The sequence below is a fragment of the Massilia sp. GER05 genome, from assembly GCF_052056005.1.
In the GTDB taxonomy this organism is placed as follows: Bacteria; Pseudomonadota; Gammaproteobacteria; order Burkholderiales; family Burkholderiaceae_D; genus Telluria; species Telluria orientalis.
In genome coordinates, this window is the sequence record NZ_CP178858.1 from 3,549,479 (window position 1) to 3,662,511 (window position 113,033).

Below are 113,033 nucleotides of genomic sequence, written 5' to 3' on the forward strand. Positions count from 1 at the left end.
ACGGTTCGAACACGCGCTGCGCCAGCGCGGTATCCATGCCCACGCCATTGTCGGCGACGACGAGGCGGGCCGCGCCGCCCGCGCGCTCGAGGACGACCTGCGTGTCCGTGCTGCCGAAGCGGGCCGCGTTCGACAACAGGTTGCCAAGCACCTGCGCAAGACGGTGCTCGTCGCCGGCGACCCACAGCGCCGCCGGGGCCTGCAGGCGGAGCGGCTGGTCGGGCCGGGCGGCGACGGCGTGGCGCACGACGGCCGCCAGGTCCACGGGGGCGACGTCGATGCGCAGCTTGCCGGACGCGATGCGCGACACGTCGAGCAGGTCGTCGACGAGGTGTTTCAGGTGCGCGACCTGGCGCCGCATGATGCCGCGCTCGCGGCGCGAGGCGGCGTCGTCGCGCAGGTCCATCAGGTCGAGCGCGCTGGCGATGGGGGCCAGCGGATTGCGCAGTTCGTGGCCCAGCACGGCGAGGAATTCGTCCTTGGCGCGGCCGGCCTGGCGCGCCAGTTCCAGCGCGTCCTCGCGGTCCCGCTCGTGCGCCGCGCGGCGTGCGCCCGCGGCCCGCAGCGCCGCGCCCATCGCGTCGATTTCCTGGATGCGCGACGAGGGCACCACCGGGTCGGTGCCGGCGCCTAGGGCGGCGGCGCCCGCCGCGAGCGTCGCGATGCGGCGCACGATGCGGCGCGCCAGCAGCGTCGCGAGACCGATGCTGAGCGCGAGCGACAGCGCGATGCCGGCCCCGTACCACGCAAAGCCCGCCCCGCCGGCCCAGCCCGCGGGCGGCGCGCCGACGGCGACCGTCCAGCCGTAGCGCGACAGCCGCGTATAGGCCGTCGTGACGGCACTGCCTTCGAGCGTGACGGTGGCGCCGGCGCCTTCCGGGCCGTTCAGCCGGATCAGCCGCGCCAGGCTCGGGCTGGGTGGCCCGCCGGCGTGGTCGCCCTGGCCGCGCGAACGGGCGACGATCGCGCCGTCGCCGTCCAGCACCGAAATCACCGAGCCGGCCGGCACCTGCTGGCGCGCGAGCGCGCGCATGATGCGGTCGGGCTGGACGACGGCCGTCAGCACGTACGGATGGCCGGCGGCGTCGCTGACGGGAAAGCGCACGGGGACGGCGGCCCGCCCGCCCTTGCCGTGCGCGACGTGGCCGATGACCGGGCGGCGCAGCAGCAGCGCCTGGCGCAGGCTGGACGGATCGGCGACGGGTTGCGGCGGCGCGTCGAAGGGCGCGGTCGTGCGGAAGACCATGTTGCCGTTGCCGTCGGCCAGGATCACGCCCAGCCATTCCGGCTGCGCCCGGGCCTGGTCGCGCGCGATGGGGTAGAAGGCCCGCACGTTGCCGTCGCCGAGCGCAGGCGTGCGCGCGATGCTGGCGAGGGTGGCGACGGTGCCGTCCAGTTCCGCGTCGACGGTGCTCGACAGCGCGCGTGCGAGGTCCAGCAGCGCCCGTTCCTGTTCGCTCTGGTGGTACTCGGCGGCGAGATGCACGCTCCAGGCGCCCAGCGCGGCCAGCGGGAGCAGGCCGGTCGCCGTCAGCAGGATCAGCAGGTGGCGAAGCGACAGAGTGGGCCCGCGGTGAGCGCGCATGGTGATTCCGGCATTCAAAGTGGATCATTATACGGCCCCGTTCGCTTGCACATCCGGCATCGCCGCCTATGCTGCAAGAACGGCGCGGGCGGTTGGCGGCCGCCACCTGCCGGGTTCGCCGGGCGGAGGCAGCGATGACGCAAATGAAACCTGAAGTGCTGGACGGTCTGAAGGCCGCCCTGCGGGGACCCGTGCTGCAGCCGGGCGACCCGGACTACGATGGCGCGCGGCAGATCTGGAACGCGATGATCGACCGCCGGCCGGCGTTGATCGCGCGCTGCGCCGGCACGGCCGACGTGTGCACGGCCGTCGCGTTCGCGCGCGACCACGGCCTGCCGCTGGCCGTGCGCGGCGGCGGCCACAACATCGCCGGCAATGCGATCTGCGACGACGGGCTCGTGATCGACCTGGCGGGGATGCGCAGTGTCCACGTCGACCCGGACGCCTGCCTCGCGTACGTCGACGGCGGCGCGCTGCTGGCCGACGTCGACCACGAGACGCAGGCCTGCGGCCTCGCCGTCCCGCTCGGCATCAACTCGACGACGGGCGCGGCTGGCCTGACATTGGGCGGCGGCTTCGGCTGGCTGTCGCGCATGCTGGGGCTCACGGTGGACAGCCTCGTGGGCGCCGAGATCGTCACGGCGGACGCGCGCCGGCGCCACGTCGGTCCGCGCCAGGAGCCGGATCTGTTCTGGGCGATCCGCGGCGGGGGCGGCAACTTCGGCGTGGTCACGCGCTTCGAATTCGCGCTGCACGCCGTCGGGCCGCTCGTCACGGCCGGCCTGGTCGTGTTCCCGGCCGCGCAGGGACAAGCGGTGCTGCGCCGCTACCGCGACTACGTGGACACGCTGCCGAACGACGTCTCGATCTGGGCCGTATTACGCAAGGCGCCGCCGTTGCCGTTCCTGCCGCAGGCCGTGCATGGCCAGGACATCGTCGCGCTGGCGGTGTTCTCGCCACGCCCGCCGGAGGAAGCGGAGCCGGCGCTGGCTCCCGTGCGGTCGTTCGGCGACGTGCTGGGCGAACACGTGGGCGCCGTGCCGTACGCGGCGTGGCAGAAGACGTTCGACCCGCTGCTGGCGCCGGGCGCGCGCAATTACTGGAAGTCGCACAACTTCACCACGTTGTCCGACGAGGCCGTCGACCTCGTGCTGCGCTACGCCGCCGCGGTGCCGACGCCGCAGTGCGAGATCTTCCTGGGCCTCATCGGCGGCCGCGCGAACGAACCGGCCGTCGATGCCACCGCGTACCCGCACCGCAATGTGATGTACGCGATGAACGTGCACGGGCGCTGGCTCGATGCCGCCGACGACGCGCGCTGCGTGGCCTGGGCACGGGAGTTCTTCGGGGCCGTGGCGCCGTATGCGGCTGGCAGCGTGTACATCAATTTCCTGACGCAGGACGAGGGGGCGCGCATCCACGAGGCGTACGGCACGAACTGGGACCGGCTCGTGCAGGTGAAACGGCGCTACGATCCGGACAACCTGTTCCGCTTCAATCACAACATCGCACCGGCCGGGTAGGGTGGGCACGACGTGCCCACGCGGACGTGTGCATGACGCCGGCGTGCGCGTGGGCTCGGGGAGCCCACTCTACCGTTCAACAGCGCGTATCGGTAATGACAGCGCCAGCGCGACCGCCGCCTCGGCATGCAGCCCCGTCGTGTCGTACAGTGGCACGGGGCAGTCCTCGGGCCCGACGAGCAGCATGATTTCGGTGCAGCCGAGGATGATCGCTTCCGCGCCGGCCGCGACCAGGCGCCGGATCACGCCGCGGTAGGCTTCGCGCGATGCCGCTTCGACGCGTCCCTGCACAAGTTCTTCGTAGATGATGCGATGGACCGTGGCGCGATCGTCCGCATCGGGCACGAGCACGTCCAGGCCGTGCCTGTCGGCCAGCCGGCCTTTATAAAAATCCTGTTCCATCGTGAAGGCGGTGCCCAGCAGGCCGATGCGCTTGTAGCCTGCGGCCTTGATGCGCGCGGCGGTCGGGTCGGCGATGTGCAGCAGGGGCAGGTCGACGGCGGCCTCGATCTGCGGCGCCGCCTTGTGCATCGTGTTCGTGCAGATGACGAGGAAATCGGCGCCGCCGCGCTGCAGCCGCTGCGCCGCCTCGACCATCAGCCGCGCCGCATCGTCCCAGCGGTCTTCGCGCTGCAGGACGGCGATGTCGTCGAAGTCGAACGACCACATGAGGCAGCGCGCCGAATGCAGGCCGCCGAGACGGTCGCGCACGCCCTCGTTGATGAGGCGATAGTATTCGGCCGAGCTTTTCCAGCTCATCCCGCCCAGCATCCCGATGATCTTCTGCGTCATGCGTATCCCCTGTCGGTGTGTAGCCGTCGAGTATAAGCGGTTGTGCGCCCGCGCACGGACGGCGCGTCAGCGGATCACGTCCAGCGCCGCGAATTCCCGCACCGCGAAGTCGACGAACGCGCGCAGCCGCGGCGCCATGTGGCGGCTGCTGGGCATGACGAGGTGCACGGGCGCCGGTTCCGGCTCGTAGTCCACGAGCAGGCGGCGCAGCACGCCGGCCCGCAAATCCGGCTCGACCTGGTACGACAGCGCCCGTGCGATGCCGAAGCCGTCGCGCGCGGCCGCCAGCATGGCTTCCGTGTCGTTCATGCGCAGGCGCGGGCTGTAGCGCACCACGTGCTCGCGGCCGTCCGCGCGGAAGCGCCATTCGGCCACGCTGCGTACGGCCGTCGACATGATCAATTCGTGGCCAGCGAGGTCGGCCGGCACCGCCGGCGTGCCGCGCCGGTCGAGGTAGGCGGGGCTCGCGACCGTCACGCGCCGCACCTCGCCCAGCCGGCGCGCGACGAGGCTCAGGTTGGCCAGCGCGCCGATGCGCAGCGCGGCGTCGATGCCTTCCTCGATCAGGTCCACGTTGCGGTCGGACAGCGTCAGGTCGACCTGGATGTCCGGATGCAGCGCGAGGAAGCGCGTGACGACGGGCGCCACGTGGCGGCGGCCGAACACGGTGGGCGCCGTGAGCCGCAGCAGGCCGCGCGGCGTGCCGGCGCCGGGCGGCTGCAGCGCGGCGTCGTAGTCGGCCAGCAGGCGGCGCGCCTGTTCCGCGAGGCGCAGGCCCGTTTCCGTCGGCGTGAGGCGGCGCGTGCTGCGTTCGAACAGCCGGGCGCCGGCGCGGCTTTCCAGGATCCCCAGGATGCGCGTGACGGCCGCCGGCGAGCGGCCCACCTTGCGCGCGGCGGACGCCATGCTGCCCGCGTCGAGGATGGCGAGGAACACGTGCAGCTCGTCGAGTCGGTCCATGATTATTGCAAAAGTCGGAATGCTGAATTGTCATTATGCCGGATTCCGGCGTGAATGGTCCGGCGCTACGATGCAGGAACCGACAACGACCAGAGACATGACCATGACCCGCATCCTCCACGGCACCCCCCTGTCCGGCCACACGCACCGCGCCCGGCTGTTCCTGCACCTGCTCGACCTGACCTACGACTTCGCCGACAGCCCGGCCGACGTGCGCAAGTCGCCCGCGTTCCGCGCGCTGAATCCTCTGGGCCAGATCCCGGTGCTGCAGGATGGCGACGTGGTGCTGGCCGACAGCAACGCCATCCTCGTCTACCTCGCGAAGCGCTACGCGCCGGGCAGCGCCTGGCTGCCGGAAGACCCTGTCGGCGCCGCCCGCGTGCAGCGCTGGCTGTCGCAGGCGGCGGGCGAGATCATGTTCGGCCCGGCCGCCGCGCGCGTGTCGGCCCGGTTCTACGACACCGGCGTGCCGGCGCCGCTGTCGCAGGCGCTGGCCGCCCGCGTGCTGGGCCTGATGGAAGGCGAGCTGGCCGCGCGCGAGTGGCTCGCCGGCACCGCGCCCACGATCGCGGACGTCGCTTGCTACAGCTATATCGCGCACGCACCGGAAGGCGGCATCGCGCTCGATCCGTACCCGCGGGTGCGCGCGTGGATCGCCCGCGTGGAGGCGCTGCCGGGCTTCGTCGCGATGCCGGGGGAGTGAGGCGATCATGGATGGCGACCGTATCCCGATGCCGTTCCACAAAGGCGAGTTGATTGCGCAGGCGCTGGCCGGCGTCGACCCGTTCAACGCGCCGATCCGCAACCGCATGCCGGACCAGCACCGGACCTTTTTTCCGCTGCTGCCGTTCGTGGCCCTGGCCGTCGCGGACGACGAAGGCTGGCCGCTGGCGACCCTCGTGCAGGGGCCGCCGGGCTTCGCCAGCTCGCCCGATCCGGCGCGCCTCGACGTGGCCGCGCTGCCATCGCCCGACGATCCCGTGCGTGCGCGGCTGGTGGCCGGCTCGAAGGTCGGCATGCTCGGCATCGACCTGGCCACGCGCCGGCGCAACCGGCTGAACGGCGTCGTCGCGGTACGCGGAGAGGCCGGATTCGCGGTCGACGTCGCGCAATCGTTCGGCAACTGCCCGCGCTACATCCACGTGCGCGCGCTGCAGCCGGTCGAGCGCACGGCCGGCCCGGTGACGGCATTCGATGCCGGCCTGCCGGCACGGGCGCGCGCGATGCTGGCGGCGACGCCCACGCTGTTCGTGGCCAGCGCCAGCGGCGCCGATGCGCAGGACGGTGCCGCGGGCCTGGACGTTTCGCACCGGGGCGGCCCGGCCGGCTTCGCGCGGCTGGATGGCGACGTGCTCGTTGTGCCCGATTACGCGGGCAACCGCTACTTCAACACGCTCGGCAATTTTCTGGTGGAGCCGCGCGCGGCGATCGTGGTGGCCGACTTCGCGACCGGCGACGTGCTGCAGCTGCAGGGTGTCGTCGAGGTGGACTGGGAGGCGGCCGAGCCGCAGCGCGTGCCGCCCGTGGAGCGGACGTGGCGGTTCCGGATCGTGCGCGGGTGGTTGCGGGATGGCGCGATAGGGCTGGCCGATAGCCCTTGAACGTCGTTCCCGCGGAGGCGGGAACCCAAGCTCTGCGAGCGTCATCGCAACGCGTGCATCATTGGGCCCCCGCCTGCGCGGGGGCGACGTGGTTACGTGGCGGACCCGGTCAATTTCCACAACTGCGTCGGCAACGCCGCCGGCGCCTCCGGCTTGAAGAACGCCGAGTCCTGGATGTGCGACGTGGTCACGTAGATCGTCCCGTCCGGTCCCTGGCCGAACGTATCCGGCCAGCGCAGCCGCTCGTCCTGCACGACGATGCGCGCCGGCGCCGACGGGCCTTCGGACAGGTCGCGCACCTTGATCGCATCGTCCTGCACGGACGTCAGGTACATGAGCTCGGTGCCGCGCGCGATGAGGAGGCCGTCGTTGACGCCGTTCTTCCCGTATGGTTCGACCTGTGCGCCGACGTCCACGCCCCGGAACCCCGGACCGGTGAGGGCGGCCGTCGGGATGCGATACAGCTCGTCGCCCTTGATCGCCTGCCAGTACAGGTACTTGCCGTCGCCGGACAGCTCGATGCCGTCCGCCGAGAATTCCACGCCGCGGCCGTCCGGGCGGCGCAGGACCTTGCCGTCGGCCGTCACGTCCAGGCCCTTCTTCATCTGCGTGGACGGGTGGCCGTCCAGCACGCGCGCCGCCTTGCCGGACGCGATGTCGACGACGAGCAGCGCGCCCCGCACGCCGGAATCGGTGATGTACGCGACCTTGCCGTCGTTCGAGAAGCGCACGTCGTTCAGGTACGAGCCTTGCGGCGCGGCTTCCTCGTCGAAGGCGATCGTCTGCGTCACCTCGTCGGTCGCGAGGTCGATGCGCACGAGCTTCGCGCCGCCGGCCACCAGGTGCGCCTGCGCCGGCGCGGCCGGGTCGAGCACCCACAGGCTGCCGCGCTGGTCGGCGACGACGCTCTGCACGCACACCCAGTGGTCGTGCGGCGTCACCTCGTCCTTGTTCGCGTTGCGCCAGCCGTTCCAGCCTTCGTCCGGGTACGGGCGCAGCCGGCCATCCTTCAATTCGGCGACGGACACCGCGGTGTCCTCGGTCCAGCGCGGGAAATTGACGAAGATGCGGCCGTCCTCGGCGACGGTGACCCCCGTCACCTGGTGGCCGAAACCGGCGACGAGTTCGATGCTGCTCATGGGGTTCCTTTCGTTGGTTGGATTCAGGCGGCGCGCCGTTTCACGGCCAGGTCGTTGGCGGCGGTTTCCTGCGCGAGGCGCCGTTCCAGCATCGCGAGCACGGCCGCCTCTTCGGGCTGCAGGTCCTTCAGGTCCTCGACGAGGCTTTCCTCGGCGCGGGCACGCAGGCCCTCGAGCATCGTGCCGTCGAGGTAGGCGTCCAGCACGGCCGGGTGCACGTAGCACTTGCGGCAGACGGACGGCGTGTTGCCCAGACGTTCCGCGACGGATTCGATGGCGCGCACGACGTTCTTCTTGGCCTGCGTGTCAGAATCGACGGCTTCGAATTCCTGCAGCGCCATCGCGGCGAGGACGGTCCCGGACCACGTGCGGAAATCCTTCGCCGTGTAATCCTCGCCGGTGATCGTGCGCAGGTAGTCGTTCACGTCGCTGGATCCCACCGTGTGCGTTTCGCCGTCTTCGTCGAGATACTGGAACAGGTCCTGGCCGGGCAGGTCGCGCGTGCGCTGGATGATGCGGGCGAGGCGCCGGTCGTGCACCTTGACGTCGTGGTATACGCCGCTCTTGCCGCGGAAGCGGAACCCGACTTCGCTGCCGTCGATCCTGACGTGGCGGTTGCGCAGCGTGGTCAGGCCGTACGACTTGTTCTCGCGGGCGTATTCGTCGTTACCGATGCGCATCATCGTCGCTTCCAGCAGGTAGACGATCGTCGCGAGGACTTTTTCGCGCGGCAGGCCGGGGAGGGACAGCGCGCGGTCGACTTCCTTGCGGATCTGCGGCAGCGCCTTGCCGAACTTGATCATCCGTTCGTACTTGACCTCGTCGCGCACCTCGCGCCATTTCGGGTGGTAGCGGTACTGCTTGCGTCCGCGCGCGTCGCGGCCCGTCGCCTGCAGATGGCCGTTGGCCTGGGGGCAGATCCACACGTCCGTCCACGCGGGCGGGATCGCCAGCGACTTGATGCGCTTGAGGGTGGCCTCGTCCTCGACCGGTTCGCCCTTCGCGTCGAGGTAGCGAAAGCCGTCCTTGACCGGCTCGCGCAAGATGCCCGGGCGGTCGTCGTGGACGTAGCGCAGGCCCGCGGCCCTGGCGGCGGCAGGCGGATCGGTGTTCGGCACCGGGTCGTGCAAGGCGTGGTCTTCGCTCTTCATCGGGGACTCGTCGTTCGCAGTGAGGCTGCCGCCAGTCTACGCCGGCCTTCGTCGCGCACCGTTCGCGAACTAACGTAGTGCAGGCCCGTTAGAATGGCGCCATGTCCAGCAAATCACCCATCTTCCCCGGCCCGCGCACCGCGCGCGGCATGGTGCTCGCCATCCTGCTGTCCAACGCCGACCAGGCGGGCGCCGAGCCGCTGCGCGGCCGCGTGACGCTGGCCGCCATCGTCCGCGCGCTCAAGCGCAAGTACCACTGGCCGATCGAGACGACGAGCTTCCCGTCCAACGCGCCGGACGGCCGCGCGACGTGGGCCACCGTGTACAGCTTGCCGCCCGACGTCATCGCGAAGGCGCTGGACGGGCGGGGGCGCGACTGGTTGCGCAGCAGCCTGGGAACCGCCGACTAGTTCTGTTGCTCAGTTTTGTTGATACCGCGCCTCCAGCAGGTCGATCTGGCGCAGCAGCCTGCGTGCCGTCTCGTCCGAGATATCCATGCGCCGTGCGAGGCGCAGTACCGTGTCCCGCTCCGCGTTCAGCGCGAGCAGCCGGTAGCTGTGCTCCGTGCGCTTGAGTGCCTGTGCGTCGCCATTGCCGCCCGCGGTGTCGGTCGCGTTCAGGCGGTGCCGGTACAGCCGCAGCACGTGGGCCACGGCCCGGTTGTCGTCCTGGCCGTCCGCCTGCTGCGCCCGTTCCAGCGCGGCGATGGCCGCCAGCGTGGCCGCGTGGCGCGCATCGTCCTCGCTGCATTTCGCATCCGGCTCGGCCGGCATCTCCAGGCCGCGCAGCAGGGCGGGCAGCGCGGCGCTGGCGAGCAGCAGCGACACCACGATCACGCTGCTGGCCAGGAAGATCGCCAGGTGGCGCGCGGGGAACGGATCGCCGTTCGGCAGCGCGAGCGGCAGGGTCAGCACGCCGGCCATCGTCAGCGCGCCGCGCACGCCCGCCACCGACGTGGCCAGCATCACGCGCAGTTTCGGCTTGAAGACCTGGCGGCCCAGGCGCTTGCGGTTTAGGATCGTCAGCTGCAGCGAAATCCATACCCACGCGAAGCGCAGCAGCACGAGCCCCAGGCTGAACGCGAGCGCGCGGCTGACGAGCCACCACAGGTCGTACGGCGTGCCGCCGGCCGGGTGCAGCGCGCCGCGTACGATGTCGGGCAGTTGTTCGCCCAGCAGCACGAACATGGTGCCGTTCAACGTGAATTGCAGGGCGTCCCAGATGACGTTGCGGCGGATGCGCGTGCCCGGCGTCGCCCCGCCCGACAATTCCAGGTAGCTCATCGTGATGCCGGCCGCCACGGCCGCGAGGATGCCCGATGCCTCCAGGCGTTCGGCCACGAGGTAGGCGCCGAACGGCGTCAGGAGGTTGATCAGCACCGGGACGCCGTCCTCCTCGCCGAAGCGGCGCTGCAGGATGCCGTGCGCCCGCGTGATGGCGAACGTGATCGCGATGCCGGCCGCGACGCCCGCCAGCGCCACCCACAAGAACGTCAGGCTCGCCTGCGCCAGCGAGAAGTGTCCGGTCACGGCCGCGGCGACGGCGAAGCGGAAGCACACGAGGCCACTCGCATCGTTGAGCAGGCTCTCGCCCTCGACGATGTGCATGAGCCGCGGCGGCATCGGCACGCGCGCGGTGATCGACGAGACGGCGACGGGGTCCGTCGGCGCGACGATGGCCGCCAGCGCGAAAGCCACGGCCAGCGGCATCGCGGGGATCATCCAGTGCAGCAGGTAGCCGGCACCGACGACGGTGAACAGCACGAGGCCCAGCGCGAGTTCCAGGATCGTCGCCTTGTCGCGGAACAGGCCGATCTTGGGGATGCGCCAGCCGTCCACGAACAGCAGCGGGGGCAGGAAGAGCAGGAAGAAGATGTCCGGCTCCAGCGCGATGCCATGGCGGAAAACGCCCGAGATGACGGCGCCCGCGGCGACCTGGATCAGCGGCAGGGGCAGGGCGATGGGCAGCACCCGCGCCACGTAGCCGCTGGCGATCACGGCGAGCAGCATCGCCAGGATGACTTCGATGGTCTCCATATCATCTCCTTTCACGGTCGATGATAAGGGATGGTGCGGATGACCACGGTACGGTTGCGCGTGCCTACACGTTCAACCAACCCGCCGTGGCCTGATTATTCATCGGCAGGCGGGAAAGCGTCGGCCCGGCATCTCGGACAATACAGGTATAAGGTTTGACCGTTGCCCAGTTTAAGCGAGCCGGCACGATACTGCTGGATTGCCCAGATACCCCTGACGCCGTTCTTGAAGGTGACTTCTCCGCTCGCATAGCAGGGCGACCAGTCGAGCATATGAAAGTAATCGTGTTCTGAGACTTCGGCCGCTTTGCCGATGTACTCGCGGATTTCCTGATCGCTGAGCTTGAAACCAGAGCATTGCGCCGCAGGTTCACCTGCCTCTGGAGAGATCGCGCCGCTGTTCCGACGGGTGACTGCGCTGATCGGCGGAAGATGTGTCCTGCGCATTATTGGTTCGGTACCGGAACCATCGCCCATTGCTACGGACGCGCTTGCCGTCACGGCCAAGAGGAGTGCAGCGACTACCATGATGCGCTTTCGGCTTCCGTCGGGTTCTTGCGGGAGACGACCGGGTGCCGGAAGATTTCACTCATCGGCACGCCGAAAGTCGAGGTGAGCTCGGCGATCAGCCACTGAAGCGACGCGTTTTGCTGTTCATTCACCGTTTCGTAGACTCCCTGCTCGGCCGCGTTCCGACCTTTGCCGGCTACCACGGCACCAACGATCTCAATCCCGATGCTGTCCTCGTTCGAGGGATAACGCTGAGGAGAGGGCTTCGCCATTTCCATCCGGTGTTCGGTCTTTGGACTGAAGTGTTTCAGCGTATGAAGGTCGGTCGGGCTACAACGATGCTCAGCGAGACACCGCGCTCGAAGTCTACCCACATGCCAGGTCTGCCGGAATAACGATGCGGTCTGATGGATCGTTCCATCCTTGTCGATCAAAAAATGAGCGCCGTTCGCGTTTTGCATCGTGTAGCTATTCAAGGTCGAGGCGCCAGACCCGCCGCCGGTCTGGTGAACAATGATCCCAGTGACCCGCTGTAAAACGCCGCGCTCGATCAGTGGGCGCGGCGCCCGCTGTACACGTGCATTGACGACGTAGCCTTGCGTGTCCACATGGAGCATGAGGTCACTTCATCCTGTCAGGCGGCGGTCTTGTTCGCTGCCAGATCCCATCCGCCGGACGTGTTTCCGCCGGCACCGCCGCCTATTTTCTGCTGGGTGTATTTCTCGGCGATCTTGGCGTAGTGCAGTGTGAACTGGTCAAGCACCAAGCCAGATCCGCCCCAGGATTTTTTACTGCTGGACACCAGCACGCTTTCCAGCATGACCTCGTAATACTTGAGCGCGCCGGAGCCGTCCGCGCGGAAGAATTCGAGCTTGGCTTTCGGGATCGTCTTGCCCTGGGCCGCCAGTTCCATCAGTTTTGGAGAAGCGAGATCAATCGCCTTCGTAATCCGGATCGCATCGAAGACAGCGCGCCCGACTGTGTGGCCACCAGCGGTCGACACGGTGCCGGCAGTCGGCTGGGTGACACCCCAGTCAACGGCCACGATCTCGATCCATCCCTTGTGCCTGTCGTCGTTCGATTCCCCGTTGACGCCATCAATTTGCAAATAGACATCAGCTGCCATGTTTCTCTCCTCGGTTGCCCATCCGTGATTCTCGACCGGAAGGCACGAGTATATTTATGCGAGATCAGTATTCGCAGGTGTTGAGAGAAACTACGTGGCGATAGTTTTGCAGCATCGTAAGATGGACTCCCCAGTCCATCAACGCGATACGCAGACGCGTTAACGCCGGATGTTCGCCTCGGCGGCCGCCGCCAGGATGTCCGCCAGCTGCATCGTATTCACCGGCTTGACGAGGTAGTGGTCGAACCCGGCCGCCATCGACGTCTCGCGGTCCTGCTGGCGGCCGTAGCCCGTCATCGCGATCAGCGTGGCACCGGCCGCCTGCGGCAGCATGCGCAGGCGCCGCGCCAGTTCGTTGCCGTCGAAGTCGGGCAGGCCGATGTCGAGCAGGCAGACTTCCGGCACGAACGATTTCGCCAGTTCCAGCGCGTCCGTGGCGGAGTACGCGACTTCCACGCGGTGTCCGCCGGAGCGCAGGAACAGCTGCAAGGTGTGGACGGCGTCGACGTTGTCGTCCACGAGCAGGATGCGCAGCGGCACGCCGCCGTCGTGGTGTTCTTCGCCGACGACGGGCGCCGGCGCCAGCACGACGTCCTGCGTGTAGCGGGGCAGGCGTACCGTGAACGTCGAGCCCTTGCCGAGGCCCGCGCTGTAGGCCTTCACTTCGCCGCCGTGCAGCTCGACGAGGCTTTTCACGAGGGCGAGGCCGAGACCGAGGCCGCCCTGCGAGCGGTCCGGCGTGCGCTCGGCCTGCGTGAACAGGTCGAACACGCGTTCGACGAGGACCGGCTCCATGCCGATGCCGTCGTCGGCCACGGTCAGCACGTAGTCGTTGCCGTCCGCGTCCACGCGCAGGTGGATGGTGCCGCCTTCCGGCGTGTACTTGGTTGCGTTGTTGAGCAGGTTCGCACACACCTGCACGAGCCGCTTGTGGTCGCCCTTGACGTACGCGGGCGCGGGCGGCAGCTCGATCACGACGCGGTGGCGCCGCGCCGCGATCAGCGGGCGGATCTGCTCGGCCGCATCGTCGACGACGCGCTTGAAGTCCAGCACCTGCGTCGCCAGCGACACGAGGCCGCGCGTCACGCGCGATACGTCGAGCAGGTCGTCGACGAGGCTCGTCATGTGGTCGACCTGGCGCACGATGATGGAACAGGTCTGCGTGATCTGGGCGTTATCGGAGTGCAGCAGCTTGAGCAGGTGTGCGCCCGTGCTGATCGGCGCCAGCGGGTTGCGCAGCTCGTGCGCGAGCATCGCGAGGAATTCGTCCTTGCGCTGGTCGGCGGCGCGCAGTTCGCGCTCGGCCAGCGAGCGGGCCGTTTCTTTCTTCTGCAGCGCGGCCGCCATGCGGTCCAGCGCCTGGGCCAGGTTGCCGATCTCTTCGTGGCCGTAGGCGATGCCGGAGCGGGCTTCCAGGTCGCCGGCCGCGATGCGCTCGGCGGTGCCCATCAGCTTGCGCACGCGCTGGACGATCAGCACGTCGCCCACGAGCCACGCGGCCAGCATGGCCAGCAGCGTGGTCGCCGCGAGGCCCAGCAGGGACATGATCTGGTCGTGGCGCGCGGCGGACAGGATCGTCTCGGTGGGGATGCCGATCGTGACCGTGTAGTCGGTCAGCGCGGGCGCGCCCACGCGCGCGAACGTGTGCAGGCGCTCGACGCCGTCGTCGCCGCGGACCGTCACCGCGCGCTGGCCGGCCGTGTTCAGCGCTTCCTGCATCGCCGGCGACAGCCTGGTGCCGAAGAAGCGTTCCGGATCGGGGCGGCGCGAGATGATGGTGCCGCGCGCGTCCGCCGTCGCCAGCACGGAACCGGGCGGCAGGTTGATGTCGTTGATGAAGGTGTCGAGCCCTTCCAGGTCCATCGCCGCGAACACGACGGCGAGGACTTTCCCGCTGCGGTCGATGACGGGATAGGTGAGGTTGATCGTGTGCTTCTTGATGACGCGGCCGAACACGTAGTCGCCGGCAATGAACCTGCGTTCCGAGATGGCGCGGCGGAAGTGGCTGCGGTCGCCCAGGTTGACGGGGTGGAGCAGCGGGACGGCGCTGCAGGTGACGTCGCCGTTGAGCTGGATGAGGCCGAAGTTGACGAAGCCCTCGTTGCGGTCGAGGACGTCGGACAGCAGCGACGTGCATTTCGCCGTGTCGCCCATCAGGTCCGGGACGCTGGCCAGGTCGACGAGGATCTGGCGCGCACCCTCGATCGACTGGGCTTCGTTGGCGGCCGCCATGCCCGTCAGGCGGCGCAGGTTCTCTTCCGATGCCTTGATGGCATGTTCGCGTTCGCGGATCCCGGACAGGATCGTCATCACCGCCAGCGGCGTGATCGCCAGCGCGACCAGCAACATGAGCCGGCTGCGCAGGCTGTTCAGCCGGAAGCGGCTCAAGCCAGATGTCATTTGTCTATCTTCAATCTGCCGCCTTTTGGGCAACAAACGCATTCCCAAATTCGATGATCCTGCGGATGCCTTCGCGCAAGGTCGCCACGTCGTCCGAAATATAGCCGAGCCGGATGTAGCCGGGCACGCCCAGCGCCTCGCCCGGCATGACCGCCACCCTCTGTTCCTCGAGCAACGCTTCGGCAAAGCCGACCGTGTCCAGCGTCAGGCTGCGCACGTCTCCCCACAGGTACGGACCGGAGGCCGGTGCGTGCATGACGATCCAGGGGACCTCGGCAAACAGCCGTACCGCCAGGTCGCGCCGGTCACGGTAGTCCGCCATCATCGCGCGCGGCGCACCGGTCGCGAACGCGACGTGGGCGGCTACCTGCGACAAATGCGGCGCGGCGGCCGTGATCGGGCCTTGCAGCGTCTGCATCGCGTTGACCACTTCGGCGGGCGCCAGCGCGAAGCCGACCCGCCAGCCCATCATGGCGTAGCTCTGCGAGGCCGAAAACAGCGTTACCACGCCGATGTTCCGCCAGTCGCACAAGGCCGCCAGGCTGGTGTGTCCGCCATCGAAGATCAGGTGTTCGTAGCTTTCGTCGACGATCACCCGGGCCCCGATGCGCTCCACCCATGCTCGAAGGTGTTCCAGTTCCCGGCGAGTGTACACCTTGCCGGTGGGATTGTGCGGGTTATTGATGATGACGATGTCCGGCTTGCCGAGGCCGTCGAGCAGTGCCGGCGTGATTTCCTCAGGGAGATCGGCCAGGATCGTCCGCAGGCCCAATAGTTGTGACGTAGCAACATACGCAGGCCAGTGGGGCTTGAAGATCAGGACGGTGTCGTACGGATCGCTCAACGCATACAACGCTTCGTACAACCCCTGCTTGGCGCCGTTGGTGACGATGATCTCGTCCGTGCCCGCGTCGATGTCGTTTTCCTTTTTCAGCTTGGCCGCCAGCCGGGTCCGCACGTCCAGTGCGCCGACCACGCTCGTGTATGGCATGATCCGTTCGCGCTCGATCGCCGCCGCCACCGCGTCCAGCACCGGCCGCGGCGCCGGGAAGTGCGAGATGGCGATGGAGAAGTCGATGACGGCCTCGCCCTGGCTGCGCAAGGTTTCCACGCGGCCGTGCATGGCGGTGGTGGCGAGCGGGCGGGAGGAAGCAATCCGGGCAGAAATTTTCATTTTTTGTTCTCTTGGGATGGTGTTATTGAAAAGTTATGACGCACGGTGCAACGGCTGGGTGTTGCCTGATTGTACTAAATCGGCAGAACAATGCCGCACTGGTGGAAAATAGCGCGCAGGAAATGGGGGGCGGCGGGCGCCGCGCGGCGCGGGATTCTGGTACGGTGATTCAAAGTGAACCATTCGGGAGAACGCCATGCAGCAACCCATCGTACGCACCTTCAAGCACGTGACGGCCGCCGAACAGGCGCGCGTCGAACTGCTGGACGCGGGCATCGCGGCCGACGACGTCGCGATCGACGTCCGCATCGACGAGACCGGTCCCGTGCAGGGCAATTTCACCGTCGGCGATTCGCCCGCGGTGACGGGCAAGACGGCGTATTCGCACACGTACGCGCCGGTGGCACAGGACGACGTGCGCGACTGCCAGGTCACTGTGAACCCCGCCGACGCCGCGCTGGCCGAGCGGGCCGCCGCGATCCTCGACCGGCACGGCGGGCACGATCCCGATCCGGCCCATGCCGCCGCCATCGCCGCCCGCGAGACGCGCCATTGAGTTTGCGCGACAATAGGGCATCGCGGACCGCGACCGCTTCCAGGAGAGTTCAATGAGTGCCATCCACCTCGACAAGCAGGATGCCCTGCTGATCATCGACATGCAGGTCGACTTCCTGCCCGGCGGGGCGCTCGGCGTGGCGGGCGGCCATGAAGTGGTCGCGCCGATCAACCACCTGATCGAGCTGTACCAGGCGCAGGATCTACCCATCTTCGCGTCGCGCGACTGGCACCCGCAGGACCACTGCTCGTTCGCGGCACAGGGCGGGCCGTGGCCGCCGCATTGCGTGGCCGGCACGCCGGGCGCCGCATTCGCGGCCGAGCTGGCGCTGCCCGACGATGCCATCGTGATTTCGAAAGCCGACACGGCGGCCGTGGACGCCTATTCCGCGTTCGGCGGCACCGACCTCGCGGCGCAGCTGCGCGCGCGCGGTGTGGAGCGCGTGACGGTGGTGGGTCTCGCCACCGATTACTGCGTCTTGAACACCGTCACGGATGCGCTGGAAGAAGGCCTCGACACGCTCATCGTGCCGGAAGCGATGCGCGCCGTCGACGTGAATCCGGGCGACGGCCGCCGCGCGCTCGACCGCATGGTCGCGCGCGGGGCGGTACCGGTGCGGCTGGGCGAGATCGGGATGGTCGCACTCTCCGTCGCCTGATTCGGACGCCGATGCGCGTGGACGGCGTGGTGCGGCTGGGCGTGAGCGGCAGCGGCCAGGGCGTGCCAACTGCCTGATTACGCCGCGCGCAGCAGCACGAGGTGGCCGGCGATGTCGCGGCCGTGATCCTGGCGCAGCACGGCGCGTTCCGCCGCGACGATGTCGAAGCCGGCCGCCTGCGCGGTTGTTTGCACATAGCCGAGCGCATGCGCAAACCGGTTCGACGGCTGGAGCGCGTAACCACGATCGTCCTCGTCGAGTGCCTCGCACGACAGCGCGAACAGCCCGCCCGCATGCAATGCGCGCCGCACCCGCGCGAACAGCGGAGACAGGTCGCCGAGGTACACGAGCACGTCGGCCGCGACGGCGAGGTCGCACGAGGCGGGGCGCTCCGCCAGCCAGTCGACGATGTCGGCGCAGGTCAGGTCATCGTACAGGTCCAGTGCCGCCGCCTTGTCCAGCATGCGCTGCGACAGGTCGACGCCGGTGACGTGCCGCGCCAGCGGCCGCAGGAAAGTCGCGCACAGTCCCGTGCCGCAGCCGAGGTCCAGCGCCGCCTGCACGGGTGGCGCGGCCAGGTGCGGGCGGAGCAGGGCGTCCAGCAGCGCCGGCGTGCGGTAGCCGAGGACGTCGACGAGGTGGCGGTCGAACCGGCCAGCATATTGGTCGAACAGGTGTTTCACGTAGTCGGCCGGCGCCGCATCCGGCTGCTCCGCCTCGCCCAGCGCCGCCAGTGAAAACCCGATCTCGTCCGCATCCGCGCCCAGGTCGAGCGCGCGCCGGTACGACGCCACGGCCGCGTCGCGCCGCCCCAGTCCGCGCAGCGTGTTCGCCCGATAGTGTTCGGCCAGCGCGTAGTCGGGCCGCACGGCCAGCGCCTGTTCGTAGCTGTGCAGGGCGCCGGCGAGGTCGCCCGATTTCTTCAGTGCCGCGCCGCGCGCGCACCAGGTGTCGGCCCGCGGGGCCAGCGCGAGCGCGCTGTCGTACGCATCGACGCTGTCCGCGTGGTGGTCCAGCGCCTGCAGTGCATGGCCCAGCGCGACGAAGGCGTCCGCATACGCGGGCCGCATGGCGAGTGCTTGTTCGGCGCTCGCGGCGGCATCCGCATGGCGTCCCAGGTCGTGCAGCGCGATGGCGCGATGGCACCATGCGTCGGCCAGCGCCGGGGCGATGCCGAGGGCGCGCTCGTAGCTGTCCAGGGCGTCGGCCAGGCGGCCGAGCCGGCGCAGCGTGTTGCCGCGGTTGTCCCAGGCGAGCGCATAGCCCGGGTCGAGGCGCAGCGCCGCTTCGTAGCTGGCCAGCGCGGCATCGGTGCGGCCGAGGTCCTGCAGCGCGGCGCCCAGGTTGCAATGGGCGCGCGCCTGCTGCGGGTCGATCCGCAGCGCTTCCTCGATCAGCTCCACGGCGCGGCCGGGATGCCCGCGCTGGCGCTCGATCACGCCCAGCAGGTGCAGCGCGTCGAACTGGCGCGGGTCGAGGTCCAGCACGTGTCGGTACAAGGCCTGCGCCTGCTCGAGCCGGCCCTGCTGGTGCAGGCGGACGGCCTGGCCCAGCAGGTCGGACGCGTCTTCCACCGTCACCGGATCAGCTCCAGGACAGGTCCGCCTTCGACAGCGGCAGCTCGCGCACGCGCTTGCCGGTGGCGGCGAAGATGGCATTGCAGACGGCCGGCGCCAGCGGCGGGAACACGGGTTCGCCCAGGCCCGTGACGGGGTAGTCGGTCTTGAGGAAGTGCGTCTCGATCGTGGTCGGCGTGTCCGGCATGCGCAGCAGGGCGTAGTCGTGGAAGTTGCTCTGCACGATGCGGCCCTTGTCGATGTCGAGCGCCGGGTACATCAGCGTGGACAGGCCGTCGATCACGGAGCCCTGCACCTGGTTCTCGGCGCCGGACAGGTTGACGATCTGCGCGCCGATGTCGGCGACGACGACGACGCGGTCCACGCGCAGCCGGCCTTCCTTCGACACCGTCACCTCCGCCACTTCGGCCACGTAGCCGCGGTGGCTGAAGTGGAAGGCGATGCCGGCGCCCTGGCCGCGCGCGAACTTGCGCTGGCCCCAGCCGGATTTTTCGGCGACGGCCTTCAGCACGTTGCGCATGCGGCCCACGTTGTACGGCACGCCGCGCTCGCCCGTACCGGCCACGAGGTCATTGTCGCCGAGGAGGTCGAGGCGGAACGCGAGGGGATCGCGCCCGGCCGCATGGGCCAGTTCGTCGATGAAGCTGTGGAACACCCAGGCGAACACGTTGCTGCCCGGCGCGCGCCATGGTCCCATCGGGATGCGGCATTCGAGCGGCGTCTGCTCGATCAGGCAGTTGGCGAGCCAGCGGCCCGGGAATTCATCGCCCGACAGGTTGCCGCCGCTGCCCGGCTGCAGCACGCTCGCGCTGCCGCCGTCGCTTTCCTTCTTCTCGACGCGGTTCGCGAACGTGACGAAGTGGTCGTGCCACGCGACGACCTTGCCATGGTCGTCCACGCCGCCGCGCAGGAAGTGGAAGCCGCCGGCGCGGAAGTGGTCGTGCTGCAGGTCGTCCTCGCGCATCCACGTCAGCTTGACGGGCGCCTTCACTTTCTGCGCGATCGCGGCCGCCTCGACGATGAAGTCGGACGACAGCCGGCGCCCGAAGCCGCCGCCGCTGCGTGTGATGTGGAGCAGGATCTTGTCTTTCGGGATGTTGAATGTCGTGGAGACGAGCGCCTGGCCGGCGCCCGGATTCTGCGTGGGCGCCCACAGTTCGAGGGTGCCCTCCAGCGGCTTGAACCACGCCGTGCAGTTCTGCGGTTCCATGCTCGCGTGCGAGATGAACGGGTAGACGTAGTTCGCTTCGACCGTGCGCGCGGCGCCCGCGAGGGCCGCATCGACGTCGCCGTCCTTGCGCATCACGGCGGCGCCGGGTTGCCCGCTTGCGGCCTGCGCGGCGGCGAGGAAGCCGGACCAGCTATGGCGCGCGCCTTCGCCTTCGTCCCACGTCACCTTCAGGTTCTTGCGGGCGCGGAACGCGTTCCACGTCGAGTCGGCGACGATCGCGACGCCGGGCCGCAGGCCGTTCAGGTTTTCCGTGCCTTCGACGAGGAACGCGGCCTTCACGCCGGGCATGCGCTTGATGGCGTCCAGGTTCGCCTCGACGGGACGGCCGCCCGGCACCGGGCACTTCACGTACGTGGCGTACAGCATGCCGGGCAGGCGCGTGTCGATGCCGAACAGCGGCTGGCCGCTGACGACGAGCGCGTTGTCCACGCCGCCCACGCGCGTGCCGAGCAGGCGATAGGTCGCCGGATCCTTCGGCACGACCTCTTTCGCATCCGGCACGGGCAGCGCGGACGCCGCGCGCACGAGCGCGCCGTAGCCCAGCTTGCGGCCGCTGGCGCCGTGCACGACGGCGCCGTCCGCGGCGTGGCACTCCGCCACCGGCACGTTCCAGGTCTGCGCGGCGGCGCGTACGAGCATCGTGCGCGCGGTGGCGCCGAGGCGGTGGAAGTTGTCGTAGTTGGTCGGCGTCGACGTCGAGCCGCCGGCGCCCTGCGACCCGTAGATCGGGTTCAGGTCGCCCTGCACGACACGGACCGATTTCCAGTCGACCTCGAGTTCTTCGGCCAGCACCATCGGCAGCGACGTCTTGATGCCCTGGCCGATTTCCGGCTGCTTGGAAACGAGCGTCACGCGGCCGTCCGTGCCGATGCGGATGAACGCGTTCGGGACGAAGTCGCCCGCTGCGGGTTCTTGCGCCCCGTTGCCGGCCAGCGCGGCGATGGCGCCGCTCGCCTGCACGCCCAGCAGCAAGGCGACGCCCGCCGACTGGCCGAGGAAGCGGCGGCGCGCGGGGGAGGCGGGGCGGCTCATGCTTTCCCCTTGGCGCCGGTCGCGGCAATGTCCGCGGCCCGGTGGATGCCGGCGCGGATACGGACATACGTCGCGCAGCGGCACAGGTTGCCGGCCATCGCGTCGTCGATCTGGGCGTCGGTCGGCTTCGGATGCTGTTTCAGGAGGGCGCATGCCGTCATGATCTGCCCGGCCTGGCAATAGCCGCATTGCGGCACGTCCAGCTCGGTCCAGGCCTGCTGCAGCGGATGCATGGCGCGGGCATCGAGGCCCTCGATCGTGGTGATGCGGCGCTTGCCGATGCTGCTTACCGGCAATTGGCAGGCTCGGGCCGGCTGGCCGTCCACGTGCACGGTGCAGGCGCCGCAGGCACCGATGCCGCAACCATATTTCGTGCCGACGAGGCCCAGGGTATCGCGCAGCGCCCACAGCAGCGGGGTATCCGCTTCGACGTTAACGGCCTGGGCCTTGCCGTTGACGTTCAGTGTGTATTTACTCATGTCCTCGTGGGATGGGTTGGATTGCCGAAGCTGAACTGTGCAATGCTAAACCAAACTGCCCCGTCAAGACCAAGGGATTTGATCTTTTACGTGGCAATAGTAGAAACCCGGGGGCTATGACATACTGGAGCGGCCCGATGCGCAGCATCGCACGCCCCACTTACATGCGCCGACCGATCACTTTTCCGACCAACCTGCGCAGCCGCCTCGCCGGTGCCGTCGGCGTGCTCGTGCTGGGCGCCACGATGCTCGCCGGCCCGCTGGCCGTGGACGTGGCCGAGCACGACCTGCGCGCCGTGCTGGGCGCGCAGCAGTATGCGTCGCTGTCCGGGGCCGCGGCCTTTCTCGACGACCTGCTGGAAGCACGCCTGCGCCAGATGGCCGCGCTGGCCGTGGCGATGCCGCTCGACGCCCGCCACGACCCGCGCCGCCTGCAGGCCTGGCTGGCGAACCGCACGGCCGACGTGGGCGACGAGTTCGTCAACATCGCCGCGTTTGCCCGCACGGGCGAACTGGTGGCGTCGGGCGCGTCCATGCCGACCGCCCAGCCGCTGACGGCCACGGGCCGCCCGTACTTCGAAGAAACGCTGTTGCGCGGCCGCGGCATCGTGTCCGATCCGTTCCAGAGCCGCCTGTCCGGCGCGAACATGGTGCTCGTGACGGCGCCCGTGTTCGACGACCACGGCGAGATCGTCTACGTGCTCGCGGGCCGCATCGACCTGCAGCATGCGCGCTTCCTGCGCCAGGTCGACGCCCTGCGGCCGGGCAGCACCGGCTATCTGTTCCTGATGTCGGCCGACGGCACGCTGATCGATTCGCCGGCGAAGGAACGCCAGGCGGCGACGGCGCCGCCCGCCGACCAGCCGGGCATCGCGCGCGCCCTGCACGGTTTCGAGGGCTGGCTGATCGGCGGCGACCGCGAAGGTGCCGCCATCGTCACCTATAAACGCCTGGCGACGACCGGCTGGATCCTCGGCGCGCGCTATCCGGAGAAAGAGGCGTTCGCGCCGCTCGCCCGGGTGCGGCGCACGGTGCTGGTCGTGGCGGGCGCCCTCGCGCTGGTCGCGGGCCTGCTTGCGTGGTGGCTCGTGCGCCGCGGCCTGCGTCCGCTGGCCGAGTTGCGCCGCAACGTGGCCGCCGTGCGCCACGAGGGCGTCGACAGCGAGGTGCTGGCGCTCGCCCGCAACGACGAGATCGGCGAACTGGGCCGTGCCTTCCACGACCTCGTGCAGGCGCGCGGGCGCGCGGCCGCCCGCATGCGCGCGATCGCCGACAATGTCCCGGCCGTGATCGCCTACGTCGACCGCGACGAGCGCTTCGAATTCACCAACGCCGGCTTCGACCGCATGATCGGATCCGAGCCGGACGTGTTCATCGGGCGCACGGTGCGCGAAGCGCTGGGCGAAGCCGGCTACGCGCGCCTGGAACCGCTGATCCGTGCGGCGCTGCTGGGCGAGCGCGGCCACGTGGAAGACGTGCGCAGCGACGACGCCAGGCGCCACCAGATGATCGACACGATTCCCGACATCGATGCCGACGGCCGCGTCGTCGGCTTCTTCGTGATGGCGATGGACATCAGCGAGCGCAAGGAAGCGGAACTGGCGCAGGCCGCGAGCGAGCAGCGCCTGCGCCTGATCGCCGACAACCTGCCGGTGCTGATCTGCTACATCGACCGCAACCACCGCCTGGGCTTCGGCAACGCGACGTTCCAGGCGTGGCTGGGCCTGGAACCGGTCCGCCTGCCCGGCATGCATTTGCAGGAAGTGCTGGGCAAGCCGGCCTACGACGCGGCGCGGCCGCGCCTGAAGCAGGCGTTCGAAGGCGTCGGCGCCACGTTCGAGATGCCGCTGCAGGCGCAGGGCCGGCACCGCATCCTGGAATGGACGTTCGTGCCGGACGTGCAGGCGCAGGGCAGGGTGAACGTCGCCGTCGCGGGCGTGTACGCTCTCGCGCACGACATGACCAGGGTGAAGGAGGCGGAAAGCCGGCTCGTGCAGATGGCGCGCTTCGACAGCCTGACCGGCATCGCCAACCGCCGCCTGTTCGGCGAACTGCTGGGCCAGGCGCTGGAACGGGTGCGCCGCCAGCGCCAGGTGATGGGCCTGGCCTACCTGGACATCGACCACTTCAAGGCCATTAACGACACGTGGGGCCACGGGGTCGGCGACGAGGTGCTGAAGGAATTCGCGCAGCGCCTGGCCGCCTGCGTGCGCGTCACGGACACGCCCGCGCGCCTGGCCGGCGACGAGTTCGTCGTCCTGCTGGAAGACGTGAAGGGCGTCGACGAGGCGGAGCGGATCGGCGCCAAGATCGTGGAGGCCATCCGGAAGCCCATTGCGACCGGGGCCGGTCCGCTGGAGGTCACGGCCAGCGTGGGCATCGCGCTCGTGCACGGCGCGGACGTCCCGCTGCCCACGCAGGACCAGGTGCTGGGCTGGGCCGACACGGCGCTGTATGCCGCCAAGCACGGCGGCCGCAACCGCTGCGTCGTGCGCGTGGCGGAGGAGGCGGCCGGCGTGCCGGTGAAGTAATTACTGCGGCGCGGGCTGCGTGGCCACCAGCGTGCGCTGCACCCAGCCGCCGGAGACGTTCTCGCCGTCGATCTTGACGAAGCCGTCGCGCTCTTCGCCGGTGGCGATCGCTTCTTCCGACCGCTTCAACGTCCCTATCACCTTGCTGCCGGCGCGCGGCTCCGTGTACACCTTGACGGTCGCGAGGCGCGCGTACACGCTGGCGCCGGCCGTCACGGGCACGCCCTCGCGGGTGGATGCCTGCGCATTCACCTTGCTGGCCGCGCTGCTGGTACGCACGAGGCTCGGCTCGTTGCGGATGCGCGCCACGATGCGGTTGTAGTTGTCGAGCAGGCTGGCCGCGACCATCTTGCCTTCCGGCGTGTTCGTATAGCCGCCCAGGCGCGAGTAATCGCCGCCGCCCCAGCTCCAGCCGGAAATGCCGAAGTCCGTCTTCGTCGCGACGCCTTCTTCCGCCGCCACCTGGATGCCGGACCGGACGTCCGCGATCAGGAGGCTCGTCTGCGCTTCCTTGAACTTGAGGTTGCCCGCGATGCCGCCCGCGATCCGGCCCAGGCCGCCCAGCAGGCGGCCACCGTAATCCGAGATCGCGCCGCCGATGCCGCCCGTGTTGGCGGCGGCGAACTGCACGTTCGGCGTCATCACGAAGTCGGCCGCCTGCAGCTGGCCCTTGCCGACGTTGCTGCCGGACAGCGTCTCGCCATTCGCGGCGAGCGCGCGTTCCTGCTGCAGATTGGCCATCGCCGCCCCGCGCTCGACCACCTGGAAGCAGTTCGATTGCTGGATCATGATACGCAGCAGCGCGACTGGCGACCCGAGCCCGTAGCTCTGCAGCGCGTGGGCGCTCTCGCTCTGGGCTTCCGTGACGGCGATGGTGCCGAGCGGGCGGTCGCAGCGCTCGACTTTGGACGTGGTTTCCTGGGCGTGCAGGGAGGTGGCGCCCGCGAGCAGGGCGGCAATGATCGAAATCCGGATTGGCTTCATGACCTTGTAAGTGAACAGTGAGAAGGAAAGCACGCGGAGCGTGCCTTACACCTTTGTTCATTTTACAAGTCTGTACAGGGTTGCAATCTCACCAACTTTCACAGTTCCCCGTTTTTTGGACACAATGGTCAGATACCTGTGGGATAAGTCTCCGGTGGTTCCTCCGCATGCCATCCGCCGCCCCGATCGAGCGGATGCACGGCCGTCGTGTGGTCGATGTGGATCACGGCATCGAACTGGCGCGCCATGCGGGCGGCAAAATAATGGCTGTGGCGCTCCGTGCGCGGCAGGTAGATGACGCCGATGGCCCGTTCCAGCCGCCGTTCCTCCATCGTGGCGCGCACGTCCTGGTCGATGCCGTCCCGAAGCGGTAGCAGGAAGCGGGGGATGCCCGTCTCGTGCAGCAACTCCTCATAGCTGCCCGGCATGCCCGGCCGGACGCGCTTGTGCTCGGCCGGCGCGTCCCATTCCGAGGCGGCCGTGACGAAGCCGTCGTACGTGGAAAAACCGATCAGCCGGGTCTGCCCATCGTATTCCTTGCGCGCCAGTTCGCCGACGTTCCACTCGCCCATTTCTCCCATTTCTGTCGCGCGCGCGTCGCCGATGTGGGAATTGTGTTCCCAGACGACGATCTTGGACGGCTCGCCATCCTTCGACAGGTGGCGGGCGAGCGCATCCAGCGTCTCCGCCATGTGGCTGTCGCGTAAATTCCATGACGACACGCGGCCCCGGAACATCGTCCGGTAGTATTCCTCGGCATTCTTGACGAGGCGCGCGTTCTGCTCGGCGTAGAAGAACGCTTCCTCGTCGCCGTCCCGGTACATGTAGTCGGCGGCCCGCTGCTGTAGCTGGCGTAACTGCTCGAGGACGCCTTGTTCGCACGACGCGGACAGGTCGAGGCTCGCCGTATAGCCGTAGTGCTGGCTGTCCTCGTGGTAATGGTCGAAGCAGGCGTAACGCTCGCGCGCCTGGCGTGCCGCGTTCGGGTCGACCTGGTCGAGGTAGCGCAGCACTTCCTCCATCGACGTGAACAGGCTGTACAGGTCGAGGCCATAGAAGCCGACCCGCGGTCCGGCCGTCTTCTCGTTGTGGTGCCGCAGCCATTGGACGAACGCGGCGACATCCGTGTTCCGCCACATCCAGTTCGGAAAGCGCTGGAAGCCGGACAGGGCTTCGTCGGCATTGCGGTCATCGCCGCGGCCGCGCACGTAGCGGTTGACGCGGTAGGCGTCCGGCCAGTCCGCCTCGACCGCGACGGCGTGGAAACCCTTGTCCTCGATCAGGCGCTGCGTGATGCGCGCCCGCTCCTCGTAGAACTCGTGGCTGCCGTGCGTCGCCTCGCCCAGCAGCACGAAGCGGGCATCGCCCACGAGGTCGAGCAGGGCGTCGTAGTCGCGGTCGCCGCCCGTCAAAGGACGCGCGGCGTTGCGCAGCGCCGAGATGGTGTGCTGCGGGGTCTGCGGCGTCGCCATGACCACCTCAGTGCAGCCAGCGGCTGCTGGTGCGCGGCCGCGCGGCATCGCGCGGCACGGCGCCCCGTTCGATGAACGCCTTCATGCGCGCGAGGTCGTCGTCCATCTGCGTCTTCGGATCGGACCCGAGCAGGGTCGCGAGACCGTGGCCGACGACGCCCGCCGGCGGCGTGTACGACATGTGCACGGTGACGCGGGTGCCGCCGCGATGCGGTTCGAACTGGATGGAGCCGCTCTGCGGGATCTCGGCGCCCGCTTCGCTGCGCCACGCCAGGCGGTGCGGCCGGGTCTGCTCGGTGAGCACGGCATTCCATTCGAACTCGCTGCCGCCGGGGCCGCGCACGACCCAGTGCGAGCGGCCGCGGCCGAGGTCGCGCACCTCGACGACGTGGGACATGAAGTGCGGGAAGTTCTCGTAATGGGTCCACAGGTCGTAGACGTCGTCCGGCGCGGCGTCGATGTGGATAGCCTTGCTGAAGTCGATGGTCTGGTCCATGCCGATGCCGCGGCCGCGCAGCATGCCCAGCAGCGGCTGGTTGGTGGCGCCGCGGGCCAGCAGTGCGGCGCCGGCCAGGCCCAGCATCCATGCCAGCGGCGAGCGCCGGCTCAGCGCATACAGGGCCAGCAGGCCGCCGCCGGCCAGGGCGGAATTGCGCGCGGTGGGCGTCCATTCGCCGCCGGGGGCCCCCGCCCGCAGAGTGTCGCGCACCCGGGTGCGGACGTCGTGCGCCAGGGCGCGGGCCTTGTCCATGCCGTTGCCGACCTCATGTCCGCCCCCGTCGGCCGCACTGCCCAGCGCATGCCGTGCCTTGTCCATGCGGCCGCCGACGGCCTCGCCTGCCCTGGCCAGCGTGTCCTTCGCCTTGTCGATGCCGGCGTCGAGCGCTTCGCTTGCCGCGTGCCCCATGCGCTCCAGTGCCGAGCCCGACCTGGCCCCGGCACTGCCGCCACTGTCGGCCATATCGGCCATATCGGCCGCGCGGTCGCGCAGCTCGTCGCCGGCGGCGCCGATGCGTTCGCCCGCGCCGCGCCAGAACGTTGCCCAGTGCGCTGGACGTGCGCGCGCCCGCGTTGCGCACGGCCGCGGCCGATTGCGCGCGCCGCGCCCCGCCGCGGTCCGGGTCGAGCATGTACATCAGCAGGGCGCCGGCAGCGGCACCGCCGATCCATTTCGCGATTTCATAGCCTGTGTCCGTCGTGTTTTTCATGATTGGCTCCTCCGGTTGGTCTGGCCCTGGCCGCCGCCTCGTCATGCCAGGCGGTGGCCAGCAAATCCTGCACTTCCTCGTCGCTGGTCTGTTCGAATGCGTCGTACCACTGGCCGACGGCGCGGAAGTGGGGCGGGGTCGACAGGCAGACGAGTTCGTCGACGCGTGCCTCGAGCGCGGCCGCCGTGTCGGGCGGCGCGACGGGGACCGCCAGCACCAGCTCGCGCGGACCCAGCCGGCGCGCGACTTCGATGGCGGCCAGCATCGAGGAACCCGTGGCGACGCCGTCGTCGACGAGGATCGCGCTGCGGCCGGCGAGGTCGAGGGGCGGCCGGCCGCCGCGGTAGGCGCGCTCGCGCCGCTGCAGTTCGGCCAGCTCGCGCGCCGTCACCGCGTCCACGTCCTGCGCGGTGACGCCCATCAGGCCGGGCACGCCGGGCTGGAGCACGCGGACGCCGCCGCTGCCCACGGCGCCCATCGCGAATTCCTCGTGGCGGGGCATGCCGAGCTTGCGCACGAGCAGGACGTCGAGGGCGATGCCGAGCCGCTGTGCGATGGCGAACCCGACCGGGACGCCGCCGCGCGGCAGTGCCAGCACGATGGCGTCCGGATGCCGGGTATAGGCGGCGAGCCGCTGCGCCAGCAGCCGGCCCGCTTCGGTGCGATTCTTGAAATGACGGGTGTCGGCCATGATGCGCACGCTTTCAGAGTCCTTCCCTGATCTCGAACCGGGCGCGGCGTGAGCGCGGTCGCGGGCGGCCCGCAGGCCGTCCGCTCGCGTGCCGCGCCGTGCGGCTCATCGACCCTACTGGATCGTCAGCTGGCGCGCCGTGCCGCCCTGTTTCTTCGGCAGCGAGAGCATCAGGACGCCGTCCTCGAGCCGTGCCTGCGCGCTGGCATCGTCGACTTCGGAGGGCAGCGTGAAGCTGCGCTGGTACTTGCGCGTCGAGCGCTCAGAATACACCACCTGCTCACCCTGGCGCTGTTCGTTTGCCTGCTGACACTCGCCTTCGATGGTGACGCGCTGGCCGTCGATCGAAACATGCACGTCCTCCTTCTTGACGCCGGGCAGCTCGGCCTTCACCTCGAAGGTTTTGTCCGTCTCGCTGACGTCCAGGCGCGGCATGCCGACGTCCTCGCCGGCCCAGCGCCCCTGGGCGAGCGGCGCGAAGAAGTCCTGGAACATGTTCTCGACCATGCGTCCGAACTGGTCTTCCATGGCGCCGGGACGGAATGTGGAAAGCGGCGTCGTGCCTCTTCTGATCAGGTTCATGATAGACCTCCCTTTTAAGAATGATGTCCCGCGGCGCGCAGGGCGCCGCAACACCATTTATAGGGCGGTCGAAAAGGGTTTGCAAGAGTCGTGTCGAACCGTGCGCGGGCACCCGGACGGACCTTTGAGGCAGGACAGCAGGCGAACGAAAGCGGGGAATTTTTGCGAAACCGCCCCGGTCAATGACAGTGCGGACCGGGGCAGATGCGGGCGTCAGCCGAGGTTGCGCCGGTGGAAGCGCAGGTGGTCTTCGACGAAGGTGGAGATGAAGTAATAGCCGTGGTCATAGCCCGGATGGCGGCGCAGTTCGAGCGGCTGGCCGACGGCGCGGCAGGCTTCCTCGAACGCCTCCGGGTACAGTTGTTCGGCCAGGAACTTGTCGCCCAGGCCCTGGTCGATCAGGATCCCCTTGGGGAAGGGCGGGGCGCCGGCACCGGCCATCAGCTCGGTCGCATCGTAGACGCGCCACGCGTCGCGATCGGTGCCGAGATAGCCGCCGAACGCCTTCTCGCCCCACGGGCAGCGGGACGGCGCGGCAATGGGGGCGAAGGCCGACACGGAGCGGAACAGGTCGGGGTTGCGCAGCGCCAGCACCAGCGCGCCGTGGCCGCCCATGGAGTGGCCGCAGATGCCCACGCGCGCCGGATCGGCCGGCAAGGTGGCGAGCACCAGCTCGCGCAGTTCGAGGATGTGGCTGTACATGCGGTAGTGGGTCGACCACGGTTCGCGGGTGGCGTCCACGTAGAAACCGGCGCCGGCGCCGAAGTCCCAGTTGTCGGTCTCGCCCGGCACGCCGGCGCCGCGCGGGCTCGTGTCGGGCGCGACCAGGATCAGGCCTTCCTGCGCCGCCACGCGCTGGGCGCCGGCCTTGATCATGAACGTCTCTTCGGTGCACGTCAGGCCGGCGAGGTAGAACAGGACGGGCAGGCGCTTGCCGTGCGCGCCGGGAGGGAGGTAGACGGAAAAACGCATCGGCAGGCCGATGGCGGCGGAATCGTGTTTGTAGAAGCGCTGGACGCCGTCGAAACAAACGTGTTCGCTGAGGAGTTCGGGCATGGCTCGGTCCATCGGATGGTTGACTGATCGAAAGCGCAAGTATGCCCGGTCCGCAGGCAGGCCGCCACTGCGCTTCAGATCAGGCCGAGCGCCCCCAGCACGGCGCCGGCAGCGAGCAGCCACAGCAGGTGAATGCGCGTGCGCCAGATGATCAGGCCGCTGACGATCGCGGTGAGCCACAGGGGCCAGTTCGCCAGGACGGCGGACGCGATCGGGGCACCGGCACCGGCACTCGCACCGGTACCGGCGGAACTGGCCATGATCCAGGCGGTGGACAGCAGCAGCGCGATCACGATGGGCGCCATGCCCTGCTTGAAGGCCCGGACGGCGCGCAGGTCGCGGTTGCGGTGGCCCCAGCGGGCGGCCGTGTACGTGATGATGGTGGACGGCGTCATGATGCCGACCATCGTCACGAGCACGCCGAACAGCGCGGCGGCCGTGCTGCCGGCGTTCATGCCGACGTGCCACCCCATCAGGGCGACGAACAGGACGTTCGGCCCCGGTGCGGCCTGGGCCAGCGCGATGGACTGGTTGAACTGTTCCTGGGTCAGCCAGTGGTGTTGCTCGACGAGGAAGCGGTGCATCTCCGACGACGTCGAGATGGCCCCGCCGACCGACATCAGCGACATCAGGAGGAAATGGCCGAACAAATTGAGCCAGTCGGCCCAGTCCAGCGCGAGGTGCAGGGGCGCCGTCATGATGCGAGCCGGCGGTACGCGAGGACGCAGCCCAGGCCGCCGAGGCCGAACAGCACCCAGGGGAGCGGACATTTGAGGAACGCGACGAGGATGAAGCCGGCCGCCGCGATGGCCAGGCACCAGGACAGGGGCAGCGGGCTTTTCTTCAGCGCGCTCGCCAGGCGCAGGCCGGCCGCGCCGATCAGGCCGGCACAGACGGCGGCCATGCCGTGCAGCGCGCCGGCCACGACGGGGCTGTCGGCGAAGCGGTCGTGCAGCACGGCCAGCCCGATGACGAGGATCAGGGGCACGGTCAGCAGGCCGGCCAGTGCGGCGAGCGCGCCGGCGATGCCGAAATGGCGGCCGCCGACCATCAGTGACAGGTTGACGACGTTCGGTCCGGGCATGATCTGGGCGACGGCCCAGTCTTCGATGAATTGTTCCTGGGTCAGCCAGCGCTTGCGGTCGACGATCTCGCGCTGGACGATGGCCAGCACGCCGCCGAAGCCCTGCAGGGCCAGCAAGGTGAAGGAAATGAACAGGTCGGAGAGGGAGCGGGGGCGGTTGGCGCTTTCGGACGGCGCGGTCGTGCCGGAGGGCGGGGAGCTGGGCGATGCATTCATGCCCCGATTATCGCGCCGCTCCCGGCATCCTGTCCATGTGGCGGCCCGGCGCTCCGGCGGTCCGGCGGTCCGGCGCTCCGGCGCTCCGGCGATCAGCCGCCGCCGATGCCCCGCATCACGCGTCCCGTGCCTTCGCATTCGGGACAGGTCTTGCCGTCGGCCAGCTTGCCGCTGCCGCCGCAGGTTTCGCACAGGTCTTCGCCGGCGCCTGGCGTGCCGGGTTCGGCTTCGTCGCCGGGTTTCAGGTCGGGATCGGGCATTGCGCTCATGGCGTCCTCGTGGTGGTTGGATAGACGAGGCCATTCTAGGCGCAGCGAAAACGGCGCGGCGCGCGCATGCGGCGCGGGTTTGTCATGAGGAATTCACAAACGAATGCCACATTGGATAAAAATTAATCTTGACTTTGGCCAAAGGTGGGAAATACTCGTTAGGCAGCAATCCCTTCAATCCATCAAAGTCAGGAACTGCGATGAACCAAGACACCCTCGAGCTCGAAGACGGTCAGGTGACCGTCCCTTACCAGCGGCGCGATACGCACCAGAAGGATATCGTCGACCTGGGCATTGCGCTCCAGCAGCGCAGCAATACGATGTCGGCCGTGGAATACCTGCGTTCGCAGAACGTCGGCAACGACGTCATCGAACGCGTGCTGACGGAGCCGGGCCGCAGGCGCTCCTGGTGCAGGTAAGGGTGCAGGCAGGCGACAAGCTCGACGGTTATGCACAGTCTTGCTCGGGTGCATCTTGCGAATATTCTCGATTCGTGTGTCACTTGACTTGGTAACTCATTGATTTTGTGAAGGTTGAGTTTTGCCCACGCAACGGGCAAATTGTTGAAACCCGCATTCCTGCTTGGTTTTGGCATGTCAAGAGGGTGTTTTTCCACAAACTTATACACAGTTTTTGTGGATATCTGAACAAGCCTTGTTGAAGAGGCAAGCGAGGCGGGCAGAGGCCGTGAGCGGCCGCGCCCGCTGACGCTGGTTTGCTACATTGCCATCTGCGCTTGCATAAAGATACTGGACAAATGTACAGTTGAGCATCTATCCTCAACCGCCATGTCCGTCGCCACCGCCACCCCCGTTTCCCAGCCCGCCGCGCCCGCCGATCCGTTCGCCGGCCTGAATCCCGAGCAGCGCGCCGCCGTCGAGCACGACGTGGGTGCGGGGATGGTCCGGCCGCTGCTGGTGGTCGCGGGCGCCGGCTCGGGCAAGACGAATACGCTGGCGCACCGGGTGGCGAAGCTGATCCTGACGGGGAGCGATCCGCAGCGCATCCTGCTGCTGACGTTTTCGCGCCGGGCGGCCAATGAGATGGGCCAGCGCGCCGCCGGCGTGCTGCAGCGCGTGCTGGGCATGTCGACGGCCGTGGGCAGCCTGCCGTGGGCCGGCACATTCCACAGCATCGGGGCCCGCCTGCTGCGCGAATACGCGGGCCGGATCGGGCTGGAAGCCTCGTTCACGATCCACGACCGCGCCGACTCCGAAGACTTGATGGGCCTCGTGCGCCAGGACGTGGGCCTGGGCGCCGCCACCGGCCAGAAACGCTTTCCGCTGAAGGGCACATGCCTCGCGATCTATTCGCGCGTCGTCAATTCCCGCGAGCCGCTGGCCGACGTGCTGCAGTCGACCTTCCCGTGGTGCAGCGAATGGGAAGAGCAGCTCAAGCGCCTGTTCGGCGCCTACGTCGACGCCAAGCAGGAACAGAACGTCCTCGACTACGACGACCTGCTGCTGTTCTGGGCCGAGATGGCGTCCGATCCGGAGCTCGGGCCGGAACTGGGCGCGCTGTTCGACCACGTGCTCGTCGACGAATACCAGGACACGAACCGCCTGCAGGCCGCGATCCTGCAAGGCATGAAGCCGGACGGGCGGGGCGTGATGGTCGTCGGCGACGATGCGCAGTCGATCTATTCGTTCCGCGGCGCGACGGTGCGCAACATCCTCGACTTTCCGAAGCAGTTCGGCGAGCACACGACGATGATTACGCTGGACCGCAACTACCGCTCGACGCAGCCCATCCTCGACGCGTCGAACGCCGTCATCGCCGCCGCGCTGGAGCGCCATGCGAAGACCTTGTGGACCGATAAGGCCGCCACCGGCAAGCCGCAGCTCGTGCTGATCCCGGACGAGGCCGAGCAGGCCCGCTGGGTGTGCAACCGCGTGCTGGAACAGCGCGAGGCGGGCATCAAGCTGACGCAGCAGGCCGTGCTGTTCCGCGCCGCCAGCCACAGCGCCGCGCTGGAGCTCGAACTCGTGCGGCGCAATATCCCCTTCGTAAAATTCGGCGGCCTCAAATTCCTGGAAGCGGCGCATATCAAGGACGTGCTCGCCATGCTGCGCTTCGCCCAGAATCCGGCGGGCCGCGTGGCCGGCTTCCGCGTCGTGCAACTGATTCCGGGAATCGGCCCGGCGACGGCGGCCCGCCTGCTCGATGCGGTGGCGGAGGCGCCCGACCCCGTCGCGGCCGTCGACGCGTTTCCCGCGCCTCCGCGCGCCCAAGGGGAGTGGGAGCAATTTACCGCGCTGTTCCGCACCCTGCGCACGACGGGCCTGCGCTGGCCGCTGGAAATCGAACTCGTCTGCGACTGGTATCTGCCGCACCTCGAGCGCCTGCACGACGACGCAGCGGTCCGCGTGGCCGACCTCGACCAGCTGGTGGCGCTGGCGGGCGGCTATGGCTCGCGCGAGAACTTTCTCACCGAACTGACGCTCGACCCGCCGGAAGCAACGAGTGACCGCGCTGGCCCGCCGCTGCTGGACGAGGATTATCTGATCCTGTCGACGATCCACTCGTCCAAAGGGCAGGAGTGGAAGGCCGTGCACGTGCTGAACGTCGTCGACGGCTGCATCCCGTCCGACATGGCGACGGGCAGCGCGGAGGACATCGAGGAAGAGCGCCGCCTGCTGTACGTGGCGATGACGCGCGCGAAGGAACACCTGCACCTCATCGTCCCGAACCGTTTCTTCATCAAGCAGCAGGCGCAGATGGGCGACCGGCACGTCTATGCGCAGCGCACCCGCTTCGTCACGCCCGTCATGCTCAAGCACTTCGAGGAATGCGTCTGGACGAATGCCGAAACGTTGCAGGTGCGCAAACCGATGCCGGACAGCGTGCGAATGATGGTGCGCGAACGGGCCCGCAACGCCTGGAAATGAAAATAACGGCAAGATGACGGCAAAAGTGGGCAGAATCGGAACACTGTGACAAAGTTATCCACGCTGGGTCGATTTTGTAGGAATTTGCCTCATTTCCAGTGCCTGCTTAAAACACGAGCAACGGTAAGTCATTGATTTAATTGAGTTTGGTTTTTGCCCGTTCAATGGGCAGTTTGTTGAAACCCGCACCAATACTGGGCTTCCGGCTTGTCAAGAGGCGCTTGTCCACACAGTTATCCACATTTCTTGTGGATATTAAAATTAATCCCGTCGAATCAATGCCTTAGGTCGCGGACTTGATGCGGCATCGAGCATTTTCGGGTCGATTAGGATCAAGTCAACCGAGCGCCGCACGGAGTGCCGCCAGGGCGTCCAGCGCACCCAGCGCCACCCCGACGCCCCGGCCGGGACGCACGTCGGGCTCGCGCGGATTGATCCGCACGAGCGGCGCACCCTGCGCTTCGCACACGCGCCGCACGGAAGGCACGTCCGTGCCGGCCCCCAGTTCGATGACGACGAGGTTCGCCACCTGCGCGCGCCAGCGGTCGAGGCGGGCGTACTGCGCTTCGCTGCGGGCGTCCACCCAGCGGCCGTCGCCGAACATCAGGATGTTGGGCCGCGCCAGCGCGCCGCAGTGCGGACAACGGGGCAGCGGCGGCGTCATCAGGCAGGTCGCGGGATCGATGAGCGGATCGACGGCATCGGCCGGCCAGATCGCATCGCTGCACGGGCGCGTGCATTGCAGGTGGTGGATGGAACCGTGGCATTCCACGACACGGTCCTGGCCGAAGCCGGCGCGCTGGAACTGCCCGTCGACGTTGCTCGTGAAGACGAAGGCGCCGTGCTTCAGGCGCGCACCGAGGTCGCGCAGGATCGCGAAGCCCGCATGCGGGACCGTGGCGCGATACAGCGCGAGGCGGTGGCCGTAGAAGCCCCAGGCCAGTTCGGGATTGCTGTCGAAGTTGCGCGGATTCGCGATCTCGACGAAGCGGATGCCCAGCGCGGCCAGCGGCGGATAGGCGCGCCAGAAGCCGTGGTCGCCGCGGAAGTCGGGCAGGCCGGAATCGACGCCGATGCCGGCCCCGGCGCCGATCAGGAGACCGTCGGCATCGCGCAGCAGCGCGGCGGCCCGCGCAAGTTCGGCGGCGCTCACGCGGCGTCCCCTTCGTCGATGCGGCGCTGCAGATGTTCCAGCGCGGCCAGGAAGCGTGCGGCGGCGACGCCCGGCGGCCACGGTTCCCACGGTGCGCAGCCATACACGTCGACCAGCGGATCGTGCGCCAGCACGGCGGAGCGGATCTTCAGCGTCGTGCGCACTTCCTGCGCAGACCAGCCCGCCACGTGCACGGCTTCGCTGGCGGCGGCCAGGCGGTCGGCGCGCTTGTGGAGCCGGTGCTCGGCCGGCGTCCACGCTGGCAGGCGGTAGCGCAGGAACACGGCCTGTTCCAGGCGCCGCGTGAGGGCGCGAAAACCCTCGCCGAGGAACGGCTTGATCGGCGCGACGGCGTCGAAGCCGAGCAGGCCTTCTTCCGCGTCGTGCAACAGCTCGCGCAATTCGACGACGGGGGCGAGCGGCGTGGGCGATGCCGCGCGCCGCAGCAGCATCACGGCGATCGAATGCTGGGCCACGGACAGCGGCAGCGGCCACGCCGAGTGGCCGCCCCAGCGGTAGGTGCGCGCGAGGCCGAGGGCGAGGTCGCTGTCGTCCCAGTCGAACGGTGTCGGATTCAGCAGGTCGAGGCGCTTGCCGGACGGCATGCGGACCCAGGCGCGCATGTCGGGCGCCATGTCAGCGGTGGTATGAAACGGTGGACATGGCCCGATTCTACACGGCCGCGCCGGCCGACCCCGGCCGGATTGACGTGGCCGAACACGGGGCCCCGTTCGCGGTGTAGAGTAGGCTGCGGCCGGGCGGGGGCCCGGCAATCCGGAGTGCGGCTTCATGGGTGAACACGGCAAACGAATCGAGTGCGACGTTCTCGTCGTGGGCGGCGGCATCAACGGCGCCGGCATCGCGCGCGACGCGGCCGGGCGCGGCCTGCGCGTCGTGCTGTGCGAAAAGGACGACCTCGCGCAGCACACGTCGTCCGCGTCGAGCAAGCTGATCCACGGTGGCCTGCGCTATCTGGAGCAATACCATTTCGGGCTCGTGCGCAAGGCGCTGGCGGAGCGCGAAGTGCTGCTCAAGAGCGCGCCGCACATCATCCGGCCGCTGCGCTTCCTGATGCCCCATGCGCCGGGCCAGCGTCCGGCATGGATGATCCGCGCCGGCCTGTTCCTGTACGACCACCTGGCGCGGCGCGACTTCCTGCCGGCGTCAGGCACGGTCGCGTTGCGCGATCTCCCGGCCGGTGCCGCGCTGCAGCCCCGCTTCACGCAGGCGTTCGCGTATTCCGATGCGTGGGTCGACGATGCGCGCCTCGTCGTGCTGGCGGCGCTCGATGCGCGCGAACGGGGCGCGACGATCTTCACGCGCACGCGCTGCGCACGGGTGCGGCGCGACGCGAAGCGGTGGGAGGCCGACCTGGAGGGCCCGGACGGCACCGTCCACGTGCACGCGCGCTGCCTCGTCAACGCGGCCGGGCCGTGGGCGGGCAGCTTTCTGCAGGCGACGGGCGCCGGCCCGGCACGCCTCCTGCGGCTCGTGAAGGGCAGCCACATCGTCGTGCCGCGCCTGTTCGACGGCGACCAGGCGTTCCTGCTGCAGCAGCCGGACGGCCGCATCGTGTTCGCGCTGCCGTACGAGGGCGCGTTCACCCTGGTGGGCACGACGGACGTCGACCACGACGCGCAGGACGTCGACCGCGTCGCCATCAGCCCCGCCGAGACGGCGTACCTGTGCGACGCCGTGAACCGCTGCTTCGAGCGGCGCATCGGGCCGGACGATGTGGTGTGGAGTTATGCGGGCGTGCGGCCGCTGATCGCGGACGATGGCGGCGGCAGCGCATCGTCCGCCAGCCGCGACTACCGCTTCGAGCACGACACGGCCGGCGGCGCGCCGCTGCTGTCGGTGTTCGGCGGGAAGGTGACGACGTTCCGCAAGCTCGCCGAACAGGCCGTCGACTGGATCGGGCCCGTGCTGGGCCGCCAGGTGCCGGCGTGGACGGCGCATGCCTGCCTGCCGGGCGGCGACCTGTATGGCAAGGAACCGGTCGCGCGCGCGGTGCTCGAGTACGACGCGTGGGTGCGCACACGCCGCCAGCAATTCGCCTGGCTGCCCGACGGCCTGCTGGCACGCTATGCCCGCAGCTACGGCACGCGCCTGGCCACGCTGCTGGCGCACTGCCGCGCGCGTGCCGACCTGGGCGAGGAAATCGTGGCGGGCCTGTACGAGGTCGAGGCGGACTACCTCGTGCGCCAGGAATGGGCGATGGCGGCCGACGACATCCTGTGGCGCCGCACGAAGCTGGGCCTGCACGTGGCGCCGGGCGCGGCCCAGCGTCTCGATGCGTGGCTGACGGCGCGGCGCCGCGGCACGGTCGCCGCGCAATAGCGCGCCTTACCGCCAATGCCGTTCAGTGAAGAAGACCCCGTAGGGTGGGCACCCTGTGCCCACCACACGTTTGCGGATCGCATGCGCTTGGTGGGCTCGGGGAGCCCACCCTACGATCTGAGCGGCATGAGCGCTTACCGCCCGTTCTTCGCCAGCCAGGCGTCGATCTCGGGCAGGCGCGCCGCGTTCACCTGGATGCGGTCCTTGATGGCCGCGATGGCCGCCTCGACGTCGCCGCGCGAGCTCGGTGCCAGGTTCGCCTGTGCGTACGCGCCCAGTTTGTCGACCATCGCCGGATCCGACGATCCCGTCGCGAGGCGCGCCAGGTAGCGGCTGCGCGAGCTCGCGTCCACGCGGTCGTTGATCTGCGCGAGGTTCGCGATCGCGAAGTCGAACGCCATGTCCGGATAACGCAGCGCCACTTCCGAGATCATCTCGGCGCTGATCGTGAGGCCCGGTTCGTCCGTCAGCGCGAGTTGCAGCGCGCGCATGGCGAGCGCGCGGTCTTCGGTCGCGGCCAGCAGGGTGTAGCGCTGGTCGCGCACGAGCGGCGTCGTCTCGTTGCGGGCGGCCAGGTGCAGCTGGTCCCACGTGGCGGCGTCCGCGTGCTGGGCGACGACGCCCATCACCGTCTTGCGCAGCGGTCCCGGCACGGCGCTGGCGTCCGTCGCCAGCGCGGCATAGCGGCGGCGCGCTTCGGCGATGACGTTGGCGTCGCCGAGGTCGCTCAGCACATTGACCAGCTCTTCGCGCAGGTTGGCGACGGACGACGCTTCGCCCGGGCGCGCAGTCCAGCCGACCTGCGCCATCAGCGGTGCCAGGCGCGCGATCGCGAACGTGTCGAAACGCTTCTGGCGGGTCGCGTCGCCGCCGCGGGCCTGTTCGCGGTAGCGGTTGTGGACGCCGTCGAGCAGTGCGGCGATGCGCGTCCACACGGCCGGATCGGCGCCGGCGGGCGTCGCCTGCACGAGGTCCAGCACGTCGGACGCGGGCTGCAGGCCGGCCTGGCCCAGGGCGCTGCTGTCGGCCAGCAGGCCGATCTGGTCGATCGGCGCCAGGCTGGCGAAGCGCGTGGCCAGCTGGGCGAAATCGGCGGAGGAGTACAGCGTGCGGTAGTAGCCGCTCTGGCCCGCGTTGACGAGGACGGCGCCGCAGCCGGGGATCGTGATCGTGCCTTTGCCGCCCGTGACGAGCGTGCTCGCCTGCTTCGTGGACTGCCTTGTGCTGCCGGCGATCTGCGCGATCACGGGCACGCGCCAGGCCAGCGGCGCCTTGTCGGCGCGGTCGCGCGTGAATTCGGCCTGCGTCAGCGCCACCGTGGTCGCATTGTTCCGGCACGCCGGCTCGCCCACCTTGATCAGCGGGACGCCCGGCTGCAGCGTGAAATCGTGGGCGATCGCGGTGACGGGCTTGCCGGCCGCCTTCTCGATCTGCTTCCACAGGTCGTCCGACACCGTGTTGCCGTACGCGTGCGCCTTCATGTACGCGCGCACGCCGTTGCGCCACGCGTTCGCGCCCACATAGGCTTCCAGCATGCGGATGACGGATTCGCCTTTGGAGTACGTGATCTCGTCGAAGGCCTGGTTGGCCTGTTCGACCGTCTCCACGTGCTGCACGACGGGGTGCGTGCCGGCGACCGAGTCGCGCCGCATCGCGCTTTCGCGCACGCCGACGGCGCCCAGGTGCGTGTTCCATTCCGGATGCAGGCGCGCGGTCGTGCGGCTCTCCATCCACGATGCGAAGCCTTCGTTGAGCCACAGGTCGTCCCACCAGCGCATCGTCACGAGGTCGCCGAACCACTGGTGCGCCATCTCGTGCGCGGCGGTGGCGAAGATCTCTTCGCGGTCGTGCTGCGTGGCGATCGCGGGGTCGAGCAGCAGCGCGTATTCGAACGTGAAGATCGCGCCCCAGTTTTCCATCGCGCTGAAGAACTGGCTGCGGCCCGCGCCGGCCACGTTGTCCAGCTTCGGCAGCGGGTAGCGTACGCCGAAATAATCGTTGTATTCGCGCAGGATGGCCTGCGACGCATCGAGCGCGAACTTCGCCTGCGGCACCGCGCCGCGGCGGGTGACGACGCCGATCTCCGTGCCGTCCACCTTCGCGGCCGCGCGCTCGAAGTCGCCGAGCGCGAAGAACAGCAGGTAGGTCGACATCTTCGGCGTGGTCGCGAAACTCACGCGCTTGCGGCCGTCCGGCAGGGTCTCCGTTTTCGTCGCCGGCATGTTACTGACCGCCATCTGGGCGGCCGGCACGACGACGTCCAGCGCGAAGCTGGCCTTGTACGCGGGCTCGTCCCAGGATGGGATCACGCGGCGCGCGTCCGAGTTCTCGAACTGCGTGTACAGCGCGCGCCGCTGCTTGCCGTCCGCGCCGGGATAGTCCAGCGAGAACAGGCCGACGGCCTGCGTGCCGATCGCGCCCGTGTAGTCCATCGCCAGGCGGTACATGCCCGGTGCGATCGGCTGGGCGAACGTGAACGTGGCGGTCTGGGCATCGTTGTCGACGGCGACCGAGGCTTCGCGTTCGGCGCCGCCGGCCGCCGGTGCCAGCGTCACTTTCGAGAATTTCAGCTCGGCCGCGTTCAGCGTGATCGTGCTGGTGGCCTCGGCCACGTTGATCGTGACGACGGCGCGGGCGCCGAACGAGGCGTTGGCGGCGTCCGGCGTGAGCGCGACCTGGTAATGCGTCGGGACGACGCCGCGCGGCAGTTGCGTGGTGGTGTCGGCGTTCGCCGTCGCGCTTGCGCGGGTAGGCGCGGCGCCGACGTGAAAGGGGGCGGTCGCCAGAGCAAGGGTAAAAGCTGGGGCGACGGCGGCGGAAAGCAGCTTGCGGTGCATGGAAATCCTGTCGTGTATGTATGTCGGACCCGCGCGTGATGTCGGATGGACGCGCGCGGCCAAGCCGGGAATCTACGGTTAAACCGCGCACGCTGTCAAATGAGCAAAAGGACAGGATGCGTTATGATCGGCGGCGCCAATCGAATGAGGAGACGCTGGATGAAACTGTACACGAGCACCCGCGCGCCGAGCCCGCGCCGCGTCCTGATGTTCATGGCCGAGAAGGGCATCACGGACGTCGCGACGGTGCAGATCGACCTGGGCAAGGCCGAGCACCGCAGCGAGGCGTTCGCCCAGCTCAATCCGATGGCGCAGGTGCCCGTGCTGGAACTGCCCGACGGCCGCACGCTGGCGGAGACGCGTGCCATCTGTACTTACCTGGAGGGGAAGTATCCGAACCCGAACCTGATGGGCGAGGACTTCGAGGAGCGTGCGTTCATCGAGATGATGGACCGCCGCTGCGAACTGCAGCTGTTCCTGCGCATCGCCAACTGCGTGCGCCACACGCATCCGGGCCTCGCGCCGCTGGAACAGCCGCAGTTTCCCGACTTCGGCGCGGCGCAGGGCGCCAGGGTGCGCGAGACCGCGCGCTGGCTCGACGGCGTGCTGTCGGACCGCGATTTCCTGGCGGGCGAGCGCTTCACGATCGCCGACATCACGGGGTTCTGCGCGCTGGAGTTTGCGCGCGGGCTGATGAAGTTCAGGCCGTCGGACGAGGGGCTGACGAATTTGCAGGCGTGGCGGGACAGGATTGCGGAGCGGTCGAGCGCCCGGATCGTATGAGTCGTCGTTCCCGCGGAAGCGGGAACCCATACTGAGCTTCAGGGTTCGATATCTTTGCGACTTCGGAACCTCAGCATGGATCCCCGCTTTCGCGGGGATGACGCCAGTCTGCTATCCAACCCGCTTGTACCACGGCCGATCCCCCTCGATCGACTGGTACGTCCCCGCATACGCATCCGACACGGCCAGCGGCCGGTCCAGGCACAGCACGCCGAAGCGCGCGAGGCTGTCGTGGAACAGCCGCAGCACGCGCTGGCGCAGCACGGGCCCGAAGTCGGACAGCGCGCCGCAGCACAGGATCGCCTGGAATTCGTTGAACGACGCATCCGTCACGAGGCTGTACTGCGACCACGTGATGCGCCGGCGCAGTTGCGGCTGCAGGCGCGCCTGGCCGTCGCGCACTTCGAAGTACGTCGACAGCGCGGCATGGCCGCCGCTCGCGGCGTAGCGGGTCTGCGCGGCGTCCAGCTCGGCCACGGGCAGCCACGCGTCCTGCATCTCGGCCACGAGTTCCTCGTTGGCGAGGGTCGCGTGGATGTCCAGCTTGCCCAGCACGCCTTCTTCCGCCAGCACGATGGCGAGACCCCACGCTTCGCCGACGCCCGCGCATTCCGCCAGCCATACGCGCGGCACGGGCCACGCACGCAGCGACGGCGCCAGCACGGTGCGCAGGCGCTGCGTGTGGCCCGTGTTCTCGAACAGGTCGACGGGCTGCGGCGCCAGCATGCGCAGCAGCGCGGACGCGGCAAGCGGGGCGTGCAATACCTTTTCCTGCAGGCCGGACAAGGTGGCGGCGCCATGACCGCGCATCGCGTCGCCCAGCCGCCGGCGCAGGTACGCCCGGTCGTAGCCGCGGAACTCGTGGCCGTAGCGCTGGAATAGTGCCTCCAGCAGCAGCTCCGTTTCCAGCTCCTCGACCGCCAGCCCGGCCGCGAGGCCGGTCCAGGTATTCGCTACGGACGTCATCAGTGCAACCAGACGCGCATCATCGACAGCAGCTGGGCGACGTCGACCGGCTTGGTGATGTAGTCGGACGCGCCCGCGGCGATGCACTTGTCGCGGTCACCCTTCATCGCTTTCGCGGTCAGCGTGATGATCGGCAGCGACTTGAACTTCGGGATGCGGCGGATGGCGCGCATCGTGTCGTAGCCGTCCATCTCCGGCATCATGATGTCCATGAGGACGATCTCGATGGCCGGGTCCTTTTCCAGCACCTCGATGCCGTCGCGGCCGTTCTCGGCGAACAGCACCTGCATCTGCTGGCGCTCCAGCAGCGACGACAGCGCGAAGATGTTGCGCAGGTCATCGTCGACGATGAGGACCTTGCGGCCGGCGAGGCCGCCGTCCGCCGCGTGGATCTCTTCCAGCATGCGGCGCTGCGTCTCCGGCAGGCTGGCCTGCGAGCGGTGCAGGAACAGCGCGGTCTCGTCGAGCAGGCGTTCCGGCGAGCGCGCATCCTTGACGACGATGGTCTTGGCATAGCGCTTCAGCTTCGTGACCTCCTTGCGCGACAGTTCCTGCGCCGTGTAGATCACGATCGGCAGGTCGCGCAACGCTTGCTGCTTGCCGATCTGGTCGAGCAGGTCGAAGCCGGAGATGTCGGGCAGCGTGAGGTCCAGCACCATGCAATCGAAGTGCTGCTGCGCCAGCGCCTCCAGCGCCGCCTTGCCGTCTTCCGCCGTCACGATGCGCACGTCGGAATCGCCGATCAGGCCGACGATCGATTCGCGCTGCGCCATGTCGTCCTCGACGACGAGCAGCGAACGCTTGCCGCCCATGAGGAACTTCTGGATGCGCTTGAATTCTTCCTGCAGCATCTCGCGGCTCACGGGCTTGTTGATGTACGAGATCGCGCCCTGGCGCAGCGCGCGCTCGCGCTCGCGCAGCGACGACATCACGTGCACGGGGATGTGGCGCGTGCTCGGGTCGCGTTTCAGGCGGTCGAGCACCGTGAAGCCGTCGATGTCCGGCAGGTCGATGTCGAGCAGGATCGCGGACGGCAGGTAGTCGCGGGCGAGGGACAGCGCGGAATCGCCGCGGTGCGTGACGATGCCCTTGAAGTTCTTTTCGCGCACGAATTCGAGCAGCGTCTTGGCGAAGCGCTCGTCGTCCTCGACGATCAGCACGGACGGGTCGCCCGGCACGATCAGGCCGCGGTCGTCCAGCATGGCCGCGTATTCGACCAGGCTGTTCGACGGGTCGGTCAGGGTGACGCTGGTGACGGGTTGCGGCTCCACTTCCAGCAGCATAGTGGGTGCCGGCAGGGCCGACGGTTGCGGCTGCGGCGGCGCGAGGCGTGCCGGTTGCGGCTGGCGGGTCTGTTCGTAGTTGATGAAGCCCGCGCGGTTGTACGGCAGGTACAGCGTGAACGTGGAACCGATGTTCACGGTCGACTCGACGCGGATTTCGCCGCCCAGCAGACGCGCCAGTTCGCGCGAGATCGACAGGCCCAGGCCCGTGCCGCCGTATTTGCGGGCGGTGGAGCCGTCGGCCTGCTGGAATGCCTCGAAGATCAGCTGCAGCTTGTCGGCCGGGATGCCGACGCCCGTATCGCGCACGGAGAACGCCAGCACGGCGTCCGCATGCAGCAGGTGCGGGTGGTCGGCCGTCCAGCCGCTCGTCACGAGGCTGATCGTCAGCGACACGTTGCCGTGGCTCGTGAACTTGAACGCGTTCGACAGCAGGTTCTTCAGGACCTGCTGCAGGCGCGTCGTGTCGGTCATGACCGCGGTCGGCAGGTTGTCCGCCAGCTCCACCGAGAAGCCGAGATGCTTCGCCTCGGCCATGTGGCGGAACGTGCGGTCCACGTAGTTGCGCAGGTTCGAGAAGCGGTATTCCGACACGTCCAGCGTGACCGTACCCGACTCGATCTTCGACAGGTCGAGAATGTCGTTAATCAGGGTCAGCAGGTCGGAGCCGGAGCCGTGGATCGTCTTCGCGAATTCCACCTGCTTGGACGACAGGTTGCCTTCCGGGTTGTCGGACAGCTGCTGCGCGAGGATCAGCAGCGAGTTCAACGGCGTGCGCAGCTCGTGCGACATATTGGCCAGGAACTCGGATTTATATTTCGACGACAGCGCCAGCTGCGTGGCCTTTTCTTCCAGCGCCAGCTTCGCCTGTTCCACCTCGCGGTTCTTGCGTTCCACCTCGATGTTCTGCTCGGACAGCAGGCGCGCCTTTTCCGCCAGCTCCTGGTTCGTCTGCTGCAGTTCCTGCGCCAGCGACTGCGACTGGGTCAGCAGCGATTCCGTCCGGCTGTTCGCCTCGATCGTGTTCAGCACGACGCCGATCGATTCCATCAGCTGGTCGAGGAAGGAGAGGTGGGTTTCCGTGAAGCGGTCCAGCGACGCGATCTCGATGACGGCCTTGACCTGCTGTTCGAACAGGATCGGCAGCACGACGATGTTCGTCGGCGGCGCGGAACCGAGGCCGGACGACACGACGATGTAGTCGCGCGGGACGTCCGTCAGCCAGATGCGGGTCTTCTCCAGCGCGCACTGGCCCACGAGGCCTTCGCCCGGCAGGAACGACGTCGGCAGCTTTCTGCTCGAACGGTAGCCGTACGAGGCGATCATGCGCAGGCGAGCGTCGGCTTCCTGCGAATCCATCATGTAGAACACGCCGTGGTGCGCCGAGACGAGCGGCGCCAGTTCGGACAGGATCAGCTTCGTCACGGCCTGCAGGTCGCGCTGGCCCTGCAGCAGTCGGGTGAAGCGCGCCAGGTTGGTCTTCAGCCAGTCCTGCTGCGCGTTCTTCTGCGTCGTCTCCTTCAGGTTGCGGATCATCTCGTTGATGTTGTCCTTCAGGTAGGACACCTCGCCGCGCGCCTCCACCTGGATGGAACGCGAGAGGTCGCCGCGCGTCACCGCCGTCGCCACTTCACCGATCGCGCGCATCTGGTTCGTGAGGTTGGCCGCCAGCTGGTTGACGTTCTCCGTCAAGTCCTTCCACGTACCCGCGACACCGGACACGTTGGCCTGGCCACCCAGCTTGCCCTCGGTACCCACCTCGCGCGCCACGCGGGTCACCTCGGAGGCGAACGACGACAGCTGGTCCACCATCACGTTGATGGTGTCCTTCAGTTCGAGAATCTCGCCCTTTACGTCCACCGTGATCTTCTTCGACAGGTCGCCGCGCGCCACGGCGGTGGTCACCGCCGCGATGTTACGCACCTGGCCCGTCAGGTTCGATGCCATGAAGTTCACGTTATCCGTCAGGTCTTTCCAGGTACCGCCGACGCCCGGCACGTACGCCTGGCCGCCCAGCTTGCCCTCGGTACCCACCTCGCGCGCCACGCGGGTCACCTCCGATGCGAACGAGGACAACTGGTCCACCATCACGTTGATGGTGTTCTTCAGTTCCAGGATCTCGCCCTTCACGTCCACCGTGATCTTCTTCGACAGGTCGCCGTTCGCCACGGCGGTCGTCACGTCGGCGATGTTACGCACCTGCGCCGTCAGGTTACCCGCCATCGAGTTCACGCCGTCCGTCAGGTCTTTCCACGTACCCGCGACGCCGGGCACGTTCGCCTGGCCGCCGAGCTTGCCTTCCGTACCCACTTCCCGCGCCACGCGGGTCACCTCGGACGCGAAGGAGTTCAGCTGGTCGACCATCACGTTGATGGTGTTCTTCAGTTCGAGAATCTCGCCCTTCACGTCCACCGTGATCTTCTTCGACAGGTCGCCGTTCGCCACGGCGGTCGTCACGTCCGCGATGTTACGCACCTGGCCCGTGAGGTTGCCTGCCATCGAGTTCACGGAGTCCGTCAAGTCCTTCCACGTGCCCGCGACGCCTTTCACCATGGCCTGGCCGCCGAGCTTGCCTTCCGTGCCGACCTCCCTGGCGACGCGGGTCACCTCCGATGCGAACGAGGACAGCTGGTCCACCATCACGTTGATGGTGTTCTTCAGCTCGAGGATCTCGCCCTTCACGTCCACGGTAATCTTCTTACCGAGGTCGCCGTTCGCCACCGCGGTCGTCACGGCCGCGATGTTACGCACCTGGCCCGTGAGGTTGGACGCCATGAAGTTCACGTTGTCGGTCAAGTCCTTCCACGTGCCCGCGACGCCGGGCACGTAGGCCTGGCCGCCGAGCTTGCCTTCCGTGCCGACCTCCCTCGCCACGCGGGTCACCTCGGACGCGAAGGAGCGGAGCTGGTCCACCATCACGTTGATGGTGTCCTTCAGCTGCAGGATCTCGCCGCGCACGTCCACCGTGATCTTCTTCGACAAGTCGCCGTTCGCCACGGCGGTGGTCACCTCCGCGATGTTACGCACCTGCGACGTCAGGTTGCCCGCCATCGAGTTCACGGAGTCCGTCAAGTCCTTCCACGTGCCCGCGACGCCGGGGACGTACGCCTGGCCGCCCAGCTTGCCCTCGGTACCGACCTCCCGCGCCACGCGCGTCACCTCGGACGAGAACGACGACAGCTGTTCCACCATCGTGTTTGCGGTCGTCGCCGCGCGCAGGTACTGGCCTTTCAGCGGGTGGCCGTCCACTTCCAGCGCCATCGTCTGCGACAAATCGCCCTTCGCGACGGCGCCGATGACGCGCGCCATTTCCGTCGTCGGGCGCACGAGGTCGTCGATCAGCGTATTGACCGAGCTGATGATGGTGGACCAGCCGCCCACGACGCCGGGCACCGAGGCGCGCTGCGTCAGATGACCTTCGCGGCCCACGACGCGCGACACTTCGGTGACCGCCTCGACCATTTTTTCCTTGGTCTCGATGATGTCGTTCAAGGTATCGGCGATCTTGCCGGACACGCCGGTCCAGTCGGACGGCATGCGCACCGAGAAGTCGCCTTTTTTCAGCGCCATCAGCGTGGACAGCAGCAGCTTGACATCGAGCTGTTCAGCCATGTCGGTCATGTTATTCATTGACTAAAGATCCTCGAAGAGAAAGCGGAAGGGGGCTGGCGCGCATGGTCTTCAGACAACGCGCATTGTTAAATGCTAAGGAAACGCAACGATACACCCGTGTCCGGTCAAGTCAAGCATGCATATGCCTGACAGACAGGATTGTTACGAATCCACCATAAACTTGCATTTTTGAAATTTTAAATGGACAATTCGCGCGAGGATATTCGAAAGTCGTAAAGACTGGCGCACGATTCGATGGAGGACGTTGTTCAACATGTATCGGAACGACAACTGATCCAATGTCATGGCTCTGCCATAATGAATAAAAGACCAATTTTTCGTGCTTTTTGGTTACAACTCAACTAGCATAGCGGGGTGTCATTACACCCCATTCAAACAGCGCGAGGCATCCATGAAGACCGTCGATTTAGACGAGTTGTTACATACCGACACCGCGTCCAGTTGGGGCGAAGCGCTGTTCGCCCTCGGCCGCCACTATGGATTCGAAAAGGTCTTGTTCGGCATGTCGGGCTCGCGCCACGCGCGGCTCGAGAACGCATTTATACAGAGCAATTACCCGACAAAATGGCGCGAACGCTATGACGCCGAGCGGTTCGCCTATGTCGATCCCGTCGTCAGCCATTGCCTCGCCACCACCTTGCCGTTGATCTGGCAGCCGGAAATCTTCCGCAGCCCGGCCCAGCGCGCGCTGTATGAAGAAGCGTGCACGTACGGCATCCGCGCCGGCGTGACGTTTCCGATCCATGGTCCGAACGGGGAGTTTGGCCTGCTGAGTTTTGCCGTCGACACGGCGGCGGATAATGCGTTCCTGCGCGACGTCACGAGCATGCTGCCCGATCTGGCGCTGGTGCGGGATTATGCGTACGCGTCGGGCGTGCGTTTCTGTCCGCCGCCTGTGCAGGAGGCGGCGCCGCGCCTGACCCCGCGCGAGCTGGAGGTGCTCAACTGGGTCATGGTGGGCAAATCGTCGTGGGAAATTTCAAAAATCACCGGCTGTTCCGAGGCGACGGTGAACTTCCACATGGGCAATATTCGCCAGAAGTTCAACGTCAACACCCGGCAACAGGCGGTCGTGAGGGCCATCTCGCTGGGGTTGATTACCCCAGAAGATCACCATCGTTGAGCTTGCCGTTGACATAGAGTTTCAACAGCAACGCGACCGGGGCCGGAATGGCCAGACCCGTTTCGAAACGGCTGCCGCTGGATTGCGTGACGCCAAATCGGCCCCAGAATTTCTCCTGGCTCTCGCGCTTGCTGATCCGGTATTTTTTTAGATCGCTGATGGAGGGCGCCAGGGATGCGGGCGTTTTCATCATCAGGTTGCCTGCCGACGGTTCCCGCAGGCTTGCTTCGGTAACGAAATCATTAGCCATCGCCGCTCCTCCATGGAAAGATGTGTGAGAAACAAGTATTCCATGCAACATTCATTTAGCGTCCTAGCAACCCTGCTAGTTTCTTATCGAATGTGCTGGTTGCGTTAGCTTGCTAACTGATGGTTACCGGCGAAATAGGTCACGTCCAGCGTTTACGAGGTGCAATTACTTGAGTTTCCTCAAAAGAAAAGCATAGGTCAGCGCCCACATCGTCGCCGTCTGCTCGTTGTTCGCCGCGCCGGCATGGCCGCCCTCCGTGTTTTCCCAGTACAGCACGTCGTGCCCCTGGTCGCGCATCCGCGCCGCCATCTTGCGCGCGTGGCCCGGGTGGACGCGGTCGTCGCGGGTGGACGTCGTGAACAGCACGCGCGGATACTGCTTGTCCGGCGAGACGTTGTGATAGGGCGAGTAGCGGGCAATGTAGTCCCATTCGTCGGGATCGTCCGGGTCGCCGTACTCGCCGATCCACGACGCGCCGGCCAGCAGCTCGTGATAGCGGCGCATGTCCAGCAGCGGCACCTGGCAGGCGACGGCGCCGAACAGGTCCGGCCGCTGCGTCAGGGCCGCGCCCACGAGCAATCCGCCATTGCTGCCGCCCATGATGCCCAGGTGGGGCGGGGTCGTGATGCCGCGCCGGATGACGTCCCCGGCGACCGCGAGGAAATCGTCGAACGCCTTTTGCCGGTTTTCCTTCAACGCCGCCTGGTGCCAGCGCGGCCCGAACTCGCCGCCGCCGCGGATGTTCGCCAGGACATATACGCCACCCTGCGCCAGCCATGCCTCGCCCGTCGTGCCGCTGTAGAACGGCGTCAGCGACACTTCGAAGCCGCCGTAGCCGTACAGCAGGGTCGGATGCGTGCCGTCCAGCGGCGCGTCCTTGCGCATCACGACGAAGTACGGGACGTGCGTGCCGTCCGGCGACTCCGCCGTGAACTGGCTGACGGCATAGGGCGACGCATCGAAGAACGCCGGCATCGACTTCAACAGTTCGCGCCCGTCGCGGCCGGCCTCGATCAGGTACAGGCTGCTCGGCGTGAGGAAGTCGGTCACGGTGAGAAACGCCTGGTCCGAGTCGTACTCGTCGACGGCGGAGACGTGCAGCGCGCCCATGCCGGGTGCGTCGACGTCGCGGCGTTGCCAGCGGCCATCCACGTGCTGCCATTCGATGATCCGGTTCTTGACGTTGTCGAGGATCGTGAGGAAAAGCGCTCCTCGCGTCGCCGCGATGCCGTCCAGCGACGTCGCCGGCGTGGGTTCGAACAGCACGTCGAAATCGCGGCTGCCTTCCAGGAAACCGTCGAATCCGATGGCGAGCAGGGCGCCCTGCGGCCACGTGCGGTCCCCAAGCGTCCAGTCCGAGCGCAGTTCGACGATGAACTGGTCGCGCAGCGCGAACGCGTTCGCGTCCAGCGGTTTGTCGATGGGCTCAAGCTGGCCGCGCGCGGGATCGCGCAGGAACAGCTCGCTGCTGTAGAAATCGATCTGGCGCAGCACGAACTGGCGCTCGTGGCCCGGTGTCGGGTCGTGCCAGGCGGAGACCGACAGGTCGTCTTCCCGCGCTGCGTAGACGAGCGTGGCTTCGCTCAGCGGCGTGCCGCGCTGCCACGCCTTGACGATGCGCGGGTAGCCGGATTCGGTCATCGAGTCGGGGCCGAAGTCGGTGGCGACGAACAGCGTGTCCGCGTCGATCCAGCCGACGCTCGACTTCGCTTCCGGCAAGGTGAAGCCGCCGTCGACGAAGGACAGCGTCGCCACGTCGAACTCGCGCACGACGTGGGCATCGCCGCCGCCGCGCGACAGCGAGACGAGGCAGCGCGTGCCGTGCGGCTCCAGGAACGTCACGCCCGCCCACACCCAGTTCTCGCTTTCAAGGCGGGCCAGGACGTCCAGGTCCAGCACCGTTTCCCAGGCGGGCGCCGGCTTGCGGTACTCGTCCAGCGTCGTGCGGCGCCAGATCCCGCGTTCGTGGTCGGCGTCGCGCCAGAAGTTGTAGAAGCGGCCGGCGTGGTGGCCGGCGTAGGGGATGCGGTCGCGCGAATCGAGGATCGTCTTCAGCCGCGTGCGCAAGGCCGCGTAGCCGGGAAGGGCGGTGAGTTCGCGCTCCGTCTCCGCGTTGCGTTCGGCCACCCAGCCGAGCGCGCGGTCGGAATCGACGTCTTCCAGCCACAACCAGGGGTCGAGATGTCCATTATCCGCTTCACGCATATGCATTCCTTATTGTTGAGCTCGCCATTTCGGCCTGATTCGGACATACTAGCAAACATCTAAAAATTTCCGTACGGCAATTAGGCCATGGGTGACATCACGACGCGCAACACGGGAAAGACAGCCGCGCTTTGGGCCGGCGGGGTCGCATTGGCCCTGCTCGCCGGCGCCGGGTTGTACCTGGGCGCGGCGCACACGGTCGACATCGAGACGCAGGCCCGCTTCGACCACCTGGCGCGCACCGGCCGCCAGCAACTGGCCGGCGCCGTGCATTCGTATGCGGACGTCGTGCGGGGCCTGGCCGGGCTATTCCAGGCAAGCGGCTCCGTCACACGGCTGGAATTCCACCGTTACGTCCAGGCGCTGGGCGTGGCCGAGCACTATCCGGCGCTCGAATCGGTCAACTACGCGGCGTACGTGGAGGCGGGCGCGCGCGATGCGTTCGTCGCGGGCGTGCGCGCGGACCGCAGCCTCGACCCGGCCGGCTATCCCGGCTTCACGATCCGGCCCGCCTTGCGGCGTCCCGCGCACACCGTGCTGACTTACCTGGAGCCTTGGCTGGCGGAAAAGGCCGGTGCGGACCTGGCGGGCGGCGCGCCCGCGGTCGCGCAGGCGCTCGAGCGGGCGCGCGACAGCGGCCGCATGACGGCATCCGGCAAGCCCATCGTCGTGGAGCACCCCGTGCGCCATCTCGGACTGGGCCTGCGCATGCCCGTCTACCGCACGGACGGCGCCGTTCCGCCCGACGTCGAAGGCCGGCGCGCCGCGTACGCGGGCTCCGTCGGCATCGGCTTTTCCGTGCCGGCCCTCGTGCGCGGCGCGCTCCCGGGCGGCGACCAGCCGGTCGCGCTGCAGCTGTATGCCGCCGCCGACAGCCGGGCGGCCGGCCCGCTGCACGTCAACGAGGCGGACAACCTGCTGTACGACGGCGCCGGCGCGGCGCTGAAGAATGCCGGCGACCTGATGGAAACGGTGCTGCCCGTGCGCTTCGACGACAACCTGTGGAAGGCCCGCTTCGTCGCCCGCCGCGCCGACCTCGTCGACGGTTTCGGCCGCGTCTTCCCCTGGCTGGCGGGCGCGGGCGGCTTTGGCGCGACACTCCTCGCGTTTGCGCTGTTCCTCAACCTGGCCCGCTCGCGCAAGACGGCCGTGGACCAGCGCCGGCTGCTCGACCTCGTGCTGGACAACGTCGACGCCTACGTCTACCTGAAGGACCGCGACCGCCGCTACCGCTACGTCAACGCGAAGATGGCCGCCGCCTGCGGCCTGCCGGCGCACGAGATCGTGGGGCGGCGCGACCGCGAGGTGATGCCGCCCGCGCAGGCCGACGCGCTGTGGGCGCTGGACCGGCCCGTGCTGGAACTGGGCGAAAAGCGCGCGGTGCAGAACGCCTTTGCCGGCAGCGACGGCGTCGCGCGCCAGTTGTGGAGCGTGAAGGTGCCCGTGCGCTTCGCCGGCGATGGCGACGCAGGGGCGGTGCTGTGCGTGTCGACGGACGTGACGGAACTGCACGCGCTGAAGGCGCAGGCCGACGCGGCGAGCCGCGCCAAGAGCGACTTCCTGTCCAACATGAGCCACGAGATCCGCACGCCGATGAACAGCATCATCGGCATGGCCTACCTGGCGGGCAAGCGCGCGGAAGACCCGAAGCAGCGCGACTACCTGGGCAAGATCCAGCATTCGGCGCAGCACCTGCTGGGCATCATCAACCACATCCTCGACTTTTCCAAGATCGAGGCCGGCAAGGTCGAGCTGGAACCGCGCGACTTCACGTTCGACGCGCTGAAGCGCAACGTCGAGAGCCAGCTGGGCGCGCAGGCGTCGGCGCGCGGCCTCGAGCTCGTGTTCGACGTGGCGCCCGAGCTGAAATGGCCCGTCCGCGGCGATCCGCTGCGGCTGGAACAGGTGCTGCTGAATTTCGTCGGCAACGCCATCAAGTTTTCCGACCACGGCGCCATCCACGTGCGGGCCCGCGTCGAACGGACGGTGGGGGCCGACGTGCTCGTGCGCTTCGAGGTCGAGGATCGCGGCATCGGCATCGCGGCGGACGACCTGGCGCAGCTGTTCACGCCGTTCCACCAGGCCGATCCGTCGTCGACGCGCGTGCACGGCGGCACGGGCCTCGGTCTCGTCATCAGCAAGCAGCTGGCGGAGTTGATGGGCGGCGAAGTCGGCGCGACGAGCGTGCCGGGGCAGGGCAGCACGTTCTGGTTCACGGTGCGCCTGCGGCCGATGACGGCCCCGCGTGCCGCGGCGCCGGCGCCGCCGTCGGAACCGGGGGCTCTGGCCGGCTGCACGATCCTGCTCGTCGAGGACAATGCGTTCAACCAGCTGGTGGCGCGCGAGCTGCTGGAGGATGCCGGCGCGTGCGTCGTCGTCGCGGACGATGGCGCCCAGGCGTTGGACCGGCTGGCGGGAGTGTCTGTCGACTGCGTCCTGATGGACGTGCAGATGCCCGTGATGGACGGCTGCGAGGCCACGCGCCGCATCCGCGCGGATGCCCGGCTGGCGGGCCTGAAAGTGATCGCGATGACGGCGAATGCCGGGATCGAGGACCAGGCCCGCTGCCTCGCGGCCGGCATGGATGAATTCCTGACGAAGCCGGCGGCGCCCGAGACGCTGATTGCGACGATCGCGCGTGCGCTCGGCCGCGGCGTACCGCGGCCGGACGTCCCGGATGCCCCGAGGGTGGTCACGCTGCTCGACCTGGGCGTGCTGTCCGATGCGTTCGGCGGCCAGCCGGAGCGCATGCGCAAATACGCGTTCCTGTTCCTGGACACGGCCCGCGACGGCATGCACGAGATCGACCGCGCGCTGGTGGCGCAGGAGCCGGCCCGGGCGGCGGCGGCGGCGCACCGCCTCAAATCGGCGGCGCGCACGGTCGGGGCGCTGAATTTCGCCAACGTCTGCGGCGACCTGTGCGCCGATCTGGAACGCCAGGCCGAGCCGGGCGCGCGGGACCAGGCCCGCACGCTGGCGGCCCGGCTGCGCGGCCTGCTGCCGCGGCTCGAACGCCACATCCTCGCCGAACTGGGCGCGCGCCAGCAGGATCGCCGGGCCTGAGCTCTACCGCCGGAGCCCCGGAAGTAGTATGCTGCGCGAGTCTCTTCGCCACGTCCCGTCATGCCATCCCCGATCCGCCCCGGCCTCCTCATCCTGCACGGCAACCAGATGGAGCTGTTGCGCGCCGCCGTCTTCGACTGGCTGCGCGACAATCCGCTCGGTCCGCTGGAAGAAGAGATCATGCTCGTCCAGTCGAACGGCGTCGCCGAGTGGCTCAAGATCGCCCTGGCGGAGGAGCTGGGCGTGTGCGCGGCCACGCGCGTGGCGCTGCCGGCCCGCTTCCAGTGGGAGGCCTACCGCGGCATGCTGGGGCCGGAACGGGTGCCGCGCCGTTCGCCGTTCGACAAGGATGCGCTCACGTGGCGCCTCATGCGCCTGCTGCCCGAGCTGCTGGAAAAGGATAGATTCGAGCCGCTGCGCCATTTCCTCTCCGACGGCGACGCCGAGCGCCGCCTGCAGCTGGCCGAACGTCTCGCCGACCTGTACGACCAGTACCAGGTCTACCGCGCCGACTGGCTCACGGATTGGGCCGACGACCGCGACCAGCTGCGCCGTGCGGGCGGCGAGCCGATCCCGCTGGCGCCGGACCAGTGCTGGCAGGCGCAGCTCTGGCGCGAGATCCACGCGAGCCTGCCGCCGGAGCGCCGCTGGTCCGGCCGCGCGACGATCCACCAGCAATTCATGGCCGCCGTGACGGAAGACCGCGAACCCGTGCTGCGCCTGCCGCGCCGCGTGATCCTGTTCGGCATGTCGACCTTGCCGTACCAGACGATCCAGGCGATGGCGGGCCTGTCGCGCCACACGCAGGTGCTGATCGCGGTGCCGAACCCGTGCCGGTTCTACTGGGGCGACATCATCGAAGGCCGCGAACTGCTGCGCGCCGCCTATCAACGGCAGCAGCACCGCAACGGCAGCGACCTGTCCGAGATTCCCGTCGAGCAGCTGCACGCGCACAGCCATCCGCTGCTCGCCAGCTGGGGACGGCAGGGCCGCGATTTCGTGCGCATGCTCGACGAATTCGACAATGGCGAGGGCGCGCAATTCGGCAACCTGCGCATCGACCTGTTCTCCGACGAAGAAGGCGAGACTTTGCTGGGCCAGGTGCAGGCCGCCGTGCGCGACCTGCTGCCGCTCCCGGAGCATCCGCACACGCCGCCGCCGGCGGAAGACCGGTCGATCGAATTCCACATCGCGCACAGCGCCCAGCGCGAAGTCGAAGTGCTGCACGACCAGCTGCTGTCGTGGTTCGCGGAAGAGCGCGAAGGTAACGAGCGAGGCGCCTTGCGCCCGCGCGACGTCGTCGTGATGGTGCCGGACATCGAGACCTTCTCGGCCGCCGTCCACGCCGTGTTCGACCAGCACAAGCGCAGCGATCCGCGCTACATCCCGTTCGAGATCGGCGACGTGAAGGACCGCAGCGTGAATCCGCTGCTCGTGGCGCTGGAATGGCTGCTCCGCCTGCCGCAGCAGCGCTGCCGCCAGAGCGAGGTGCGCGACCTGCTCGACGTGCCTGCGCTGGCCGCCCGCTTCGGCCTGGAGGAAGCCGACCTGCCCATCCTCGGCCACTGGATCGAAGGCGCCAGCGTGCGCTGGGGCCTGGACCAGCGCCACCGCGCGGGACTCGGCCTCGGCTCGGCCGGCGAACAGAATTCCTGGCTGTTCGGCGTGCGCCGCATGCTGCTCGGCTATGCGACCGGGCACGGCGCGAGCTTCCGCGACATCGAGCCGTATCCGGAAGTGGGCGGCCTCGATGCCGCGCTGGCGGGCTCGCTGGCGGAACTGGTCGAAGCGCTGCTCGCGTGGCGCGAAGACCTCGACCGCGTCCAGACGCCGATGGAGTGGGGCGATTGCGCCCGCGCGCTGCTGGCCAGGTTCTTCCGCGCGACGAACGAGGAAGACCGCCTGATGCTGCACCAGCTGGAAGAAGCGCTGCAATGCTGGCTGGAGATCTGCGAGAACGCGCTGTTCGACGAACCCGTGCCGCTGGCAGTCCTGCGCGAAGCGTGGCTCGGCCAGCTGGACCAGCCGGCGCTGTCGCACCAGTTCGTGTCCGGCGGCGTCACGTTCTGCACGCTGATGCCGATGCGCGCCGTGCCGTTCCGCGTCGTGTGCCTGCTCGGCATGAACGATGGCGATTTCCCGCGCCGCGGCCACCAGTCCGACTTCGACCTGCTGGCGCTGCCGGGCTTGAGCCGCCCGGGCGACCGCTCGCGCCGCGACGACGACCGCTACCTGATGCTGGAAGCGCTGCTGGCCGCGCGCGACAAACTGTACGTGAGCTGGGTCGGCCGCAACGTGCGCGACAACACGGAGCAGCCGGCGTCCGTGCTCGTGTCGCAGCTGCGCGATTATCTCGCCGCCGGCTGGGACCTCGACCTGGCCGAGCGCACGACGGTGCACGCGCTGCAGCCGTTCTCGCGCCGCTACTTCGAGCGCGGCGGCCTGCTCACGTATGCGGGCGAGTGGCGGTCGGCGCACGGTGCCGACGCTTCCGGTGTCGGCGACGACGTGCTGCCGCCGTTCGAACTGGATGCCGACTACCGGCTCACCCTGGGCGAGCTGGCGAGCTTCCTGCGCCAGCCCGCGCGCTACTTCTTCCGCCGCCGCCTCGGCGTGACGTTCGCGGACCTGGAAGTCGTCGGCGAGGACGAGGAACCGTTCTCGCTCGATGCGCTCGACCGCTACTTCCTGGAAGACACGCTGCTGGACGACAGCGGCACGCCGGAAGCGCCGCACGAGGTGCGCCAGGTGCTGGAGACGCGCGCCGCGCGGCTCGCGCGCGAAGGCGTGCTGCCGATCGGCCTCGTGGGCCGGCAATGGCAGCAGCAGCTCGTCGACGACTTCGTGCCCGTGCGCCGCGCCTGGCTCGCGCAGGGCGCGCGCTATCCGAAGCCGGCGCCGAAACTGGTCGTCGGCGTGGAGGCGGGCGGCCTGCGCGTCGACGACTGGATCGACCGGCTGCGCAGCAACGACGAGGACACCGTGTGGCTGCTGCAGATGTCGTCCAAGGTGCTGGACCGCAAGGGCGAGCCGCGCGGCGACAAACTGATCGGCCCGTGGCTGCGCCAGCTGGCCGCCGCCGCGATGGGCGAGCGCGTGGGCGGCGTGCTCGTCGCGCGCGACGCGAGCCTCGCGATGGCGCCGCTGGAACGTGGCCAGGCGCTCGCGCAACTGGAGACGCTGGTGACGCTGTGGCGCGCCAATCTCGACCGGCCGCTGCCCGTCGCATGCAAGACGGCGCTCGCGCACTTCTCCGGCGGCGATGCGCGCGAGACGTATGACGGCGGCTTCGAGATCGACGGCGAAGTCACCGACCCGTGCCTCGCGCGCCTGTGGCCGGAATTCGCGCTGCTGCGCGCGGCCGGCGGCTGGCCGCTCGTGGCCGAAGCGTTGTACGGCCCGTTGGTCGCGTGGCTGAAGGACGGCGTGACCGTGACCCGCTTCGACGGAGGCGAGCAATGAGCCAGCTGCTCGACGCTCTGGGCTTCCCGCTGCACGGCTCGCGCCTGATCGAGGCCAGCGCCGGTACGGGTAAAACGTGGACCATCGCCGCGCTGTACCTGCGCCTCGTGCTGGGCCACGGCGGCGACAACGGTTTTGCCCGTCCGCTGATGCCGCCCGAGATCCTCGTCATGACGTTTACCCGCGCCGCCACGCGCGAGCTGTCGAACCGCGTGCGCGAGCGCCTGGTGCAGGCGGCGGCGTGCTTCCGCGGCGAGATCGAGCCCGACGATCCCTATCTGGAAGTGCTGGCCGACGCGTACGACGACGAGGCGTCCCGGCTCGTGGCCGCGCACCGGCTCGTGCTCGCGGCCGAGACGATGGACGAGGCGGCGATCTTCACGATCGACGCGTGGTGCCAGCGCATGCTGCGCGAGCACGCGTTCGACAGCGGCAGCCTGTTCGACGAGGAGCTCGTCGGCGACGAGCGCGCGCTGTTCGAGGATGCGGCGCACGACTACTGGCGCCAGCACGTGTACCCGCTGTCCGGCGCGGCGCTCGCGAGCCTCCTGTCGTGCTGGAGCGACGTCGATGCGCTGAAACGGACGGTGCGCGAGCTGGTGCAGCGCGCGGGCCGCATCGACGACCGCATCGGCAACCTGGGCGAGCGGCCGCTGGGCGCGGTCATCGCCGACGCGGAACGCGAGCAGCGCGATGCGTTGAAGCGGCTGAAGGACGGCTGGCGGGCGCGCGCCGATGCGATGGAGTCATGGATCGCGGCGCAGGGCAGCGTGAATCCGAAGGCGTTCAACGGCAACAAGATGCGTCCGGATTCGCTGGCGAAGGCGTTCGCTGCGCTGCGCGGCTGGGCGGACGACCCGCAAGCCCACTATCCGCAACTCACCGACGCATCGTGGACCCGCCTGACACCCGACGGCATCCTCGACGCGTTCAGCAAGGATTACAGCGCGCCGATCCCCGAGTGCTTCGAGCACACCAAGGCGTTGAAAGAGGGGCTCGACGCCATCGCCCCCGTGTCGCACGCGTTGCTGCGCCACGCCGCCTGCGCCATCGCGCACCGCATGGCGGAGCTGAAGCGCCGCAACCGCCAGTTCGGTTTCGCCGACATGCTGGCGCGCCTGAAGGATGCGCTGGAGGGGCCGAACGGCGAGGCGCTGCGCCGCCGCATCCTCGACCAGTATCCGGTGGCGATGGTCGATGAATTCCAGGACACGTCGCCCGACCAGTACCGCATCTTCGACCTGCTGTACCGCGTGGCCGACAACGATCCGGCGCGCGGCCTGTTCCTCATCGGCGATCCGAAGCAGTCGATCTACGGCTTCCGCGGCGCCGACATCCACAGCTATCTGTCGGCGCGCCGCGCCACGCATGGCCGCCACTACCAGCTGGGCACGAACTACCGGTCGACGCGCCAGCTCGTCGCCGCCGTCAACCAGCTGTTCCGCCACGCGGAAGGAAATTACGCGGCGGGCGCCTTCCGCTTCCGTAAGGGCGACGAAAATCCGCTGCCGTTCGACGCCGTCGACGCGGCGGGCCGCAAGCAGCAGCTGGTTGGCGTCGACGGGCCGTTCCAGGCGCTGGCCGTCGGCGTGGTGGAGGTCGAGGACCTGCGCGCGGACGACTACCGCGAATTCTTCGCGCAGCACTGCGCCGAACACATCGTCCGGCTGTTGAACGATCCGCGCGTCGGCTTCGCGGACGATGCCGGGCGGTTTGCCCGCCTGATGCCGGCCGATATCGCGATCCTCGTGCGCGACCGGCGCGAGGCGGCGGCCGTCCGGCGCGCGCTCGTGCAGCGCAAGGTCGCGAGCGTGTACCTGTCCGACCAGGACTCCGTCGTCGAAAGCATTGAAGCGCGCGACGTGCTGCGCTGGTTGCAGGCGGTGGCGAATCCGCTCGACTTCACGCTCGCGCGCGCCGCGTTCGCGACCGCGACGTGCGCGCTGCCGCTGGCGGAACTGGCGCAGCTCGCGAGCGACGAACTGGCGTGGGAAGTCCGCGTCGAACAACTGAAATCGCTGCACCAGGCATGGCAGCGGCAAGGCGTGCTGGCGATGCTGCGCCGCTTCATCCACGAACTGGGCCTGCCCGCCAAGCTGCTGGCGGCGCCGGGCGGCGAGCGGCGCCTGACGAATCTGCTGCACCTCGCGGAACTGCTGCAGGAAGCGAGCCGCGAACTGGATGGCGAACAGGCGCTGATCCGCTGGTTCGCCGAACAGGTGGAAGGCGTGGGCGAGGGCGGCGACGAGAGAGTGCTGCGGCTGGAGTCGGATGCGGAACTGGTGAAAGTCGTCACGGTGCACAAATCGAAGGGCCTGGAGTATCCGCTCGTGTACCTGCCGTTCGCCGTCACCGCGCGCAAGACGGACCGCCGCAACCGCGCATTCTTCGAATACGTGGAAGACGATGGCGAGCGCCGCATCGACCTGGCGCTGTCCGACGCGGCGATGGAAGCCGTCGACCGCGCGCGCCTGGAAGAAGACCTGCGCCTGCTGTACGTCGCGCTGACGCGGGCGCGCCATTTCCTGTGGCTCGGTGTCGCCGCCGTCGCGGCGCGCAAGAAGGGCGAGAACCAGCTGCACGAATCGGCGCTGGGCTATCTGCTGACGGGCGGCGCACCCGTGCCCGCGGCCGCCGTGCGCGAGCGCTGGGAACACTTGCGCGGCGACGTCGACGGCATCGAACTGCATGCGCTGGCGAGCCCGGACGGCTGTACGCGGCTGGCAAGGCAAGACGTGCGGCCGGAGCTCGTCGAGCCGCCGCGGTTCGAGGCGCGCTTCGAACGCAACTGGGCCGTGGGCTCCTTCACGTCGCTGACGAAAAACACCGTTGCCGTCGCGCCGCCCACGCGGCCGCAGGAAGAGAATTTGCTGGAGGAAGAGGACCCGGGCGTCGTGCCCGTCACGCACGGCGAGGACGCGCCGTGGCACCGCTTCCCGCGCGGCGCCGGCCCCGGTAACTTCCTGCACGAGCAGCTCGAATGGATGGCTCGGGAAGGCTTCGGCCAGATCGACGAGGAAGAGTACCAGGCTCGAGTCGCGCAGCGTATCCGGCGCGCCGGCTGGGGCAACCGCGTCGACGATGCGCTGGCCTGGCTGCGCATGGTCGCCGTCACGCCGCTGCCGCCCGTCGGCTGCGCGCTGGCGGACCTCGATTCGCCGCTGGCCGAGATGGAATTCTGGTTCCCCAGCCGCCAGCTGGACGTCGCCGCGCTCGACCGCCTGTGCCGCCAACGCATGCTGGGGAACACGCCGCGTCCGATCCTGCCGGAGCGCCAGTTGCACGGCATGCTGAAGGGCTTCACGGACCTCGTGTTCGAATGCCACGGCCGCTACTGGGTGCTGGACTACAAATCGAATGCGCTGGGACCGGGCGACGCCGCGTACACGCAGGCCGCGATGGCGGCCGGCATGGCCGGGCACCGCTACGACATCCAGGGCGCCATCTACATGCTGGCCGTGCACCGCCTGCTGCGCGCGCGCCTCGGCGCCGACTATTCGCCGCACGAGCACCTGGGCGGCGCCGTGTTCCTGTTCCTGCGCGGGATCGGCAACCCGGCCACGCACGGCTGCTACCTGATCGAGCCGGACCTGGAACTGCTGGACGGCCTCGATCGCCTGCTGGGAAAGGAGACGCATGAAGCCTGACGTCATCGATACCAGCGCCTTTTGGGCCGAGGTGGAGCGCCTGACGGAGGCGGGCGAACTGCGCCGCCTGTCCGGCGTGTTCGCGCGCTTCGTCGCGAGCCTGGGCGAGGCCGCGTGCGCGAAATCGACGCCGCTGCTGCTCGCGGCCCTCGTGCTGTCGGAACTGGAAGGACGGGGTCACAGCTGCCTGCTGCTGGACGACCTGGTGGGCGATCCGGCCGCGCTGCTCGGCTGGGCCGACGAGGATTGGAAGGCGCTGGCGAAGGCCGCGAAACCGCTGCCGCGCGGCGTGAAGGGGTGGATGTCGCAACTGGCCACGTGCGACCAGGTGTGGCGCGTGGGCGACCTCGATTACGACCAGCCGCTCGTGCTGGACGACACGCGCCTGTACCTGCGCCGCTACTGGCGCGACGAGACCCTCGTCGCCACGTGCGTGCGTACACGCGCGCAGGAGCGCCGCGACGTCGACATCGACCAGGCGCACACCTGGCTGGAAGCGCTGTTCGGCGCCCAGCGCGCGGGCGAGACGCCCGACTGGCAGCGCATCGCCTGCGCCGTCGCCCTGCGGGGCGCGTTCGCCATCATCACGGGCGGCCCGGGCACCGGTAAAACGTACACGGTGGCGCGGCTGCTGGCGCTGCTGTTCGCGACGGCGCCGGACGCCGCGCGCCAGCGCATCGCGCTCGCCGCCCCGACGGGCAAGGCCGCGGCGCGCCTGAAACAGTCGATCGACAAGGCGCTGACCGACCTGGCCGACCGCGTCGGCGGCGCCTTGCCGCTGCGCGCGCTGACGACGCGCATGGGCGCCGCGCGCACGCTGCACAGCCTCCTGGGCGCGCGTCCGGACACGCGCAGCTTCGCGCATCATCGCGGCAATCCGCTCGACGTCGACGTGCTGATCGTCGACGAGGCGTCGATGGTGCACCTGGAGATGATGGCGTCGCTGCTGGACGCGCTGCCCGCGGGCGCCACGCTGATCCTGCTCGGCGACAAGGACCAATTGGCGTCGGTGGAAGCGGGTGCCGTGCTGGGGGATCTGTGCCACGACGCGCAGGCCGGGCGCTACGACGCCGACACGCTCGCGTACGTGCGGGCCGCGAGCGGCGAGACGATCCCGGCCGAATATGAAGGCCATGGCGGCCCGCTCGCCCAGCAGACGGTGATGCTGCGCCACAGCCGCCGCTTCGGCGGCCCGATCGGCAAGCTGGCGCTGGCCGTCAACGCGGGCGACGTCGACGGCGCGGCCGCCGCGCTGCGCGCACCTGACGCGGCCGGCGTGCTGCGCTGGATCGACCACGCGCACCAGCACCACGTGATCCAGCTGGCGAACGAGGGTTATCGCCCGTATCTCGAACTCCTGCGCGCCGGCAGCGCAGGCCATGGAAGCCACGAAGACTGGGTCCGCGCCGTGCTGCAGCGCTTCGAAGCGTTCCGCGTGCTGTGCGCCGTGCGCGAAGGCGAGTGGGGCGTGGAAGGCCTGAACGAGGCCATCGAACTGCGCCTCGCGCACGCGGGCCTGATCGTGCGCGGCGACTGGTACGTGGGCCGCCCCGTCATGGTCACCCGCAACGACTACCCGACGGGCACGTTCAACGGCGACATCGGCCTCGCGCTGCCGGACCCGGCGCGTCCCGGTTCGCTGCGCGTGTGGTTCCTGGAAGGCGACAACGTGCGCAGCGTGCTGGCCACGCGCCTGCGCCACGTGGAGACGGCGTACGCGATGACGGTCCATAAATCGCAGGGTTCGGAATTCGCGCACACGGTGCTGGCCCTGCCGAAAGAGGGGGGCGCCGTGCTGGCGCGCGAGCTAGTCTATACGGGCATCACGCGCGCGAGCCGCCAGTTCACCCTGACGACGCCGGGGCCGGCTGTGCTGGGCGAAGCCATCCTGCGCCGCACGCACCGGGCGAGCGGATTGCGGGGAATGATCGAACAATAAGGAGGTGGCATGAGCAACGACTGCACGCACTTTCATCACATCGTGACCCGCGAGGGCAATACCGACGGTTGCGAGGAGTGCCTTCAGATGGGCGACACGTGGGTGCACCTGCGCGTGTGCCTGACGTGCGGCCACGTCGGCTGCTGCGACCAGTCGAAGAACAAGCACGCCACGAAGCACTTCCATGCGATGGGACACCCCGTGATCCGCTCGAAGGAGCACGGGGAGACGTGGGGCTGGTGCTACGTCGACCGGGTCGTCAAGGATCCGGTGTAGCGGCATGTTTGCGGACGAGCCGGACGACCGTGTTCCACACCCGGGTCGTCGCCGGCACGTCCAGCGTGCGTTCGACGAACGCGTTCGGACTGCCCGCACTGGCGCCGAGCTTGTAGGTGAGCGACAGCAGCATCCCGTCATGCCAGCTCACCACGCGCACGTCGCCCCTCGGGTTGGATGACGGCAGCGCCACGCCGGCGACAGCGCCCGCGTCCGCAAATGCCGCCTCGAACGCGGCACGGGTCGGCGCCGGCGGGTGGCCCAGATTGAGATTGCGAAAGAACGCGACGAATTTCGTTGGCATCCCGACATCCTGCCATATCGCAACCTATCGACCAACTCTCACGTGCAACCTTTGCTTTCTCAGTGGCAACAATGTTAAAGTTGCGTTCTGGGAATAGTTATCGGGGCATTATCATGTTGATCGTCGCGGGTTTCATCATCGTGCTGCTGGCCGTGTTCGGCGGCTTCGTGCTGCAGGACGGGCACCTTGCCGCGCTGTTCCAGCCCTATGAACTCCTGATGATCTTCGGCGGTGCGCTGGGCGCGTTCGTCATCGCCAACGACCGCAAGGCGATCGGCCTCACGTGGCAGAGCCTGCCGATGCTGTTCCACGGCTCGCGCTACACCCGCGAGCTGTACATGGCGCTGATGGCCCTGATGTTCGACCTGTTGACGAAGGTGCGCCGGGAAGGGCTGATGGCGCTCGAGAACGAGATCGACGCGCCGTACGAAAGCGCCGTCTTCACGAAGTACCGCATCATCCTGCTCGACGATCACCTGATGGAATTCATCACGGACTACCTGCGCCTGATGGTGTCCGGCACGATGAACAGCTACCAGCTGGAAAACCTGATGGACAACGAGATCGCCACGTACCAGGAAGACGCCGACATCCCCGTGCAGGCCATCCACAAGCTGGCCGATGGCATGCCCGCGTTCGGCATCGTCGCCGCGGTGATGGGTGTCGTGCACACGATGGGGTCCATCGGCCGGCCGCCGGCGGAGCTGGGCGGCCTGATCGCGGCCGCGCTCGTGGGGACGTTCCTCGGCATCCTGCTGTCGTACGGCCTCGTCGCGCCGCTCGGGAGCCTGCTGCACCGGCGCCACCAGGAAGTCGTCAAGGCGCTGCAATGTGTAAAAGTGACGCTGCTGGCCTCGATGAACGGCTATGCGCCGACGATCGCCGTGGAATTCGGCCGCAAGGTCATCTCGGCCACAGAGCGCCCGACCTTCGCCGAACTGGAAGGCCATGTGCGCCAGCTGAAGTCGCGCTGAGTTCTCAGTTGCGCGGCAACTCGATCCCGGCCAGCTTCCAGCTCCACAGGCCGTCGCGCCGGAACACGAAGCTGCCGCCGTCCTCCGCCGTGACGGCGAAATGGCGCCAGCCGCGGTAGTGCAGCGCATAATGCGGCTTGTACTGCGGCGGCTCGTGCTGCGGCGGCTTGTGCTGCGGCGGCTTGTCGCGTGACGGCTCCGCGGCGGGCGTCGCGGCGTCCCGGGTGGGATTGCCGATCGATACCTTGCCGTGTTCGACCATGGCGGCGACACCGGCCGGCGACACGATCGCGTCCACGAGCGGATCCGCGACGGCCCGTGCGAAGGCCTGGCCGATCGCGGCGAAGGCATTGGTGCCCGCGTCGCGGGCGATCGACCCGAGCAGCTGGCTCTTCACGCTGTCGCGCAGGGCAGGGAAGTCGACCTGGGCGGAGACGCCCTCGGCATCGTGGCGCTCCACGGCCGCGCGCAGGCGGTTCAGTGTCCACCAGGGGCTGGCGAAGCTCGTGGCAGCCACGACGAGGAGGGTGCCGCCGGCGCCGGCGGCGAGGATTCGGGTACGGTTCATGGGCATCGCAAATGACAAGGCCGGAACAGTCGCCCGTCCCGGCCTTCGGTATTGATATCGGTCGCCCGCTCAGCGATGGCGGCGGTGACGCGTGACGGTCACGTGCTTGTGGTTGCGGCGCGTGGTGCCGCCGGCCGTTGCACGGATGCGCGGACCGCCGGCCGTGGCGCGGATGCGCGGGCCGCGTGCGGAAGCGCGCACGCGCGGGGACCCGTCGGCCGTCGCCACGGCGCGCGTGGCCACGGGGCCGGCGTCGCCCAGCACGTGGCGGCGGATGTTCAGGGCGTCCAGGATGCGGACGGACGAGGCGCCCGCGTTCAGCAGCACCATCGTCGCGTTCTTGCCGGCCGCCTTCACGCGCATGATCAGGCAGCGGCCCGCTTCCTGCGTGTAGCCCGTCTTCGACAGGCCGATGTCCCAGCCCTTGGCGCCAACGAGGCGGTTGGTGTTGTGGTATTCGACTTCGCGGCCCTTGATGTTGATCAGGTCCTTCGACGACGTCGTGATGCGGGTGATCTCCGCGTAGTTCGATGCCGCGGTCGCCATCTTGACGAGGTCGGCGGCGGTCGAGCGGTTGTTCGGCGAGAGGCCCGTCGGTTCCTCGATGACCGTCTGGGTCATGCCGAGTGCGGCGATCTTGCGCTTGACGGCGGCGCGGAAGGCGTCGATGCCGCCCGGGTATGTGCGGGCCAGTGCGGCGGCGGCGCGGTTGTCCGACGACATCAGGGCCAGCTGCAGCACGTCACGGCGCGGAATGGTGGCGCCGACGGGCACGCGCGACGAGCTGTGCTTGAGCATGTCGACGTCCTGTTTTTCGATCTCGATCGGCTCGTTCATGTCCTGGTGGGCATCGAGCACGACCATGGCGGTCATGAGCTTGGTCAGCGAAGCGATCGGCGCGACGGTGCTGGCGTTCTTTTCGAACAGCACCTTGCCGGTGTCGTCTTCGACCACCAGCACCGATTGCGATCCGAACGGCACGGCGAAGGCCGCTGCACTGGAGATCGTCATCACTACGGCAGCGAGGAATTTTTTGATCATGGATGGTTGTCTGGGTACGGTTAATGGTCGGGCGCCGGACGGCGGCGGAGCATCAAAACGTCGGGTTGGCAGATAGCGACATGCTATGCAGCAACAAAATTGAACGATAGCACCAAAGATTGACACATGTCTATGTCCGTCAGTGAAATATCGAGTCCAACGGCAAGATTCTACAAGAAAAAAAAGCCCCGCGTTTCCGCAGGGCCTTCTTTTTGAACAGATTTTTGTGAAATGTCTTATTTCGAGGTGTAAATCTTATCGAATTCTCCACCGTCGTCGAAGTGACGTTTCTGCGCGGCACGCCATCCACCGAATACATCATCCACCGTGAACAGCTTGATCGGCTTGTAGTTCGCGGCGAACTGCTTCATGACTTTCTCGTTGCGCACGCGCATATAGTGCTTGGCGCCGATCGCCTGGCCCGTTTCCGAGTACAGGAAGTTGAGGTAGCCCGTCGCCTGCTTGCGGATGCCCTTGCGGTCGACGACCTTGTCCACGACGGCCACCGGCGACTCGGCCAGCACGGAGATGGACGGGTACACGACTTCGAAGTCGTTGCCGAACTCGGCGCGCACGAGGTTCACTTCGTTCTCGAAGGTAACGAGGGCGTCGCCGATCTGGCGCTGCGTGAACGTGGTCGTGGCGGCGCGGCCACCGGCGTCCAGCACGGGCACGTTCTTGAAGATCTTGCCGACGAGGTCGCGCGCCTGCGCTTCGCTGCCGCCTTTCTTGATCACCGAGCCCCAGGCCGCCAGGTAGGTATAGCGGCCGTTGCCGGCGGTCTTAGGATTCGGGATGACGACTTTCACGTCCGGCTTGGCGAGGTCGGCCCAGTCCTTGATGCCTTTCGGATTGCCCTTGCGGACCAGGAACACCATGGTCGAGTAATAGGGCGCCGCATTGTCCGGGAATTTCTTGGCCCAGTCCTTCGCGACGAGGCCGCGGTCGGCCAGCATGTCGATGTCGTTGGCCTGGTTCATCGTCACGACGGACGCTTCGAGACCGTCGGCGACGGCGCGGGCCTGCTTGCTGGAGCCGCCATGCGATTGCTTGATCGTGACGGTTTCGCCCGTCGCCTTCTTCCATTCGGCGACGAAGGCCGGGTTGATGTCCTTGTACAGTTCGCGTGCCACGTCGTAGGACACGTTCAGCAGTTCCACGCCGGCGGCCTGTGCGGCAAACGGGACCACGGCACTGCCGAGCGCCAGCGCCAGCAGTGCGCGGCGCAGCGAGGAAACGGATGGGATCGCCATATTGTTTTTCCTTGTAAAGACTCTCTAGGGACGGTCGATGATCCGTTAAAAAATAGCAAAACAAAAGAACATTTTTATCATATGCTTAGACGGCGTATGTGGCATGCATACGCTACGGACCGCTTCAAAGCAGCCGCGTCGCGTTTGGGGTATAGTCCGGCCTTCGCTGAAACATCGTTCTTTCCAGGTTTGATGCTGAAAACAATGGGTATCGAAATTCGCCAGGCAACGCCGAATGACGCGCCGGCCGCATGCCGCCTGCTGCGCCATTCGATCGAAGAGGGCTGCGTGCCCGACCACGGCGGCCGTCCCGACATCCTGCAAGCCTGGCTCGGCAACAAGACGACCCAGAACGTGCTGGGCTGGCTGTCGTCGCCCAGCAACTTCGCCGTCGTGGCGGAGCGTGATGGGGACGTGGTTGGCTTCGCACTCCTGAACCAGGCTGGCAAGGTGCCCCTGTGTTATGTCCGCCCGGATCTGTTGCGCCAGGGCGTCGGGCGCGCGCTGCTGCGGGCGCTGGAAACGCAGGCGCGCGCATGGAACATCAGCAAGGTGCACATGCAGAGCCCGGAGTCGGCCAGCGGTTTCTTCGAGCGCCAGGGCTATGTCAACGCGGGCAAGGACAAGGCCTGTTTCGGCCTCGAATGCGACTTCCTGTGGAAGCAGCTCGATGCTGAAACGGTGCCGGCACGCAAGAGATTTTGCAATTGCAGCCAATGAGCGGCGTCACGCTTTGATCGCTGTGTAACATTACGCAACGTGAACTCATCTTCTTTCCTGTTGGCGCTTGCGCTATAGTAGTCGGGTTTCAATGATGAGTTCGTTATGGCTTCCCGTAGAGATTTTCTTCACCACGGCTTGCGCCTGACCGCGCTGGGACTCGTCGCCGTCCCGCTGGTCGATGCGCAGGCAGCCCGTTCCCAAACCGACGCCCCGAGCACGGAGCTGGAACCACCTCCCGATCTGTTCGATGCCCAGGTCGTCGACATCGACTTCTGGGTCAAGCCGCGCACGTTGTCCGTGATCCGTCCGCAAAGCGGCGAACGCGCCAATGTCCTGTACTGGAAGGACGGCGAGGTGATCGATTCCGCCTACCAGGAACTGTGCCATTTGCTGCGCGACGTGAACGGCAAGGCGTCGATCGCCATCGACCCGAAGCTGATCGAGACGCTGTGGGCGTCGCAGGCATTCGTGGCGCGCTATGGCCTCGAACGGCCGCTGGAGATCCTGTCCGGCTACCGCACCCCCGCATCCAACAACCGCCTGATCGAACAGGGCGTGCCGGCCGCGCGCCAGTCGCTGCACATGTCGGGCAAGGCGGCGGACGTACGCATCGCCGGCCTCACCGAGGAAGTGCTGGGCGGGCTCGTGAAGAGCTTCCGCAAGGGCGGGGTCGGCTTCTACTACCGCTCCGGCCCGAAAGGCGGCTGGATCCACACGGACACGGGCCTCAACCGTACCTGGAAAGGCTGAGCGGGGCGCGCCGGCGCCGGATTCCCGAACGGATAGGCGGCGCACGCGTTCGCGCGTTTTTGCTATCGTGGTTGTACCAACCTTTCCCCAAGGAGGACATGATGGCAACCATGAACGCACCGACAATGGAACGCCGGCACCTGCCCGAACGACGCGCTGCCGTGCGCGAAGGCACGACCGCGATGTCCGGGATCGACTACGCCGCAATGGCGCTCCTGATCATCGGCGGCCTGAACTGGGCGACGGTGGGGTTGTTCGACGTCGACGTCGTCGCCACGCTGTTCGGTCCGGGCAGCCCGGCCAGCCGTGTCGTGTATGTCGTCGTCGGCCTCGCCGCCCTGTATTCGATCTACACGGCGATCAAGATGAGCCGCCACCATCCCCACTGAACCGATGCGGGTCGGCCTGATTTCCGACACGCACGGCCTGCTGCGGCCCGAGGCGCTCGAGTTTCTCGCCGGGTCCGACCATATCGTCCACGGCGGCGACATCGGCAACCCGGAGATCCTTGTGCGCCTGGCGGCCATTGCGCCGTTGACGGTGGTTCGCGGCAACAACGACACCGCGCCGTGGGCGCGCGCGATTCCGGCGACGGCCCGCGTCGACTTCGGGACGGTGGCGCTGTACGCGATCCACGACCTGAAGGCGCTCGCCATCGACCCGCGCGCGGCCGGCGTGCGGGTCGTCGTGTCCGGCCACTCGCACAAGCCCGCATGCAGCGAGCGCGACGGCGTGCTGTACGTAAACCCGGGCAGCGCCGGGCGGCGCCGGTTCAGCCTGCCGATCGCGGCCGCCGAGCTGGTCATCGAGGGCGATGCCGTCGCAGTAAAGCTGGTGACGCTCCGCGAAATGCCGTAGCATACGCGCCGTCCTCAAGCCTGATCGATTGCCATATGACGCCTGACACCAACGACACTGAACGTCCCCGTTTCCGCCCCGTCCCGTGGACGTCGCTGGAAACCCCGCAGGACGTCGAACTGTGGATCGAGGAGCACAACCGCACGATGCAGGAGCTCGTCAAGCCGCAGGAGACGGGTGTCGGCGTGCGCTTCCGCCTCGCACCCGGCGGCGACGTCTACATGCAGACGGCGGCGGATGCCGTCATCCTCGACGTCGAGCCGGACGCCAGCTGGATCGCCCCCCTGATCATGGCCGCGACCGGGGCCGAGCAGCCGGCCGGGTCCATCTGGGTGCTGCCGGACGACAAGCTCGTGCAATTGCTGCTGGGCCTGTCGACGCTGGTCGAGAGCTCGCTGATCGTCACGGGCCACAACTTCGGCAGGCACGGCCGGCGACAGTTTTAGCATATATTTACGACAATATTTCCTTTGCGCGTAGTCAAGATCCGGTGTTAAATCAGCGCTGTCTCGTACGATGAGCTGAGCCGATGCCTGGTTCGGCGTCGACGCGACCCGCGCTCCGTGACCGAACTGTTCGACCTGCTGCGCGAGGCCGCGCCCGTGATGGCGCGAGGGGCGGGTTACACGCTCGCGTTTGCCGCAGGCGCTGCGCACGGCCGTGCCCGCGATGAGCAATACGTTGATCAGCCTGATCAAGGACACGGCGCTCGTCTCCGTGATCACCGTGACCGAATTGATGCTCGTGACGAAGTAACTGATCTCGGTGACGTTCCGGCCGTTGCCGCTGTACGTGGCGGCGGCCGTCGTGTACTGGCTGCCGAGTTTATGTTTCGAAGCCGTGCAGCGGCGCGCGGAGCGTTATTTCAACCGCGCGCACAAGTAGAAACGGCGCCGCGGCGCCGTTTGTTCGTTACATGTTCGGGTAGTTCGGCCCGCCGCCGCCTTCCGGCGTGACCCACACGATGTTCTGCGTCGGGTCCTTGATGTCGCAGGTCTTGCAGTGTACGCAGTTCTGCGCGTTGATCTGCAGGCGATCCTTGCCTTCGTCCGTCTTGACGAATTCGTACACGCCGGCCGGGCAGTATCTCTGCTCCGGCCCGGCGAACCTGGCCAGGTTGATCTCGACCGGCACGTTCGGGTTCTTCAGCGTGAGGTGCACGGGCTGGTCTTCCGCGTGGTTCGTGTTCGAGATGAACACGGACGACAGGCGGTCGAAGGTCAGCTTGCCGTCCGGCTTCGGATACGCGATGGGCTTGAAGTCGGACGCCGGGCGCAGGCATTCGTGGTCCGCATGGTTGTGATGCAGCGTCCACGGCGCCTTGCCTTTGAACAGGATCTGGTCGATGCCGGTCATGATCGTGCCGACGACGAGGCCCTTGCTCATCCACGGCTTGAAGTTGCGCGCGACGTGCAGTTCCTCGTGCAGCCACGATTGTTCGAACGCGACCGGATAGCTCAGCAGCTCGTCGTGCTGGCGGCCCGCGCCCAGTGCGGCGTAGGCGGCGTCGGCCGCGAGCATGCCCGTCTTGATGGCGGCGTGGCTACCCTTGATGCGGCTCGTGTTGAGGAAGCCCGCGTCGCAGCCGATCAGCGCGCCGCCCGGGAACACGGTCTTCGGCAGCGACTGCAGGCCGCCCGCCGTGATCGCGCGCGCGCCATACGAGATGCGCTTGCCGCCTTCGAAGAAATGGCGGATGGCCGGGTGCGTTTTATAGCGCTGGAATTCCTCGTACGGCGACAGGAACGGGTTCTGGTACGACAAGCCGACGATGAAGCCGACGGCGACCTGGTTGTTTTCCAGGTGGTACAGGAACGAGCCGCCATACGTGTCGTTGTCCAGCGGCCAGCCGGCCGTGTGGACCACGAGGCCCGGCTGGTGCCTGGCCGGATCGATTTCCCACAGCTCCTTGATGCCGATGCCGTAGGTTTGCGGATCCTTGCCCTTGTTCAGGTCGTACTTCGCCATCAGCTGCTTGCCGAGGTGGCCGCGCGAGCCCTCGGCGAACAGCGTGTATTTCGCGTGCAGTTCCATGCCGAGCTGGAACGCGTCGGTCGGCTGGCCGTGGCGGTTGACGCCCATGTTGCCCGTCGCGACGCCCTTCACCGAGCCGTCGTCGTTGTACAGGATTTCGGCGGCCGGGAAGCCCGGGAAGATCTCGACACCCAGCGCTTCCGCCTGCTGGCCCAGCCAGCGTACGACGTTGGCCAGCGAGATCACGTAGTTGCCGTGATTCGTCAACATCTTCGGCATCATGAACGACGGCGTCTGGTAAGCCTTCGTCTCGGAGAGGAACAGCATGCGGTCTTCCGTCACGGGCGTGTTCAGCGGTGCGCCCAATTCCTTCCAGTTCGGGAACAGTTCGTCCAATGCGCGCGGATCCATCACGGCGCCCGACAGGATGTGCGCGCCCAGCTCGCCGCCTTTTTCCAGCACGCAGACCGACACGTCCTGGCCCTTTTCCGCCGCCAATTGCTTCAGGCGGATCGCGGCCGACAGGCCTGCGGGGCCGCCGCCGACGATGACCACGTCGTATTCCATTGCTTCGCGCGGGCCGTATTCTTCGAGGAGGGAATTGGTCTGAGTCATGTCTTATGGGAGTTATAAAAATTTAAGCACGAGTGTGCACTTTTTTGCGCTCGTTGGCAACGCCGAGCGCCATTGTAGGGCAACAATTAGACGCGGTAATCTAATCGGTGCGAAATAGGTGAAGTGTGTAATGATTATGACTTCGCAACAGACAAAGTTTGGGCATAGGGGGCGTAACGTGGGGATTGAAGTCAATTTCGAAGGAAAGATCGCGATGGTCACGGGTGCATCCAGCGGGTTGGGTGCGCGGTTCGCCAAGGCGCTGGCCGGTGCCGGGGCCCAGGTCGTGCTCGCATCGCGCCGCATCGAACGCCTGAAGGAATTGCGAGCCGAGATCGAAGCGGACGGCGGTGCGGCGCACGTCGTGGCGCTGGACGTGACGGACCTCGCCAGCATCAAGGCCGCGATCGCCCACGCCGAGACGGAAGCGGGTCCGATCGACATCCTCGTCAACAACTCGGGCGTGTCGACGACGCAGCGCCTGCTCGACGTGAGCGAGGAAGACTACGGCTACGTCATGGACACGAATCTGCGCGGCGCGTTCTTCATGGCCCAGCAGACCGCGAAGCGGATGATCCAGCGCGCCAAGGGCGATCCGAAGAAGCAGCATCGCATCGTCAACATCGCGTCCGTCGCGGGCCTGCGCGTGCTGCCGCAGATCGGCGTGTACTGCATGAGCAAGGCCGGCGTCGTGCAGATGACGAAGGCGATGGCCGTCGAGTGGGGCCGCTACGGCATCAACGTGAACGCCATCTGCCCGGGCTATATCGCCACCGAGATGAACGAGGATTACTTCGACACGGAGCAGGGCAAGAAGCTGATCGAGATGCTGCCGCGCCGCCGCACGGGCAAGCCGGAGGACCTCGACGGCCTGCTGTTGCTGCTCGCCGCGGAGGAAGCCCATTTCATCAACGGCGCCATCATCACGGCCGACGACGGCATGACGGCGCAATGACGGCGTCTCGCCCGCGGCTCCTCTTGATCCACGGCCTGCTGGGTTCGCTGGATTACTTCGAGCCGCGGCGCTACCTGCCTGGCGTCGACCTCTTCACGCCCGACCTGATCGGCTACGGCCAGCGCCGCGGCGAAGACGCCCACATCACCCTGGCCGACCAGGCCGCCATGCTGGCCCGCTTCCTGCACGACGAGATCGGCGGTCCCGCCTGGGTGCTGGGCCACAGCGTGGGTGGCATCGCCGCGATGCTGCTGGCCGACCTCGTGCCGGAACTCGTGCGCGGCGTCATCAATGTCGAGGGCAATTTCACGTTGAAGGACGCGTTCTGGACGGGCCGCATCGCCGCCTTGCCCGACGCCGAGTGGGCTGCGGAATACGGCGCGATGGAAGCGGCGCCGGCCGCGTGGCTGGAAAAGAGCGGCATCGAGGCGAGCGACGAGCGCATCGCGTGGGCGCAGGACATCCTTGCGAACCAGCCGTACACGACCGTGCAACAGATGGCGCAATCGGTGCTCGACACGACCGGCGCGCCGGACTACCTGGGCTGCGTCGGCCGCGTGCTGGCGCGCGCGACGCCGCTGTACCTCGTCGGCGGCGAACAGTCCAGCGCGGGATGGGACGTGCCCGACTGGGTACTGTCGCAGGCGCGCCGCGTGTGCGTGCAGCCGAAGACGGGGCACATGATGATGCTCGAAGATCCGGGGAATTTTTGCCGGATCGTGGAGTCCATCCTCTACGACGAGGGCTGCCTTTCCGGCACCTGAGGCCGTATCATGCCGGCTTTTGGCCACGACACAGAGCAACAATGACTCAAAAGAAGCAGGTTCACACGATGCGCCAGGCGATCCGCTGGGGCGACATGGCTGCATTCGGCCACGTGAACAACACGGTGTATTTCCGGTACATGGAGAGCGGGCGCATCGCCTTCCTCGAACAGGCGGCGGGCGACCTCGAGATCAAGGGCGAAGGTCCGGTGATCGTCACGGCTTACTGCAACTTCATCAGGCAGCTGAAGTATCCGGGCGAGATCGAGATCCGCACGTTCGCCGGTCCGGCGGGCCGGTCCAGTTTCGAGGTGACCCACGAGATCCGCATGGTCGATGCGGACGGCAATGCCGACGTCGTCGCTGCGGAGGGCGGCGGCAAGGTCGTCTGGATCGATTTCGCGGCCGAGAAATCGGTGCCGTTGCCGGCGCGAGTGCGCGAACTGCTGCCCGCAGAGTAAGTTCCCCCACGCGGGAGGGCATCGCTCCCGTGTGACATTGCGTGAATCTTTTGCCCGTGTTTACGTGGCAATATCCTTCCCCTTCGCCCGCGACCGCGAGCGTTGTCCCGAGCATGCCGCGTGTTGCGAAATGGTGCAATTCCGGCATGAAATTATTCCAGCAGGAAAATCTTGGGATTATAATAATTACTATTTGTCCATGTCGCACGATTGCGGCGCTTTCTGTGGCTTTTGATTTATGTTTGAGAACGAGGTCGTCTTTTCCATTGCGCGCCACGCTGCATGGGCACCCGGCGTCACCTCGCCCGAGCGGTGGGAGGCGTGGGCGCGCGAGCCTTGGCCGTTCGCCGGCACCGACGAGCCGAAGGTGGCCGCCATGCCCGCGATGCTGCGCCGGCGTGCCGGCCTGCTGGGCCGGATGGCGCTCGAAGTCGCGTACGAATGCCTGGGACAGCGCACGGACGTGCCGACCGTGTTCTGCTCGCGCCACGGCGAAGTGGGGCGCGCCGTCGGCCTGCTCGACGACCTGGCGCGCGGCGAACCGCTGTCGCCCACGGCGTTCGGCCTGGCCGTGCACAATGCCAGCGCCGGCCTGTTCTCGATCGCGCGTGCGGACCGCGCCAACCACGTCGCGCTGGCGGCCGGCCCTGCCACGCTCGAACATGCCGTGATCGAAGCCTGCGGCCTGCTGGCCGACGGCGCCGACATGGTCCTGCTGGTGGCCTGCGATGCGCCGCTGCCGGACGTGTTGGCCGGATTCGAAGACTGCGACGAGCAGCCGTATGCATTTGCCTGGGCAATGGTGCCCGCCGGCGCGCAGCCCGTGCGGCTGTCGTGGCGCGCGGAGCAGGCGAGCGCCGCGGCGCCGCGCCGGCCCGGCGCGCTGGACGTGTTGCGCTTCCTGCTCGCGCACGCTCCGGAACTTGTGCGTCATGCCGCCGACCGCCGCTGGGCCTGGTGCCGCGATGCTTGACAGGATCGGTCTCGGCTGGCGCGTGTTCGCGACCGGCCTGAGTTTCACGCTGTTCGGCTTGGGCGGCCTGCTGCTGCGGGTGCTCGTCTTCCCGTTGCTGGCGCTGTGCGTGACCGATACAACGGCGCGCGTGCGCGCGGCGCGCGCCACCGTGCGCCTGAGTTTTCGTGCCTTCGTCGGCATCATGAGCGGCCTCGGCGTGCTGCGCTACGACGTGCACGGGATCCACAAGCTCGACCGCGAAGGCCAGCTGATCCTGGCCAACCATCCCACGCTGATCGACACGGTCTTCCTGATGGCCTTCGTGCGCAACGCCGACTGTATCGTCAAGGGCGGCCTGGTGCGCAATCCGTTCACGCGGGGGCCGGTGCGCGCGGCCGGCTATATCTGCAACGACCGCGGCCCGGAACTGATCGAGGACTGCATCGCCTCGCTATGCGCGGGCGGCAACCTGATCATCTTTCCCGAGGGTACGCGCACGCCGCGGGGTGCCGTGCCGGCACTCAAGCGCGGCGCCGCCAATATCGCCGTGCGCGGTGCGCGGCCTGTGACGCCGGTGCGCATCTCGTGCGAACCGCCCACGCTGGGCAAGGGCGACAAATGGTGGCATGTGCCGCCGCGCCGGGCCAGCTTCCGCATCGACGTAATGGACGACATCGGCACCGAACGCTTCCTCGCGCCCGGCGTATCCGACGTCGTGGCCGCGCGGCGCCTGACGGATTACCTGCAACGCTATTTTATGGAAGAAGGCCAGCAACATGCTTGAACAGGAAGTGAAGGAACTGATCGTCGACGTCCTCCAGCTCGAGGACATCGAACCCGCCGACATCGACAGCGAGGCGCCGCTGTTCGTCGAAGGACTGGGGCTCGACTCGATCGATGCCCTGGAAATCGGCGTGGCGCTGCAGAAGCGCTACGGCATCACGCTGCCGCCCGAAGCGCAGGAAACCCGGCGCCATTTTGCATCGGTGCGCGCGCTCGCGGCGATGATCGAAACCCACCGCAAGAAATAGGAGCAGGCCATGGTAGCCCTGAACGAAATGAGCCACGACGAACTGTTCACGTGGGTCGCGGACCTGCTGGCCGAGATGTTCGAACTCGATCGCGCCGCACTGACCCCGGCGTCGAACCTGTACGCCGACCTCGACATCGACAGCATCGATGCCGTCGACCTGGCCGTGAAGCTCAAGCAGATGACCGGCAAGCGCCTGCAGCCGGAAGTGTTCAAGACCATCCGCACGGTCGGCGACGTCGTCGATGCGCTGGTCGGTCTGGCACAGGCCGAGCCGGAACCGCAATCCGAAGCGCAAGTCGCCTGACCCGATGGCGTGGAACGTCCTGGCGGGCGCGCTGACGCTCGTCTATCCGCTGGCGATCTGGTTCGGCCACGGCACAGTCGAGCCGCGCTGGCTGGCCGGCCTGCTGTTGCTGGCGGCCGCGACGCGCCTGCCGGCGCTCAGGCTGAGCGCCGCCGCGCGCTGGTCGGCGGCGGCAGCACTGGGGCTGGCCGTGCTCGCGATCGGCGCCAATGCCGTGCTGCCCCTGAAGCTGTATCCCGTGCTCGTCAACGGAGCGTTCCTGGCCGCCTTCGGCTGGAGCCTCGTGCACGGCCCGTCGATGGTCGAACGCTTCGCGCGCCTGCGCGAGCCCGACCTGCCGGCGGCGGCGGTCGGCTACACGCGCCGCGTGACGCAGGGGTGGTGCGTGTTCTTCGCCGCGAACGGCACCGTCGCGCTGCTCACGGCGCTGTTCGCGCCGGAGGCCGTGTGGTCGGTGTACACCGGCGTCGTCTCGTACGTGCTGATGGGCCTGATGTTCGGCGGCGAATACCTGTTGCGCATGCGTTTCCGGCGGCTGCACCATGCGTGACCTGTTCGCCCGTCTCGCCGCGCGCGAAGTTGACGCGCTGGCCGGTTGGCGCGCCGGCGAATACGTGCGCCATGGCGCGCTGCTGGCGCGCGTCCGCGCCTGGGCCGCTCTGGGCCGGCGCACCGGTCCCGGACCCGTCGCGCTGTACCACGAGGACAGCCTGGAATTCGCGGCCGCCCTCGTCGGCGCCTGGCTCGCCGGGAAGACCGTCTGGCTTCCCGCCGACGTCTTGCCGGCCACCTGCGCGGCGCTGGCCGGCAACGTCGATGCGTTCTGGGGCGAGTTCCCCGCGGACTACGCGCCGCAGTCACCGTCCGCTGCGGGCGACGCAGAATGGCGCGCGCCTGCCCCCGATTTTCCGGCGCTTGTCGTGTTCACGTCCGGGACGACGGGCACGCCGGTGCCGATCCCGAAGCGCTTCTCGCAGCTGACGAGCGAACTCGAGGCGCTGGAGACGCAATTCGGCGCGGCGCTGGGCGACGCGGCCGTCGTGTCCACGGTCTCGCATCAGCACATCTACGGCCTGCTGTTCCGGGTACTGTGGCCGCTCGCCGCCGGCCGCCCCGTGCATGCGGCGCGCCACGAATATCCGGAAACGCTGGCACCGGCGCTTGCCGCGCGCCCAGCGGTGCTGCTGGCCAGCCCGGCCCATTTGAAACGGCTGCCGGACCACCTCGACTGGCGCGGCGCGGCGGCCAACCTGCGCGCCGTGTTCTCGTCCGGCGGCATGCTGGACGCGGCGGCGGCCCATCACGCTGGTGCGCTGCTCGGGCAGGCGCCCATCGAAGTCTACGGCAGTTCCGAGACGGGCGGCATCGCGTGGCGCCGGCGCACGGCAACCGCCGCCGACGGCTGGACGCCGCTGCCGGGCGTCGCCTGGAAGCGCGGCGAGGACGGCCTGCTCGCCGTGCGTTCCGAGCCGGCTGGCGGCGACGACTGGCTGGTCCTTGCCGACCGCGTCGACGACCAGGAAGGCGGCCGCTTCGTGCTACGCGGCCGCGCCGACCGGATCGTCAAGATCGAGGAAAAGCGGATTTCGCTCGACGCCATCGAGGCGGGCCTGCTGGCAGGCGGCCTGGCGCGCGAGGCGCGGGTGCTTGCGTGTCCGGACGACGGCCACGGACGCCAGGTGCTGGCCGCCTTTGTGGTGCCGTCCGACGCCGGCCGCGCCGTGCTGAACGAGGGCGGCAGGACGGCGCTGAACGCCCACCTGCGCGCGCAGCTGGCATCCGGCCTCGAGGCCGTCGCGCTGCCGCGCCGCTGGCGCTACCTGGACGCGTTGCCCGTCGACGCGCGCGGCAAGACGACAGCGGCGCAACTCCTCGCGCTGCTGGCGCCGCCCGTGCGCCCGCGCCAGCCGGCCGTGCGCGTGCTGGAGCGGGACGAGGCACGGGTGCTGCTCGAACTGACCGTACCGTCCGACCTGTTGTACTTCGACGGACATTTCTGCGTGGCGCCCGTCCTGCCGGGCGTCGTGCAGGTCGACTGGGCCATCCGTTACGGCACGGCTTACCTGGGCCGCGCCGGCAGCTTCGCCGGCATGCAGGCCCTGAAATTCCAGCAGATGATCCGCCCGGAACAGCCGGTGCGGCTCGAACTGTCGCGCGACGCCGCCAGGTGCAGCCTCGCATTCCGTTACTTTTCCGAGGCCGGCGCCCACGCCAGCGGACGCATCCTGTTCGGGCCCGACCAACCATGCTGAACAAAAAATTCTCGCCCGCGCGCCAGAGCGCATTCGACGCCCGTTTCGATGCCCAGAAGATCGCCTTCGGTCCCGTCGTGTTCCAGTGCGTGCGCTACGCCTGGAAGCGCGGCATCCTGCAGGCGGTGGCCGACGCGGGCGACGCGGGCCGTTCCACCGCCGAGCTCCAGGCCGCGGGCGGCTGGAGCGAGTACGTGCTGAAGGTCGTGCTGGAGACTTGCCTGTCCGCCGGCGTCGTCTACCTGGAGGAGGGCCGCTGGGTGCTCGACAAGGCCGGCTTCGTCGTCCTGACCGATCCGATCACCCAGGTCAACATCGACTTCAACCACGACGTGTGCTACCAGGCGCTGTTCGACCTCGAACGCACGCTCGACGCCGAGCGGCCACTCGGCCTCAAAGTGTTCGGCGACTGGCCGACCCTGTACGAGGGCCTGTCCCAGTTGCCGGAGCCGGCGCGCACCAGCTGGCTCGCATTCGACCATTATTATTCCGACGTGTCGTTCCCCGCGATCCTGCCCGACGTGTTCGCGACCGCACCGCGCAAGCTGATGGACATCGGCGCCAACACGGGCAAGTTCGCGCTGGCCGCGCTGGCGTTCGACGCGAACGTCGAACTGCATGCCGTCGACCTGCCGGGCCAGCTGGCGGTCCTCGACGGCAACCTCGCCGCGGCCGGCCTGCGCGAACGTGCCGACCTGCATCCGACCGACATGCTGGACGACGCGGCGGCGCTGCCGGCCGGGATGGACGTCGTCTGGATGAGCCAGTTCCTCAGCTGCTTTTCCGAGGACGCCATCGCCAGCATCTTCCGCCGCGTCGCCGCCGCGCTGGCGCCGCGCGGCCAGGTGCTCGTGATGGACACGTTCTGGGACCGCCAGCGCTACGACATCGCGTCCTACTGCCTCATCAACACGTCGCCGTACTTCAACAACCTCGCCAGCGGCAACAGCAAGGTCTACGAGAGCGGCGACTACATCCGCCTCGCGCGCGCCGCCGGACTGGAGCTGCAGACGGCGCGCGACGGCATCGGTTATTGCCACTCGCTGCTGCGATTCGTGCGGGCGGAGAACGGCTGATGTTCCAACCCTGCGTCGTCATCCCCGTCTACAACCACGAACACGCGATTCAAGGTGTGCTCGCGCAGGTGCTCGCGCACGGCCTGCCCGTGATCCTCGTCGACGACGGCTGCTCGGCCGCGTGCGCCGCGGTACTCGACGGCCTCGCCGCCGCCCACCCGGACCTCGTCGTGCTGGAACGGCACACCGTCAACCAGGGCAAGGGCGGCGCGGTGCTGACGGGTTTCGAACGCGCCGTGCAGGACGGCTACACGCACGTGCTGCAGGTCGACGCGGACGGCCAGCACAGCGTGGCCGACGTGCCGCGCTTCCTCGCCGCCGCGCGCGCAGCGCCGCACGCCGTCGTTGCCGGCTGCCCGCTGTACGACGAATCTGTGCCGTCGCTGCGGCTGTATGCGCGCTACCTGACGCACGTCTGGGTCTGGATCAACACGCTGTCGCTGGCGATCCGCGATTCAATGTGCGGCTTTCGCGTCTATCCAGTCGCGCCGGTGCTGGCGCTGGCGCGCCGCCGCCGGCTCGGCCTGCGCATGAATTTCGACATCGAGATCCTCGTGCGCCTGTACTGGGACGGCCTCGCCATCGTCAACCTGCCCACGCGGGTGGCCTATCCGGAAGACGGTGTGTCGCATTTCAAGGCCTGGACCGACAACGTCCTGATCAGCCGCCTGCACATGACGCTGTTCTTCGGCATGCTGCCGCGCATACCCTCGCTGCTGGTGCGGGCATGGCGCGGGTAGGCGCGTCCGCCGGCGACTCGCGCCACTGGGCCGCCGTCAACGAGGCGACCTGCGTGGCCGGCATGCGCCTGCTGTTCTGGGTCTGCCGCACGTTCGGCCGCTGGCCGTTCCGCATCGTGCTTTACCCGGTGCTGCTGTGGTACGTGGCGACGCAGCCCCGCGCACGGCGGGCGTCGTCCGTCTACCTGGCGCGCGTGGGCCGGCCTGCCGGCGTGACGGGAGTTCTGCGCCATTTCGGCGCGTTCGCCGAAGCGATCCTCGACAAGATGCTGCTGTGGGGCGGCGCGTTCGATTTCGACCGCGTGCGCCTGCACGGCGCCGAGCCGCTGCTGGAACGCGCGCGCCGGGGCCAGGGCACGCTGCTCGTGTGCGCGCACCTGGGCAACCTCGACCTGTGCCGCGCGCTGTCGCTGCGCACGCCCGGCCTGTGCGTGACGGTGCTCGTGCACACGAAGCACGCGCAGGCTTTCAACGATGTGCTGGCGCAGCTCGACCCGAAGAGCCGCTTGAACCTGATGCAGGTGACCGACATGGACGCCGGGATGGCAATGCAACTGTCCGAGCGCATCGGGCGCGGCGAATTCGTCGTCATCGCCGGCGACCGCGTACCCGTGTCGCCCAACCCGCGCGTGGCGTTGGCGCCTTTCCTCGGCTGCACGGCCGCGTTCCCGATCGGCCCGTACGTGATGGCCGCGGTGCTGGGCTGCCCGCTGGCCGCGATGTTCGCCACCCGCACCGGCGGCGGCTACGACGTGCATTTCGAACCGCTGCGCGACAAGGTCGTGCTGCCGCGCCGCGAGCGCGCGCAGGCGCTGGCGGAACTGGCAGCCGTCTACGCGGCCCGTCTCGAGTACCACGCGCGCCGCGCGCCCCTCGAGTGGTTCAACTTCTACGATTTTTGGCATTTACCCGAAACGGATTCCCCCGATGCTGCTCAGTGACATCAACACGCCCCGGCGCACCGTGCGCTTCGACCGCTCGCGCCTGACGCTGGACGACATCGTCGCTATCGCGCGCGGCACCGCCCGCCCGGCGCTGTCGGACGACCCGGCGTTCCGCGCCGCCATCGCGCGCGGCGCCGACTTCCTCGACCGCCTGCTGCGCGAGGACGGCGTCGTGTACGGCGTCACGACTGGCTACGGCGATTCCTGCACCGTCGAGGTGCCGCTCGCGCTCGTGCCCGAGCTGCCGCACCACCTGTACACCTACCACGGCTGCGGCCTCGGCGCCCCCCTGACGGAAGCGCAGGCCCGTGCCGTGATGGGCGCGCGCCTCGCCTCGCTGTCCAAAGGCTATTCCGGCGTCAGCGTCGAGCTGCTCGATCAGATCGTGCGCCTGTTCGACGCCGGCCTCGTGCCCGTGATCCCGAGCGAAGGGTCGGTCGGCGCCAGCGGCGACCTGACGCCGCTATCGTATCTCGCGGCCGTGCTGTGCGGCGAACGCGAAGTGTTGCGCGACGGGGAGATCGTTCCCGCGGCGCAGGCGCTGCGCGACGCGGGCATCGCACCGCTGCGCCTGCGCCCGAAGGAGGGACTGGCCATCATGAACGGCACTGCCGTCATGACGGGCCTGGCCTGCCTCGCGTGGGACCGCGCCGCTTACCTGACGCGCCTCGTCACGCGCATCACGGCGCTGGCGTCGTTCGCGCTCGACGGCAACGACCACCATTTCGACGAGACGCTGTTCGCCGTGAAGCCGCACGCAGGCATGCAGGACGTCGCGGCGTGGCTGCGCCACGACCTGGAGTACGCCGGCCAGCTGGAACGCAACGGCAAGCGCCTGCAGGACCGCTATTCGATCCGTTGCGCGCCGCACGTGATCGGCGTGCTGGCCGATGCGCTTCCGTTCTTCCGCACCGCCATCGAGAATGAACTCAACAGCGCGAACGACAACCCGATCATCGACGCCGAGGGCGAGCGCGTGCTGCACGGCGGCCACTTCTACGGCGGCCATATCGCCTTCGCGATGGACGGCATGAAGAACGTCGTCGCGAACCTGGCCGACCTGCTGGATCGCCAGATGGCGCTGCTCGTCGACGCGCGCTACAACGCCGGCCTGCCGGCGAACCTGTCCGGCATGCAGGGCGAACGGGCGCCGATCAACCACGGGCTGAAGGCGCTGCAGATCAGCGCCTCGGCATGGACGGCGGAAGCGCTCAAGCTGACGATGCCGGCGTCCGTGTTCTCGCGCTCGACTGAATGCCACAACCAGGACAAGGTGAGCATGGGCACGATCGCCGCGCGCGACTGCCTGCGCGTGCTGGAACTGACCGAGCAGGTCGCCGCCGCCCTGCTGATCACGGTGCGCCAGGGCGTGTGGTTGCGCCGGCGCGTCGACCCCGCGAAGGCCCTGCCGGCGCCGCTGGCGCGCATGGTCGACCTGCTGGGCCAGGACATCGTCCCCGTCACCGAGGACCGCCGCCTCGACCCTGAACTGCACCTGCTGCTGGGCCGTATCCGCGACCAGGCCTGGAGCCTGTATGCGTAAGGCGAGGGTCCCGTCGCGCTGGAGCGCCGAAGCCGCGATCCAGGTGCAGTTCTACGATCTCGATCCGATGGAAGTGGTTTGGCACGGCAACTACGTGAAATACCTCGAGGTGGCGCGCTGCGCGCTGCTCGACAGCATCGGCTACAACTATGCCGAGATGAAGGCGTCCGGCTATATGTGGCCCGTCATCGACATGAACCTGCGCTATGCGGCGCCCGCGACGTTCGGCCAGCACCTGGTGGTGCGCGCCGAGATCGTCGAGTGGGAAAGCCGCCTGCGCATCGACTACCTGGTCAGCGACGCGGCCAGCGGCCGACGCCTGAACCGCGCGTCGACGACGCAGGTAGCCGTCGACATCGCCACCGGCGAGATGTGTTTCGTCTCGCCGCCCATCCTGTTCCAGAAGCTGGGAGTGCAAGCACCATGAAATATTTGTCCGCCGCCGGCCTGCTGCTGGCAGCGCTGCTGGGCGCGCCCGCGCACGCCGCCGCGCCCGTCGCGAAGATCCAGGCCATGCTGGCCAAGCCGGAGCAGCTGTGCGGCCGCTTCGAGCAGAGCAAGCAGCTGGCCGGCATGAAAAAGCCGCTGGCGTCGAGCGGGCGCTTCTGCGTCGTCGCCGGCAAGGGCGTCCTGTGGCGCACGCTGAAGCCTTTCGCCAACACGCTGCGCCTGTCGCGCGACGAGATCGTGCAGCTGCAGGGCGACCGCGTGGCGATGCGCATGGAGGCGAGCCGCGAGCCGACCGTCCGCATGATCAACGGCGTGCTGTTCTCGCTTCTGTCCGGCGACCTCGGTCAGCTCGACACGCTGTTCGAGGTCGACGGCACGGCGACCGACGGCGCCTGGAAGGTGGCGCTGAAGGCCCGCAGTCCGGCGCTGGCGCGGGCGATCGGCGCGATTTCGCTGGAAGGCGGCGCCTACGTGCGCACCATCCACATGGTGGAAGACAGCGGCGACCGCACCGACATCGTGTTCTCCGACATCAGGACCGGCCCCGGCGCGTTCCTGCCCGAAGAGGCGGCCCAGCTTTGACGACGCACCGCCGCCTGGCGCTGGCCTGGGCCGTCGTCGTGTGCCTGCTGGTCGGGCACAATGCCTGGCTGTGGCTGGGCAAGCGGATCGCGCCCGATACCGACATCCTCGCGCTGCTGCCGGCCGGAGAGCGCGATCCGGTGCTGCAGCGCTCGTTCACGCACATGGTCGACAGCGCCCAGCAGCGCGTCGTCGTGCTGGTCGGTGCCGCGCAGTGGAACGCTGCCGTGCGCGCGGCAGCCGCGTTCCAAAGCCAGTTGCGTGCGCACGCGGACCTGCTGAAAGAGGATGCCGGCGCCAACGCGCAGGCCGCGTGGCTCGATGGTTTCACGCCGCATGCGGCGCTGCTCGTCGGCGCGGCGGACGAGCGCGCGCTGCGCACGCAGCCGGCGGCGTACTGGACGGAGAATGCGCTGGCCCGCGCGTACGGCGCATTCGGCGGGCCGAAGCTGGGGAGCTTCCGCGACGACCCGTTCGGCCTGTTCGCCAACTGGATGCAGGAGCGCGCCGGCGAGACGCCCGTCCGTCCGCGCGACGGCCATTTGTATGTGGGCGGGGAAGGGCGCGAATACGTGCTGCTGACGTACACGCTGGCGCCGTCCGCATTCGCGCTGTCCGCGCAGCGGCGTGTGGTGCCGCTGCTGGACGCGGCGGCAGGCGCCGCGCGCCGCGCCGTGCCGGCGGCCGAGGTGATCGAGGCCGGCGTCGTGCTGCATGCGGCGGCCGCGGGCAGCCAGGCGAGCAGCGAGGTCGAGACGATCGGCGTCGGTTCGCTGGTGGGCATCGTGGTGCTGACGTGGCTGACGTTCCGCTCCGTGCGGCCGATCGGTCTCATCGTCCTGACCATCGGCATCGGCTTCCTCGGCGCGCTGTCCGTGTGCTGGCTCCTGTTCGGCCGCATCCACTTGCTCACGCTGGTGTTCGGCGCGAGCCTGATCGGCGTCGCCCAGGACTATGGCCTGTACTTCCTGTGCCACCGCCTCGGCGCGGCGCCGCAGGAAGACTCTGTGCGCCTGCTGGGTCGGTTGCTGCCCGGTCTCGGTCTCACTCTGCTGGCCGCCGTGATCGGCTACATGGGGCTCGCGCTGACGCCGTTCCCGGGTCTGCGCCACATGGCCGTCTTTTCCGCGCTCGGCCTCGTGTTCGCGTGGCTCACCGTCGTGTGCTGGTTTCCGCAACTGATCCAGCCCGGCACGTTGCGGCGCGGGTGGCTCGCGCGCCGCTACCGTGGCCTCATCGCGCACTGGCCGCGGGTGTCGGCGCGGCCGCCGGTACTGGCCGTGCTCGCGCTGCTGGCGGCCGGCGCGGCCGTGGGCTGCGCGCGCCTGGGCGTGGACGACGACATCCGCTCGCTGCAATCGTCGCCGCAGCACCTCGTGCGCGACCAGATCAAGCTGGGCCGCCTGCTGGACGCGCCCACGCCCGTCCAGTACTACCTCGTGCGCGGCGCATCGGACGAACAGGTGTTACAGCGCGAGGAAGCGCTCAAGCGCCGCCTCGACCCGCTCGTCGCGCGCGGTGACCTGACCGGGTACCAGGCGCTGTCGAACTGGGTGCCCTCGGCGCGCACGCAGGCCGACCGCCTCGCGCTGCTGGATGCGACCGTGCTCGCGCCGGATGGCCCGCTGGCCGCGCTGGCGCAGACGCTCGGCGAGGACCGCGACTGGGTCGCGGCCACGCGCGCGCACCTGCGCGACCGCGCGGCGCCCTTGACTGCGGAAGCGTTCCTGCGCACGCCGGCCAGCGAACCGTGGCGCCACCTGTGGCTGGGCGAGGTGGGCGGCGTCCACGCCAGCATCGTCGCGCTGCGCGGCATGCGTTATGCGGCCATCCCCGCGCTGAGCCGCGCGGCCGACGGGCTGGAAGGCGTGCAATGGGTCGACAAGGTCGGCGGCATCTCGGCCGTGCTGGGCCGCTATCGCGCGGTCATGGGCGCCGTCGTGCTCGGGGCCTATGTGCTCGTGTTCCTGGCGCTGCTGCCGCGCTACCGTGGCCGTACCTGGCGCGTGCTGGCGCCGACGGCCGCCGCCAGCGTGCTCACCCTGGCCATCCTCGGTGTCAGCGGCCAGCACCTGCAACTGTTTCACGTGCTGGCCCTGATGCTGCTGCTGGGCGTGGGCGTCGACTACGGCATCTTCATGCAGGAAGAGCGGCAGCAGGGCGACGATGCGCCATGGCTCGCCGTCGGCCTGTCCGCGACGAGCACGCTGCTGTCGTTCGGCCTGCTGGCGCTGTCCGGCACGCCGGCGCTGCGCGCGTTCGGGCTCACCATGCTGCTCGGGACGGCGCTCGTCTGGCTCGCCGCCCCGTGTTTCACCGTCACCACGAAGGAGCGCCATGAAGCGACCGTCACTGTCTGACCTGGGCGCCGGCCTCGTTGCCGCGCTGCTGCTGGCCGGCTGCACCCGCGCGCCGGAAGCACCGGCACGCCTCGGCCTGCGCCTGTCACCCGCCGCGCTGGGCACCGCCATCAGCGTGCAGCAGCACCTGACCGTCGAACGGCCCGGCGCCACGAACGATCTCGACGTCGCGCTTGAAGTGGATGCCGCGCACGTGGGCCTCGTCGGCCTCGCGTTCGGCCAGCGCGTGCTGAGTCTCGATTTCGACGGCACCGCCCTGAAGGAATGGCGCCACACGATGCTGCCGGCCCAGGTGCGCGCGGCCGACGTGCTGGAAGACCTGCAGCTGACGCTGTGGCCCGTCGCTGCGATCGCGCAGGCGCTGCCGCCCGGCTGGCACATCGAGGAGCAGGGGCTCACGCGCACGCTGCGCCGCGACGGCGAGGTGATCGCGACGATCACATATGGCGGCATGCCGCGCTGGCAGGGCAAGGCGGTGCTCGACAATGTGCGCTACCACTACCGGCTGACCATCGAGTCGGCTTCCGAATGAGGTCCAACATGCTGTACCTGAACGATTGCGCGCTGTTGTGCGCACTGGGCGACGAGCGCGGCACGATCGCGCGGCGCCTGCTCGACGGCGTGGAGGGCGGCCTCACCGTGTCTGACGCCTGCTCGCCCGGCCGTCCGCTGCCGCTGGGCCGCGTGGACGCCGCGCTGCCCGCCGTGGATCATCTGCCGCTGGTGCTGCGCAGCCGGAACAACCAGCTGGCAATGGCCGCGCTGGCGCAGATTCGGCCCGCCGTCGACGCGGCCATTGCCCGCTACGGCGCGCACCGTGTCGGCGTCGTCGTCGGCACCAGCACGTCGGGCGTGGCCGCCACCGAGGCCGCGCTGGCCGCGCGGCTGCACACCGGCGCGCTGCCGGACGGCTTTCATTACGGCCAGCAGGAAATGGGATCGCCGGCCGCACTGCTGGCGCGTGAACTCGCGCTCGGCGGACCGGCCTACGTCCATTCGAGCGCGTGCTCGTCGAGCGCCAAGGCGCTGGCCAGCGCGGCGCGCCTGATCCGCATGGGCTTGTGCGACGCGGTGGTCACGGGCGGCGTCGACACGCTGTGCGGCTTCACGGTCGCCGGCTTTTCGGCCCTCGAATCCGTCAGCGCCGCGCGCTGCAATCCGCTCTCCGCCGCCCGCAACGGCATCAACCTGGGGGAGGGCGCGGCGCTGTTCCTCATGTCGCGCGAACCGGCCGCCGTGGCGCTGTGCGGCTGGGGCGAATCGTCCGACGGGCACCACATGTCGGCACCGGATCCGGCCGGCGTTGGCGCGGGCCTGGCGATGCGCGAGGCGCTGCGGCGCGCGGGCATCCAACCGTCCGACGTCGACTACATCAACCTGCACGGCACCGCGACCGTCCAGAACGACGCGATGGAGTCGCACGCCGTCGCCGACCTGTTCGGGCCCGGCGTTGCCGTCAGTTCGACGAAACCGTTCACGGGCCACACGCTGGGCGCGGCGGGCGCCGTCGAAGCGGCGTTCTGCTGGCTGGCGATGCAGGACGATAACCCGGCGGGCAAGCTGCCGCCGCACCTGTGGGACGGCGCGCAGGATCCCGCGCTGCCCGCACTGAACGTGGTGCGTCCTGGCACGCGCCTGGGCCGCCCGCTGCGCTGGGCGCTGAGCAATTCGTTCGCATTCGGCGGTTCCAACGCGACCCTCGTGTTCGGGAGGTCGGATTGAGCCTGCCCGACATCCGCACGCTGGTGCCGCACAGCGGGACCATGTCGCTGCTGGGCCGGCTCCGCGCCGCCGACGCCGAGACCTTGTGCGCCGAAGTGGCGATCGGCGCCGGCACGCTGTTCCTGGACGGCGGCGCCGTGGGGGCCTGGGTCGGCGTCGAGTACATGGCGCAGGCCGTGGCCGCGCACGCCGGTTACGGCGCGCGCCTGCGCGGCGAGGTGGTGCGCGTGGGCTTCTTGCTCGGCACCCGGCGTTATGCGTGTACCGTCCCGGCATTCCCGGCCGGGAGCGTGCTGCACGTGCATGTGCAGCGCGTGCTGCAGGGCGAGAACGGCCTGGGCGCCTACGACTGCCGCATCGTCGACGGTGCCGGCGGCGCCGAATGGGCGAGCGCCACGATCACCGTCTTCCAGCCCGACAATGTAGAAGAGTTTTTGCAACGGAGTTCCGAATGAGTAGTATCGATAAAAGTGTGCTGGTGACCGGCTCGTCGCGCGGCATCGGCAAGGCGATCGCGCTGCGCCTGGCGCGCGACGGCTACCGCGTGGTGGTGCATTGTCGCAGCCGCCGCGCGGAGGCCGACGCGGTGGCGGCCGAGATCGAGGCCGCCGGCGGCAGCGCGCGCGTGCTGCAGTTCGACATTGGCGAGCGCGACGCCACGGCCACGGCGCTGCTGGCGGACATCGAGTCGCACGGCTGCTACTACGGCGTCATCTGCAATGCCGGCGTCGCGCGCGACACGGCCTTTCCCGCCATGACCGGCGAGGAATGGGACCAGGTGCTGGGCACGAACCTGGACGGCTTCTTCAACGTCCTGAACCCGGTCGTGATGCCGATGGTCCAGCGCCGCAAGCCGGGCCGCATCGTGACGATGGCGTCCGTGTCGGGCCTGATCGGCAACCGCGGCCAGGTCAACTACAGCGCAGCCAAGGCAGGCATCATTGGCGCGACCAAAGCGCTCGCGCTGGAACTGGCCAAGCGCGCCATCACCGTCAACTGCGTGGCGCCGGGCCTGATCGAGACCGACATGATCGGCGAGGTGCCGCTGGACGAAGCGCTGAAGCTGATCCCCGCGCGCCGCGTGGGCCGGCCGGAGGAGGTGGCGGCGGCCGTCAGTTACCTGATGTCGGAGGATGCCGGCTACGTCACGCGCCAGGTCATTTCCGTCAACGGAGGTCTCGCATGAAGCGCGTCGTCGTCACCGGCATGGCCGGCATCAGCCCGCTGGGCAACGACTGGGAGTCGATCCGCGCCCGCCTGGCCGAGGGCCGTAACGCCATCGTGCGCATGGCGGCCTGGGACGATTACGAAGGCCTGAACACGCGTCTCGGCGCGCCCGCCGCGCCGTTCGAGCTGTCCGAGCGCTACCACCGCAAGGCGATCCGCAGCATGGGCCGCGTTGCGCTGATGGCCACGCGCGCCAGCGAACTCGCGCTGGCCGACGCCGGCCTGCTCGACCATCCGCTGCTCACGAGCGGCAGGATGGGCATCTCGTTTGGCTCGTCGGCCGGTACCCCCAGCGCCATCGGCGACTTCGGCCGCATGATGGAAGAGCGCACGACGAAGGGCATCAACGCGACCACCTACATCAAGATGATGGCGCACACGGCGCCCGTCAACATCGGCGTGTTCTTCGGCGTCACGGGCCGCGTGTTCACGACGTCGTCCGCCTGCACGTCGGGCAGCCAAGGCATCGGCTACGCCTACGAGGCGATCAAGACGGGCAAGCAGACGGCGATGATCGCCGGCGGCGCCGAGGAACTGTGCGCGACGGAGGCCGCCGTGTTCGACACGCTATTCGCGACCAGCGTGCGCAACGACGCGCCGCACACGACGCCGCGCCCGTTCGACCGGGCCCGCGACGGCCTCGTGATCGGCGAAGGCGCAGGCTGCCTGATCCTGGAAGAGCGCGAGCATGCGCTGGCGCGCGGCGCCACGGTGTACGCGGAGATCGTCGGTTTCGGCACCAACAGCGACGGCTGCCACGTCACCCAGCCTAACGCGGACACGATGCGCATCGCGATGGAACTGGCGCTGGAGGATGCCGGCCTGGCGCCGGCGGCCATCGGCTACGTCAACGCCCACGGCACGGGCACGCAGCACGGCGACGTCGCGGAGACGGCGGCAACGAGCACCGTGTTCGGCGCGCATATGCCGATCAGCTCTCTGAAGAGCTACATGGGGCACACGCTGGGTGCCTGCGGCGCGCTCGAAGCGTTGATCAGCATCCGGATGATGCGCGAGGGCTGGTTCGCGCCGACCATCAACCTCGACGAGATCGACCCGGAGTGCGGGGCGCTCGACTATATTCGCGGCGAAGGGCGGCGCCTCGATTGCGAATACGTCATGTCGAACAATTTTGCGTTCGGCGGCATCAACACGTCGCTGATCTTCAAGCGGTAGTTTCACCACAACCTAGAAACGGAGAAAAAATGAATAACAAGCACCGGACCATCCTGCTGGCATCGGCAATTGCAAGCGTCGCGCTGCTGCAGGGTTGCGCGACGAGCATCAAGGCATCGTCGACGGCCAATCCGCCGCCCGCGAAACCGTTCTCGGCCTATAGCCGCATCGAGGTCAAGCCCGTCGTGTTCAAGGACGGCTACAAGGGCGACGTCGCCGGCCTGGCCAAGATCGACGAAAACTTCAAGAAAGACCTGGCGCCGCGCCTGGCGCAGTGGAACAGCCGCGCGGCCGACGGCAATACGCTCGTGGTCGAGCCGGTGGTGGAAGAAATGTCCTTCAAGCATGGCGCCAAGCGCGTGCTGCTGGGGCCCCTGGCCGGCAGCTCGGGCGTGCTGATGCGCGTGACGTTCCGCGACAACACCGGCAAGGTCATCGCGACGCCGGAATTCTTCCAGCGGACGGCGGCCTTCAGTGGTGGCTATTCGTTCGGCATCAACGACAACATGATGCTGACCCGGGTGGCGAACTTGGCCAGCGGCTATATCGTCGCCAACTTCGACAAGGCCGTCGGCGGGCCGACGGGTGCCGACGACCAGGCCGTCAAAGCCAACTGACCGGGAGAACACCGTGACGATCAAGACGATGAAGGCGGTACTGGCCTGCGCACTGCTGGCGCTGGGCGTGACGACGGCGGCACATGCGCGCGACACCAAGCTCCTGCTGCCGTTGTCCGCCGCGATGAGCGCGAACGACGCGCAGACGCGCCTGGGTGACTCGGTGAAATTCTATTTCGGTAATCAGCCAACGCCGAAGGTGCTGGAGCGTCTCGGATCCGACAAGACCAGCCAGAAGACCAATTCGTTCGGCAAATCGCCAGAAAAGGCATGCAACTGGGCGTTCTTGTCGGCCATGCTGCGCCTGCAACAGCGCGCCCGCGAGCTGGGCGCCGACGCCGTGATCAACATCGTCAGCAACTACAAGAACGAGGAAATGTCCAGTGACACCCAGTTCGAATGCCACGACGGGGCGATCATGTCGGGCGTGGCGCTGAAGGGCGAGTTCGTCAAGCTGGCCAAATGACGGACCGGGTGGCGCTCGTCCGCCTGCTCGAGGTGCGTACCCTGGACGACTCGGTGCTGGCGCGATGCACCGCGATGCTGGACGATTCGGAGCGCCAGCGCCTGGCCCGCTTCGTCCGGCGCGAGCGCCGCAACCAGTTCATCGCCGGCCGGGTGCTGGCACGGCGGACGCTCGGCGCCGTGCTGGGCGTGGCGCCAGAGGCCGTGCGCCTGGTCGAGCGTCCGGGCGCCGCGCCGGCCCTGGCCATGCCCGCTGCCGGCGCGGCCGGCTTCAGTATTTCTCATAGCGGGCTGTGGATCGCGTGCGCGGCCAGCGCAACGGGCCGGGTCGGACTGGATGTCGAGGTCGTCGATCCGGCGCGTGACATCGCCGTGCTCGCTCCCTACGCATTCGATGCGTCTCAGCAAGCTTGGCTCGCCGCACGCCCAACGGCAACCCGCGTGTCCGATTTCTATCGTGCCTGGAGCACGCTGGAGGCGCGTTTCAAGCTGGGCACGGTGGCTGCGGCGACGTTCGACCTGTCCCGCCCCGGGCTGGCGATCGTCGTATGCAGCGAGCATGCACTGACGGCGCCGCCCGCTGTGGAGTCCGATCGCTTGTGACGCGCTGGCCGCTCAGCGCGACATCCCGACCAGCTTGTGCACGAGTTCCGACGACGTCGACGCCGAGAACTTGCGCATCAGCTTGGCGCGGTGCATCTCCACCGTGCGCGGCGACAGATCCGTCTCGCGCGCGATCACCTTGCTCGTCTTGCCTTCGACGAGCAGCGCCGCGATCTCGCGCTCGCGCGGGGTCAGCTCGGCCGTCACGGGGCGCTTCTCGCTGACGTCCTCGAACGTCCAGACGCCGGCGCCCAGCGGCTCGGCCGGGTCGAGCGCGCGTCCGGTCACGTGGCACCAGAACAATTCCCCATTTCCTCGCCGCATGATGCGCTCGTCCGAGTAGCGGCCCTTCGCGTTCATGATCGGAATGATGCGGTCGCCCGTGCGCAGGAACTCGTCCATGGTCGGGTAGAGTACCGAGAACGACTGGCCGTCGAGCTGTGTGCGCTGGTAGCCGAACATGGCCGCCAGGGCGTGGTTGCACGACTGGATCACGCGGTTCACCGAAATGCACATGCCGACGGGCGCGTGCTGGAAAATCATCTCGTAATCGATGGCGTATGATGCGTTCATTTGATGGTAGTCGACTGTCCCCACAGGAGGCCTTGCCGGTATTTCTACGGTATTGTGCTTCGGTGGGCGCTATTTTATTCTGCAATTCTACTCTGCTGTACAGAACCTCATTATTAAAGGGACGGGTATGAACAAAGTGTATCCTGATGCGCGCTCGGCGCTCGAAGGGGTGGTTGCGGACGGCCAGACGATCGCCGTGGGCGGTTTCGGCCTGTGCGGTATTCCCGAGGCGCTCATCGCCGCGCTGCGCGATTCCGGCGTCAAGAACCTGACGGCCATTTCGAACAACGCCGGCGTCGACGACTTCGGCCTGGGCCAGCTGCTCACCACGCGCCAGATCAGGAAGATGATCTCGTCCTACGTGGGCGAAAACAAGGAATTCGCGCGCCAGTACCTGGCCGGCGAACTGGAACTGGAATTCACGCCGCAGGGCACGCTGGCCGAGAAGCTGCGCGCCGGCGGCGCCGGCATCCCCGCCTTCTTCACCAAGACCGGCTACGGCACCATCGTCGCGGAAGGCAAGGAAACCCGCGAATTCGACGGCGAGATGTACGTGATGGAACGCTCGCTCGTTCCGGACGTCTCGCTCGTGAAAGCCTGGAAGGCCGACCGCGCCGGCAACCTCGTGTTCCGCAAGACGGCGCGCAACTTCAATCCGAACGTGGCCACCGCAGGCAAGGTCTGCATCGTGGAAGTCGAGCAGCTGGTCGAGATCGGCGAGATCGATCCGGACCAGGTGCATACCCCGAGCATCTTCGTGCACCGCATCGTTCACAACCCGACACCGGAAAAGCGCATCGAACAGCGCACCGTGCGTCAAGCATAAGACCAGGGGAGACAGACATGGCATGGACTCGTGATGAAATGGCCGCGCGCGCGGCCAAGGAACTGCAGGACGGTTTTTACGTGAACCTGGGCATCGGCCTGCCCACGCTGGTGGCCAACTACGTCCCGAACGATATCGAAGTGTTCCTGCAGTCGGAAAACGGCTTGCTGGGCATCGGCCCGTTCCCGACCGACGCCGAAGTGGACGCCGACCTGATCAACGCCGGCAAGCAGACCGTCACCGCGCTGCCGGGCGCCGCCTATTTCAGCTCGGCCGATTCGTTCGGCATGATCCGCGGTGGCAAGATCAACCTGGCGATCCTCGGCGCGATGCAGGTATCGGAAAAGGGCGATCTCGCCAACTGGATGATCCCAGGCAAGATGGTCAAGGGCATGGGCGGCGCGATGGACCTCGTGGCCGGCGTCAAGCGTGTCGTCGTCGTGATGGAACATGTGGCGACGGCCAAGGATGGCTCGACGAGCCACAAGATCCTGAAAAAATGCGACCTGCCGCTGACGGGCGTCGGCGTCGTCGACCGCATCATCACCGACCTGGGCGTCATCGACGTCACCGACACCGGCCTCAAGCTCGTCGAGCTGGCGCCGGGCGTCACCAAGGATGAAGTCGTGGCCGCCACGTCGGCCGAGCTGGACGTCTCCAGCGTGTGATGTCCTTCCGGGCGGCACTGCGGTGCCGCCCGTCATCTCCGTCCTTCAGCGCAGCTCCCACACGTACTGGACCGGTTGCCAGGAAGACACTGGCTGGCCGTTGCGCAGTGCCGGTGCGAACCGGCAGCGGTGCAGGGCGTCGCGGGCCGCCTCGTCCATGCTGGCGTAGCCGCTGGAGCGCAGGATGGTCGAGTCCGTGACGACGCCGGAGGCGTTCACGCGGAAGCTCACCGTGACCGTACCCTCGTGGCCCGCCGCGATGTCGGCCTGCGGGTATTGCGGTTTCTTGCAGCTGGAGAAATCCGCAACCGCGGACCGCGTCAGGCCGGCCGTCGCGGTGGCAATCGGGCCATCCCGGGTCGACAGCGCGTAGGCGCTCGCCGCGCACGCCAGGGCGAGGCCGAGCACGGGAATCGCGGCGCGCCAGTCCAGCGCCTGCGGATCCGGACGGACCAGGCGGCGGATGCGCGCCATCAGGTCGCCGCCGGCCGCGGCCTGGGCCAGGTGGTGCCCCGAAAACTGCAGGCGCTCCAGTTCCGACAGTGCCCGGGCCAGGCGGCGCGGCTCGCCCAGCCGGCGCGCGGCGAAGTCGTCGGCGATCTGCTCGCGCTCGTGGCGGATGCGGCGCGAGATCCACCACACGGCCGGGTGATAGAACAGCAGGGCCTCGATCACGTTCTGCACGAGGTTGACGAGGTAGTCGTGGCGCCGGACATGGCCCAGCTCATGCGCCAGCAGCGCTTCCAGCAATTGTGGCGGCATGCCCGTCACGAGGGCGGCCGGCACGAGCACGACGGGCCGCCAGAAGCCGGCCGTGACCGGACTCGCCAGGCCGTCGACGATGCGCAGGCGCACGGTGCGGTCGATGCCGCAGCGGGCGGCCAGTTGGGCCAGCCTCGATTGCCACACGCGTTCCGCGGCGCTGCCGGCCTGTGCCGGCGCGGCGCGTCCACCCGTGGCGCGTCGCACCCATACCAGCCCCATCGCCATGCGCAGCCCGAGCGCCCCCGCGCAGGCCGCCCATGCGCCGACGACCCAGTCGAGATGCCGCTGCAGCAGGCCGAGCAGGCCGGCCGCGTCGAGCAGCACCGCCGCCGATGCCGGCGCCAGCGGCAGGGCGTGCGCGGCCTGCGCGTCGTGCCCGGCCTGCAGCATCATGACGAAGTCGGCGGCCGGCCACACGAAGCACAGCAGCAGCGCGCCGCATGCGACGGCATAACGGCGTTCCGGCCGGGCGTTGCGCAGCGCCATGAGCAGCACTGCCGTCGTGCAGCCGATCAGCGCGCCTTGCCACACGAAGTGCAGCAACGCCCATCCGAGGCCGGGCACGAACGACTGCGACAGCGTGGCCAGGAATCCGGTCACCACGTCAGGCAGGTGCGACGGCAGTGGCGCGAGCGGACTCGTCGGCAGCAATACCGATAACAGCCCGGTGACGAGCCCGGCGCTCATTGTTCGTCTCCGTCTTTCAGCAGTTGTTCGATCTCATCGCGCTCCTTTTTCGAGATGCCGCTCTTGAGTGCGGCCAGCACCAGCGCCTTGGCCGACCCGGCGAAGGCGCGCTGCATCAGGTCCTTCAGCAAATTCGTCTGCAGCGATTCCTGCGCGTGGGCCGGTGCGTACACGTGAGACCGTTCGCTCTCGTCGCGGATCAGCAAACCTTTGCCGTGCATGATCTGCATCAGGCGGAGCACGGTCGCGTACGTCACCTCCGGACGTTCCTTGACGATGTCTTCGTGAACCCGGCGCGCCGTGGCCGCGCCCAGCGGCCAGAGTACCTGCAGCAGGTCGAGTTCGGCGGGCGTCGGCCTGGGCGGGGCGGGGGATTTGGCCATGGCGGTGTTTCGGAACGTGGTCGATAAATCTAGACTAACTCGTCTAGATCAAGTTGTCTACAAGTTTATTTTCCATGCGCTGGCTTGTTTCCGCAGACTGTCCGGCACTACCATAGACATCACTGTCTACATAAAAAAGGGAGTGTCCATGCTGAAAACCCGCCTGCGCGCGAGCGCCCTCGTCCTGCTGCTGGCTTCGAGTGGCGCCGGCGCGTCGTCCGTCCCCGATTATCCGTTCGTGCACGTCACCGGGAGTTCGTTCCAGGCCGTCGTACCCGACCTCGCCAGCCTCGATTTCGAGATCGTCGCGCCCGATGCCGACCCGGCCGCGGCGCGCGCCGTCGTCGAGGCGCGCGTGGGCGAGGTGCGCGACCTGGCGCGGCAGTTCGGCATCGAGGCCGACGATGTCGTCGTGCGCGAGGTGCGGCAAGGCATCCGCAAGGAGGAAAAGGCCGCGAACGGCGGGCCGCTGTACGAACTGCGCTGCGACGTCCACATCAACGTGCGCAACGTCGCCAACTGGGCCGCGCTGGCCGGCGGCCTGCTCGGCAAACCGAACCTCGACGGCTTCGCGTCCGCTTTTGACCGCACCGACATGGACACCATCCACGACGAACTCGTGACCCAGGCCATCCAGGACGCGCGCCGCCAGGCCGAGGTGATGGCGGCCGCGGGCGGACGGCGCGTCGGCGGCCTCATGGGCGCGACGCCGGAAGCGCTGAAGAACCTCAGCACGGCGATGGGCCTGGAACGAGCCGACTTCCGGCGCGACGGCGGTGCGGACCGGGCGCGCGCCCAGGACGTCGATCGCGAGCAATTGCTGGCCGTGCCGGCGCTGAAGCTGCGCCAACCCGTCGATGTCATCTTCCGCCTGGAAAACCTGCCGCGCCGCACGCGCTGACCGCATGAATGCTTGAGGCAGCACAGGCGCCGGACGGGAGCCTTGCGCCGCCGCGACGGTCAAACCCGGCATGACCGCCGACACCGCCGCCGACCGTGCCGCCCGCCGCCGCTTCGCGGCCGAGCTGTGGGGCGTGATGCGCGCCAACCGCGGGCGGGTGGCGGTGTCCATCGTCCTGTTGCTGGCCGCGAAAGTGGCGACGGTGGCCGTGCCGCTGCTGCTCAAGCGCATCATCGACGCGTTTTCGCAGGCGACGCTGCCCGCGCTGCTGCCCTGGTATCTGCTGGTGGGCTATGCGCTGCTGCGCTTCGCGAGCACGCTGTTCAACGAATGGCGCGACCTGCTGTTCGCGCGCGTGACGCTGAGCACGGTCTCGGCGTATGCGGGCAAGACGTTCGCGCACCTGCATGCGCTCGGGCCGCGCTTCCATGCCCGGCGCCAGGTCGGCAGCCTGTTGCCGGACATCGACCGCGGCACCAGCGGCATCGCCTACCTGCTGGGCGTCGGGCTGTTCACGATCGTGCCGACACTCGTCGAGATCGGCCTCGTGCTCGCCATCATGCTGCGCCGCTATCCGGCGGGCTACGCCGCCATCATCGTCGCGACCTTCCTCCTGTACGCGGGCTTCACGCTCGTGTTCACGGCGCGGCGCGTCGTCTACCAGCGGCGCGTGAACAAGCTCGATTCACGCGCCAAGGGCCAGCTGGCGGACAGCGTGCTGAACTACGATACCGTGAAGTACTTCACGAACGAGGGCCACGAGGCGGCGAAGTTCGCGGCCACGATGGACCGGTGGCGCGACGCGGGTGTCAAGAACCAGCGCGCGCTGTTCCTGCTGCACGTGGGGCAGAGCGGCGTGATCGCGCTGGGCGTCGCCGCCATCATGCTGCTGGCGGGGCAGGACGTGCTGGCGGGCCGGATGCGCGTGGGCGATCTCGTGCTGATCAATGCGTACGCGTTGCAGGTCTGCCTGCCGTTGAACGCCCTGGGCTTCGTGTACCGGGAATCGCGCGACGCGTGGGTCAACGCGGAGCGCCTGTTCGCCCTGCTGGGCGAGCAGCCGGAGATGCCGGACCTGCCGGGGCAGCCCGCGCTCGTGCCCGGCGCGGGCGAGGTGGTGTTCGAGCACGTGGGATTCGACTACGAGCCGGGCCGCACCGCGCTCGACGACGTCAGCCTGCGCATCCCGCCCGGCACCACGCTGGCCGTCGTCGGACGTAGCGGTTCGGGCAAGTCGACGCTGGCGCGGCTGCTGTTGCGTTTCTACGACCCCGACCGGGGACGTATCCTCATCGACGGGCAGGATATCCGCCGTTGCAGCCCCGCCAGTGTGCGCCGCGCGATCGGCGTCGTGCCGCAGGATGCCGCGCTGTTCAACGACACGGTGGCCAGCAACATCGGCTACGCGCGCGCGGGCGCGGGGCGCGAGGAGATCGTGGCGGCGGCGCGGGCGGCGCAACTGCACGAGACGATCGCCGCGCTGCCGGACGGCTACGACAGTCCGGTCGGCGAGCGGGGCGTGAATTTTTCCGGCGGCGAGCGCCAGCGCATCGGCATCGCGCGCGCGATCCTCAAGCAGCCCGTGATCCTCGTGTTCGACGAGGCGACGTCGGCGCTCGATGCCGTGTCCGAACATGCGATCGTGAAGGAGCTGGAGCGCCTGTCGGTGCAGCGCACGACGCTCGTCATCGCGCACCGGCTGTCGACCATCGTGCATGCGCACGCGATCATCGTCATGGACCGGGGCCGCGTCGTGGAGCGGGGCACGCACGAGGAACTGTTGCGGAGGAACGGCGTGTATGCGCGGTTGTGGCTGTTGCAAAAAAAAACGCCGGGCGAACCCGGCGTTTGAACGAGGAATCGTTCCCTGTCCTGGCTTACGCGGCTTCGCGGACCGGGTGCAGGTCGCCGGTCGCGTCGTCCGGGCTCGGATTCTTCAGCTCGGCGGTCAGGCGCTCTTTGTCCAGCTCGCCTTCCCATTTCGACACGACGACCGTGGCGACACCGTTGCCGATGATGTTGGTCAGCGCGCGGCATTCGCTCATGAATTTGTCGATGCCGAGGATCAGGGTCATGCCGGCCACCGGGATGGTCGGGACGACGGCCAGCGTGGCGGCCAGCGTGATGAAGCCGGCGCCGGTGATGCCCGAGGCACCTTTCGAGGTCAGCATCGCCACGCCCAGGATCGTCAGTTCCTGCGTCAGGGTCAGTTCCGTGTTCGTGGCCTGGGCGACGAACAGGGCGGCCATCGTCATGTAGATGTTGGTGCCGTCCAGGTTGAACGAGTAGCCGGTCGGCACGACGAGGCCCACGACCGATTTCGGGCAACCCATTTTTTCCAGCTTGCGCATCAGGGCCGGCAGGGCGCTTTCCGACGAGCTCGTACCGAGGACGATCAGCAGCTCTTCCTTGATGTAGGCGAGGAAGCGGAAGATCGAGAAGCCGGTCAGGCGGGCGATGGTGCCGAGGACGATGGCGACGAACAGGAAGCAGGTCAGGTAGAACGAACCGACGAGCGAGGCCAGCGGGATCAGCGACTTGACGCCGTATTTGCCGATGGTGAAGGCCATGGCGCCGAATGCACCGATCGGGGCGACTTTCATGATGATGTTCACGACGCCGAAGATGGCGTGCGACATGTCGTCGATGAAGCGGGTCAGCGGACGGCCGCGTTCACCCAGCATCGACAGCGCGAAGCCGAACAGGATCGCGATCAGCAGGACTTGCAGGATTTCCCCTTTGGCGAACGCATCCACGAACGTGTTCGGGATGATGTTCATGAGGAAGTCGGTCGTGGTCAGCGCCTTGGTCTTCTCGGTGTACTGCGCGATCGAGTGCGTGTCCAGCGTGGCCGGGTTGACGTTGAAGCCGGCGCCCGGCTTGATCACGTTGGCGACGAGCAGGCCGATGGCCAGTGCGAACGTCGACACGATCTCGAAGTAGAGCAGCGCCTTGCCGCCGACGCGGCCGACCTTTTTCATGTCCTGCATGCCGGCGATACCGGCGACGACGGTACAGAAAATCACCGGGGCGATGATCATCTTGATCAGTTTGACGAAGCCGTCTCCCAAAGGCTTCATCGCGGTTGCGATGCCCGGATCGTAGATACCCAGCAGGACGCCTACGATAATCGCAAACAATACCTGGACATAAAGGACTTTATAGAATGGTTTTTTCATGGCTAGGCTTCATGCGCTATTGGTAACACCGTCATCATCACGCAAAATATCTGCATCGGCTATTGTGGAAAACCGCAACGCCGTAGCCGATATCAGGAATGCCGATCGGTGAATGACGCTCATTGAATCCCTGGCTGATTCCGATACACCATTCCGCCCTTCATCACGAATCCCACCTTGCGTAGCGCAGCAATATCCGCCGTCGGATCGCCGTCGACCGCGACGACGTCCGCCAGCATGCCGTTGCGGATCGCGCCCAGGTCCTTGCGGTCGAGGATGCCGGCGGCGACGACCGTCGCCGCGCGCAACGCTTCCGTCGGGCTCATGCCCAGGCGGACCATCCACTCCAGTTCGCGCTCGTTCGTGCCGTGCGCAAACACGCCGACGTCGCTGCCGTTGCCGATGGTCACGCCCAGCTTGCGGGCGAGGCGGAAGGCGCGCTCGGCCTGCTGCATCGCGGGCGTGGGCGCGCCGCCGCGGACGTGGCGCTGGAAGTATTCGCCGATCGCTTCCGGCGCCGTCAACGTGGGCACGTACGCCACCTTGCGTTCCAGCATCAGCCTGAACGTCGCTTCGCTCGCGCCATAGCCGTGTTCGATCGTGTCGGCGCCGGCCAGCACGGCCAGGCGGATCGCGTCGTCGCTGCTCGCGTGCGCCGCCACCTTGCGGCCACCGGCGTGCGCGGCCGCGACGATCGCCTTCATTTCCTCGAGCGTGAACGTGGGGCGCGTGCCGCCGTCCGGACCCGTGCGGTAGTCGGCATAGAATTTGATCCAGTCGGCGCCGTGGGCGGCCTGCTCGCGCACGGCCTTCGTCGCCTCGTCCGCGCCCGTCGCCTGCTGGGCGCCGTACGGGATGTCCATGTCTGGACGATAGCTGCGCTCGGCCGGGCCGTAGCTCGCCGTGGCGACGATGGCGCGCGTGGCGACGAGCAGGCGCGGGCCGGGGATCTGTCCTTCCTCGATCGCGCGCTTGATGCCGACGTCCGCATAGCCCGCGCCTTCCGTGCCGAGGTCGCGCAACGTGGTGAAGCCGGCCTGCAGGGTGTCGGCCGCGTGGCGCACGGCCAGCGCGACGCGGTAGGCCGGCGCTTCCTTCAGCACCTGGTCGTCCCACGTCGTTTCGTTGTAGGGGTGGAGCAGGACGTGCGAGTGCAGGTCGATGAGTCCCGGGATCAGGGTCTTGCCGGGCAGCGCGATGCGGTCGACGTCGGCGGGGACGGGCAGGGTCGAGGCCGGGCCCACGCCCTGGATGCGGCCCTGCGCGACGAGCACGCTCCAGCCGGCGTGCGGCGCGCCGTCGCCGGTCCAGACTTTATCCGGTGTGAGCAGCACGGGGCGCCGGTCGGCGGCGTGCGCGCCCTGCATCGTGCAGCCCAGCAGGGCCAGCGTCGCCAGGAGTGCTCGCATCATGTGTCCTTTCTCGTCGTGTGAAGCGAAAAGGCGATCATAGCCGAGCACGGGGCGGATGGCTTATCATGGACCGATGACACCGAAAATCCTCATCCCCCTGCTGGCTGCGTTGTGCGTGTGCACCGCATCCGCGCAGGAACCCGCGCAACTGATGCAGGAGATCGCGGGCGTGTACAAGCACCGCTTCATGAGCGCGACGATCACGCCCGGCAAGGCGCCAGGCGAGGCGGACGTGCCGTACCAGGCCGAGGACGTCATCGAGATCGTGCCCTACGATGCCGATCACGTGTACGTGCGCGCCCACCTCGATTTCTACAACGGCCACATGTGCGACATCGCCGGCATGGGCCGGTATGAACAGGGTGCGTTCGTCTACCACGATCCGGCGCCGTCGCCGCTGCCGGAAGCGCCGCAGTGCGCATTGCGGGTGAGCGTGGCGCACGGCCAGCTGACGCTCACCGACCGCGCCACGCCCGACGCCGTCTCGAGCTGCCGGGCGTACTGCGGTGTGCGCGGCAGCCTGGAGTATTCGATTGGCCTGGACAGGCGCCGCCCCATCCGCTACCTGGACCGGTTGAAGGCGTCGCGTGAATACCGCCAAGCGATCGACGACCTGCACGCGACCGAGCCGCGGACGGCGCCCTGACCGGACCGTATCATTCGAGATCCTGCATCGACTGCGCGATGCCGGTCTCGACGTCATGCAGGAAGGCCGCGCCCTTGGCCGACAGCGCGATGCCCGGCACGGCCAGTTCGACGAGGCAGGCGAGGGCCTGCCGGAACCATTCCAGGTCGGTGCCCATCAGCGGCAGCGCATGGGCGTCGACGAGGTAGTGCACGGCGCGGGCCAGCAGCGCGGTGTCGCGGCCGGCGTTGGCGACGAGCAGCGCGAAGTCGGCCGCTTCGCGTTCGAAGCGGTCGGCCAGCGTTTCGAGGATGTCGCGCGACACCTGCGGCTGGCCTGACGCGAGCACGACGTGCGCGAGTTCCAGGCAGGCGTCGTGCAGGCCCGGAATCTCCAGGGTTTCGTCGATGGACATTTATTGCGCGACCCAGCCGCCGTCCATGTTCCACGCGACGCCGCGCACCTGGTTCGCGGCCGGGCTGCAGAAGAACACGGCCAGCGCGCCCAGTTCTTCCGGCGTGACGAATTCGCCCGACGGCTGTTTTTCCAGCAGCAGGTTTTTCTTCGCCTGCTCGTTGCTGATGCCCTCGCGCGCGGCGCGGTCGTCGACCTGTTTCTGCACGAGCGGGGTCAGCACCCAGCCCGGGCAGATCGCGTTGGCGGTGACGCCGGTCGGGGCCGTCTCCAGCGCCGTCGATTTCGTCAGGCCGACGAGGCCGTGCTTGGCGGCGACGTACGCCGACTTCTGCGCCGACGCGACGAGGCCGTGGGCCGACGCGAGGTTGATGATGCGGCCCCAGTTCTTCTGCTTCATGTAGGGCAGCGCGAGGCGCGTGGTATGAAAGGCCGAGCTGAGGTTGATGGCGATGATCGCATCCCATTTCTCGACGGGGAAATCCTCGACGTTCGCGACGTACTGGATGCCGGCGTTGTTGACGAGGATGTCGACGCCGCCGAATTTTTCAAGCGCGAAGGTCATCATCGCCTGGATCTGGTCCGGCCTGGACATGTCGGCGTTGTGGTAAGCGGTCTGTACGCCGAATTCCTGGCCGATGTCGGTGTACAGCTTTTCGATCTGCTGCGCGTCGCCGAAGCCGTTGAAGACGATGTTGGCGCCTTGCTCGGCCAGCGCGCGGGCGATGCCGAGGCCGATGCCCGAGGTCGAGCCGGTGACGAGTGCAGTCTTGCCGCTTAACATGGTGGATTTCATTCGTTCCTCTTTCTCGTGGACAGTTTCTATGAGAGCCGGGTGGTCCCGGGCCAGACTTGGTAGAATTCTAATCGCTCCACCGGGTAAAATGTTGGCGGCCGCCTGGTCCTTGATGTTTCCGGCGGATGCATGGTGAACGTCGGAACTTTTGAAAATGAGCGAACCGAAGCTGAAATCCGTGCTGTGCAGTTCGCCCGTCGGCCTGCATCGCATGGCATACAAGGAGTGGGGCGACCCCGCCAACCCGAACGTGCTCGTCTGCGTGCATGGCGTGACGCGCGTGGCGGACGATTTCGACGCGCTGGCGCGGGCCATGAGCGACCGCTACCGCGTCGTCTGCCCGGACGTCGTCGGCCGCGGCCGGTCCGGCCGGCTGCGCGACCCGGCGCATTACGTCATTCCGCAATACGTGGCCGACATGGTGACCCTGATCGCCCGCGTCACGGCCGGGGATGAAGGCGTCGAGTGGTTCGGCACGTCGATGGGCGGCCTGATCGGCATTGCCCTCGCGTCGCTGCCGGGCAGCCCGGTCCGCCGCATGGTGTTGAACGACATCGGGCCCGTGCTGGACCCGGTGGCGCTGGCGCGCATCGGCGACTACATCGGCCAGGCCATCCGCTTCGCGACCTTCGCCGAAGGGGCCGCGTACGTGCGGACGGTCTCGACGCCGTTCGGGCCGCACAGCGACGCCCAGTGGGACAAGCTGGCGCGCGACGTGCTCGTGCAGCAGCCGGACGGGCAATGGGCGCTGCACTACGACCTCGGGCTCGCGCAGCCGTTCAAGGCCATGACGCCGCAGAAGGTGGCGCAGGACGAGGCGCAGCTGTGGGCCGCGTACGACGCGATCCGCTGCCCCACGCTGCTCGTGCGGGGAGAACACTCGGACCTGCTGGCGCGCGCGACGGCGGAAGAGATGACGCGGCGCGGACCGAAACCGCGCCTGGCGGAGATCGCGGGCGTGGGCCATGCGCCCACGTTCCTGCAGCCGGAGCAGATCGCGATCGCACGGGAATTTTTGACCGGCTGAGCAAGCCGGAGGTGTTCGGCTCCACGGCCGGGCGAAACGGCCGCAAGGCCTGGTTTTATTACTAGAGAAAAGCATGGAAATCAAACGACTGCACGTAGGCAAACGACTGTCCGAAGTCGCCATCCACAATGGCACGGTGTACCTGGCCGGCCAGGTCGCCAGCGACACGACGCAGGACATCCTCGGCCAGACGCGCGAAGTGCTGGGTCACATCGACCGCCTGCTGGCGGAAGCCGGCAGCGACAAGAGCCGCATCATCTCGACCCAGATCTACATCACCGACATGGCCAACTTCCCGGCCATGAACACCGTGTGGGAAGCGTGGGTCGTGCCGGGCCAGACGCCGCCGCGCGCCACCGTCGAAGCCAAGCTGGCCGATCCGGCCGGCCTGGTCGAAATCGTCGTCGTGGCCGCCCAGGCGTAAGCACACGCGATGGTATCGATTGTCGCGCTCGGCGACGCCACCTCCCAGCTGGTCCATGGCCTCGGCCCCGACGACTGCGCGCGCGTAAAGGGCGCGCTCGACTTCGCGGCCGAGCGCTATGTCGAACGCACGGCCGGCACCGGCCAGAGCGCGTTCGAGTTCTCGCTGGGCGTGGCCGGCACGCTCGCGCTGTTGCGCAGCGATGCCGAGACCCGCATCGCCGGCCTGCTGTTCGAGCTGGCGATCGTGGACCCGGGCGTGGCCGAGGCGCTCGAGGAGCGCTTCGGCAAGGAAGTGGCGGACATGGTGCGCGGCGTGCACCAGTTGATCCGCCTGCGCGACCTGACGGCGGCCCAGGCCCCCGTCGGGCGCGGCAAGAATGCGGCCCAGGAGGCCATGGCGCAGGTCGAAACCCTGCGCAAGATGCTGCTGGCGATGGCCAGCGACATGCGCGTCGTGCTGATCCGCCTCGCCTCGTGCGTGACCACGCTGCGCTACTTCGCGGAGCACAAGCGCTTCGACGACGTCACGCGCAACTACGGCCGCGAGGTGCTCGACCTGTACGCACCGCTCGCCAACCGGCTCGGCATCTTCCAGCTGAAATGGGAGCTGGAAGACCTGTCGTTCCGGATGATGGAGCCGGACACGTATAAACGCATCGCCAGGATGCTCGAAGAGAAGCGCATGCTGCGCGAAAGCTTCGTGGCGTCGTCGATCGAACGCCTGCAGAAGGAACTCGCGGCCGCCGGCATCGAGGCCGAAGTGTTCGGCCGCCCGAAGCACATCTACAGCATCTGGAAGAAGATGCGCGGCAAGGAGCTCGATTTCTCCGAGCTGTACGACGTGCGCGCGTTCCGCGTGATCGTCGGCGACATCAAGACCTGCTACACCGTGCTGGGCGTCGTCCACAACATCTGGACGCCGATCCCGAAGGAATTCGACGACTACATCTCGCGCCCGAAGCCGAACGGCTACCAGTCGCTGCACACGGTCGTCACCGCGGAGGACGGGCGCCCGCTGGAAGTGCAGATCCGCACGCAGGAGATGCACAACTTCGCCGAGTACGGCGTCGCGGCGCACTGGCGCTACAAGGAAGAAGGCGGCTCGAATTTCAAGAGCCAGGAATACGACGAGAAGATCGCGTGGCTGCGCCAGCTGCTGGCGTGGAAGACGGAAGTCGCGAGCGCCGTCACGGGGCAGGAAGAGCTGCAGCGCGAGTGGGTCGAGAAGCTGAAATCGACGACGCTGGACGACCGCATCTTCGTGCTGACGCCGCAGGCGCGCGTGCTCGAGCTGCCGGTCGGCGCGACGCCGATCGACTTCGCCTACCACCTGCACAGCGAGGTGGGCAACCGCTGCCGCGGCGCCAAGGTCGACGGGGTGATGGTGCCGCTGAACACGCAGCTGAAGAACGGCCAGACGTGCGAGATCATCACCGCGAAGGGGCCGGCCGGCAGCCAGGGGCCGTCGCGCGACTGGCTCAGCCCCGGCTACACGGTCAGCAGCCGCACGCGGTCGAAGATCCGCGCCTGGTTCCACGCGCTCGAACTGGCGGAGACGCTGGCCCACGGCCGCGCGCTCGTCGAAAAGTCGCTGCAGCGCGAAGGCAAGACCGCGGTGAACCTGGATACGCTGGCGCACAAGCTGGGGTTTGCCAAGGTCGACGACCTGTTCATCGCGGTGGGCAAGGAGAAATTCAGCCTGCGCCACGTGGAAGCCGCACTGCACGACGCGGCGCCGGCGGCCCCGATGCCGGACGAAGCCGTCGTCAACAAGAGCCGCGCGTCGAGCGTGGAGCAGGGCGCCAAGTCGGGCGTGCTGGTCGTCGGCACGGAAGGCCTCATGACGCAGCTGGCGCGCTGCTGCAAGCCGGCGCCGCCGGACCCGATCATGGGCTTCGTCACGCGCGGCAAGGGCGTGTCGATCCACCGCGCGAGCTGCAAGAACTTCGCCGAGATGGCCGCGCGCAATCCGGAACGGGTGCTCGAGACGGAATGGGGCACGACGGGCCTGGAGACCGTGTTCCCGGTCGATATCTTCATCCTCGCGGCCGACCGCCAGGGCCTGCTGCGCGACATCTCGGAAGTGCTCGCGATCTCGAAGATCAACGTGATCGGCGTGAACACGCAGAGCAGCAAGGGGACCGCGAAGATGGTGTTCACGGCGGAGATCAGCTCGACCGGGCAGCTGCAGAAGGCGCTCGCGGCGATCGCCGAGGTGAAGGGTGTCCAGGATGCGAGGAGAACGTAGGGTGGGCGCCCCCGTGCCCACGCGTACTGTCGACACACCGCGAACGTTCGCGTGGGCACGGGGTGCCCGCCCAACTTGACCATGCCGATCACCTCCCTCCTGTACGTCAAACCGCGCTACTGGGGCCACGTGGCCGCGCGCTACATCGCCAGCTGGTGGTCCATGCTGCACCTGGGCGCCGTGGCGCTCGTGATGGCGCTGACGCCGTCCACGTACCACCGCGCCAACCGCCTCGCCACGTCGCGTTACATCTACGCGAGCACGTGGCAGGTGCTGCCCTGGTTCACCGTGCTGACGGCGCTCGTCAGCCTCGTCATCATCCGCATCGTGCTCGTCACGGCGCAGAGCTACGGCCTGTCGCGCTACGCGCTGGAAATGGTCGTGCGCGTGCTCGTGCTGGAACTGCTGCCGCTGTCGGCCGCGATGTTCGCCGCGCTGCGGGCCGGCATGGCCTTCGATGCCGGTGCCATGGGCCTCGCGCGCAGCGGCGTGCCCGCCGGCGAAGCGACGGCCGAGACGTTGCGCCGCCTGCGCCGCGACCTCGTGCCGCAGGTGATCGCCAACGCGTTTTCCGTGCTGAGCCTCGCGATGGTCAGCAGCGTCATCGTGCTCGTGCTCGCGTACCTGAACGTGTACGGCCTGTCGCCGTGGGGCCTGCCGGACTACACGCGCACGGTGGGCCGCGTGTTCGACCCGACGGTGACGCTCGGCTTCGTGTTCAAGACCGTGCTGTTCGGGCTCGCGGTGGCGGTGATCCCGAGCGCCGCCATCCTGGAACTGCTGCGCCGTCCGCGCCGCTTGCACACGAACGTGCAGCCGGGCGCGCTGCGGCTGCTGTTCGTGCTGCTGCTGATCGAGGCCAGTTCGCTGGCCGTCAAATACATCTAACGACATTCATACGATGAGCGACAAAGACATCCCTCCCGACGAACCGAAACACGTGGAAGCGAAGGCGCTGTTCCTGCTCGTGCTGATCGGCGCGCTGATCGTGGCGTTCTTCCTGTACGTGATGTATGCCCGCGGCGTGTTCGAGAAGACGCAGGAACTGGTGCTCGTCGCCGACGATTCCTCGGGCGTCATCCCGGGCATGGACATGACGTTCGCCGGCTTCCCCATCGGGCGCGTGCGCCAGGTCGAGCTGGGCAAGGACGGCAAGGTCAACATCCTCGTCGACATCGCGCAGAACGATGCGAAATGGCTGCGCACGACCAGCGTGTTCACGCTCGAGAGCAGCGTCGTCGGCGAGACGCGGCTGCGCGCGTACAGCGGCGTGCTGACGGACCCGCCGCTGCCGGACCACGCCCAGCGGCCCGTGCTGCGCGGCGACGCGGCGGCCGAGATCCCGCGCCTGATGGCCACGGCGCGTACCTTGCTGGAAAACCTGGAGACGATGACGCGCGTCGATTCCCACATCGGCAACACGCTGGCCAACGTCGACGCGCTGTCCGGCCGCCTGTCCGGCCGCTACGGCGTGCTGGGCACGGCGCTGGGCGGCGACGCGGAGGCGGAAAAGCTGCTGCAGACCCTGCACCGCGTGGACGCGCTGCTCGCGAAGACCGACCAGCGCGTGTTCGGCAAGAAGGGCGTGATGGACGACGCGCAGAGTGCGATCCGCGAATTGAACGGCCTGCTGGCCGACGCCCGCGGGACACTCCAAAAGGCCGACGGCGTGCTGGCCGAGGCGCAGGCCGTCGCGAAGAACGCGCACGCGGCCACCGACGACCTGGGCCGGCTGCGCGGCGAGGTCGATGCCAGCCTGCGCAAGGTGAACCGCCTCGTCGACGAGATCAACCGCAAATGGCCGTTCAAGCAGGACACGGAGATCAAGCTGCCATGATGACCAAGCCTCTTATCGCTGCCGCGCTCCTCGTATTGTCCGGCTGCGCCAGCAAGCCGCAGCCGCCCGCCTGGGAAGGCGATGCGAAGAGTTCCCTGGACGGTTACACGGACGATTTCCTGCGCGGGGACTCTGGCGCCGCCGACGCCGAGTTCGCGCGCGCCCGCCGCGCGAGCGCCAGCACGGGGCGGTTCGACATCGTCGCCCAGGCGGAACTGGTACGCTGCGGCGTGAAGGCGGCGGCGCTCGACTACGAGTGCCCCGGCTTCGCGGCGGTCGCGCACGATGCGACGCCGGCCCAGCGCGCGTATGCCGCCTACCTGGACGGCCGCTGGCAGGGACTGGAAACGAACCTGCTGCCGGAGCAGCACCGCGCCGTCGTCGCGAGCGGCTCGCTGGCCGGCGTCGCCGATCCGCTGGCGCGGCTCGTCGCGGCCGGGGCGCTGCTGAAGGCGGGGCGCATCACGCCCGCGGACATCGGCGCCGCGGTCGACACGGCATCGAGCCAGGGTTGGCGCCGGCCGCTGCTGGCGTGGCTGGGCGTGCAGGAACAGCGTGCCCGCGCGGCAGGCGACACCGCCGCGGCGGAAGGCATCCGCCGCCGCATCGAACTGGCCCAGTAGGGTGGGCACCCCTGTGCCCACGCGTGACGCCAGCATACTGGCCCGGTAGGCCGGGCACCCCTGTGCCCACGCGTGACGCCAGCATGCCGCAAGCGTTCGCGTGGGCACGGGGGGGGCCCACCCTACCTGACGCGGATGACGCGCGCCGCGTTGTTGTTCGTTTCCAGCTGCAGGTAATAGGCGCCGAGCGCGCCCCGTTCGATGCGCACGGCCGGATCCACGAGGTCCGGCAGGACGGCATCGATGTCGTCCACGACGCGCCACACCTGGCCGTTCGCGAGGGTGAGCTGGGTGCCGTGGCGCCAGCCGTCCAGGCGGCCGCGCACGGTGCTGCGGATCGCCGCCGGCTCGTCGTCGACCTTCTGTTCCAGGCGTTTGCCGCCGAAGCGCTGCTCGGCCGGCGGTGCCACGGGCAGCGCCTCGTAGCAGGCCAGCCGGCTCGCGGTATCGGGGAGGGCGCGGCAGCGCAGCACGAGGGCGTCATCCACGGCGCCGGCGACGCCGCATGCGAACAGCAGCAGCAGGGGAATGGTCCTTTTCATCCGGCAATTATATCGGCAGCGGCCGGGTCAAACTTTCGGCGCTGCCGGCAGTCCAATCTTTTGCGCGATCGAGGTGCGCGCGGCTGTCCGGAACACCCGCCATCGTTTAGACTGCCGGTTCCTCAATCGCCGCCAACCGACCCCATGTCCGACATGCTCGACACCGCAGCCGCCGCCGAAACATCGCCCAGCGCCCCCTCCCTGCCGTTCCCGGTCGTCGGCATCGGCGCGTCGGCCGGCGGCCTGCCCGCGCTGCTGCGGCTGTTCGAAGAGATGCCGGCGCACAACGGCATGGCCTTCGTCGTCGTGCTGCACCTGTCGCCCAAGCACCAGAGCAATGCCGACCAGTTGCTGCAGCGCGCCACGCGCATGCCGGTGCTGCAGGTGGTCGAGACGGTCAAGATCGAGCCCAACCACGTGTACGTGATCGCGCCGAGCAAGCAGCTGACGATGATGGACGGCAGCCTGACCGTTGCCGAGATGCAGCGCCCGCGCGGCCAGCACATCGCCATCGACGCGTTCTTCCGCACCCTGGCCGAGGCCCAGCGCGAACGGGCGCTGGCCGTCGTGCTGTCCGGCACGGGCGGCGACGGTGCCGTCGGCATCGGCCGGGTCAAGGAAATGGGGGGCGTGATCCTCGTCCAGCACCCGGGCGACGCGGAACACGACGGCATGCCGCTCGCGGCCATCGGCACGGGGCTCGTCGACTTCGTGCTGCCCGTCGTCGAGATGCCGCAGAAGCTGGTCGATTTGTGGAAGAACGCCAGCGCGATCGAGCTGCCGCCCGCCGGACCGGCCGACCTGCCCGCGTCCGCCGTGACGGAACTCGACGAAAGCGCGGACGCGGAACAGGCCTTGCAGCGCGTGCTGGGCCTCCTCCGCGCGCAGACGGGCCACGACTTCCGGCAGTACAAGCGGGCTACGGTGCTGCGCCGCATCGAGCGCCGCATGCAGGTGCGCGCCGTGCATTCGCTGCCGGACTACCTGCGCCTGCTCGAAGCGGACGTGGGCGAGCACAAGCTGCTGCTGAACGACCTGCTGATCGGCGTGACGAATTTCTTCCGCGACCGCGAGGCCTTCGAGACGCTGGAGCGCGACGTCCTGCCGGCCATCTTCCGCGACCGCAAGCCCACGGACGAGGTGCGCGCGTGGGTCGCCGGCTGCGCCACCGGCGAGGAAGCGTATTCGCTGGCGATGCTGCTGGCCGACCAGGCGAGCCTCATGCCCCATCCGCCGACTTACCAGGTATTCGCCTCCGACATCGACGAGCATGCGATCGCCATCGCGCGCGCCGGCACGTACCCGACGTCGATCGTGACGGACGTGACGCCGGCCCGGCTGCGCCAGCATTTCACGCGCGACGAGAACCGCTACCAGATCCGCAAGGCGGTGCGCGACCGCATCCTGTTCGCCGTGCACAACCTGTTGCGCGATCCGCCGTTCTCGCGCATCGACGTGGTCAGCTGTCGCAACCTGCTGATCTACCTGAACCGCGACATCCAGCAGCGCGTGCTGGAGACGTTCCACTTCGCGCTGAAGCCGGGAGGCTACCTGTTCCTCGGGTCGTCCGAGTCGGCCGAATCCGTCGACGAGCTGTTCATCCCCGTCGACAAGAAGAACCGCATCTACCGCTCGCGCGCCGCCGTGCGCACGTTGCCGTACCACCGCGCCCAGCACGCGGCGCCTGCGCACCTGAACCTGCCGGAGCCGCGCGCGCTGGCCGCGTCGGCGCGGCGCCAGGCGTCGCTGGCGGACGTGCACCAACGCGCGCTGGCTCAGTTCGCGCCGCCGAGCGTCGTCGTGGACCTCGACCACAACATCGTCCACATGTCCGAGCGCGCCGCGCAATACATGCGGCTCGTGGGCGGCGAACCGTCGCGCGACATCCTCGCGCTCGTGCTGCCCGAACTGCGCATCGACCTGCGCAGCGCGTTGTACCAGGTGCAGAACTCGGGCGTCAGCGTGGAAGGGCGCCAGGTGTCGATCGCGCGCAACGGCCGGCCGAGCATCGTCAGCGTGACGGTGCGGCCGTTCCACGACGACGAGGCGAACCAGGACTTCCTGCTCGTGATGTTCTCCGAGGTCGAGCTCAGCCTGGAGATGGCGGGCAGCGAGGGGCGCGAGGGCGGCGACGACGTCGTCCTGTCGCAGCTCGAAGCGGAACTGCAGCGCAAGAAACAGCAGCTGCAGGAGACGATCGAGCATGCCGAGGTGTCGAACGAGGAGCTGCGTGCCGCCAACGAGGAACTGCAAGCCATCAACGAGGAACTGCGCTCGGCCACGGAAGAACTGGAGACGAGCAAGGAAGAGCTGCAGTCGGTGAACGAGGAACTCATCACCGT

Annotated in this window: 102 protein-coding genes and 1 pseudogene (2 of these 103 running past the window's edge); 60 read left to right on the plus strand and 43 right to left on the minus strand. The window is 68.2% G+C overall.

Going from position 1 to position 113,033, the window contains the following annotated elements; translation table 11 throughout:
• Positions 1-1,585, minus strand: the 5' portion of a protein-coding gene (locus tag ACL58G_RS15985; protein WP_440967838.1) for a hybrid sensor histidine kinase/response regulator. It extends 608 nt beyond the left edge of the window; only the first 1,585 of its 2,193 coding nucleotides appear in the window; the start codon lies at positions 1,583-1,585; its stop codon lies beyond the left edge, outside the window.
• Between the two features lie 134 nt (positions 1,586-1,719).
• On the opposite strand from ACL58G_RS15985, the gene ACL58G_RS15990 reads away from it, so the two are divergent.
• Entirely contained in the window at positions 1,720-3,108 is a 1,389-nt protein-coding gene (locus ACL58G_RS15990) for an FAD-binding oxidoreductase (protein WP_440967840.1), read from the plus strand.
• 69 nt (positions 3,109-3,177) lie between these two features.
• Here the strand turns inward: ACL58G_RS15990 and ACL58G_RS15995 are convergent, their stop codons facing one another.
• Together ACL58G_RS15995 and ACL58G_RS16000 are read right to left on the minus strand one after the other, a co-directional pair.
• Complete coding sequence (locus ACL58G_RS15995) at positions 3,178-3,900, minus strand: aspartate/glutamate racemase family protein (RefSeq protein WP_440967842.1); 723 nt, start codon at positions 3,898-3,900, stop codon at positions 3,178-3,180.
• A 66-nt stretch (positions 3,901-3,966) separates the two neighbouring features.
• On the minus strand, positions 3,967-4,860 hold the full coding sequence (locus ACL58G_RS16000) for a LysR family transcriptional regulator (RefSeq protein ID WP_440967844.1): 894 nt from the start codon (positions 4,858-4,860) through the stop codon (positions 3,967-3,969).
• 103 nt (positions 4,861-4,963) lie between these two features.
• On the opposite strand from ACL58G_RS16000, the gene ACL58G_RS16005 reads away from it, so the two are divergent.
• Together ACL58G_RS16005 and ACL58G_RS16010 are read left to right on the plus strand one after the other, a co-directional pair.
• Positions 4,964-5,563: a glutathione S-transferase family protein gene (locus ACL58G_RS16005; protein WP_413385095.1), complete on the plus strand. Its 600-nt coding sequence runs from the start codon at positions 4,964-4,966 to the stop codon at positions 5,561-5,563.
• Positions 5,564-5,570: 7 nt separating this feature from the next.
• Positions 5,571-6,461: a pyridoxamine 5'-phosphate oxidase family protein gene (locus tag ACL58G_RS16010; protein ID WP_440967846.1), complete on the plus strand. Its 891-nt coding sequence runs from the start codon at positions 5,571-5,573 to the stop codon at positions 6,459-6,461.
• Positions 6,462-6,553: 92 nt separating this feature from the next.
• On the opposite strand, the gene ACL58G_RS16015 is transcribed toward ACL58G_RS16010, so the two are convergent.
• The gene (locus tag ACL58G_RS16015) at positions 6,554-7,600 is read right to left on the minus strand and encodes an L-dopachrome tautomerase-related protein (RefSeq protein WP_440967848.1); all 1,047 of its coding nucleotides are present in this window, start codon (positions 7,598-7,600) and stop codon (positions 6,554-6,556) included.
• Positions 7,601-7,623: 23 nt separating this feature from the next.
• Positions 7,624-8,751, minus strand: coding sequence for a DNA topoisomerase IB (locus ACL58G_RS16020; RefSeq protein WP_413345095.1), 1,128 nt, complete (start codon positions 8,749-8,751; stop codon positions 7,624-7,626).
• 101 nt (positions 8,752-8,852) lie between these two features.
• Between ACL58G_RS16020 and ACL58G_RS16025 the strand changes: the two genes are divergently transcribed.
• Positions 8,853-9,161 carry a hypothetical protein gene (locus ACL58G_RS16025; protein ID WP_440967849.1) on the plus strand — a complete coding sequence of 103 codons (309 nt, stop codon included), beginning with the start codon at positions 8,853-8,855 and terminating at the stop codon, positions 9,159-9,161.
• Positions 9,162-9,170: 9 nt separating this feature from the next.
• Here ACL58G_RS16025 and ACL58G_RS16030 read toward each other — a convergent pair whose 3' ends face one another.
• The 6 genes from ACL58G_RS16030 to ACL58G_RS16055 all read right to left on the minus strand — a co-directional run bounded on the left by ACL58G_RS16030 (position 9,171) and on the right by ACL58G_RS16055 (position 15,996).
• Entirely contained in the window at positions 9,171-10,787 is a 1,617-nt protein-coding gene (locus ACL58G_RS16030; protein ID WP_440967851.1) for a Na+/H+ antiporter, read from the minus strand.
• 95 nt (positions 10,788-10,882) lie between these two features.
• A complete protein-coding gene (locus ACL58G_RS16035; RefSeq protein ID WP_440967853.1) occupies positions 10,883-11,314 on the minus strand; it encodes a hypothetical protein in 432 nt (143 codons plus the stop codon).
• Complete coding sequence (locus ACL58G_RS16040) at positions 11,308-11,913, minus strand: peptidoglycan recognition protein family protein (protein WP_440967855.1); 606 nt, start codon at positions 11,911-11,913, stop codon at positions 11,308-11,310. The genes ACL58G_RS16035 and ACL58G_RS16040 overlap by 7 nt, the downstream gene beginning before the upstream one ends.
• Positions 11,914-11,930: 17 nt before the next feature.
• Positions 11,931-12,422, minus strand: a complete 492-nt coding sequence (locus tag ACL58G_RS16045; protein ID WP_413343930.1) for an Hcp family type VI secretion system effector — start codon at positions 12,420-12,422, stop codon at positions 11,931-11,933.
• Between the two features lie 159 nt (positions 12,423-12,581).
• Entirely contained in the window at positions 12,582-14,822 is a 2,241-nt protein-coding gene (locus tag ACL58G_RS16050) for a hybrid sensor histidine kinase/response regulator (RefSeq protein WP_440967858.1), read from the minus strand.
• A gap of 10 nt (positions 14,823-14,832) precedes the next feature.
• Positions 14,833-15,996, minus strand: a complete 1,164-nt coding sequence (locus ACL58G_RS16055; RefSeq protein ID WP_440967860.1) for a pyridoxal phosphate-dependent aminotransferase — start codon at positions 15,994-15,996, stop codon at positions 14,833-14,835.
• A 196-nt stretch (positions 15,997-16,192) separates the two neighbouring features.
• Here ACL58G_RS16055 and ACL58G_RS16060 point away from each other — a divergent pair, with 196 nt between their 5' ends.
• Positions 16,193-16,552, plus strand: a complete 360-nt coding sequence (locus tag ACL58G_RS16060) for a hypothetical protein (RefSeq protein ID WP_440967862.1) — start codon at positions 16,193-16,195, stop codon at positions 16,550-16,552.
• 52 nt (positions 16,553-16,604) lie between these two features.
• The gene (locus ACL58G_RS16065; RefSeq protein ID WP_413385111.1) at positions 16,605-17,210 is read left to right on the plus strand and encodes an isochorismatase family protein; all 606 of its coding nucleotides are present in this window, start codon (positions 16,605-16,607) and stop codon (positions 17,208-17,210) included.
• Between the two features lie 77 nt (positions 17,211-17,287).
• Here ACL58G_RS16065 and ACL58G_RS16070 read toward each other — a convergent pair whose 3' ends face one another.
• Genes ACL58G_RS16070 through ACL58G_RS16080 form a run of 3 tightly spaced genes read right to left on the minus strand, consistent with a single transcriptional unit; the run spans position 17,288 to position 21,529 of the window.
• Positions 17,288-18,790, minus strand: a complete 1,503-nt coding sequence (locus tag ACL58G_RS16070) for a tetratricopeptide repeat protein (RefSeq protein ID WP_440967865.1) — start codon at positions 18,788-18,790, stop codon at positions 17,288-17,290.
• A gap of 4 nt (positions 18,791-18,794) precedes the next feature.
• Positions 18,795-21,050 (minus strand): molybdopterin cofactor-binding domain-containing protein, encoded by a 2,256-nt coding sequence (locus ACL58G_RS16075; RefSeq protein WP_440967867.1) that lies wholly within the window; start codon positions 21,048-21,050, stop codon positions 18,795-18,797.
• On the minus strand, positions 21,047-21,529 hold the full coding sequence (locus tag ACL58G_RS16080; RefSeq protein WP_413346465.1) for a (2Fe-2S)-binding protein: 483 nt from the start codon (positions 21,527-21,529) through the stop codon (positions 21,047-21,049). Before ACL58G_RS16080 ends, ACL58G_RS16075 begins: the two co-directional genes overlap by 4 nt.
• Positions 21,530-21,666: 137 nt before the next feature.
• On the opposite strand from ACL58G_RS16080, the gene ACL58G_RS16085 reads away from it, so the two are divergent.
• On the plus strand, positions 21,667-24,060 hold the full coding sequence (locus ACL58G_RS16085) for a diguanylate cyclase domain-containing protein (protein WP_440967869.1): 2,394 nt from the start codon (positions 21,667-21,669) through the stop codon (positions 24,058-24,060).
• Here the strand turns inward: ACL58G_RS16085 and ACL58G_RS16090 are convergent, their stop codons facing one another.
• The 9 genes from ACL58G_RS16090 to ACL58G_RS16130 form a co-directional block, all read right to left on the minus strand.
• Positions 24,061-25,044 (minus strand): SH3 domain-containing protein, encoded by a 984-nt coding sequence (locus tag ACL58G_RS16090; protein ID WP_440967871.1) that lies wholly within the window; start codon positions 25,042-25,044, stop codon positions 24,061-24,063. It lies immediately after the preceding gene.
• Between the two features lie 128 nt (positions 25,045-25,172).
• The gene (locus ACL58G_RS16095; protein ID WP_413385123.1) at positions 25,173-26,516 is read right to left on the minus strand and encodes an erythromycin esterase family protein; all 1,344 of its coding nucleotides are present in this window, start codon (positions 26,514-26,516) and stop codon (positions 25,173-25,175) included.
• Positions 26,517-26,523: 7 nt separating this feature from the next.
• Positions 26,524-27,477 (minus strand): SRPBCC family protein, encoded by a 954-nt coding sequence (locus ACL58G_RS16100; protein WP_440967873.1) that lies wholly within the window; start codon positions 27,475-27,477, stop codon positions 26,524-26,526.
• Between the two features lie 218 nt (positions 27,478-27,695).
• Positions 27,696-28,415, minus strand: a complete 720-nt coding sequence (locus tag ACL58G_RS16105; protein ID WP_413385127.1) for a phosphoribosyltransferase — start codon at positions 28,413-28,415, stop codon at positions 27,696-27,698.
• A 114-nt stretch (positions 28,416-28,529) separates the two neighbouring features.
• Complete coding sequence (locus ACL58G_RS16110; protein ID WP_413385129.1) at positions 28,530-28,997, minus strand: Hsp20/alpha crystallin family protein; 468 nt, start codon at positions 28,995-28,997, stop codon at positions 28,530-28,532.
• Positions 28,998-29,210: 213 nt separating this feature from the next.
• Positions 29,211-30,053, minus strand: coding sequence for an S-formylglutathione hydrolase (gene fghA / locus ACL58G_RS16115; RefSeq protein WP_440967875.1), 843 nt, complete (start codon positions 30,051-30,053; stop codon positions 29,211-29,213).
• Between the two features lie 74 nt (positions 30,054-30,127).
• The gene (locus tag ACL58G_RS16120; protein ID WP_413385134.1) at positions 30,128-30,751 is read right to left on the minus strand and encodes a chromate transporter; all 624 of its coding nucleotides are present in this window, start codon (positions 30,749-30,751) and stop codon (positions 30,128-30,130) included.
• Positions 30,748-31,353 (minus strand): chromate transporter, encoded by a 606-nt coding sequence (locus tag ACL58G_RS16125; RefSeq protein ID WP_440967877.1) that lies wholly within the window; start codon positions 31,351-31,353, stop codon positions 30,748-30,750. Before ACL58G_RS16125 ends, ACL58G_RS16120 begins: the two co-directional genes overlap by 4 nt.
• 92 nt (positions 31,354-31,445) lie before the next feature.
• Positions 31,446-31,622, minus strand: coding sequence for a hypothetical protein (locus tag ACL58G_RS16130; protein WP_181158672.1), 177 nt, complete (start codon positions 31,620-31,622; stop codon positions 31,446-31,448).
• 200 nt (positions 31,623-31,822) lie between these two features.
• Between ACL58G_RS16130 and ACL58G_RS16135 the strand changes: the two genes are divergently transcribed.
• Together ACL58G_RS16135 and ACL58G_RS16140 are read left to right on the plus strand one after the other, a co-directional pair.
• Complete coding sequence (locus ACL58G_RS16135) at positions 31,823-32,041, plus strand: hypothetical protein (RefSeq protein ID WP_258849789.1); 219 nt, start codon at positions 31,823-31,825, stop codon at positions 32,039-32,041.
• Positions 32,042-32,410: 369 nt separating this feature from the next.
• Complete coding sequence (locus ACL58G_RS16140) at positions 32,411-34,510, plus strand: ATP-dependent helicase (RefSeq protein WP_440967878.1); 2,100 nt, start codon at positions 32,411-32,413, stop codon at positions 34,508-34,510.
• 337 nt (positions 34,511-34,847) lie between these two features.
• Here the strand turns inward: ACL58G_RS16140 and ACL58G_RS16145 are convergent, their stop codons facing one another.
• A complete protein-coding gene (locus ACL58G_RS16145) occupies positions 34,848-35,663 on the minus strand; it encodes an SIR2 family NAD-dependent protein deacylase (protein ID WP_440967879.1) in 816 nt (271 codons plus the stop codon).
• Positions 35,660-36,286: a phosphohydrolase gene (locus ACL58G_RS16150; RefSeq protein ID WP_440967880.1), complete on the minus strand. Its 627-nt coding sequence runs from the start codon at positions 36,284-36,286 to the stop codon at positions 35,660-35,662. Before ACL58G_RS16150 ends, ACL58G_RS16145 begins: the two co-directional genes overlap by 4 nt.
• Positions 36,287-36,452: 166 nt before the next feature.
• On the opposite strand from ACL58G_RS16150, the gene glpD reads away from it, so the two are divergent.
• Complete coding sequence (glpD, locus tag ACL58G_RS16155) at positions 36,453-38,003, plus strand: glycerol-3-phosphate dehydrogenase (protein ID WP_440967881.1); 1,551 nt, start codon at positions 36,453-36,455, stop codon at positions 38,001-38,003.
• Positions 38,004-38,137: 134 nt separating this feature from the next.
• Here the strand turns inward: glpD and ACL58G_RS16160 are convergent, their stop codons facing one another.
• Positions 38,138-40,840, minus strand: a complete 2,703-nt coding sequence (locus ACL58G_RS16160; RefSeq protein WP_440967883.1) for a M1 family metallopeptidase — start codon at positions 40,838-40,840, stop codon at positions 38,138-38,140.
• 159 nt (positions 40,841-40,999) lie between these two features.
• Here ACL58G_RS16160 and ACL58G_RS16165 point away from each other — a divergent pair, with 159 nt between their 5' ends.
• Positions 41,000-41,623, plus strand: coding sequence for a glutathione S-transferase family protein (locus ACL58G_RS16165; RefSeq protein WP_440967885.1), 624 nt, complete (start codon positions 41,000-41,002; stop codon positions 41,621-41,623).
• Between the two features lie 111 nt (positions 41,624-41,734).
• Here the strand turns inward: ACL58G_RS16165 and ACL58G_RS16170 are convergent, their stop codons facing one another.
• A complete protein-coding gene (locus tag ACL58G_RS16170; protein ID WP_440967887.1) occupies positions 41,735-42,589 on the minus strand; it encodes a CheR family methyltransferase in 855 nt (284 codons plus the stop codon).
• Positions 42,589-47,502: a response regulator gene (locus ACL58G_RS16175; protein ID WP_440967888.1), complete on the minus strand. Its 4,914-nt coding sequence runs from the start codon at positions 47,500-47,502 to the stop codon at positions 42,589-42,591. The genes ACL58G_RS16170 and ACL58G_RS16175 overlap by 1 nt, the downstream gene beginning before the upstream one ends.
• Before the next feature lie 394 nt (positions 47,503-47,896).
• Between ACL58G_RS16175 and ACL58G_RS16180 the strand changes: the two genes are divergently transcribed.
• Positions 47,897-48,628, plus strand: coding sequence for a helix-turn-helix transcriptional regulator (locus ACL58G_RS16180; protein ID WP_413340171.1), 732 nt, complete (start codon positions 47,897-47,899; stop codon positions 48,626-48,628).
• Here ACL58G_RS16180 and ACL58G_RS16185 read toward each other — a convergent pair.
• A complete protein-coding gene (locus ACL58G_RS16185) occupies positions 48,603-48,821 on the minus strand; it encodes a helix-turn-helix domain-containing protein (protein WP_219845242.1) in 219 nt (72 codons plus the stop codon). The genes ACL58G_RS16180 and ACL58G_RS16185 overlap by 26 nt on opposite strands.
• Before the next feature lie 222 nt (positions 48,822-49,043).
• Complete coding sequence (locus ACL58G_RS16190) at positions 49,044-51,083, minus strand: prolyl oligopeptidase family serine peptidase (RefSeq protein ID WP_440967890.1); 2,040 nt, start codon at positions 51,081-51,083, stop codon at positions 49,044-49,046.
• An 87-nt stretch (positions 51,084-51,170) separates the two neighbouring features.
• Between ACL58G_RS16190 and ACL58G_RS16195 the strand changes: the two genes are divergently transcribed.
• Genes ACL58G_RS16195 through ACL58G_RS16215 form a run of 5 tightly spaced genes read left to right on the plus strand, consistent with a single transcriptional unit; the run spans position 51,171 to position 63,470 of the window.
• Positions 51,171-54,146 (plus strand): CHASE domain-containing protein, encoded by a 2,976-nt coding sequence (locus tag ACL58G_RS16195; protein WP_440967892.1) that lies wholly within the window; start codon positions 51,171-51,173, stop codon positions 54,144-54,146.
• A gap of 60 nt (positions 54,147-54,206) precedes the next feature.
• A complete protein-coding gene (recC, locus tag ACL58G_RS16200) occupies positions 54,207-57,608 on the plus strand; it encodes an exodeoxyribonuclease V subunit gamma (protein ID WP_440967894.1) in 3,402 nt (1,133 codons plus the stop codon).
• Positions 57,605-61,255: an exodeoxyribonuclease V subunit beta gene (gene recB, locus ACL58G_RS16205; RefSeq protein ID WP_440967896.1), complete on the plus strand. Its 3,651-nt coding sequence runs from the start codon at positions 57,605-57,607 to the stop codon at positions 61,253-61,255. Before recC ends, recB begins: the two co-directional genes overlap by 4 nt.
• Positions 61,245-63,194, plus strand: coding sequence for an exodeoxyribonuclease V subunit alpha (gene recD / locus ACL58G_RS16210; RefSeq protein ID WP_440967897.1), 1,950 nt, complete (start codon positions 61,245-61,247; stop codon positions 63,192-63,194). The genes recB and recD overlap by 11 nt, the downstream gene beginning before the upstream one ends.
• Positions 63,195-63,203: 9 nt before the next feature.
• Entirely contained in the window at positions 63,204-63,470 is a 267-nt protein-coding gene (locus ACL58G_RS16215; RefSeq protein ID WP_440967899.1) for a UBP-type zinc finger domain-containing protein, read from the plus strand.
• Here ACL58G_RS16215 and ACL58G_RS16220 read toward each other — a convergent pair.
• Entirely contained in the window at positions 63,454-63,774 is a 321-nt protein-coding gene (locus ACL58G_RS16220) for a hypothetical protein (protein WP_440967901.1), read from the minus strand. The two genes, ACL58G_RS16215 and ACL58G_RS16220, sit on opposite strands and share 17 nt — an antisense overlap.
• Positions 63,775-63,887: 113 nt before the next feature.
• Here ACL58G_RS16220 and motA point away from each other — a divergent pair, with 113 nt between their 5' ends.
• Positions 63,888-64,748, plus strand: a complete 861-nt coding sequence (motA, locus tag ACL58G_RS16225) for a flagellar motor stator protein MotA (RefSeq protein WP_413345008.1) — start codon at positions 63,888-63,890, stop codon at positions 64,746-64,748.
• 4 nt (positions 64,749-64,752) lie between these two features.
• On the opposite strand, the gene ACL58G_RS16230 is transcribed toward motA, so the two are convergent.
• From ACL58G_RS16230 to ACL58G_RS16240, 3 genes are all read right to left on the minus strand, one after another.
• Positions 64,753-65,316, minus strand: a complete 564-nt coding sequence (locus ACL58G_RS16230; RefSeq protein ID WP_440967903.1) for a DUF2939 domain-containing protein — start codon at positions 65,314-65,316, stop codon at positions 64,753-64,755.
• A 69-nt stretch (positions 65,317-65,385) separates the two neighbouring features.
• Positions 65,386-66,357 carry a serine hydrolase gene (locus ACL58G_RS16235; protein ID WP_440967905.1) on the minus strand — a complete coding sequence of 324 codons (972 nt, stop codon included), beginning with the start codon at positions 66,355-66,357 and terminating at the stop codon, positions 65,386-65,388.
• A 236-nt stretch (positions 66,358-66,593) separates the two neighbouring features.
• Positions 66,594-67,610 (minus strand): sulfate ABC transporter substrate-binding protein, encoded by a 1,017-nt coding sequence (locus ACL58G_RS16240; protein ID WP_440967906.1) that lies wholly within the window; start codon positions 67,608-67,610, stop codon positions 66,594-66,596.
• 204 nt (positions 67,611-67,814) lie between these two features.
• Between ACL58G_RS16240 and ACL58G_RS16245 the strand changes: the two genes are divergently transcribed.
• The 6 genes and pseudogenes from ACL58G_RS16245 to ACL58G_RS16270 form a co-directional block, all read left to right on the plus strand.
• Complete coding sequence (locus ACL58G_RS16245; protein ID WP_413340328.1) at positions 67,815-68,330, plus strand: GNAT family N-acetyltransferase; 516 nt, start codon at positions 67,815-67,817, stop codon at positions 68,328-68,330.
• Positions 68,331-68,435: 105 nt separating this feature from the next.
• Positions 68,436-69,083, plus strand: a complete 648-nt coding sequence (locus tag ACL58G_RS16250; protein ID WP_413340326.1) for a YcbK family protein — start codon at positions 68,436-68,438, stop codon at positions 69,081-69,083.
• 110 nt (positions 69,084-69,193) lie between these two features.
• Positions 69,194-69,472, plus strand: coding sequence for a DUF378 domain-containing protein (locus ACL58G_RS16255; RefSeq protein ID WP_413385176.1), 279 nt, complete (start codon positions 69,194-69,196; stop codon positions 69,470-69,472).
• A gap of 4 nt (positions 69,473-69,476) precedes the next feature.
• Positions 69,477-69,941: a metallophosphoesterase family protein gene (locus tag ACL58G_RS16260; protein WP_440967908.1), complete on the plus strand. Its 465-nt coding sequence runs from the start codon at positions 69,477-69,479 to the stop codon at positions 69,939-69,941.
• A 35-nt stretch (positions 69,942-69,976) separates the two neighbouring features.
• Positions 69,977-70,387, plus strand: coding sequence for a hypothetical protein (locus ACL58G_RS16265; RefSeq protein ID WP_036228373.1), 411 nt, complete (start codon positions 69,977-69,979; stop codon positions 70,385-70,387).
• Positions 70,388-70,577: 190 nt separating this feature from the next.
• Positions 70,578-70,826, plus strand: a pseudogene (locus tag ACL58G_RS16270) (ABC transporter permease subunit); the annotation flags it as partial.
• A gap of 27 nt (positions 70,827-70,853) precedes the next feature.
• On the opposite strand, the gene ACL58G_RS16275 reads toward ACL58G_RS16270, so the two are convergent.
• Complete coding sequence (locus ACL58G_RS16275) at positions 70,854-72,530, minus strand: electron transfer flavoprotein-ubiquinone oxidoreductase (protein ID WP_440967910.1); 1,677 nt, start codon at positions 72,528-72,530, stop codon at positions 70,854-70,856.
• A 178-nt stretch (positions 72,531-72,708) separates the two neighbouring features.
• On the opposite strand from ACL58G_RS16275, the gene ACL58G_RS16280 reads away from it, so the two are divergent.
• The 24 genes from ACL58G_RS16280 (at position 72,709) to ACL58G_RS16395 (ending at position 92,759) form a co-directional block, all read left to right on the plus strand.
• Positions 72,709-73,485, plus strand: coding sequence for an SDR family oxidoreductase (locus ACL58G_RS16280; RefSeq protein ID WP_056135408.1), 777 nt, complete (start codon positions 72,709-72,711; stop codon positions 73,483-73,485).
• Positions 73,482-74,249, plus strand: coding sequence for an alpha/beta fold hydrolase (locus ACL58G_RS16285; RefSeq protein ID WP_413385183.1), 768 nt, complete (start codon positions 73,482-73,484; stop codon positions 74,247-74,249). The genes ACL58G_RS16280 and ACL58G_RS16285 overlap by 4 nt, the downstream gene beginning before the upstream one ends.
• A 41-nt stretch (positions 74,250-74,290) precedes the next feature.
• A complete protein-coding gene (locus ACL58G_RS16290) occupies positions 74,291-74,710 on the plus strand; it encodes an acyl-CoA thioesterase (RefSeq protein WP_440967913.1) in 420 nt (139 codons plus the stop codon).
• A 238-nt stretch (positions 74,711-74,948) separates the two neighbouring features.
• Positions 74,949-75,683, plus strand: coding sequence for a beta-ketoacyl synthase chain length factor (locus ACL58G_RS16295; protein WP_440967915.1), 735 nt, complete (start codon positions 74,949-74,951; stop codon positions 75,681-75,683).
• The gene (locus ACL58G_RS16300; RefSeq protein WP_413385189.1) at positions 75,676-76,449 is read left to right on the plus strand and encodes a lysophospholipid acyltransferase family protein; all 774 of its coding nucleotides are present in this window, start codon (positions 75,676-75,678) and stop codon (positions 76,447-76,449) included. The genes ACL58G_RS16295 and ACL58G_RS16300 overlap by 8 nt, the downstream gene beginning before the upstream one ends.
• On the plus strand, positions 76,442-76,696 hold the full coding sequence (locus tag ACL58G_RS16305) for a phosphopantetheine-binding protein (RefSeq protein ID WP_036228413.1): 255 nt from the start codon (positions 76,442-76,444) through the stop codon (positions 76,694-76,696). Before ACL58G_RS16300 ends, ACL58G_RS16305 begins: the two co-directional genes overlap by 8 nt.
• 9 nt (positions 76,697-76,705) lie before the next feature.
• Positions 76,706-77,002, plus strand: coding sequence for an acyl carrier protein (locus tag ACL58G_RS16310; RefSeq protein WP_440967918.1), 297 nt, complete (start codon positions 76,706-76,708; stop codon positions 77,000-77,002).
• A 4-nt stretch (positions 77,003-77,006) separates the two neighbouring features.
• Positions 77,007-77,552, plus strand: a complete 546-nt coding sequence (locus tag ACL58G_RS16315; RefSeq protein WP_440967920.1) for a hypothetical protein — start codon at positions 77,007-77,009, stop codon at positions 77,550-77,552.
• A complete protein-coding gene (locus ACL58G_RS16320) occupies positions 77,545-79,254 on the plus strand; it encodes an AMP-binding protein (RefSeq protein ID WP_440967922.1) in 1,710 nt (569 codons plus the stop codon). The genes ACL58G_RS16315 and ACL58G_RS16320 overlap by 8 nt, the downstream gene beginning before the upstream one ends.
• Entirely contained in the window at positions 79,248-80,330 is a 1,083-nt protein-coding gene (locus ACL58G_RS16325; RefSeq protein WP_440967924.1) for a class I SAM-dependent methyltransferase, read from the plus strand. Before ACL58G_RS16320 ends, ACL58G_RS16325 begins: the two co-directional genes overlap by 7 nt.
• On the plus strand, positions 80,330-81,070 hold the full coding sequence (locus ACL58G_RS16330; RefSeq protein WP_440967926.1) for a glycosyltransferase family 2 protein: 741 nt from the start codon (positions 80,330-80,332) through the stop codon (positions 81,068-81,070). Before ACL58G_RS16325 ends, ACL58G_RS16330 begins: the two co-directional genes overlap by 1 nt.
• Positions 81,058-82,011, plus strand: a complete 954-nt coding sequence (locus tag ACL58G_RS16335) for an LpxL/LpxP family acyltransferase (protein WP_440967928.1) — start codon at positions 81,058-81,060, stop codon at positions 82,009-82,011. Before ACL58G_RS16330 ends, ACL58G_RS16335 begins: the two co-directional genes overlap by 13 nt.
• Positions 81,998-83,557: an HAL/PAL/TAL family ammonia-lyase gene (locus ACL58G_RS16340; protein WP_413385204.1), complete on the plus strand. Its 1,560-nt coding sequence runs from the start codon at positions 81,998-82,000 to the stop codon at positions 83,555-83,557. Before ACL58G_RS16335 ends, ACL58G_RS16340 begins: the two co-directional genes overlap by 14 nt.
• Positions 83,550-83,984 carry an acyl-CoA thioesterase gene (locus ACL58G_RS16345; RefSeq protein WP_440962468.1) on the plus strand — a complete coding sequence of 145 codons (435 nt, stop codon included), beginning with the start codon at positions 83,550-83,552 and terminating at the stop codon, positions 83,982-83,984. The genes ACL58G_RS16340 and ACL58G_RS16345 overlap by 8 nt, the downstream gene beginning before the upstream one ends.
• The gene (locus tag ACL58G_RS16350) at positions 83,981-84,589 is read left to right on the plus strand and encodes an outer membrane lipoprotein carrier protein LolA (protein WP_413385210.1); all 609 of its coding nucleotides are present in this window, start codon (positions 83,981-83,983) and stop codon (positions 84,587-84,589) included. Before ACL58G_RS16345 ends, ACL58G_RS16350 begins: the two co-directional genes overlap by 4 nt.
• On the plus strand, positions 84,586-86,949 hold the full coding sequence (locus ACL58G_RS16355; RefSeq protein ID WP_413385212.1) for an MMPL family transporter: 2,364 nt from the start codon (positions 84,586-84,588) through the stop codon (positions 86,947-86,949). Before ACL58G_RS16350 ends, ACL58G_RS16355 begins: the two co-directional genes overlap by 4 nt.
• Positions 86,927-87,481 carry a DUF3261 domain-containing protein gene (locus tag ACL58G_RS16360; protein ID WP_413385215.1) on the plus strand — a complete coding sequence of 185 codons (555 nt, stop codon included), beginning with the start codon at positions 86,927-86,929 and terminating at the stop codon, positions 87,479-87,481. The genes ACL58G_RS16355 and ACL58G_RS16360 overlap by 23 nt, the downstream gene beginning before the upstream one ends.
• Positions 87,482-87,489: 8 nt before the next feature.
• Positions 87,490-88,671: a beta-ketoacyl-ACP synthase gene (locus tag ACL58G_RS16365; RefSeq protein ID WP_440962469.1), complete on the plus strand. Its 1,182-nt coding sequence runs from the start codon at positions 87,490-87,492 to the stop codon at positions 88,669-88,671.
• Positions 88,668-89,126 carry an ApeP family dehydratase gene (locus ACL58G_RS16370; protein ID WP_440962470.1) on the plus strand — a complete coding sequence of 153 codons (459 nt, stop codon included), beginning with the start codon at positions 88,668-88,670 and terminating at the stop codon, positions 89,124-89,126. The genes ACL58G_RS16365 and ACL58G_RS16370 overlap by 4 nt, the downstream gene beginning before the upstream one ends.
• On the plus strand, positions 89,123-89,857 hold the full coding sequence (fabG, locus tag ACL58G_RS16375; protein ID WP_440962471.1) for a 3-oxoacyl-ACP reductase FabG: 735 nt from the start codon (positions 89,123-89,125) through the stop codon (positions 89,855-89,857). The genes ACL58G_RS16370 and fabG overlap by 4 nt, the downstream gene beginning before the upstream one ends.
• Entirely contained in the window at positions 89,854-91,074 is a 1,221-nt protein-coding gene (locus ACL58G_RS16380; RefSeq protein WP_413385225.1) for a beta-ketoacyl-ACP synthase, read from the plus strand. The genes fabG and ACL58G_RS16380 overlap by 4 nt, the downstream gene beginning before the upstream one ends.
• A gap of 29 nt (positions 91,075-91,103) precedes the next feature.
• Positions 91,104-91,691, plus strand: a complete 588-nt coding sequence (locus ACL58G_RS16385; protein ID WP_413385228.1) for a hypothetical protein — start codon at positions 91,104-91,106, stop codon at positions 91,689-91,691.
• Positions 91,692-91,704: 13 nt separating this feature from the next.
• A complete protein-coding gene (locus ACL58G_RS16390) occupies positions 91,705-92,157 on the plus strand; it encodes an excinuclease ATPase subunit (protein ID WP_440962472.1) in 453 nt (150 codons plus the stop codon).
• Positions 92,154-92,759 (plus strand): 4'-phosphopantetheinyl transferase family protein, encoded by a 606-nt coding sequence (locus ACL58G_RS16395; RefSeq protein WP_413385232.1) that lies wholly within the window; start codon positions 92,154-92,156, stop codon positions 92,757-92,759. Before ACL58G_RS16390 ends, ACL58G_RS16395 begins: the two co-directional genes overlap by 4 nt.
• A gap of 12 nt (positions 92,760-92,771) precedes the next feature.
• On the opposite strand, the gene ACL58G_RS16400 is transcribed toward ACL58G_RS16395, so the two are convergent.
• On the minus strand, positions 92,772-93,332 hold the full coding sequence (locus tag ACL58G_RS16400) for a PAS and helix-turn-helix domain-containing protein (protein ID WP_036228456.1): 561 nt from the start codon (positions 93,330-93,332) through the stop codon (positions 92,772-92,774).
• A 127-nt stretch (positions 93,333-93,459) separates the two neighbouring features.
• On the opposite strand from ACL58G_RS16400, the gene ACL58G_RS16405 reads away from it, so the two are divergent.
• Together ACL58G_RS16405 and ACL58G_RS16410 are read left to right on the plus strand one after the other, a co-directional pair.
• Positions 93,460-94,158, plus strand: a complete 699-nt coding sequence (locus tag ACL58G_RS16405) for a CoA transferase subunit A (RefSeq protein WP_105375893.1) — start codon at positions 93,460-93,462, stop codon at positions 94,156-94,158.
• A gap of 17 nt (positions 94,159-94,175) precedes the next feature.
• A complete protein-coding gene (locus tag ACL58G_RS16410; RefSeq protein WP_413340307.1) occupies positions 94,176-94,826 on the plus strand; it encodes a 3-oxoacid CoA-transferase subunit B in 651 nt (216 codons plus the stop codon).
• A 45-nt stretch (positions 94,827-94,871) separates the two neighbouring features.
• Here ACL58G_RS16410 and ACL58G_RS16415 read toward each other — a convergent pair whose 3' ends face one another.
• Together ACL58G_RS16415 and ACL58G_RS16420 are read right to left on the minus strand one after the other, a co-directional pair.
• Entirely contained in the window at positions 94,872-96,278 is a 1,407-nt protein-coding gene (locus ACL58G_RS16415) for a M56 family metallopeptidase (RefSeq protein WP_440962473.1), read from the minus strand.
• Positions 96,275-96,661: a BlaI/MecI/CopY family transcriptional regulator gene (locus ACL58G_RS16420; protein ID WP_413385236.1), complete on the minus strand. Its 387-nt coding sequence runs from the start codon at positions 96,659-96,661 to the stop codon at positions 96,275-96,277. The genes ACL58G_RS16415 and ACL58G_RS16420 overlap by 4 nt, the downstream gene beginning before the upstream one ends.
• 148 nt (positions 96,662-96,809) lie before the next feature.
• Here ACL58G_RS16420 and ACL58G_RS16425 point away from each other — a divergent pair, with 148 nt between their 5' ends.
• Together ACL58G_RS16425 and ACL58G_RS16430 are read left to right on the plus strand one after the other, a co-directional pair.
• Positions 96,810-97,562: an SIMPL domain-containing protein gene (locus tag ACL58G_RS16425; RefSeq protein ID WP_413385238.1), complete on the plus strand. Its 753-nt coding sequence runs from the start codon at positions 96,810-96,812 to the stop codon at positions 97,560-97,562.
• 70 nt (positions 97,563-97,632) lie between these two features.
• Positions 97,633-99,414: an ABCB family ABC transporter ATP-binding protein/permease gene (locus tag ACL58G_RS16430; RefSeq protein ID WP_440962474.1), complete on the plus strand. Its 1,782-nt coding sequence runs from the start codon at positions 97,633-97,635 to the stop codon at positions 99,412-99,414.
• Positions 99,415-99,439: 25 nt separating this feature from the next.
• Here the strand turns inward: ACL58G_RS16430 and ACL58G_RS16435 are convergent, their stop codons facing one another.
• Both ACL58G_RS16435 and ACL58G_RS16440 read right to left on the minus strand, forming a co-directional pair.
• Positions 99,440-100,741 (minus strand): dicarboxylate/amino acid:cation symporter, encoded by a 1,302-nt coding sequence (locus tag ACL58G_RS16435; RefSeq protein ID WP_056135387.1) that lies wholly within the window; start codon positions 100,739-100,741, stop codon positions 99,440-99,442.
• Positions 100,742-100,860: 119 nt separating this feature from the next.
• Positions 100,861-102,153, minus strand: coding sequence for an amidohydrolase family protein (locus ACL58G_RS16440; protein WP_440962475.1), 1,293 nt, complete (start codon positions 102,151-102,153; stop codon positions 100,861-100,863).
• A 73-nt stretch (positions 102,154-102,226) separates the two neighbouring features.
• Here ACL58G_RS16440 and ACL58G_RS16445 point away from each other — a divergent pair, with 73 nt between their 5' ends.
• Positions 102,227-102,799: a hypothetical protein gene (locus ACL58G_RS16445; RefSeq protein ID WP_440962476.1), complete on the plus strand. Its 573-nt coding sequence runs from the start codon at positions 102,227-102,229 to the stop codon at positions 102,797-102,799.
• Positions 102,800-102,809: 10 nt separating this feature from the next.
• Here the strand turns inward: ACL58G_RS16445 and ACL58G_RS16450 are convergent, their stop codons facing one another.
• A complete protein-coding gene (locus tag ACL58G_RS16450) occupies positions 102,810-103,193 on the minus strand; it encodes a hypothetical protein (protein ID WP_440962477.1) in 384 nt (127 codons plus the stop codon).
• Positions 103,194-103,988 carry a 3-hydroxybutyrate dehydrogenase gene (locus ACL58G_RS16455; RefSeq protein WP_413385246.1) on the minus strand — a complete coding sequence of 265 codons (795 nt, stop codon included), beginning with the start codon at positions 103,986-103,988 and terminating at the stop codon, positions 103,194-103,196.
• Between the two features lie 154 nt (positions 103,989-104,142).
• Here ACL58G_RS16455 and ACL58G_RS16460 point away from each other — a divergent pair, with 154 nt between their 5' ends.
• From ACL58G_RS16460 to ACL58G_RS16485, 6 genes are all read left to right on the plus strand, one after another.
• On the plus strand, positions 104,143-105,015 hold the full coding sequence (locus ACL58G_RS16460; protein ID WP_440962478.1) for an alpha/beta fold hydrolase: 873 nt from the start codon (positions 104,143-104,145) through the stop codon (positions 105,013-105,015).
• Positions 105,016-105,088: 73 nt separating this feature from the next.
• The gene (locus tag ACL58G_RS16465; RefSeq protein WP_036228482.1) at positions 105,089-105,439 is read left to right on the plus strand and encodes a RidA family protein; all 351 of its coding nucleotides are present in this window, start codon (positions 105,089-105,091) and stop codon (positions 105,437-105,439) included.
• A gap of 9 nt (positions 105,440-105,448) precedes the next feature.
• On the plus strand, positions 105,449-107,689 hold the full coding sequence (locus tag ACL58G_RS16470; protein ID WP_440962479.1) for a RelA/SpoT family protein: 2,241 nt from the start codon (positions 105,449-105,451) through the stop codon (positions 107,687-107,689).
• An 81-nt stretch (positions 107,690-107,770) separates the two neighbouring features.
• Complete coding sequence (locus tag ACL58G_RS16475; RefSeq protein WP_440962480.1) at positions 107,771-108,577, plus strand: ABC transporter permease; 807 nt, start codon at positions 107,771-107,773, stop codon at positions 108,575-108,577.
• 13 nt (positions 108,578-108,590) lie between these two features.
• Positions 108,591-109,526: an MlaD family protein gene (locus ACL58G_RS16480; protein ID WP_440962481.1), complete on the plus strand. Its 936-nt coding sequence runs from the start codon at positions 108,591-108,593 to the stop codon at positions 109,524-109,526.
• Positions 109,523-110,149 carry a hypothetical protein gene (locus ACL58G_RS16485; protein ID WP_440962482.1) on the plus strand — a complete coding sequence of 209 codons (627 nt, stop codon included), beginning with the start codon at positions 109,523-109,525 and terminating at the stop codon, positions 110,147-110,149. The genes ACL58G_RS16480 and ACL58G_RS16485 overlap by 4 nt, the downstream gene beginning before the upstream one ends.
• 122 nt (positions 110,150-110,271) lie before the next feature.
• Here the strand turns inward: ACL58G_RS16485 and ACL58G_RS16490 are convergent, their stop codons facing one another.
• Positions 110,272-110,691 carry a hypothetical protein gene (locus ACL58G_RS16490; RefSeq protein ID WP_440962483.1) on the minus strand — a complete coding sequence of 140 codons (420 nt, stop codon included), beginning with the start codon at positions 110,689-110,691 and terminating at the stop codon, positions 110,272-110,274.
• A gap of 144 nt (positions 110,692-110,835) precedes the next feature.
• On the opposite strand from ACL58G_RS16490, the gene ACL58G_RS16495 reads away from it, so the two are divergent.
• Positions 110,836-113,033, plus strand: partial view of a CheR family methyltransferase gene (locus tag ACL58G_RS16495; RefSeq protein WP_440962484.1) — the 5' portion only. Its footprint extends 1,936 nt past the window's final position; the window shows 2,198 of its 4,134 coding nt (coding positions 1-2,198); the start codon lies at positions 110,836-110,838; the stop codon falls past the right edge of the window.

Coding starts and splice junctions, on each gene's coding strand:
- ACL58G_RS16250 (WP_413340326.1), top strand. CDS start 68,436: ATGGCTTCCCGTAGAGATTTTCTTCACCACGGCTTGCGCCTGACCGCG.
- ACL58G_RS16365 (WP_440962469.1), top strand. CDS start 87,490: ATGCTGTACCTGAACGATTGCGCGCTGTTGTGCGCACTGGGCGACGAG.
- ACL58G_RS16235 (WP_440967905.1), bottom strand. CDS start 66,357: ATGATCAAAAAATTCCTCGCTGCCGTAGTGATGACGATCTCCAGTGCA.
- ACL58G_RS16020 (WP_413345095.1), bottom strand. CDS start 8,751: ATGAAGAGCGAAGACCACGCCTTGCACGACCCGGTGCCGAACACCGAT.
- ACL58G_RS15990 (WP_440967840.1), top strand. CDS start 1,720: ATGACGCAAATGAAACCTGAAGTGCTGGACGGTCTGAAGGCCGCCCTG.
- ACL58G_RS16340 (WP_413385204.1), top strand. CDS start 81,998: ATGCTGCTCAGTGACATCAACACGCCCCGGCGCACCGTGCGCTTCGAC.
- ACL58G_RS16460 (WP_440962478.1), top strand. CDS start 104,143: ATGAGCGAACCGAAGCTGAAATCCGTGCTGTGCAGTTCGCCCGTCGGC.
- ACL58G_RS16420 (WP_413385236.1), bottom strand. CDS start 96,661: ATGGCCAAATCCCCCGCCCCGCCCAGGCCGACGCCCGCCGAACTCGAC.
- ACL58G_RS16135 (WP_258849789.1), top strand. CDS start 31,823: ATGAACCAAGACACCCTCGAGCTCGAAGACGGTCAGGTGACCGTCCCT.
- ACL58G_RS15995 (WP_440967842.1), bottom strand. CDS start 3,900: ATGACGCAGAAGATCATCGGGATGCTGGGCGGGATGAGCTGGAAAAGC.
- ACL58G_RS16065 (WP_413385111.1), top strand. CDS start 16,605: ATGAGTGCCATCCACCTCGACAAGCAGGATGCCCTGCTGATCATCGAC.
- ACL58G_RS16025 (WP_440967849.1), top strand. CDS start 8,853: ATGTCCAGCAAATCACCCATCTTCCCCGGCCCGCGCACCGCGCGCGGC.
- ACL58G_RS16110 (WP_413385129.1), bottom strand. CDS start 28,997: ATGAACCTGATCAGAAGAGGCACGACGCCGCTTTCCACATTCCGTCCC.
- ACL58G_RS16050 (WP_440967858.1), bottom strand. CDS start 14,822: ATGACATCTGGCTTGAGCCGCTTCCGGCTGAACAGCCTGCGCAGCCGG.
- ACL58G_RS16435 (WP_056135387.1), bottom strand. CDS start 100,741: ATGAAAAAACCATTCTATAAAGTCCTTTATGTCCAGGTATTGTTTGCG.
- ACL58G_RS16410 (WP_413340307.1), top strand. CDS start 94,176: ATGGCATGGACTCGTGATGAAATGGCCGCGCGCGCGGCCAAGGAACTG.
- ACL58G_RS16385 (WP_413385228.1), top strand. CDS start 91,104: ATGAATAACAAGCACCGGACCATCCTGCTGGCATCGGCAATTGCAAGC.
- ACL58G_RS16185 (WP_219845242.1), bottom strand. CDS start 48,821: ATGATGAAAACGCCCGCATCCCTGGCGCCCTCCATCAGCGATCTAAAA.
- ACL58G_RS16060 (WP_440967862.1), top strand. CDS start 16,193: ATGCAGCAACCCATCGTACGCACCTTCAAGCACGTGACGGCCGCCGAA.
- ACL58G_RS16290 (WP_440967913.1), top strand. CDS start 74,291: ATGACTCAAAAGAAGCAGGTTCACACGATGCGCCAGGCGATCCGCTGG.
- ACL58G_RS16300 (WP_413385189.1), top strand. CDS start 75,676: ATGCTTGACAGGATCGGTCTCGGCTGGCGCGTGTTCGCGACCGGCCTG.
- ACL58G_RS16045 (WP_413343930.1), bottom strand. CDS start 12,422: ATGGCAGCTGATGTCTATTTGCAAATTGATGGCGTCAACGGGGAATCG.
- ACL58G_RS16015 (WP_440967848.1), bottom strand. CDS start 7,600: ATGAGCAGCATCGAACTCGTCGCCGGTTTCGGCCACCAGGTGACGGGG.
- ACL58G_RS16000 (WP_440967844.1), bottom strand. CDS start 4,860: ATGGACCGACTCGACGAGCTGCACGTGTTCCTCGCCATCCTCGACGCG.
- ACL58G_RS16195 (WP_440967892.1), top strand. CDS start 51,171: ATGGGTGACATCACGACGCGCAACACGGGAAAGACAGCCGCGCTTTGG.
- ACL58G_RS16080 (WP_413346465.1), bottom strand. CDS start 21,529: ATGAGTAAATACACACTGAACGTCAACGGCAAGGCCCAGGCCGTTAAC.
- ACL58G_RS16400 (WP_036228456.1), bottom strand. CDS start 93,332: ATGAACGCATCATACGCCATCGATTACGAGATGATTTTCCAGCACGCG.
- ACL58G_RS16440 (WP_440962475.1), bottom strand. CDS start 102,153: ATGATGCGAGCACTCCTGGCGACGCTGGCCCTGCTGGGCTGCACGATG.
- ACL58G_RS16425 (WP_413385238.1), top strand. CDS start 96,810: ATGCTGAAAACCCGCCTGCGCGCGAGCGCCCTCGTCCTGCTGCTGGCT.
- ACL58G_RS16380 (WP_413385225.1), top strand. CDS start 89,854: ATGAAGCGCGTCGTCGTCACCGGCATGGCCGGCATCAGCCCGCTGGGC.
- ACL58G_RS16090 (WP_440967871.1), bottom strand. CDS start 25,044: ATGAAGCCAATCCGGATTTCGATCATTGCCGCCCTGCTCGCGGGCGCC.
- ACL58G_RS16030 (WP_440967851.1), bottom strand. CDS start 10,787: ATGGAGACCATCGAAGTCATCCTGGCGATGCTGCTCGCCGTGATCGCC.
- ACL58G_RS16395 (WP_413385232.1), top strand. CDS start 92,154: ATGACGGACCGGGTGGCGCTCGTCCGCCTGCTCGAGGTGCGTACCCTG.
- ACL58G_RS16100 (WP_440967873.1), bottom strand. CDS start 27,477: ATGGCCGACAGTGGCGGCAGTGCCGGGGCCAGGTCGGGCTCGGCACTG.
- ACL58G_RS16470 (WP_440962479.1), top strand. CDS start 105,449: ATGGTATCGATTGTCGCGCTCGGCGACGCCACCTCCCAGCTGGTCCAT.
- recB (WP_440967896.1), top strand. CDS start 57,605: ATGAGCCAGCTGCTCGACGCTCTGGGCTTCCCGCTGCACGGCTCGCGC.
- fghA (WP_440967875.1), bottom strand. CDS start 30,053: ATGCCCGAACTCCTCAGCGAACACGTTTGTTTCGACGGCGTCCAGCGC.
- ACL58G_RS16445 (WP_440962476.1), top strand. CDS start 102,227: ATGACACCGAAAATCCTCATCCCCCTGCTGGCTGCGTTGTGCGTGTGC.
- ACL58G_RS16475 (WP_440962480.1), top strand. CDS start 107,771: ATGCCGATCACCTCCCTCCTGTACGTCAAACCGCGCTACTGGGGCCAC.
- motA (WP_413345008.1), top strand. CDS start 63,888: ATGTTGATCGTCGCGGGTTTCATCATCGTGCTGCTGGCCGTGTTCGGC.
- ACL58G_RS16275 (WP_440967910.1), bottom strand. CDS start 72,530: ATGACTCAGACCAATTCCCTCCTCGAAGAATACGGCCCGCGCGAAGCA.
- ACL58G_RS16405 (WP_105375893.1), top strand. CDS start 93,460: ATGAACAAAGTGTATCCTGATGCGCGCTCGGCGCTCGAAGGGGTGGTT.
- recD (WP_440967897.1), top strand. CDS start 61,245: ATGAAGCCTGACGTCATCGATACCAGCGCCTTTTGGGCCGAGGTGGAG.
- ACL58G_RS16455 (WP_413385246.1), bottom strand. CDS start 103,988: ATGAAATCCACCATGTTAAGCGGCAAGACTGCACTCGTCACCGGCTCG.
- ACL58G_RS16490 (WP_440962483.1), bottom strand. CDS start 110,691: ATGAAAAGGACCATTCCCCTGCTGCTGCTGTTCGCATGCGGCGTCGCC.
- ACL58G_RS16165 (WP_440967885.1), top strand. CDS start 41,000: ATGAAACTGTACACGAGCACCCGCGCGCCGAGCCCGCGCCGCGTCCTG.
- ACL58G_RS16175 (WP_440967888.1), bottom strand. CDS start 47,502: ATGAATAACATGACCGACATGGCTGAACAGCTCGATGTCAAGCTGCTG.
- ACL58G_RS16430 (WP_440962474.1), top strand. CDS start 97,633: ATGACCGCCGACACCGCCGCCGACCGTGCCGCCCGCCGCCGCTTCGCG.
- ACL58G_RS16095 (WP_413385123.1), bottom strand. CDS start 26,516: ATGGCGACGCCGCAGACCCCGCAGCACACCATCTCGGCGCTGCGCAAC.
- ACL58G_RS16260 (WP_440967908.1), top strand. CDS start 69,477: ATGCGGGTCGGCCTGATTTCCGACACGCACGGCCTGCTGCGGCCCGAG.
- ACL58G_RS16010 (WP_440967846.1), top strand. CDS start 5,571: ATGGATGGCGACCGTATCCCGATGCCGTTCCACAAAGGCGAGTTGATT.
- ACL58G_RS16130 (WP_181158672.1), bottom strand. CDS start 31,622: ATGAGCGCAATGCCCGATCCCGACCTGAAACCCGGCGACGAAGCCGAA.
- ACL58G_RS16170 (WP_440967887.1), bottom strand. CDS start 42,589: ATGACGTCCGTAGCGAATACCTGGACCGGCCTCGCGGCCGGGCTGGCG.
- ACL58G_RS16215 (WP_440967899.1), top strand. CDS start 63,204: ATGAGCAACGACTGCACGCACTTTCATCACATCGTGACCCGCGAGGGC.
- ACL58G_RS16040 (WP_440967855.1), bottom strand. CDS start 11,913: ATGCTCCATGTGGACACGCAAGGCTACGTCGTCAATGCACGTGTACAG.
- ACL58G_RS16255 (WP_413385176.1), top strand. CDS start 69,194: ATGAACGCACCGACAATGGAACGCCGGCACCTGCCCGAACGACGCGCT.
- ACL58G_RS16075 (WP_440967867.1), bottom strand. CDS start 21,050: ATGAGCCGCCCCGCCTCCCCCGCGCGCCGCCGCTTCCTCGGCCAGTCG.
- ACL58G_RS16005 (WP_413385095.1), top strand. CDS start 4,964: ATGACCCGCATCCTCCACGGCACCCCCCTGTCCGGCCACACGCACCGC.
- ACL58G_RS16360 (WP_413385215.1), top strand. CDS start 86,927: ATGAAGCGACCGTCACTGTCTGACCTGGGCGCCGGCCTCGTTGCCGCG.
- fabG (WP_440962471.1), top strand. CDS start 89,123: ATGAGTAGTATCGATAAAAGTGTGCTGGTGACCGGCTCGTCGCGCGGC.
- ACL58G_RS16345 (WP_440962468.1), top strand. CDS start 83,550: ATGCGTAAGGCGAGGGTCCCGTCGCGCTGGAGCGCCGAAGCCGCGATC.
- ACL58G_RS16330 (WP_440967926.1), top strand. CDS start 80,330: ATGTTCCAACCCTGCGTCGTCATCCCCGTCTACAACCACGAACACGCG.
- ACL58G_RS16245 (WP_413340328.1), top strand. CDS start 67,815: ATGGGTATCGAAATTCGCCAGGCAACGCCGAATGACGCGCCGGCCGCA.
- ACL58G_RS16105 (WP_413385127.1), bottom strand. CDS start 28,415: ATGGCCGACACCCGTCATTTCAAGAATCGCACCGAAGCGGGCCGGCTG.
- ACL58G_RS16335 (WP_440967928.1), top strand. CDS start 81,058: ATGGCGCGGGTAGGCGCGTCCGCCGGCGACTCGCGCCACTGGGCCGCC.
- ACL58G_RS16220 (WP_440967901.1), bottom strand. CDS start 63,774: ATGCCAACGAAATTCGTCGCGTTCTTTCGCAATCTCAATCTGGGCCAC.
- ACL58G_RS16150 (WP_440967880.1), bottom strand. CDS start 36,286: ATGCGCGCCTGGGTCCGCATGCCGTCCGGCAAGCGCCTCGACCTGCTG.
- ACL58G_RS16450 (WP_440962477.1), bottom strand. CDS start 103,193: ATGTCCATCGACGAAACCCTGGAGATTCCGGGCCTGCACGACGCCTGC.
- ACL58G_RS16285 (WP_413385183.1), top strand. CDS start 73,482: ATGACGGCGTCTCGCCCGCGGCTCCTCTTGATCCACGGCCTGCTGGGT.
- ACL58G_RS16265 (WP_036228373.1), top strand. CDS start 69,977: ATGACGCCTGACACCAACGACACTGAACGTCCCCGTTTCCGCCCCGTC.
- ACL58G_RS16120 (WP_413385134.1), bottom strand. CDS start 30,751: ATGACGGCGCCCCTGCACCTCGCGCTGGACTGGGCCGACTGGCTCAAT.
- ACL58G_RS16160 (WP_440967883.1), bottom strand. CDS start 40,840: ATGCACCGCAAGCTGCTTTCCGCCGCCGTCGCCCCAGCTTTTACCCTT.
- ACL58G_RS16035 (WP_440967853.1), bottom strand. CDS start 11,314: ATGGTAGTCGCTGCACTCCTCTTGGCCGTGACGGCAAGCGCGTCCGTA.
- ACL58G_RS16465 (WP_036228482.1), top strand. CDS start 105,089: ATGGAAATCAAACGACTGCACGTAGGCAAACGACTGTCCGAAGTCGCC.
- glpD (WP_440967881.1), top strand. CDS start 36,453: ATGGGTGAACACGGCAAACGAATCGAGTGCGACGTTCTCGTCGTGGGC.
- ACL58G_RS16295 (WP_440967915.1), top strand. CDS start 74,949: ATGTTTGAGAACGAGGTCGTCTTTTCCATTGCGCGCCACGCTGCATGG.
- ACL58G_RS16055 (WP_440967860.1), bottom strand. CDS start 15,996: ATGAAAATTTCTGCCCGGATTGCTTCCTCCCGCCCGCTCGCCACCACC.
- ACL58G_RS16085 (WP_440967869.1), top strand. CDS start 21,667: ATGCGCAGCATCGCACGCCCCACTTACATGCGCCGACCGATCACTTTT.
- ACL58G_RS16350 (WP_413385210.1), top strand. CDS start 83,981: ATGAAATATTTGTCCGCCGCCGGCCTGCTGCTGGCAGCGCTGCTGGGC.
- ACL58G_RS16240 (WP_440967906.1), bottom strand. CDS start 67,610: ATGGCGATCCCATCCGTTTCCTCGCTGCGCCGCGCACTGCTGGCGCTG.
- ACL58G_RS16125 (WP_440967877.1), bottom strand. CDS start 31,353: ATGAATGCATCGCCCAGCTCCCCGCCCTCCGGCACGACCGCGCCGTCC.
- ACL58G_RS16140 (WP_440967878.1), top strand. CDS start 32,411: ATGTCCGTCGCCACCGCCACCCCCGTTTCCCAGCCCGCCGCGCCCGCC.
- recC (WP_440967894.1), top strand. CDS start 54,207: ATGCCATCCCCGATCCGCCCCGGCCTCCTCATCCTGCACGGCAACCAG.
- ACL58G_RS16230 (WP_440967903.1), bottom strand. CDS start 65,316: ATGAACCGTACCCGAATCCTCGCCGCCGGCGCCGGCGGCACCCTCCTC.
- ACL58G_RS16320 (WP_440967922.1), top strand. CDS start 77,545: ATGCGTGACCTGTTCGCCCGTCTCGCCGCGCGCGAAGTTGACGCGCTG.
- ACL58G_RS16480 (WP_440962481.1), top strand. CDS start 108,591: ATGAGCGACAAAGACATCCCTCCCGACGAACCGAAACACGTGGAAGCG.
- ACL58G_RS16325 (WP_440967924.1), top strand. CDS start 79,248: ATGCTGAACAAAAAATTCTCGCCCGCGCGCCAGAGCGCATTCGACGCC.
- ACL58G_RS16415 (WP_440962473.1), bottom strand. CDS start 96,278: ATGAGCGCCGGGCTCGTCACCGGGCTGTTATCGGTATTGCTGCCGACG.
- ACL58G_RS16305 (WP_036228413.1), top strand. CDS start 76,442: ATGCTTGAACAGGAAGTGAAGGAACTGATCGTCGACGTCCTCCAGCTC.
- ACL58G_RS16190 (WP_440967890.1), bottom strand. CDS start 51,083: ATGCGTGAAGCGGATAATGGACATCTCGACCCCTGGTTGTGGCTGGAA.
- ACL58G_RS16310 (WP_440967918.1), top strand. CDS start 76,706: ATGGTAGCCCTGAACGAAATGAGCCACGACGAACTGTTCACGTGGGTC.
- ACL58G_RS16315 (WP_440967920.1), top strand. CDS start 77,007: ATGGCGTGGAACGTCCTGGCGGGCGCGCTGACGCTCGTCTATCCGCTG.
- ACL58G_RS16485 (WP_440962482.1), top strand. CDS start 109,523: ATGATGACCAAGCCTCTTATCGCTGCCGCGCTCCTCGTATTGTCCGGC.
- ACL58G_RS16180 (WP_413340171.1), top strand. CDS start 47,897: ATGAAGACCGTCGATTTAGACGAGTTGTTACATACCGACACCGCGTCC.